Source organism: Streptomyces sp. JLBG701 (assembly GCF_058544905.1).
In genome coordinates this window covers 507,877-620,122 of record NZ_CM178588.1, presented here as the reverse complement: position 1 = coordinate 620,122, position 112,246 = coordinate 507,877, and the positions used below count along the sequence as shown (strand labels likewise).

Genomic DNA, 112,246 nt, shown 5'->3' with positions numbered 1-112,246 from the left:
TGACCGTCGAGAACCGTGGCGAGCGGCACTTCGGGATCCACCTGGAGGACGGTCAGATCGACGTGCGGATCGGTCCCGACGGCGAGAGCGCGTTTGTCGACTGGCGCAACACGCAGTTCATCGAGGGCTTCGACGTCTACCCGCTGCGCCGCGTCACCGCCGTCCTGTACGCCGCCGGACCAGAAGCCTCCCTGACCCAGATCGACGTCCAGATCCAGCTGCGGGTCGATGAGGAGTGGACCGACCGCCGGCTGTGGGCGGGCGCCATCGGACTCCACGAGGGCTGCGTCGGCGCGGGCGCGCCCTGCGGTGCGGGGCGTGAGGGCCTGGCCCACCAGGTGAGCAACTTCCTGCGCGACGAGGCCGGAGAGGGCACCGCCTGAGCGAGGCTCAGTGCGGGATGCCGTCGATGATCTCGCGGGCGCCCTGACGCAGCAGGGCCACGGCGACCGAGGTGCCCAGCGTTGCCGGGTCCAGTCGCCCCGCCCACTCGTGGGCGTTGAGCCGGGTCTTGCCGTCCGGTGTGAACACGCAGGCGCGCAGGGAGAGTTCGCCACTCCGGTCCACCTGCGCGAACCCGGCGATGGGGCTGTTGCAGTGCCCCTGCAGGACGTGCAGGAACATGCGTTCCGCCGTGGCCTCGCGGTGGGTTTCCGGGTGGCCGAGCGCGCTGACGGCGTCGATGGTCTCGGTGTCGCCCTCGCGGCACTGCAGGGCGAGGACGCCCGCGCCGATCGGCGGCATCATGACCTCGGGGGAGAGGATCTCGCTGATCACGTCCTGCTGGCCGATGCGCTCAAGGCCCGAGACCGCGAGCAGCAGCGCGTCCGCCTCACCGGCAGCGAGCTTCTCAAGGCGCCGGTTGGCGTTCCCGCGAAAGGGCACGCACTCCAAGTGCGGGTGCGTGGCGGCCAGTTGCGCGACCCGGCGCACCGAGGAGGTGCCGATCCGGGTGCCCGCCGGAAGCTCGTCCAGGGTGAGCCCGCCCGGGTGGACGAGGGCGTCGCGGATGTCGTCCCGCTTGAGGAACGCGGCGAACACCGTGCCCGCCGGGAGCGGCCGGTCGGCCGGCACGTCCTTGACGCAGTGCACCGCCAGGTCGGCCTCCCCGGCCAGCAGCGCGGCGTCCACCTCCTTGGTGAACGCCCCCTTGCCCTCGACCTGCGAAAGATCGCCCATCCACTTGTCCCCGGTCGTCTTCACCGGCACGACCTCGGTACGCACACCGGGATGCAGCACACCCAACTCGGCGCGTACACGCTCCACTTGGGCCAGTGCCATGGGCGAGTCGCGGGAGACGATGCGGATCAATTCGGGAACCGACATGCCGACACGATAGACCTTCGCGACGGTGCGCTCGTGCCAGTCGGACGATCAGGCCGCGCTGTCGGCTTCGAGCGGCGCCGCCGACTCCCGGGAGACGGGCCAGGTCAGCACCGCGAGAGCCGCCACCGTGAGCAGCCCGCCGACCAGGACCGTGCCCCGTACATCCACCACGGGCAGCAGGGCGCCGCCGAGCAGGGCACCGGCGGCGACACCCACGTTGAAGGCGGCCGAATTCGCGGCGAGCGCCGACTCGGTGCGTTTGGGCGCCACGCGCAGCACCTGGCTCTGCGTCGCCATGAAGACGGGGGCGACCGAGCCGCCCAACAGCATGAGCATCCCGACGGTCACCACCTGGCTGCTCCCGCCTGCGTACAGGCCGAACAGCGCCACCGCCTGGGTCGCCACCGGCACGATCAGCGTGCCCCGCGGGAACCGGTCGAGGAGCGGGCCGGTCACGGTGACACCGGCCAGCCCCGCCGCACCGAACGCGAACAGCACACCGCTCACCGCCCCTTCCCCGAACCCGCTCACCTCGTCGAGGAACGCGACGATGTACGTGAATCCCGCGAAGGCGCCCGTCACCGAGAGGGCGGTGGTGGCGAGGACGACGAGGAACCGGCGCCGGTCCGGGGCGGCGCCGTAGGCGGAGTGGCTCTCCTGCGGGTGGGACGTCGGCAGGAGGACGGCGATGGCCAGGAGCGAGACGAGAGCGAGCACGCCGAGCACCGCGAACGGCACGCGCCAGCCGCTGTGCCCGCCCAGCCAGGTCCCGGCCGGCACACCGAGAACGATGGCCAGCGAACCGCCCACCGACAGCAGCCCCATGACCCGGCCCCGCCGCTCGGGCGCGAACAGACCGACCGCGACCGTCCCCATCACCGCCCAGAACAGCGCCTGGGCGAGCGCGGTCGCCACCCGCGCCGCCAGCAGCAGCCCGTACGACACCGCTGTCAGCGCCGACACCCAGCTCGCCACGGCCAGCACACCCAGCAGCCCGGCGAGGAGGTACCGGCGCGGGACGGACCGGGTGAGGTGCGCGAGGGGCAACGACACGACGGCCACCGTCAGGCCGTACCCGGTCACCAGCACGCCCACCGCCGTCAGCGACACCCGCAGATCGTCCGCCATGAGGGCGAGCAGGCCGACAGGCAGGTTCTCGGTGGTGTTGAAGGTGAACGCCGCCAGCATCAGCGCCGCTACGACGGCGGCCCGGCGCCAGGCGGCCGGACGTACGCTGCCCATGGACGTGCCTCTCGGGTGGGGGTCGGGACGGGGCAAGCGTGCTGGGCGGGAGAGGCTGCTTCTACTCTTTCGGTCCGGGCCGAATCGCTCACGGAGGCCGCGTTGCCGCTGACCCTGCACCTGGACACCGCCGACCTGACGCGCTGCCGGTTCGCGGTCTCCCCGCTGTGCCAGACCCACGAGGCGCTGCGCATGCTGCGCCGCCCGGCCCGGCACGGCTACCACCAGAGCTGGCTGCGCCGGATGCGGCGGACCGTCTCCGGGCTCGACCTGTCGCCGCTGTGGCTGTTCATCCCGCGCGCCGGCGGCTACACCCCGGACTTCCTGGGCGCGCCGCCCAAGGAGTCGTACCCCTCCTTCGACGACGAACTGGTTCGCATGCGCGCGACCGAACCAGCCCTGGCCCGCGCCGAGATGGAGCGCTCCCTCGCCTGCACACCGGGCCTCGCCGAGTCCTCGGCGGGACGCGCCGCGCTCGACGACCCCGCGCGGGCCGTCGCCCGCCTCGCCGACCTCACCGAACTCGCCTGGCACGCCCTGCTCGCCCCGGACTGGCCGCGCCACCGGGCTGTCCTGGAGGCCGACATCGCCCACCGCACCCGGCAGCTCGTGGACGGCGGCCTCGACGCTCTGCTCGCCGGACTGCACCCCGGCATCGACTGGGCCGGACACACCCTCACCCTGCGCATGTACGGCGACCTCGCGGACGCCCAACAGGCCGACGGGCGAGGCGTGTTGCTCATGCCGAGCGTGTTCGTCTGGCCGGATGTCGTGAGCGGATTCGCCAGTCCCTGGCAGCCCACCGTCATCTACCCCGCCCGCGCCATGGGCCGCCTCCATTCCGCGCCGGACCGCCGCCCGCCGGACGCGCTCGCCCGGCTCCTGGGCCGACAGCGCGCCGCGATCCTCGTCGGCCTCGACACCCCCACCGCGACAACGGAGTTGGCCCGCCGCCACGCCATGGCCCCGTCGAGCGTGTCGGCACACCTCTCGGTCCTGCGCGACGCGGGCCTGCTCGACTCCCGGCGGCACGGCTACTACGTCCTGTACGAGCGCACGGAACTCGGCGACGCCCTTGCGGACGACAACTGACCTGCTCCGGGGCCCGGGTTCAGGCGCCGGGCGGGGCCACGCAGGCATACAGGGGCAGTGGCCGCATCCCGTGGCGGATCTTGAGGGGCGCGTTGCTGCGGCCGCCCTCCACCCACTGCTTCCCCCACTCGATGGCCGCACGGATCTCCGCCGCCCACAACAGGTAGTTGGGGCTGAACCCGTCGACGGTGGCGTGGCTCGTGCCGCCCGCCCACATGTGCACACGCTCGTTGTCGAGGAGGGTGACCGCGGCGGCCAGCGTCCGGTCGCCCTGGTCCACACGGACGATCTTGGCATGGTCGCCCAGCGCCATCACGAAGTCGCCGAAGACGCTCTCGGGGTACATGTGCGCGCTGTTGTGCTTGGCCGCGGTGTGGCGGATGAGCTCGCCCACCGTGCCCAGAAAGTCCGGGCGGGGGGCCTCGATCGTGATCGTGACCCCGGCGTCCGCCGCACGGCGCAGGTACTGCCGGATCGTCCGCCGGGTCTTGCCGCCCAAGGCCGCCAGATAGGAGTCGTAGGAGTCATAGGCGCGGGAGTCGGGCCCGGCCGTGCCGGTCAGCGGGAGTTGGAAACGGGTCACGATCGGTGCCACCCGCCACCCCTTGCGCCGGGCCACGTCGAGGACCGGGTCGCCCTCCGCGACGCTGACGAGCCCCGCGGCCTGCGCGCCGTCGGAGGCGCCCAGCTCCACCACGGCGTCCAGCACCGCTGCCAGGATGCGGTCACGCCGCCCCGGGTCGCTCTCCCGGACGGGGATCCGGGTGTCGTAGCAGTACCAGTTGTGCCCGAGGAGCGCCGGTCCGTCCGCTTCGGGAATGCCGACGCCGCGCAGGGAACCGTATGGGTCGCCCTGCTTCTGGAGGTAGCACGGCAGTACGGCGACGGTCCGGCCCGCCTCGAGGACGGTCAGGTAGCGCACCGCGGCGTACGGGCTCAACGGGCTGGTCTGGAAAGCCCGCAGGTAGGCCGGTGAGTAGTGGACGGGGGCGGCGGCCCCCTCGGTCACCTCCTGCCACTGGGCGGTGTCGACGTCGTCGATGGAGTCGGCGACGGTGATGTCCGGCATGCTCACTCCCTCTTCCCTTCGTTCACCCAGCCCGCCCCCTCCATCGCCGCCAGGAAACGCTCCCCGAAGCCCGGCTCCCAGCGGAGCCCGGAGTCGAGTTGGGCTGTGCGAATCACGCTCGCGGCGTCGGAGACGCCGTCGATGCTCTGCGCGAGGGACATCGCGGAGGCGTAGAACCTGCCCCGGTTCTCGGTCAGTTGGCCCAGGAACCACTGCCGGTCCGTCTCGCCGGCGGCTCCCATCAGCGCCCGGAGGTTGAAGGGCCCTGGCCAGGTCCGGTGCAGACTCGGGCCCTGTTCGTCCGATGCTTCGGGGGCATCGGTCCAGGCTTGGGACAGCGTGCGGTGCAAGTCGCCGAGCCGGTGCGCCTGTTGGTCCAGGACGTCAGGGCTCGCGCCGAGCGGTAGCAGGGTCGGGAGAGCGTCGCGGCCGTACTGCCAGCGCCGGGTCAGCAGGGCGGCGGTCAGCGGGTCGTCGGTCGGTGGCAGACAGGCGGTCATCCGGTGGGCCGTCCAGCGGGTGAGGAGGTGGGCGAGTCGGTCGGCGTCGCGGGGGCCCGCCGTCGCCACGACAGCGGCTGCGGACGCGGCAATCGCGGCGGACCTGCGCAGCTCCTCCGGGTCGACCTTGTCGAGCGTGTCGGCACCGGAGTGGTTGAACCGGTCGGGCCAGTGCCCCAGTTGTACGGCCGGACAGCCGATCGCCCGGTCGGCCAGGACCGCGTGGTCGGAGGCGCCGACGAACGGTGTCGTACGCCACGCCCACACATCGCATCCGACGGCCGAGCTGTAGGAGCGCGCGGCGGACGGCAGCGCCCGCACGCAGGCTTCGACCAGGGCGTTGGCGAAGTGCGGGAGGTACTCCGGGCTGTGCTCGACGATCAGCGGACCGCCGCACAGCCGCTGGTCCTCGCCCACCATGTCGAGATCGACCGCCATCATCGGCAACGGCCTGCCCTCCTCGACCGTCCGGTGGACATAGGCGGCCAGCCCCACGAACTCGGGCGCCCAGACGAACCGGACCGGTCGGCGCGGCGCGCGCCTCGCCAGCACGCGCCCGGCCGCCAGGGCCGCCGCAACCCCGGAGGCGTTGTCGTTGGCGCCGGGCGCGGGGTGGCAGAGATGCGCGGCGAGCAGACAGGCGTCGGGCCCGGGCGAGGGATCCCCCGGTGTGCGGGCGACCACCACCGGCATCAGGGCCGGGGTGGTGTCGACGTCGACAACCACCCGAACGCGTTCGCCTCGGCTGTGTGCGCGGTGCAGTTCGTCCAGTTGGGCCGGGAGAACGCTGAAGCCGAACAGGCCGCTACCACCCGGGAGTTCGACCCGGCCGGCATGGTCGCGGAGGTCGGGACGGGCCGTCACGCAGAAGCCGCTCGCTCGCTCGTCTCGCATCCGGGCGAAGAGCTTCCCGTCGAGTTCGGCCGCCGACGGGACGAGGACCACCGCGCCCGGCGGCCAAGCGTCGTCCTGCACGCGGGCAAGGGGTGCTTCGCCGTATGTGGCCGCCGAGTTGGCGGCGAGGGCGTAAGGCTGTGCGCCGTAGTCGACCAGTGGGGGCCCGCCGGCGACCGACAGGCGCGCGGCGTGCGGAGTCCAGGAGGCGGGCGCGGTGAAGGTCCACCACGCGGTGCGGCCGTCGGCGGGGAAGTTCAGTACCTCGACGGTCGTCAGGCCCACGCGCTCGGCCTCGCCCGCCACGAAGTCGGCCGCCGCGGCGATCCCCGCCGATCCCTGGTAGCGGTCCCAGGTGGCGAGTTGGGCGACCCAGCGCATCGCCTCGTCGGCGTCGATGTCGTGGTGGATCCGGCCGACGAGATCCGTGAGGCTAGTCGACATGCGCGAACGCGGCACGGAAGGCGGAGAGTCGGGCGTCCGAGAGGGGAACTGCGATCTTCAGGAGCGGAGTGTCGACAGCGATCTCCTTGGCCCACATCTCGTGCTTGTCCAACACCGCTCTCGCATCCTCCCCGCCCGTCGTCACCCAAGGCAGGCAGTCGGCCCCCTCGGTCACCTCCAGGCCCACCCGCCGCAGCGTTGCCGACACCTGCGGCTTCACCTCGGCGATCCTGGCCCGGAGCCGGGCGAAGACGTCGCCTTGTTCGAGAAGGCGCAGGGATACGGCGAGACCGGCGCTGTTCGCGGCAAGGGGCGGGGCGAACTCCCTCAGACGCTGGGTCAGTTCAGGTTGCGCGACCGCGAAACCGACCCGCAGACCGCCACAGCAGTAGCCCTTGGACATGCTGCGCACCACGACCAGGTTGTCGTGCTCGGCGACCGCCGGCACGCAACTCGCGCGCGGCCCGGCATAGACGGCGTACGCCTCGTCCAGCACCACGGTCGTGCCCCGCGCGCGGCAGGCCTCGGCGATCTCGTCCAGCCGGGACCGCCCGTACAGGTCGCCGGTGATGGTGGGGCGGTCCAGGACGAGGACCGAGGGCGCGTGCCGGTCGAGGTCGGCCGCCAGGTCCTCCGGCCGGGTCACGATCGCCTCGGCGCCGAGCCGTGCGGCCAGGCGGGGCAGGTCCGGGTGGCCGCCGGCCAGGTGCAGCACCGGCCCGGGCACCGCGAGCGCGGCGCACGCGTGCAGCAGCCCGGTGGCCCCTGTCCCGGCGGTCACCATGTCGGGGGAGAGGTCGAGACCGAAGTGCCCGGACAGCACGGGCGCGGCCCTCTGTGCCGCGTAGGGGTCGGTCACGTGGTATTCGCGCGCCAACTCGGCGACGCCACCGTCCTCGTACACGCTCCGAAAGGCCGCGTCGACCGACGGCCGTACGAACTCGATCTCGTCCGGCGACCAGCGCAGATCCACCGCGCAGGGACGCTTTTGCGCGGGCTGTGCCCAGGTCGCGATCGCTCCCGCGCCTCGGGTTCCCGGACTCCGCGCGACGAACTGGACGTACCGTGACACCGGGGCGGCCTCGCGTCCCACGACGAAGTCCGCGTCGACGCGCTCGACGGCGAAGCCCGCGCGGGTCAACAGGTCCCGTACCTCGGCGGGTTGGTACATCCGCACATCGTCGTGGATGACCACCGGCTCCGCGTTCCCCCGCCGAACCTCGATCGAACCGGCGCTACGGCCGGAGCCGACCAGGTAGTTGCGGCGGAAGTCGGCGCGCAGCCCCTCGGTCTCGAAGGTCGCCTCGGGCACGAAGTGGCCGGCGATGGCCAGCACGTTGGAGTGGTCCAGGAGCAGCAGCCCGCCAGGGACGAGTGCCCGGCGGGCCTCCTGGAGCAGGCGCAGCTGCTGGGGATCGCTGCCCCAGCCGAAGGACTGGACGCAGACGATCGCGTCGAACTCGCCGAGCAGCCAAGGGAGTTCGCGGAGGAGGTCGAGGCGCGTCCACTCCACCCGCACACCGGCGCCGGCGGCCGCCGCCTCGGCCCGCTCCAGCGCCCACGCGCCGACATCGACACCGGTGACCTCGAAACCACGCTCGGCCAGGGCGATCGCGTGGCGGCCCGTCCCGCAGCCGAGGTCGAGCACGCGGCGGCCCGGGGCCGAGTCGTCGAGGACGGCGGCGAGATAGTCGGCCTCGGAGGCGGTGCGCTCGGCGGTGTACTCGTGCGCCGCCACGGCCCAGAACTCCTCCCCGAAGAACTCCGAATACCAGGGAGTGCCGTTCTCGGGCCGGGCATCGCTCATACGGCGTCCGCCCGCAGCGCCTCCTGCCGGTGCAGGAAGCCGCACACATCGCACAGCCCGGCCGGGTTGGCCACGCCCTCCTGGAGGACGTACCGTCCGCCGCAGACCCGGCACAGGTCGTCGACCAGCGGCAGCAGGGTGCGCTGGACGTTCTCGAAGGCGTTGAAGAGGTAGTAGTCGATGCCCGGCCACAGGTCGTAGAGGTGGTCGGCCATCGCGTAGGCGAGGGAGCGTTCGTCGGAGCCGGTGGTGAAACGGCCGGGCGCGCCCTGCCGGTTGAGGTCCGGGGCGACGAGCTCCAGGTAGAGGGTCAGTTCCTTCTTGGTGATGCGGTAGAGCGGGAAGACGTAGCGCATGCCGCCCAGTTCGCGCACCGGGATACCGCCCATCCGGTAGCCCGTGGTGAACCAGGTGACCATGCTGGCCACCAGATCGTCGGCGTTGAAGCCGAACGCCACGACCGAGGCGCCCGTGCGCTCGGCCTGCTGCTCCAGCATCCGGCGCAGGACCTGGTGGCCGATCACCATGTTCATGTTGCGGTGTTCGCCGGAGACGACCTTGTTCATCATGTCGACGAACGGCTCACGCAGCTTGAAGAGTTCGGCGACATCGTCGGCTGTGACGATGACATGGTCCACGCCCAGGCCCGCGCAGGCGTCCAGCGCGATCCGGAAGGTGGCCGGCTCGTCCCAGTCGGGCAGTCCGGTGATGGTCACGGCGGTCATGTCGGCCTCGGGCCAACGGCCTCGGGTGCGTTCCAGCAGCTTGAGGTAGGCGACACTGTCACGGCCGCCGGACAGTCCGATGACGACCTTGTCCCCGGGGCGCATGGTGGCGCCGGCCGTGATGCTCTGGACGAAGGTCTCCTCGACGTACGTCACGAAGGTCTCGGCGGTGAACTGCTCGGTGCGCCGCTCCAGGTTGCCGCCGTGGTCGAACAGGACGGACTTGGTGTAGACGGGGTCCGGCGCGGCGTAGACGTGTTCCTTGGGGCGGCGCAGGACGTCGAGGTCGTAGTGGCGCACCTGGCGCACCTCGATGACGTCGTCGGGCTGGATGACGACCGTCGCCTCGGGTATCACCGCCCCGTTCCGGTGGGCGAGAACGGCGTTCGCCGGGATGCCGTGGACGCGGAGCACGTCCATCAGGTTCTGTCCCGGTGTCGCGTGCAGGGTCTCCGAACCACCGGTCTTGTTGCGGAACACGACCGTGCTCACGGGGCTCTCCTATCGTGGCGTGACGATCCGAGGGTCAGGGCAGGACTGAGGCGAGTGGGGCGTTCCAGGCGGCCAGCGGTACGAGCGTCTCGCCGTCGGAGACGGATCCGTGCTCCCAGGCCACGGTGGGGTCGGGCACGGGGAAGGCGGGGGAGGTGGCCAGGGCCACCACCGCGCCGACGCGGTCGCGGACGACGGGGGTCGCGGACAGCAGCCCGCGCTCGTGCAGGTCGTCCGGCGTCAGTACGAGCGCGTGCTCGCCAAGCGCGTCACGCAGTCGGTCCGCGACGGCCTCCTCGCGCCCGGGCAGCGGGTACAGCCAGCGGACCCGGCCGGCACCGCCGGCGGGCATCCGGCAGTACGCGGGAGCGTCGATCCGCGCCCACGCCTCGGCGAGGTCGGCCCGTGGAGTGACCGGCACTTGACCGTGATCGGCATGCGCTACGACACTCCAGCCGGCGTCGGCCCAGCGGCTCGCGGCCGTGTCCAGCAGCCGTAACGCCTCGTGCAGCCGGTCGTCGTAACCGGCTTGGTGGATGTGGTCGTCGAGGTTCACATACGCCCACACCAGGGGCGGGGCGTCGAAGGAGTCCGCGAGCACGGCCTCGACCTCCCGCACGGTGCGCTCCACGACATCGACGGGATCGATGGTGAGCTCGGTGGAGGTGGTCGGTGAGGGCATGACGCGGGCGCCGTGCAGCAGGGCGCTCACCCACTCGCCGGTCAGCCGCTCCAGTTCGGCGCCGAGCGCCAGCGCGGGGTGGCCCGAGGTGACCGCCCGGTCGAAGAGGGTCGGTGCGCCGTGCAGAAGCGCGTTCTTGGGCGGCGGGTAGGTGCCGAAGCCGTACGTGTCGCCGGTGACGAGATGGGTGACGCAGTCGGCGCCGGGTGCGCGATAGACCATGCCAACGGCTCCGTGCTCGGAGGGATCGGTGCCGGTGACGGCGGTCAGCCAGGCGGTCGTCGACGTGCTCGGGAAGGTGGAGCGCAACAGGCTGGTGCTTGCGTGGGTGAAGGCGGACGCGGCCACTTCGCACGACAGGCCGTCGACCGCCAGGACACACAGCCCCCGGGACGCGGCATTCAGACACCGTTCGACGACTTCAGGCACCACGCGGAGGTCGGCGGACGCTGTCGCCCGTCCGCCGACACGCGCCGCTGCGCTCAGTAGTTCGGTACGCAATCGGTGCAGGTGGTGCGGAACTTGACGATGTGCGCGGCCTGCCGGTCCTCGATCATGCGCTCGACCAGGCGGGGCAGCAGCATGACCGGCGCCGGGGTCGACGTGAACGTGGCCTCGGTCGTGGTTTCCGTGGTGGAGAGTGGAGCTGTTTGCATGGATCCTCCTGCCGGGAACGGTGCCAGAGAAACGCGCCAAACAACTTGCAATTTTTGCGTGAACAGGTCAACACAGGCCGAGTTGGTGTGTCAACACCGTGCGGTCCGGCAACCTGACCCCAACTTCCCTTTTATTTCAGGTAGTTGACGGACCGACAAATTCCGTCGACCGCTCAGTCGGTGAGGACCCGGGTTGCCGTGGGATGGGTGAGGCGCTTTCCGGGCGGCGGGCCGATCAGGGGCCGTCCCTCGGAGGGGAGGCCTTCCACCAGTTCCGCCGCGATCACGATGCGGTCCCACAGCGGAAGGCCGTCCTCTTCCGAGGCCAGCTCGGCCACCCGGGCCAGCAGTCCGCCGGAGTCGGACGGGCGCCGGGGGAGTGGAGACGACGCGGGCCGGGTCAACGGGTGGGCCGGGTGAGCGGCGTACAACTCGCGTGCCACGGTGGCCGGTTCGGCGGCACGCTGCGGTGATGCCTTCGCCGCCAGCATGGTGAGCGCCTCCTCCCGGCGTCCGGGCAGCAGGACGCCCAACTCCCGGATCAGGTCGGCGGGATCATCGGGCGCGTGCACGAAGTTGAGGCACATCAGCGTGCAGCCGAGCGTCGCGCGCAGCGAATCGACGTCCACCGAGAGGTTCTTGGAGGACCCCTTCAGTTCGGCGAGCCGTTCCGAGGCGGTTGTCCCCGTGCGCTCCGGACCCCTGGTGTCGCGGAGCGCTACGAAGAGACAGGGCGGCCCGGATTCGAGGACCATGTCCACGGCCCGGATCACCGCCAGCGGCGCGGCGTTGATCTGATAGCGCCACAGCTCCCGGGCGACCCGGGCGTCCACGTCGACCGTCAGGGCGCCGAGCGGCTCGAACCCGTGGTCCGCCAGGAAGGCGAGCGCCGGCTCGACACGCCGTCCCACGATCGCGTCCGGCTTGAACATGACGAAGGTGGAACACAGCAGTGTCCGATCCGTCTCCCGCGCATCCCGCCGGTCCAGCGATTCCGCCATTTCGCGGAAGTAGACATCGTCGGGATACGTGCGGCGCCGTACCGGATCGTGGGTTCGAGGGGCCCGTAACCACTCGTGGACAGTCATGCTCCTCCGGCATTCCGCGCGTCCGCCCGGCCCCCGTGATCGCCGCGTCCATCACGCCAAGTCGGCTGTATGCAAAAGAAGTTGTGTCGTTGTCATGAACCATGCGAGGCAATACGCTGAGGCTACTTTCCACGGCCGAACACATCAAGGAGGGTCCTATGAGCGTCGCCTTCAAGAAGGTTACGGTCCGCCCGAAGCCGGGCAAGTAGTCGCGGACACGGATGCGATCAGGATCCGGATCCGGACCGCTCCGCTCTCCGGGGGTCCTGATCGCGTTCACCCTCGTCCACCGGGGCGGAGCCGGCGTTGACTGACGCGGCGACCGGGACGGCGACCGAGGCCGAGGTGTCCATCGCCGCGGTGCGCGCCCTGCTCGGGGCCGAGCCCGCGACACCCCGGGAAGCCGTCCTTCGTACGGCCCGCGGCGCCCGCCACAAGCTCGCCGCGACCCTACTGAGCCTGTGGGCCGAGGCCGGCGAGCACCTCACCGACGCGGAGGCCGATGAGCTGCGCCTGCACCGGGAGCGCATCGAGTACTACCAGCAACTGTGGCATCGGTTACGGGAGTTGGCCCCCGACGTATTCCTCCTCAAAGGCATGACGGTCGCCGCCCTCTACCCGCCGGCGGTCCTCCGCGCGGCCGGCGACATCGACGTCATCTGCCCCGGCCACCCCGACCTGTGGGCCTGCGCCAGCCATCTCGCCGCGAACGGCTGGGAGTTGGCGGCCTTCACCCTCGGCCCCGCCCGGCCCGGCGACAACGTGCCGTATCACCTGGGCGCCGAGTTCCGCAGCCCGGCCCCCGATCCCTCCCTGGACCCGTACGCCGTCGGACTGTCCACCGCGGAGATCGTGACCGACATCCACGCACCGGCCTGGCAACTGACCCGCCCGACACACTCCCCGCTGGCCGCCTCCGCGGTCGCGCTGGTGGCGGAACGCTGGGAACGCCCCTTCCGCTCCCGTGACCTCCTCGACCTGGCCCTGCTGCTGCGCCACCTCGACGAGAGCGGCGTACGGCAGTTGCGCGCCGACCTCGCCAGGACCGGACTGTGGCCCGAGTGGCGGGAGGCGATGCTCGGGATCCGCCGGCTCGGATGGCGGCCCGCGGTAGTGCTGCCCCGCACCCGGGAAGCGGCCACCCGTATCCGTCTGCTGCGAGCCGCACGCACTGCGATGCGCTGGATCAGCCCCGTTCGAGGGCCCGCCTTCCTCGCCCAGTCCGGGATCGAGGGCGAGGGGGGCCGGCTCGCCGAGCTCGCCTCCGACCTCGTCCACCGCCGGACCGGTGCCCGGCGGCTGCTCGACGTGGGCCTGCCGCTGTTCGGCGTACCCCTGGACGACGAGCCGGCCGACCGGCTGCGGCTCGACGACGTCGGCCGCCATCTGGTCGCCCGCACTCCGATGGGCTCCTTCCTGCTGGTGTCCGGCGCCGCCCGGCAGGAGTGGCTCGACGAGGCGGCCCGCGGCACCCCGACGACCGCGGCGACCGCGGAGACCGAAGGGTGAGGACACTGCCCGCCGAGCGGGCGACAGCGTGCCGGTCGACGTGGGAAACGGGAGCCTGATGAGCGACAGCAGTGGCGGCAGCGGCGGCGTCCGTACGGGACGGGGCGAACTCGCCGTCGAGACACACCGGTTGCGGCGGGAGTACCGCGTGCGGCGTGGCCCTGCGGTCACCGCGCTGGACGACGTCTCGATCGAGGTGGAGCAGGGCGAGGTGCACGGGCTGCTCGGCCCGAACGGGGCCGGCAAGAGCACCCTGATGAAGATCCTCTCCACGGTGTTGCTGCCGACCTCGGGCAGCGGGCGGGTGCTCGGCTATGACCTCGCCACCGAACACCGGCGGATCCGCCCCCTGCTCGGCATCGTCTTCGGCGGTGAGCGCGGCCTCTATCCAAGGCTGACGGCACGTCAGAACCTGCGCTACTGGGCCGCGTTGTACGGCATGCCAGTCAGGGACGGCAGCGCCCGCACTGACGCGCTGCTCGACGAACTCGGCCTTGCCGAACGCGCCGACGACCGGGTGGAGACCTTCTCCGTGGGCATGCGGCAGCGCCTGCACCTCGCCCGCGGCATCATCGGCGACCCTCGCGTCCTGCTCCTCGACGAGCCGACCAACGGCCTGGACCCCCTTGCCGCACGCCAGTTGCGGGAACTGATCCTGCGCCTGGCCGGCGAGGGCCGCACCATCCTTCTCGCCACCCACGACCTCGCCGAGGCCGAGATCCTCTGCGACCGCGTCACGATGATCAACCACGGCAGGGTGGTCGCCGCCGAGGCACCCAAGACCCTGGCCCGGCTGGTCTCGCGACAGGAACGCGTCCGCATCCGCGCCGACGAGCCCCTCCTGGACCGGGTGCGCACACTCGCCGGTGTCCTGGGCGTCGAACCGGCCGACGACGGAACGACGTTCGTGTCCGTCGACAGCAAGGAGGCCGTGGGCCGCGTCCTGGCCTTCGTCGTCGAACACGGCGTCACCGAGATCCGCACCGAACTGCCCGGCCTCGAAGAGGTCTACCTCCAGCTCGTCCACCGCAACGAGACACGCAGCGTGGTGAACCGGTGAGCCTGCTCCTGGCGGCCGGCCGCTTCCAGGGCCGACTGGTGCTCACCCACCGCGACTACCTCATCGACCTGGTACGCACCCCGCTGCTCGCCGCCGTCTTCCTGCTCCTGATCCGGCACAACGACCGGCCCGACCTCCTCGCCTACGGACTCCTCGCCCCCGTACTGATGGGTGTGTGGAGCATGGCGATGCTGATCTCCGGAGAGGTCGTCGACAACGACCGCTGGCTCGGCACACTGGAGCTGCAGATCGCCGCGCCGGTCGACTTCGCCCGCGTGGTCCTCAGCCGCGTCTGGGTGACCACCGCGATCAGTCTGCTGACGGTGGTGGAGGTCGCCGCCGTCGCGATCCTCGGCTTCGGCACGGTCCCCGACGTGCCACACCCGTTCGTCTTCGCCGTGGGCCTGCTCGCCACCGCGATCGCCACCGCGGGCGCCGCCACCCTGATGGCCGCCCTGTTCGTCGCGACCCGGACCGCCCGCACCTTCCAGAACTCGCTCAGCTATCCCGTCCTGCTGCTCGGCGGAGTCTTCACCCCCCTCGACCGCCTCCCGGACTGGACCCACCCGATCGGCAGGCTCATCTACCTCTCCTGGAGCTCCGACCTGCTGCGCGACGCGCTCACCCCGGCCCCGGTCGGCTCGGTCCTCGGGCGGACGGCCGCGATCCTCGGCCTCGGCCTGTTCACGGGGCTCGGCGGCCGGCTGCTGCTCGGCAGGGTCGTACGACTCGTACGGGAGAACGGGACGGTGGGACTGCGATGAGCCACCCCACGACCCAGTCGCACTCGGCCCGCCGGATCCAGGTGATGGGCTGGGCGGCGCGCGCCGGGGCCGCCGACTACGGCACGGTCTTCACCTGGAAGACCTGGCTGCTCGGCTGGTTCGTGCGCATGCTCGCCCAAGTGCTGTTCTTCACCACCATCGGCAACCTGCTCGGCCCCGGCCAGGCCCGCTATCTGCTCATCGGCAACGCGGTCGCACTCGTCGCGCTGCACGGCGTCTTCGCGACCGCGTCCACCACCTGGGAAATCCAGAACGGCACCCTGCCCCTGCTCGTCGCCTCGCCCAGCAGTCCCGCTCTGGTCCTGGTGGGGCGGAGCCTGTTCTGGCTGCCGGACGGGGTTGCCTGCGGTCTCGGCGCCGTCCTCATCCTCAGCCCGGTGGCCGACCTGCACCTGACCGTGGCCAAAGTGGCGCTGCTGGCCGCACTGCTGGTGCTCGTCGCTATGACGAGCTACTGCCTCGGCCTCTTCCTGGGCTCCCTGGTCCTGACCGCCCCCGACCTGCGCAACGTGGTGTCGAACGCCGCTTTCACGGTGATGCTGATCATCTGCGGACCCGAGGTACCGGCGAGCGCCGTCGGCCCCGTCCTGGCCGGAATCGGCGAGGTGTTGCCGCTCACTCACGGACTCCTGGCGATCCGCGAGGTACTGGCGGGCGACGCGGGCACACACACGGCCGTCCTCGCCGGATGGGAAACGCTGATCGGTGCGTGCTGGCTGGCCGCGGCCCTCGCCGTACTCGCCCTGCAGGCCCGCAGAAGCAGACGCGACGGGGCGGAACTCTTCCTGACATGACCGCGAGAGACCGGCGGGACGGCTACCCCTGACGGTCGCCTTCGAGCGTCAACTCCACCGTGTGATGCCCGGTTCCATCAGCCGCTACGACGGGTTCGGCGCGGCGCCCGTCGACAGCGCACGCCGTCACCCTGCTGCCTGCGCCGGTCAGGCTGATGTCGAGCGTCATGGCCCGGTAGCGCAGCCCCCGCAGGCTCACCGGCCCCCACTCCGCGGGCAGGCACGGCCGCAGCCGCAGGCCGTCCTCGGCGAAGGACAGGCCGAACAAGCCGTCATGGACCAGCCGCAGATACGCCGTCGCCGACCAGGTCTGGTCGGGCTGGGAGACGAAGTGCTCCGGCCCGCCGCTGCCGCCGGTCTGCCAGCCGCCGTCGACGGCTCCGGTCACGGAGTCGTACAGCTCGTAGAAACCGTAACCGCTGCCGGTGACGAGGCCCGCCAGGAGATCGACGGCGCGGCCGAACTGCCCGGTCCGGCCCGCCCCGGCGGCGGCCAGGCCGTACAAGCCGTGCACCATCGGCCAGACCATGACGTTGTGACGGCCCGGCCTGTCGTCGTCGAAGCGGGGGAAGTGCGGCCACACGTTGACGATGCCGTGCGGCTGCCAGTGGGCGCGGTCCAGGACCAGACGGGCCTGCCGCTCGTCCGCGACACCGAGAAGGAGAGCGAGTGCCAGACCGGCGCCCTCCTGCGAGGGGTCGAGCCGGCCGTCGCCGTGCAGGAGATACCCGTAGGTGCCCGCCTCCGCACGCCACAGATGCCGGTCGACCGCCGCCCGCAGCCGCGCGGCCTCCCCGCGCAGAGCCGCGGCCCGCCCCGGCTCTCCCAGGGCGTCCGCCATGGCTGCCAGCGCCAACTGGGCGCCGTAATAGAGACAGTTCGTCGACAGGCACATCAACTCGCCGGTGCCCGGGTGGTCGAGGACGAAGGACGAGCGGACGCCCTCCGCCTCGGGCGGCCTCGGGTAGCCGGAGATGCCGTCGTTCATGAACCCGGGCCCCCGGAACAGTCCGTACGAGGCGTTGAAGTCGCGGGACGTGCGCGCGGCGAGGGTGTGGGCGGCGGTCTCGTACGCCTTGGCCAGGAACTCCCGGTCGCCGGTCACCAGGTAGTGGTGCCAGGCGGCCGGCACCCACACGATCTGGTCCCACCACTGGTTGTCCTGCTGCACGACGAGCCCGTCAGGACCGGGCTCCACCACCGACCACAGGGTGTTGCGGCCGACGGCCGGCGCCAGCAGGCTCGCCCCGCTCCACGCGTTGACGGCCGCGTCCCGCGTCCACCGCTGTGGCGCGGGATAACCGCCACCGGCCCGTACGAGCGTGCCGGGCGGGTAGGCGAGCAGCCCCGCCTTGTCGTACACCGCCCGGTCGGCGGCGATGGTGTGAGAGTCGGCCAGGTCCCGCAGCGCGATCGCGTACAGGCCACCGATACGTTCCTGCACGGCGGGTGTGGTGAAGGCGAGTGATGGCATGCTGTACCCGTTCCCGGGCGCAGCCGCCCACGCACGTGCCGGGGGGACGCCGAAGCCGGCCGCTCCCAGCGCGGCCAGAAGGCCGCGCCGTGAAATCCGCCCGCCGCCGGTGTACTCGTCGACTGCCACGTTCCGTCCTCCCGGACCCCCGGAGCCGGTGTGACTCCGGGAGCCTGGAGAACGAGCGGGCAGCCGATCGGTGGCGGAATCAGGCGCCCGGGTCGAACGCGATTCCGGACGGCTTGGCCGACGACAGGTGCGAGTTGAAGCTGGCGTCCTTGAGGCCGAAGTTGGCGCTGCCGAAGTCGTAGGCGCTCAACTTGTCACGCAGGCCCGCCGGGTAGCCGTTCCAGCCGACCAGCGGCGGGTACTGCCAGGTGCCCTTGTGGTTCTCCGGCGGCTCGTCGTTCGTGTTCGCCAGGCGGAAGCAGTGCGTGCTGATGCCGTCCTTGTGGTAGACGATCTTCGCGTGCGTGCCGTCGAAGCGGACCGTGGACGCCGCGTGCACGGTGAACGATCCGTGGTTGGACGTCGAGACGTACTGGATCGTGTTGTTCTGCACCCACACCACGACGCTCTCCCAGTCGTGGCGGTGGCCGCCGATGCTGCTGCCCGCCACGGCCTGGTCCTTCTCGAAGTACAGCGTGTACATGTACGCGCACCAGCCGTTGTTGCACTTGTAGCGCGAGTACCCGTTGGTGTTGTCGAGATCGGAGGCATCCCGGCATGAACCGTTGAGCGCGCCGGTCGGGTTGAGGCCGCCGTTGACGGTCCCGTCCGGACCGATGGCCGGCGTGGAGTAGCAGCCGTCCGTGTCGTAGTCGTAGGCCGGCTGGTACGTCTGCTCCGCCGCCTCGGCGTTGGCGGGCAGCGCGGCCGGCGGGGCGGCGAAGGCGGTGGTGGGGAAGGCGACGACGAGGGTCACGGCGCCGGCCAGGCCGGTGAGCCATCTCTTCCGTGATATTCCGGACGTCTTGGAAGACACTGCGTACTCCTCTTGAGGCGCAGCCCAACGGCTGTGGGGGGCAAGGGAGTTCAGCTTCCCGGGTTTTCACTTCCGGGCCAAGAGGTCACGGGAGACCCAGTGGTGAAGATCGGCCCAATAGTTGGCTACCGCGGCAGGCGCAGCCCCGCGATGAGGAGTTCGACCAGCCGGCGTGCGTCGTAGCGGGGGTCGCTGTCCGCGCCGATGCAGAGATTGCCGACGCCGCGCATGAGTGCGTAGGCGTCCAGGTCTGAGCGGATCTCGTCGGCGGCGACCGCGGCTTCGAGCAACTGGCTGCACACGGGTACGAGCCGGTCGAGGAAGTAGGCGTGCAGCGTGTCGAAGCCGGCGTCGTCGGAGTGCAGTACGGCGGCCAGGCCGTGCTTGGTGACCAGGAAGTCGACGAAGAGGTCGATCCATTGCCCCAGTGCGGCGTGCGGGGTCGCGCCGCTCGCCAGCAGGGCCGGACCCGCCTCGGCGCAGGCCTCCACCTGGTGCCGGTAGACGGCGATGATGAGATCCGCCCGCGTCGGGAAGTGGCGGTAGATCGTGCCCATCCCGACCCCGGCCCTGGCCGCGATGTCGCGTACCGGCGCCTCCACGCCCGAGGTGACGAAGACCTCGGCGGCCGCGTCCAGCAGGGTCTCCTCGTTGCGCCGGGCGTCCGCCCGCTTGGGCCGGGCCGGCTGCCCCGTGCCCTCGTCGCCGTCGTTCACCGAGCAGTCCTCTCCGCTACCGCGCTTGATAAACGGAACATTGTTCCGTATGTTTCTGGAACAGGGTTCCGGTTGCTCGATGATGTCAGAGCGGGGGCCGGCGACCAAGTCACGCATGCCACCACGCTTCGTCCGCCACGGAGGAGACACCTTCATGCAGTACCGCACCTTGGGCCGCACCGGTGTGCAGGTCAGTTCTCTCGCGCTCGGCGCCATGAACTTCGGGAAGATCGGGAACACCACCCAGGACGAGGCCACCGCCATCGTCGACGCCGCCCTCGATGCCGGGATCAACCTCATCGACACGGCCGACATGTACAGCGACGGCCAGTCGGAGGAGATGGTCGGCAAGGCCATCGCCGGCCGGCGCGACGACATCGTGCTGGCAACGAAGGCCAACATGCCCATGGGCAACGAGCCCAACCACCAGGGCAGTTCGCGCCGCTGGCTGGTCACCGAGCTGGACAACAGCCTGCGCCGCCTCGGAGTCGACCACGTCGATCTCTACCAGATCCACCGGTGGGACCCGAACACCAGCGACGAGGAGACCCTGTCGGCCCTGACCGATCTGCAACGCGCGGGAAAGATCCGCTACTTCGGTTCCTCGACCTTCCCTGCGTACCGCATCGTGCAGGCCCAGTGGGCCGCCCGCGAGCATCGTTTGAGCCGTTACGTCACCGAACAGCCCAGCTACTCCATCCTGCAGCGCGGGATCGAGGCCCATGTCCTGCCCGTGACCGAGGAGTACGGGCTCGGCGTGCTGGTGTGGAGCCCGCTGTCCTCGGGCTGGCTGTCGGGCGCGATACGCGAGGGCCGGTCCATCACCACCAGCCGCTCGGCGTTCATGCCGCAACGCTTCGACCTCACCCTCCCGTCCAACCGGGCCAGGCTCGACGCCGTCGAGCGGCTGGCCAAGGTCGCCGACGAGGCCGGCCTCACACTGATCCAGCTCGCGCTCGGATTCGTGACCGCCCACCCCGCCGTGACCAGCGCGATCATCGGCCCCCGCACACTGGACCACCTGCGTTCGCAGCTCGCCGCCGCGGACACCGTGCTCTCCGCAGACGTACTCGACGCGATCGACGAGATCGTCGCCCCCGGTACCGACCTCGCCGCACACGAGAAGTTCGACACCCCGCCCGCGCTGCTCGACCCCTCGCTGCGGCGCCGCTGATCACTCATGCCTGAGCGGCGGCGCCTGCACCAGCCCCGACTGGTAGGCGATGACGACGAGTTGGGCGCGGTCACGGGCGCCCAGCTTCGTCATCGCGCGATGGACGTGGGTGCGCACGGTCAGTGGGCTGACGAAGAGTTTCTCCGCGATCTCGTCGTTGGAATGGCCCTCGGCGACCCAGGTCATCACCTCCCGTTCGCGGGCGGTGAGCGCGGCGAGGTCGTCGTCGGCGGCCAGCCGGGCGCTCTCGGCGGGGGCGGCGAGGAACCGGGTGATGAGCACCCGGGTGGCGTTGGCGGAGAGGAGGGACTCGCCCGAGGCCACGGTTCGGATGCCGTCGAGCAGCGCGTCGGCCGTGACGTCCTTGCCCAGGAAGCCGCTGGCTCCGGCGCGCAGGGCCTGGGCGACATACTCGTCGATCTCGAACGTGGTCAGGATCAGCACCCGGGTGTCGGACAGGACCGGGTCCGAGCAGACGACGGTCGTCGCGGTGAGGCCGTCGGTTCCGGGCATGCGGATGTCCATCAGGACGACGTCGGGCCGGTGGATGCGGGTGAGGTCGACCGCCTCGGCACCGTCGGTGGCCTCGGCGACCACCTCCATGTCGTCGCAGGAGTCGATCAGGATCCGGAAGGTGGCCCGGAGCAGGGCCTGGTCGTCGGCGAGCAGTACGCGGATGGTCATGAGTTCTGTACTTCCGGTTCCGGGGCGGTGGTGGACAGGGGGAGCTGGGTGGTGACCTCGAAGCCGCCCTCGACGAGGTGACCGGCCTGCAGCGCGCCGCCGACGGACCGGGCACGCTCGCCCATGCCGATCAGCCCGAAGCCGCGCCCCGGAGCGGGAGCCGCGGGGGCGGTGGAAGTGCCGTCGTCGGTGACGGTGATCGTCAGCCGGAACTCGGAGTAGCGCAGCCGTACGTACGCGGCCTTGGCGCCCGCGTGCTTGGTGACGTTGGTGAGCGCCTCCTGCACGATGCGGAACGCCGTCAGATCCACGCCCGGCGACAGCGGCTGGGGGGCGCCCTCGACGATGACGTCAACGGTGAGGCCGGCGGAGCCGAACGCGTCGGTCAGCTCCGAGAGTTGCCCGAGCCCCGGGCTCGGGGCCAGCGGCGCGGCGGGGTCGTCGGTCTGGCGCAGCAGGCCGACGGTGGCCTTCATCTCGCGCAGCGCCGACGACGTCGTACCGGCCAGGTCCTTGAGGATCTTCTGCACCTGGTCGGGATGTGTACGGGCCAGGTGTGCCGCCGTGCCCGCCTGGGCGTTGGCCAGGGCCAGATGGTGGGCGACGACGTCGTGCAGTTCCCGGGCGATGCGCATCCGCTCCTCGGCGACCCGGTGCCGCGCCTCCTCCTCGCGCCCCCGCTCGGCATACTCGGCGCGGGCCTGCACGGCCTCGAAATAGGCGCCCCGGATCCGGGTCGCGGAGCCTGCGGCCACCGGCCCCATCAGCCAGGCCGCGGGACCGAGCGTCTTCAGCGGCCAGGGATGGTCGGCGGGGTCCGCGGCCACGGCCGTGGCCACCAGCAGCGCGAGCGAGCCGAGGAAGTAGACGCGGGTCGTCTGCCGGTCGGTCTGGACGGCCAGCCGGTAGAGCGCGTACATGAGCTGCCCCAGCAGCAGGGGAGTGAGGATGTGGCCAAGCGCGCTGCCGCCGGCCGAGCACACGGTCGTGACGGCGACGACGGTACGGGGATGGGTGCGCTGCCAGAACAGGGCCGCGGACGCGATGGCCGCGAGGGTGATCGTGGGCCCCACCGCGGCCGGCTGATGGTCGCCGGGTATGCGGATCTCACTGCCGAAGAGGAACGCGGCGAACAGCAGCGCGGCCGTCATGGTGTCGACGGTGCGCGCGTGATCCTCCGTGTACCGCTCCCAGTAGGTGGTCATCGGGGTCTCCGGTCGGGAAGTGGCCATGGAACGGAGGTCTCCCCATCCGGTCTCGGGTGTCTCCCCAGACTTCCGGTACCGGGCCCTCCCGTCGTCGTGCGTCTGCCGACAATCGCCCGTACTGAGAACGCAGTACGGGCCGCCGCGTCCGTCATCCACGAGACCGACGTGCCGCCCCGCGGTCAGGCGTTGTTGAGGTACGCCAGTACGGCCAGGACCCGGCGGTGCCCGCTGTCGCTCGGTGGCAGCCCGAGCTTCAGGAACACGTTGCCGATGTGCTTGCTGACCGCGCGTTCCGTCACCACGAGCGTCTTGGCGATGGTCGTGTTGTCGTGGCCCTCGGCCATCAGCTTGAGCACCTCGCGCTCGCGCGGGGTCAGCGAGTCCAGGGGCGAGTCCCGGCGCCGGGTCATCAGCTCGGTGACGACCTCGGGGTCCAGGGCCGTGCCGCCGCCCGCCACCCGGTCAAGGGCGTCGAGGAACTCGTCGACCCGGCCGATCCGGTCCTTGAGCAGGTAACCGACCCCGCTCGCACCGCCGCCCAGCAGCTCGGCGGCGTAGGACTCCTCGACGTACTGGGACAGCACCAGCACCGGCAGTCCCGGGATCTGCTCCCGGGCCGCGCGGGCGGCACGCAGGCCCTCGTCGCGGAAGCCGGGCGGCATCCGCACGTCCAGCACGGCGGCGTCCGGGCGGTGTTCGAGGAGCGCGGGGAGGATCTCGGGCCCGGTGGAGGCGACGGCCACCACCTCGTGGCCGGAGGAGGTCAGCAGCAGGACGAGTCCCTGGCGCAGCAGGGCGTTGTCCTCGGCGATCACGACGCGCACGACACCACCCACCCGGTCATGGTCACACTCACCACATGCACGGCAGCTCCACTTCGATCACGGTCGGGCCCCCGACGGGGCTGGTCACAAGAATGGTTCCGTCCAGGGCGGCGACCCGGCGCTGCATGCCGAGCAGCCCCGACCCGCCGGTCTCGTCGGCGCCGCCGCGCCCCTCGTCGCGCACCAGGACCCGCAACCCGTGCCTGGTACGGGCGAGTCGGACCTCGGCGCGCTCGGACCCGCTGTACTTGGCGGCGTTGGTCAGCGACTCGGCGATGACGAAGTAGGCGGCCGTCTCCACCGCGGCCGGGGCCCGGGGACCGCGCTCCAGCTCGTCCAGGTCGACGGTCACCTGCAGCCCGCTGCTCGCGGCGAGCGCCCGCACCGCTCCGACGAGCCCGCGGTCGGTGAGGATCGGCGGATGGATCCCGCGGACGACGTGCCGTAGCTCGGCGAGGGCCTCCTCGGCCTGGTCCTGCGCGTCGTCGAGCAGTGCGCGCGCGGCGTCCGGGTCACGGTCGTAGGCACGCTTGGCGAGCCCGATCCGCATGGACAGGGAGACCAGGCGGGCCTGCGCGCCGTCGTGCAGGTCCCGTTCGATGCGGCGCAGTTCGGCGCCGTGTGCGGCGATCGCGTCGGCCCGGGTCTCCTTGAGTTCCTCGACCCGCTCGGCCAGCCGGGCCTTGGGGGAGGGTTTGAGCAGGGAGGTCGACCAGTCGGCCTCGACGTCGGCCAGTTTGACGATCAGCGGAAGCACGACCGCCTTCTGACGCAGCAGCCCGCACCACACGCCGTCCACGACCAGGCCCACCGGCCACAGCGGCACGACCAGCACGGTCATCCAGCAGTAGCCGTAGTAGGCGACCATCCAGCGGAAGTCCGTGAGCGATCCGGGATCGCGCACGGAGACGCGCAGCCGCTCGCGCAGCGTCCCGGTGATGGGCTGGTACACCTCGGGGATGGCCCGGCCCGTCCACGCGGCCGTCTGCTTGCGCTTGGCGCCCGCGATCCGCCGTATGAGCAGCACCGTCTCGGGCAGCAGCCAGCAGCCCGCCACCGCGAGCGTGCCGATCGCCGTGATCAGCAGCACGGTGATGAATATGTACGTCCCGAAGGCCATCGCGGCGGCCAGGACGAGGTGGACCGTGGCTCGGCCGGCCTGCCGCAGGGTGTTGCGCATGGAGATCAGGTTAGGCATGTCGACGCCCGTGTGGCGGGCGGCCTCCCGTTCGTTGCTGGTCGGTGTCGTCGCCGTGGCCCGCCGTCGATTCGAGTGGCGGCGGGCCACAGTGACCGGCCGCTGCTAGTCGAAGGTCACGACGACCTTCTCCGCCGCCCCCGGGGTCAGCGCGAGCTCGAAGGCCTGGTCGGCCTCGGCGAACGGGATGCGGTGGCTGATCAGCTTGGCGAACCGCTCGTGGTGCTCGACGAGTTCGGGGGTGACCTCGAAGATCTCGGTCGGGTAGCCCTGCGAGGCGATGAGGGTCAGCTCGCTGCGGAGCATACCGCCCAGGTCGATCTGGTCGGACTTCTTCTGTACGGCGACCATGACCAGCTTGGCGCCCCACTTGGCGGAGTCGACGGTGGTGTTGAACACGGCGGGCACACCGGCCGCGTCGATGTAGATGTCCGTGCCGGCGCGGGGCTGGCCCAGCGCGTTGGCGCCCTGGCCGTGCAGCTCGGTGAGCCGCTCCGTCACGTTCTCCTCCTTGGAGTTGATGACGGCGTCGGCGCCGACCGCGAGCGCGGTCTCCAGGCGCTCGGGGATGACGTCGGCGACGACGACGTGCTCGACACCGCGCAGCTTGAGCCAGATCGCCGCGCCCAGACCGATGGGACCGGCGCCGAAGATGACGACCTTGTCACCGGGCTTGGCCTCGGAACGGTTGACGCAGTGCCGGGCGACGGCCATCGGCTCGTTCAGGGAGGCCACGTCGAAGGGCACGGTGTCGGGGAAGACCGTCACGGTCTTGCCCACGACACAGTCGTCGAGCAGGAGGTACTCGCTCATGGCGCCGTGCGCGCCGCCGCAGCCGATGATGCCCGAGGAGACGCCCTGCGGGTTCACGACGACCCGGTCGCCGGCCTTCAGACCCTCGACCTCGGCGCCGACCTCGACGATCTCCCCGGCGGGCTCGTGGCCCAGCGGGATGGAACGCATGGAACCGTCGGCGCCGGGCATGCCGCCCATGTGCAGGAAGAACGTGTCGGTGCCGCAGATACCGCAAGCACGGATGCGCATGAGCGCGTCCTTGGGACCGGGAGTGGGACGCTCGATCTCCACGACGTCGATCTTGTTGTGCGCGGTGTGGACGGACTTCATCGTGGCCATCGGGAGGCTCTCTTTCTGGAGGCGCTGCGGAACTTGAAGTACTGCGGATAGGTGTGACAGTCCTCGCCCGAGCCGTAACGCCCAGGGGAGAACATGACCCGACCGGAGCCGGGAGCGGGCGGTACCCGTCAGACGGCGGACCAGCCGTTGTCGACGGGCAGGATGGCGCCGTTGATGTTGACGGCGGCCTCGGAGGCGAGGAAGACGATCGCGGACGCCTGTTCCTCGGGGTTGGCGACCTTGCCGGACAGCCCGATGTACGGGCCGATCAGATTCGGACCGTGGGCCCGGGCCTCGGTGTCGACGTGGATGTTGGTGGCGGTGGCACCGGCGGCGATGGCGTTGGCCCGGATCCCCTGGCCGCGGTACATCACCGCCAGGGACTTCACCAGACCGACGATGCCGTGCTTGGCGGCGGTGTAGGCGGCGCCGGCCGCGCTGCCGCGCAGGCTGGCCTCGGAGGCGGTGAAGACGATGGCGCCGCCGCCGGCGTCCAGCATGTGGGGGAGTGCGGCACGGGTCAGCAGGAAGGGCGAGGTCAGGTTGGTCCGGATGACGCGCTCCCACTCGGCGTCGTCGGTGTCGGCGAGCGCCGACATACGGTCCATGATCCCGGCGTTGTTCACGAGCACGTCCAATGTGCCGAAGGCGGCCAGGGCCGTGGCGACGACCTCGTCGACGACGGGCTGCTCGCTGAGATCGCCGATGACCGGAACGGCGGTGCCGCCCGAGTACTCGATCGTCTTGACCACTTGGCGGGCGGCGTCCTTGTCACGGTCGGCGACCAGCACCATCGCACCCTCCTCGGCGAACTCCAACGCCGCGGCCCGACCGATACCGGACCCCGCCCCGGTGACGACGACACTGCTTCCCTCAAGACCGGTGCTGTTCATGACGTGCTCCTTCTTTCGGGTGCGGGGGAGGGGGGCTGAGGAGGGGGGCTTGTCCTAAGTGCGCTGGCGCGCCCCGGCAGGGGCGCGGGGAACTGCGCGATCAGCCCCCACCGGCCCGCGCCGGACGAACTACATGGAGCGCTTGCCGGGAAGTGGGCGGTACAGGCAATCGAGCGGTGCGGGAACTGTTGTCCGCGGGCCCGACAGCCGGTCGGGGAGTGACCCGGCTGCCGGGCCCGGGACCCGCGCCGGTCCCCGTCCCCACGGGTGCGACGCGTCGGGGCCGCTTCCGCTCAAGAAGCCCCGGTCACCGGGAGCCCGCGGCGGTGAGTGCCGCAGGCGCTGGTTGGATCAGTTACGGCCCTTCTGGGCCACCGCGGTGTTGGTGTCTGGCATGGGGGTCTCCTGCGCTTCCGGGGAGGGGCCGTCCGGTTATGTCTGCGACGAGCAATCGCGTCTTGCTTGAGTTAGGCAAGCATATGTGGATTACTTGAGTCAAGCAATCGACAGGAATTGCTTGAGTTAGGCAATCAGAAGGGTAGGGTGGGTTCCATGTCACCGTCACCGCTGGCAGCCGTCCCCGTGTCACCGGAAGTCGTCGAGATCGAGCGGGCTCTCACGCACGTCACGTACCTGAGCACCCGGGCCCGGCAGCACGACCGACTCACGGCCATGGCCGGTGTGCCGCTCGACCGGGCCGCCGTGGCGCTGCTGCGTCAGATGTCGGACTCCGGACCGCTGCGCCCGGGGGAGTTGGCCAACCGGCTCGGCGTGGAGGCCTCCCATGTCACCCGCCAGGTACAGCAGTTGGAGAGGTCCGGCCATGTCACCCGGATCCCGGACCCCCAGGACCGGCGCGCCCGGCGCATAGGCCTCACCCCGCTCGGCGAGGAGGCCGTCGCCCGCATCCGTGACGCCGGGGCGCGCGGCATGCAGATGGTGCTCGCCGACTGGCCGCCGGAGGAACTGAGGCAACTCGCCCTGCTGTTCCACCGGATGGTCGACATGTTCGTGTCCCACGCCGCCGACGAGGTGCCGGGTCCCCAAGCGGACCCGGCGTCCACCGAGGCCTGAGGGTGCAGGGGGGCGGTGACGAGATCGGCCGGCCGCGGACGCAACGCGTCGCGCGCCAGGCGGCTGGATCGGCATCACCGCCACCACCCGAGCGCCAGAAATGAGTTCCGGACGAATGGGCTTACCCATGTACGGCAGCACCAGTGAGAAACCGGCTCTCGCGCGCGGAGCCGGGGAGAGTGTCCTGGTCGTCGTCGACGACCAGGAGGTCGCCGAACTGCTCTCGACCACGCTGGAACTGGCGGGTTATCGGATCGGCATGGCGGGCACCGGCTCCGAGGCTCTGCTGAGACTCGGCGAGCACCGGTTCGACCTGGTGGTCCTCGACGCGACCATGCCGGGCCTTGACCGCTTCGGCGGTGAGCGCCGGTCGACTCTCGCGTACCGGCCACCGGTCCTCTTCCTGACCGCGTACGACTCCCTGGGCGGAGTCCTGCCGGAACTCGGCCTGGGGGAGGGGGACTACGTCACCAAGCCCTTCCGTGTCGCCGAAGTCCTGGCCAGGATGCAGGTGTTGCTCCGCGGCAGGAGCGTCGCGCGGCCGGACACCGCACTGCGCTACCGCGACCTGGTCCTCGACGACGTCACCTGCGAGGCGCGGCGCGGATCCCGGGCGCTCGACCTCACGCCCGCGGAGTACCGGCTGCTGCGCCTCCTCCTGGTCAACGCGCACAAGGTGCTCTCCAAGGAACAGATCAGCCGCTACGTCTGGGGCGACTTCCGCGGTGACAACGCCATCGAGCAGCTCGTCTCCCGGCTGCGGCGCAAGCTGGACCGGGATTCTGCGGCGCTGATCCACACCCGCAGGGGCTTCGGCTACTGGCTCGGCCGGCTCGACACCGAGCCCTGAAGCGCCAACAGAGCAAACAAGCCGTGGCCGGAAGGTGTCCGACGACACACCTCGGCGACGGTCCACGGGCGGTGCCGGTGCGACATGGCGCCGCCCGTTTCGCTGCTGCGGGAGCCTCTTCCCGCTCGTTCTCAGAAGGCGTCAACTGGCCGGAAACGCACCCCAGTTGAAGGGTTCGACCCACTCCGTTCACCGGATGGCAACAGTGCGGTGAAGTGATTTGGATCACGTCAGGCTTCGGTCAGGAAACTGACCGGATGGTGTCAGTCCGCTCTGTTTGCATGTGTTTATCGAGCCCCCCCACGGCATCGCCCCGGCGCTCCACTCCTACCGGAGCCCCCACACCGAGGAGAGCAATGGCCGACACCCTCACCGGATCCGCGCCCGACGCGGCCACGCAATTGCCCCAGTTCCCGATGGCCAGGGCCACCGGATGTCCCTTCGACCCGCCGCCCGGCCTCAAGTCCGCGCAGGAGGAAGGGCCGCTCAGCAAGGTCACCCTGTGGGACGGCAACACGTACTGGCTGGTGACCCGCTACGAGGAACAGCGGTCCCTGCTCCTCGACCCGAGGGTCAGCGCCGACATCACCACGCCCGGATACCCGCTCCAGGCCCCGAACAACGGCAAGAACAGCATCAGTTTCATCCTGATGGACGACCCTGAGCACGCCCGCCTGCGGCGCATGGTGACGGCGCCCTTCGCGGTGAAGAAGGTCGAGGCACTGCGCCCCGCCGTCCAGAAGATCGTGGACGACCTGATCGACGGCATGCTCGCCGGGCCCAAGCCGGCCGACCTGGTCGAGGCGTTCGCGCTGCCCATGCCGTCGCTGGTGATCTGCACACTGCTCGGAGTGCCCTACGGCGACCACGACTTCTTCCAGGACAACAGCAAGGTCCTCATCAAGCGGGACGCCACCATGGAAGAGCGGATGGCCGCGAGCGGAAGGCTGATCGGCTACCTCGACAACCTGATGGGCGAGAAGATCGCCCACCCCGGCGACGACCTGCTGTCCGGCCTCGCCGCGAAGGTCGAGGCGGGCGAGCTGACACGGCTCGACGCGGCCCAGATGGGTGTCCTGCTGCTCATCGCCGGGCACGAGACCACCGCCAACATGATCGCGCTCGGCACGCTCGCCCTGCTGGAGAACCCCGACCAACTCGCCCTGCTGCGCGACTCGGACGACCCGAAACTGGTCGCCTCCGCCGTGGAGGAGCTGCTGCGCTACCTCAACATCGTGCACGGCGGCCGGCGTCGCGCGGTGCTGGAGGACATCGAGATCGGCGGCCAGGTCCTCAAGGCCGGAGAGGGCATCATCTGCCCCAACGACATCGCCAACCGCGACCCCGAGGCCTTCCCCGACCCGGACCGGCTGGACATCACCCGTGACGCCCGCCGCCACGTCGCCTTCGGCTTCGGTGTGCACCAGTGCCTGGGCCAGCCGCTGGCCCGCATGGAACTCCAGGTCGTCTACAGCACCCTGTACCGCCGGATCCCCACCCTGAAGGCGGCGACCGAGGTGTCGAACCTGCCGTTCAAGCACGACGCCTCCGTCTACGGCGTCTACGAACTGCCTGTCACCTGGTGATCTGACCCACCGCCACCCGAAGACGAAGACCCCGAGAAGAGCCGAGAGCAAGGAAACTGATCATGCGTGTGGAACTGGACGAGCCGAAGTGTGTCGCGTCGGGCCAGTGTGTGATGGCCTCCCCCGAGGTGTTCGACCAGCGTGAGGAGGACGGCATCGCCTTCGTCCTGGACGAGAAGCCCGCCGCGGAGTTCTACGACGACGTGCGCGAAGCCGTGGCGATCTGCCCGGCCGCGGCCATCCGACTGGTCGAGCAGTGAGGCGGATCGTCGTCGTCGGAGCCTCGGCCGCCGGACTCGCGGCGGTCGAGACACTCCGCCGGGAGGGCTACGACGGCACGCTCACCCTCGTCGGTGACGAGCCGCACGCCCCCTACGACCGGCCGCCGCTGTCCAAGCAGTTGCTGGCCGCGGAGTGGGACACCGACCGGCTGGCGCTGCGCACCCCGGCCGACCTCGGCGCCCTCGACCTCGACCTGCGCCTGGGCAACGCCGCGACCGGCCTGGACCTGACCGGCAGCGAGGTGCGGCTGGCGGACGGCTCACAGGTGTCGTACGACGGGCTGATCGTGGCCACCGGGGTGCGCCCGCGCCGGCTGCCCGGTGAGGGCGCGCACGTGCTGCGGACCGTGGACGACGCGCTGGCCCTGCGGGACCGGCTGGGGCCCGGGCAGCGGCTGGTCGTGGTCGGGGCCGGGTTCCTCGGGGCGGAGGCCGCCGCCGTGGCCTGGCGCCTCGGCTGCCAGGTCACCCTGCTCGAACCGGCTCCGGTGCCGCTCGCCCACGCGGTCGGCGAGGAGGTCGGGCAGGTGTTGTCCCGGGCCCATCTGGAGCGGGGCGTCGAACTGCGTACCGGAGTCACCGTCATCGAGGTGACCGAGGACGGGGTGCGGCTCGCCGACGGTGAGGTGGTCGAGGCCGACGAGGTGCTGGTGGCGATCGGCTCGCTGCCGAACACCGAGTGGCTCGCGGGCAGCGGACTGACGGTGGGCGACGGGGTGGTGTGCGACGCGTACTGCGAAGCCGCGCAGCACGTGTACGCCGCCGGAGACGTCGCCCGCTGGTACAACCCGCTGTTCGGGGTGTCGATGCGGATCGAGCACCGCACCAACGCCGCCGAACAGGGCATGGCCGCCGCCCGCAACCTCCTTGAACCCGGCTCCCGCAAGCCGTTCGCACCCGTGCCGTACTTCTGGTCCGACCAGTACGACATGAAGGTCCAGGCGTACGGCTATCTGCGCGGCCACGACGAAGTCCGCGTGGTGGACGGCGACTTGGCGGAGCGTCGCTTCGTGGCCGCCTACCGCACCGGTGACCGGGTGACCGGCGCCCTCGCCGTCGGCATGCCGCCCAAGGCGATCCGGCAGTGGCGCCAGGCCATCGTCGCCGAGGCGGACTGGAGCGAGACCGTTCAGAGCCACTCGCCCTCAACGGGCGCCGCAATCAAGGAGGTTGTCCAGGGCGGCGCGTCCGCCTGAGCAGCGCTCCAACAGCCGGGCCCCACGCCGGTTCACCAACCCCGCTCCACGGACTGTAGAGAGGACACGCCTTGTCCACCCCCCACACCTCTTCATCCGCCATGCCCGCGGACCCGGAGGAATTCGGGTTCGACCCGGAAGCCCTGCGCGCGAAATACCGGGCCGAGCGCGAGCGCCGGATCCGCCCCGACGGCAGCGCCCAATACCAGCGCATCGCGGGCGAGTTCGGCTACTACGCCGACGACCCGTACGCGGAGGACTCCGCATCCCTTCGCGAACCCCTAGACGACCGGGTCGAGGTGGTGGTCGTCGGAGGCGGATTCGGCGGCCTGCTCGCCGGGGCCCGGCTGCGGCAGTCCGGCATGGAGTCCATCCGCGTCATCGAGAAGGGCGCGGACTTCGGCGGCACCTGGTACTGGAACCGCTATCCCGGAATCCACTGCGACATCGAGTCGTACGTCTACATGCCGCTGCTCGAAGAGATCGACTACGTCCCGAAGTGGAAGTACGCGCCGGGAGAGGAGATCCGGCAGCACGCGCGGGCGATCGGCCGCCACTTCGACCTCTACCGCGACGCCTGCTTCCAGACCCAGGTGACCGAACTGCGCTGGGATGACGAGGAGTCGGAGTGGACCGTCCGCACCGACCGCGGCGACGTGATGAGGGCGCGGCACGTCGTGGTCTCCAGTGGCACCCTCAGCCAGCCGAAACTGCCCGGCATTCCCGGCATCGAGACGTTTCGCGGCCGCACGTTCCACACCAGCCGCTGGGACTACGCGTACACGGGCGGTGACGCCGGCGGCGGTCTGGTGGGGCTCGCCGACAAGCAGGTGGCCGTCATCGGCACCGGTGCCACAGCCATCCAGGTCGTCCCGCACGTCGGGCGCGACGCCCAGCAGACGTACGTCTTCCAGCGCACGCCGTCCTCGGTGGACGTACGCGGCCAGCGCCCCACCGATCCAGAGTGGGCCGCCTCGCTGACGCCCGGGTGGCAGCGGCGCCGCATGGACAACTTCCTCCGACTCGTCACCGGCGTCCCGGTGGAGGAGGATCTGATCAACGACGGCTGGACCAGCAGCGCCCGGCTCCAGCAGAAGCTCATCCCGAGCAACGGCTTCTCGGACATCGAGCCCGAGGAGCGGGAACGGCTGTACGAGATAGCCGACTTCCAGAAGATGAACGAGCTGCGCGCCCGCGTGGACGCCGTGATCGAGGACCCGACGACCGCCGAGGCCCTCAAGCCCTGGTACCGCTACATGTGCAAGCGGCCCACCTTCAGCGACAACTACCTCGACACCTTCAACCGGCCCAACGTCACCCTGGTGGACACGGCCGACCACGGTGGTGTCGAGCGCATCACCGAGGACTCCGTGGTGGTCGGCGGCGTCGAGTACGAGGTCGACTGCATCATCTTCGCGACCGGGTTCGACGTCGGTGTCTCGGGGATCCTCTCCGGGCAGCTCCCGGTGTACGGCCGTGGCGGAGCGGCCCTGTTGGAGACCTGGATGAACGGCGGCGGTCCGCGGACCCTGCACGGCTTCTACAGCCCCGGCTTCCCCAACCTCTACCAGCTCGGCCCGCTGCAGAACGCCAGCTCCGTCAACTTCGTCCACGTCCTCGACGAACAGGCCACCCACGTCGCCGAGGTGATCGCCGAGGCACACAAGCGCCAGGCCCTCCGGGTCGAGCCGAGCGTCGAAGCCGCGGACGCCTGGGTGGCCACGATCCGCCAGAAGGCGGCCGACCTGCACAAGTTCCACGCCGAGTGCACGCCCGGCTACTACAACAACGAGGGCCGGCCCCGGGAGCGCAGCGAGTCGTACGGTGATGGACCGGTCGCCTTCCACGAACTCCTGCGGAACTGGCGCCAGTGGGGCGGCATCAGCGACGTTCTCGTCGAGGCCGAATGAGCGACCGAGGAAGAGAAGGGGGAGCCGCGATGCGGTCAAGCCGGTTCGACGGCACGGGGAATCGGCCTGCCACGAGCGACCGCCCCGACGCGCGACGGCTCAACAGGCCCAATCGGCTGTGGGGTTCGAACGGCGTCGCGTTCGGCCCCGACGGGCGGCTGTACGTCGCACAGTTCCTGGCCGGGGAGATCAGCGCGGTCGACCCGGCCACGGGGGACGTCGACGTGGTGGTGGCGATGGACAGTCCGGTGCAGTCGCCGGACGACCTCGCCTTCGGCGCCGACGGTTCGATGTACATCGCCGACCTGGTCCCCGGCCGGGTGTGGCGCCGCAGCCCCGAGGGCGCGTACTCGCTCGTCTCCGACGAGGTGCAGGTGCCCAACGGCATCACCTGCGTCGGCGACCGGCTCTTCGTCAACGAGATGAAGATGAACGGCCGTCTGCTGGAGCTGTTCCCGGACGGCGGTGAGCCGGTGGTGCTGACCGACGGGCTGTTCCTCGGCAACGCGATGCAACTCGGCCCGGACGGCTACCTGTACTACCCGCACATGGTGACGGGCCAGGTCTGGCGGATCCCGCCCGACGGGGGCGTGCCCGAACTGGTCGCCGAGGACGTGCACGAACCGGTCGCGGTCCGTTTCGACCAGGGCGGCGTCCTGCACGTCCTCTCGCGCGGCGTGGCCGGCATCGTGACCCGTATCGACCTCCACGGCAGCGGCTCCCGCTCGCTCGTCACCAGCGGCCTCGTGGGGCTCGACAATGCGGCTTTCGACACCGAGAACCGCATGTTCGTCTCCAGCTTCGCCAGCGGCGGCATCACAGAACTGCACCCCGACGGCCGCACCCGCGAGGTCGTACCCCGTGGCCTCGACGGCCCCTACGGCGTCACCATCGACCTCGGCGGCACGGTGTACGCGGCCGACCACTACCGCCTGGCGCGCCCCGAGCCCACCGACGAGGGCGAGCCCGGTGAAGTGGCCACACAGGAACTGCTCCACTTCGTCCACGGAGTCACCGCCGACAACGGACTGCTGCATCTCACCTCGCAGTTCGGCCAGGTGCGCACCTACGACCCCGTGCACCGGACCACGCGGGAACGGGCCACGGGACTGAACCAGCCCCTCGGCATCACCGTGGGACCGAACGGCTCGCTCGTGGTCGCCGAGACCGGGGCCGGACGGGTCGTGTCCATCGATGAGAACGACATGCTCACCGTGCTCGCCGAAGGTCTCGAACACCCCGTTGACGTTGCCTTCGACGCCGATCAGCGCTGCTATGTGAGCGACGACCGGCTCGGGGCGGTGCTCCGGATCGACGACGGGAAGACCGTGCCGGTCGCGGAGGGGCTCGCGGCCCCGCAGGGCCTGGCCGTCCGCGAGGACGAACTCTTCACGGTGGAGACCGGGCACCGCAGGCTGCTGGCGATCTCCCTCACCACGGGGGAGCGCAGGGTCGAGGCCGAGGACCTGGCGGTCGGCCTGCCCCCGCGCGTCACCGGCCGCGCGGAACCCGCGCTGTTCGTGCACGGCATGCCCGGCTCACCTCGCGGGTTCGCCGGTCTCGCCGTGGGCCCCGACGGATCCCTTCTCGTCTCGGCCAACGGCGAGGGCAGCGTGGTCCGTCTGCCCCGCCAGGTGTGAAGACCGGGTGGTCTGCCCTCCCCTGACAATGAGGACAGACCACCCGGAGCGCGGTGGATCAGCCGCCGATGTCGATCCGGTTCACCAGGTCCTCACCGGCCGGGCCGGACCCGGACTTGTCGACCACGTACGCGATGCCGTCCGCCACCTCGACGTGATTCGGGTTGGCGCCGGTGGCCAGCGTCTCCTCGACCGTCCCGGCACGCGGGTCGACGACCGAGACCGTGGCCGCCGTACGACTGGCGACCAGCACACTGCCCGAGCGCGGATCGGCCGCGACGGACAGCGCGCCCGCACCCGTGGCCACGGCCTTGGTGACGGTCCCCGCGCCCAGGTCGACGACGGAGACCGTGCCGGCGGTCTGGTCGGCGGTGTAGGCCGTACGACCGTTCCTGGACAGGGCGATCGAGATCGGGCCGTCACCGGTGGGGATCAGCCGCGGGGTGTCTGACTTGCGGGAGACCTCGATGATCTGGTCGTTGGTGAGGTCGGCGGCGTACAGCGTGCCGGTCCGCTCGTTCACGGCAAGACCCGTCGGACCGGAGCCCGTGACGGTGACGCGCTTCTTCTCCTCGAAGGTCTTGGAGTCGAAGCCGACGAGGGTGCCGTCGCCGAAGCCGCTCGCCCACACCGTGTTGTGCTTCTCGTCGACGACGATCTCCCGGGCGTGCGCCACGTTCGGCAGGGTGGCCAGGTGCTCGCCGGTCTTCTGGCTGTAGACGGCCACGGAGTTGCTGCGGGTGTTCGTCGTCCAGACGGTGTTGTGCTCGTCGTCGACGGCGACGCCGTACACCGCCTCCAGAGCCCCGGTGGTCGCGTCGGTGACCGGCGGCGTGTACGTCCCCTCCACTGCCAGGGTGTCCGGGTCGACCTTCAGCAGGCTGGAGTTGGTGACCGGCGGGCGGCCCACGGCGACGGTGACCCACAGAGCGTCGTTCCGCTCGGAGTACGCCGACTGGTACAGGCCTCTCAGCAGAGGAGCCGACGTGACGGTCGAGGCCGTCGCGGCGGGGGCGTCGGCGGTCGCGGTGCCGGCCAGCGCCGGGACGCCGCAGGCGGCGAGGGCCACGGCGATCGCGGCGGTACGGCGGATATGGGGGGTGAACGCACTCATACGAATGCATCTCCTTGTTGGTTGTGCCGCACGGTGTGTGCGGCTCGGGCGAAGGGACGTGCTGGTCTGTGGGTGAGAGAGCGTCAGCTGCCCGTCTGCGACCCCGGTTCGCGGCGGCGCAGGACGAACACCGTCGTGCCGGCCGCCCCGGCGGCGCCTCCGGCGGCCGCTGCCACCGCCGACCAGACGATCGTCGGGACCGAGACGGAGCTGTCCACGGCGGCCGCCGCCACGGTGTTCGGCACCGCCGTCTCCGGAGCCGTGGTGGCCGCGCCCACCGAGGTGCCCGGCTCGGTCACGGTGAAATCGACCTTCAGCGTGGTCGGCGGGTTGGGCGCCAGGAAACGCAGCCAGTGCGCGCCGACGGACGTGCCGGCGGGGATGGTGACGTCACCCTCGTAGGTGCCGTCCGCGTCGGCCTGCCACTGGCCGAGGATGGCTTCGTCGTCGAGCTTGATGGTGACCGTCTCGCCCGCCGGGAACTTCGTCACCTTGAAGTGCAGCGTGCCTCCGGGCTCCACCTGGCTCGCGGTGATCTCGGCCTTCGCGCCCGCGTCGTTGGTGGCGCTCGCCGGGTCGCCGGACGCGGCCGGTACCGGGGTGGCGGACGAGGTGGCCGAGCTCGTGCCGGACGAGCCGGAGGAGGAGGTGGACCCGGAGGTCACGGTGAAGTCGGCCTTGAGGCTGGTCGCCGGGTTCGGGGCGAGGAAGCGCAGCCAGTGGGCGCCCTTCGTGGTGTCCGACGGGATCGTGACGCTGCCCGAGAAGGAACCGTCCGAGCCGATGCCGCCGGACCACTGCCCGATGATCTCGCCGTCGTCCAGTTTCACCGTCAGCTGCTCACCCGCCGGGAAGCCCGTCACGGTGAAGGACACCTTGCCGCCGGCCGCGACGCTGGAGCCCGCGGTGATCGTGGCGGTCGCCCCGGACGAGCTGTCGGACCCGCCGCTCGAACCACCGGAGCTGCTCCCGCCCGTACTGCTGCCACCGGAACTGCCGCCGCTGCTACCGCCCGAGCTCGTGCCGCCGTCGCTGCTCCCACCCGTGTTGCCGCTGTCGGACGAGGTGACGGTGATGTCGGCCTTGAGGCTGGTCGCCGGGTTGGGGGCCAGGAACCGCAGCCAGTGCGCCCCCGCAGAGGTGGAGGACGGGATGGTCACCGTCCCCGAGAAGGTGCCGTCCGCACCCACGGCGTCCGGCCACTGCTTGAGGATCTCGCTGTCGTCGAGCTTGACCGTGACTGTCTGGCCCTCGACGAAGCCGGAGAGGGCGAAGGAGACCGTGTCGCCCGCCTCGACCGTGCTGCCGTTGGTGAGCTTCACCTTGGGGTCGGCCGTGGGGGTGGGCGTGGCGGTGGCCGTCGCGGTCGCGGTGGGGGTCGGCGTCGGCGTGGGAGTCGGCGTGGGAGTCGGAGACTCGCTCTCGCCCGTCACGGTCAGGTTCTCGCTCTTGACGCTCGTCGACGGGGCCAGGAACCGAAGCCAGTGCTCGCCGCCGACCGTCGCGTCGGCCGGGATCGTCACTGCCCCCGAGACGCTGCCGTCGTCGCCGATCGTGAACTGCTTCAGCAGCGTCTTGTCGTCGAACTTGACGCTCAGGGTCCCCCCGGCCGGAAACCCGGTCACGGCGAATGGCACCTCGCCGCCGGCCTGCACCGAGGTCGTGCCCAGCGTGACCGTGGGCGTCGCCGCGTCGGCCGCGAGCGCCACCCGGTCGGTGGTGTACGTGGCGCCGGAGCCGACGACCACGGCGACGAAGGGCGCGGAAAGAGCGCCGAGACCCAGGGTCACCCCGGTGGTCAGCGCGACCATGCGGCTGAGCTTGGCCCGGCTGGGACGCCGCTGCGGCGTCGGTGTGGAGGACGGTCTGTCAGAGGTCATGGTGACTGCTCCTGGCAACTGAGAAAGGCAAAGGGGACGAGAGAGAAGGGCAAGACCAGGGGAAGTTAGGCTTGCCTAATCGAAAGAAGTGCCTAGTCATCCGGAGTCCGTCCACATGACCGTGTCCGCGCCACCCGAGGGCGCCCCGCACCATCCGCCGCGACTGGCACGCCCCGACGCGGTACCCCGGCTCACGGAACCGGCCCGCCCGCTGCCGGCCCCTGACGACGAGGCGGAGTTCTGGGCCGGAGTGCGGCACGGCGGCACACCGCTGGTCGGTCCCGACCCCCTGGGCAGCACCGACCACCTGGCGGTGACCTTCCTGTGGCAAGGCGCACCGACCACCCGCGCCGTCCAGGTCCTGCCCAACAAGCTCGGCGACCCGCGCGTCCCCGAGGGCAACCTGATGGAGCGCCTGCCCGGCACGGACGTATGGCACTGGACGCTCCGCCTGCGCCACGACTGGCGTGGCACGTACGAGCTCTACGTCGACGAGGGTGACGGTCCGGATCCGGGCACGCCCGGCTACTGGCAGTGGCTGCGCACCCAGCGCCGCCCCGACCCCTTCAACGCCCGTGCGCTGCCCCGCCGTTGGGGCGGTGAGCCCGTTCCCTACGCCGAACTCCCGGCCGCCCCGCGTGCGGTGGACTGGGAGCCGAGGCCCGGCGTCGAGCGGGGCGCGGTCGCCGAGCATGTGGTGACGAGCGCGCACCTCGGCAACAGTCGCCGCGTCTGGCTGTACCAACCACCCGTCCGCGCACGGGAGTTGGCGGATCTGCCGGTCCTGGTTCTGCTCGACGGCGAACACTGGCAGCCGCGGCTCGGCCTCTCGAACCTGCTCGACAACCTCATCGCCGACGGCCGTATCCCGCCGCTCGCCGCGGTCCTGCCGGAGTCCGTGGACGCCGACACCCGCTGGGCGGAACTGACCTGCCGCCCCGAATTCGTCGCCTTCCTCGCTGAGGAACTGCTGCCGTGGGCGGCCGGGCGACTGCCCCTCACGGACGATCCCGCGCGCACGGTCGTGGCCGGGCAGAGCCTCGGCGGGCTCACCGCCGCCTACGCCGCACTCGCCGCTCCGCACCGCTTCGGCAACGTCCTCGTCCAGTCGGGCTCGTTCTGGTGGCCCGTCGGCCCGGACGAGGAGTGGCTCACCCGCCGCGTCGCCGAGACGCCACGACTGCCGGTGCGCTTCCGGCTCTCCTTCGGCGAGCAGGAATGGGTGGCCCTGCCCGCGGCCCGCCGGCTGCGCGACGCCCTGGCCGTCGGCGGTCACGACGCCTCGTACGGGGAGTTCAACGGCGGCCACGACTACCTCTGTTGGCGTACGGAGCTGGCCGACGGACTGGTCGAACTCCTGGGCCGCTGACCGCGGCCTGGTCCCGGACCACGCAGGCGGCGGTCCAGCCCGCGGGGACGTCGACGTCGACGACCCGCCACCCCGGCAGTCCGGTCGGACGGCGGCAGGCCCCCAGATACACGCCCCGCAGGGCCTCGCCGGAGAGGCCCTCGCCGGTCGCCTTGAGATAGGCCTCCTTGCGGGTCCAGCAGCGGGCGAAGGCACCGGGGCGCGAAGTCGGCGAGGTCCGTGCCAACTCCGTTCGCTCGGTGGGGTGCAGGGACCGGGCCGCGTCGGCGACCAGGCGCGGCTCGGGGACGCGCTCGACGTCGACGCCCAGCGGCCGGGTGGCGAGACCCAGCAGGGCCAGCCCGCCCGTGTGGGACAAGGAGAAGTGCACGCCCGAACCGGAGGGCCCCGCGACGGCCGGGCGACCGTGCGGGCCACCACAGCCCACGCAGGCCAGCCGCGTGAGTTCGACCGACTCGGCCGCCAACCCCAGGTACTCGCCCAGCACTTGACGCAGCGCGCAGTGCGCGGCGACGTACAGCGCGCGCTCGGCCGGCCGCCGCAGCGCCGCCGCACAGCGACGCTCACGCTCGTCCAGCACGGACACGTCGAGCGGGGTGCCCGCCGCCGGGGACCGTACGACCCACAGCCGCGGGCCCTGCGCGAGCTCCTCCGGGCGCAGCCGTGGCCGGGCGTGCGACCACGGTCGTACCGCCAAAGCCGTGGTCATCCCCGCGTCGCCTCCACCCGCTGGGCGCACGCCTCGTGCGGGGCCGGGCCGAACGACGTGTCCCAGCCGGCCGGCACGGCACACCAGACCGGCCAAAGCGACTGCTGCCCACGGGGGTTCACCAGCACGAGATGGGTGTCCTGGTTCCTGGACCCGGCATCGAAGGGGCCGGATGCGGCGGTCATGCGTCGAGCTCCTTCAGACGGGCGGCCAGAACCGTGGTGATGTCGTCCAGGTGGCGGTCCCGCATCAACTGCGGATGGGTGCAGTCGAGGTCGTGGTTGACGATCGCGCCGCTCACATGCGGCCGCCACGCCTCGCGGGTCAGCCAGTCCTCGGCGCGCGGGGCGGCGGCCGTGAAGAACAGCAAGTCGCCCTCGTACGCTCGGTGTTGGTGCTCGCGCATCATGCGTGCGTGGTTGGGCACGATGTCGACGATCTGCGTCAGGGTGTGGTCGGTCAGCCCGGCGAGGGGGCTGCCCGCGCGGCGCAGCGTGGCCAGGACGTCGTCCCGGGTGCGCTCGTCCGTGCGGTCGAAGCCCGCCATCCGCAGTACGGCGGTGAGCGCGTCGCCCTCCTCGGGTGCGGGCCGTTCCCGCCACTGCTCGGCCGGGAACGCGTCGAGCAGCGCCAGGAGTTCGACCTCCTGACCGGCCTCCTGGAGCAGCACGGCCACGGTGTGCGCGAGGACCCCGCCGACAGACCAGCCCAGCAGCCGGTACGGCCCCTGCGGCTGGACCTCCCGGATCCGCTCGACGTAGTCGACCGCCTCCTCCTCCAAGGTGCGCGGCAGCGGCTCGTCGCGGACCAGACCGCGTGCCTGCACGGCGTACACGGGCTGCCCCGGACCCAGGCGGGCGGACAGCCCGGCGTAGCACCAGCCGATCCCGCCCGCCGGGTGGATCGCGAACAGCGGCGGCCGGTCTCCCTCGGCACGCAGCGGCAGTACGACGTCCAGCGCGTCCTCGGCGGCCGGTCCGGCGTCGTCGACGCGGGCGGCGAGCGCGGCGGGGGTCGGCGCCTCGAAGAGCGAGCCGATCGTCAACTCGGCGCCCAGCTCCTCCCGGGCGCGCGACACCAGCCGCACCGCGAGCAGCGAGGTGCCGCCCAGGTCGAAGAACGCGTCGTCGGGGCCGACCCGTTCGACGCCGAGCACCTCGGCGAACAGCCGCGTCAGCGCCTCCTCGCGCGGACCCGACGGCAGCCGTGTACCCGCGCCCCCGGCGAAGACCAGGGCCGGCAACTCGCGGCGCTCCAGCTTGCCGTTGGGGCTCAGTGGGAACGCGTCGAGCGCGACGACCGCCGCCGGCACCATGTGCTCCGGCAACTCGCGCGACAGCGCGGCCCGTACGGCGGCGGGGTCGGCGGTGCCGGTGACGTAGCCGACGAGCCGGTCCTCGCGGACCAGTGCGCAGGCGCCGTCGACATCCGGCTGCGCCGCCAACGCGGCCTCGATCTCGCCGAGTTCGATGCGCTGCCCGCGCAGCTTCACCTGGTGGTCGGTGCGTCCGAGGTACTCGACCTCGCCGTCCTCGCTCCAGCGCGCCAGATCGCCCGTGCGGTACATGCGGCTGCCCGCCGGGCCGAACGGGTCGGCGACGAACCGGGATGCCGTCAACTCCCCACGGCCCAGGTAGCCGTCCGCCAACTGCCGTCCCGCCAAGTACAGTTCGCCCGGCACGCGCGGCGGGCAGGGCTGGAGCGCCGCGTCCAGCACGTACAGGCGGGTGTTCCACACCGGTCGGCCGATCGGCACCGGCCCCGAGTCCCCCTCGGCGCAGGCGTGGTAGGTGACGTCGACGGCGGCCTCGGTCGGCCCGTACAGGTTGTGCAGCTCGACATCCGGCAGCGTCCGCAGGAAGACGTTCGAGGTCTCGCGGGGCAGGGCCTCGCCGCTGCAGAACACCCGGCGCAGGCCGGTGCACTCGGCGGCCTGCGCCTCGGCCAGGAAGACCTGGAGCATCGACGGCACGAAGTGGCAGGTGGTGACGGCCTGTTCACGGATCAACCGGGCCAGGTAGACGGGATCCTTGTGACCGCCCGGGTCGGCGACCACGAGCGTCGCGCCCTGGCGCAGCGGCCAGAAGAACTCCCACACGGACACGTCGAACGACGACGGCGTCTTCTGCAGCACCCGGTCCTCGGCGGTGAGCCCGTACTTGTGCTGCATCCAGCGCAGCCGGTTGTCGATCGCCCCGTGCGACACCACGACGCCCTTGGGCTTTCCGGTGGAACCGGAGGTGTAGATGACGTACGCGGGATGGTCCGGGGTGAGCGCCCGCGCCGGGTTCACCCACGGGTACGCGGACACGTCGAGCCCGTCCAGGACGACGAGCGGAGTGCCGGTGCCGTCCGGGAGGCGGCCCGCGCGGTCGGTGACGGCGCACACCGGTGCCGCGTCCTGGAGCATGTACGTCAGGCGCTGCTCCGGATAGTCCGGGTCCAGCGGCAGATAAGCGGCCCCCGACTTCAGCACGGCGAGCAGCGCGACGATCAGCTCCACCGAGCGCGGCACCGACACCGCCACGACCTCACCCGGCCCGGCGCCGAGGGACTGGAGATGCCGGGCCAGCCGGTTGGCGCGGGCGTTGAGCTCCGCGTAGGTCAGCTCGGTGGCGCCGTGGATCACGGCGGTCGCGCCCGGGGCGTGCGCGGCCCTCGACTCGATGGGGCCGATCAGGGTGGTCTGCGGCAGCCTGCGTTCCGTGCGGTTGAACTCGTCGAGGACCAGGGCCTGTTCGGCCTCGGTCGCGATGGTGTGGACGGCGAGCGGCAGTTGGGGGTCGGTGTCGGCGAGCCGGTGCAGCAGGTTCAGGAACCGGTCCTGGTGGGCGGCGAGTTCACCGTCCGTGTAGAGGGCCGGGTTGCCGTCGTGGTCGATGCGCAGGCCGCGGCCGTCGGCGCGGTCGTAGATGTTGACGGTCAGGTCGTCGACCGGGCCTGCCGACAGGTTCCGGGCCCGGGCGGGCGCGCCCGCGAAGTCGACGCCGTAGTCGAAGGGCATGACGTTGACGAGCGGGCCCACCAGGCCCCGGTTCTCGCCCAGCAGTCCCAGGTCGCGCCGGATGTCCTCGTAGCGGTAGCGCTGGTGGCGGCGCACCTCCCGGATGCCGAGCACGACCTGGCGCACCAGCTCGGCGAAGGTCGCGTCGGGGGAGACTGCCAGCCTCAGCGGCAGCACGTTCATGACCATGCCTGGCACGCGCAGGGCCACCGAGCCCATGCGGCCCATCATGGGCAGGCCGAGCACGACGTCCTGACGGGCGGTGGCGCGGGCGGTGTAGAGGGCCTGGGCGGCGATCAGGACGTCGGGCCAGGTCGCGCGGAGCCGGGCGGCGAGTTCCCGCACGGTCTGTGTCGTCTCAGGCGACAGATACGTCGTACGGCGGCCGAAGGTGCGGGAGGGCAGCGCGCCGCGGCCCGCGAGCCGGGGGGCCTCCGGGCGGTCCCCGAACGCCTGAGTCCAGTGGGCGCGGTCGGCCGCGAAGGCGTCCGAGGCGCGGTAGGCGCTGTCGTCGGCGATGAGGTCGGCGAGGGCGCCGAAGGTGCGCGGAACGGGATTCTCGCCGCGCGCGAGCGCCGTGTAGACCTCGGCGGTGCGGCGGACGAGGAGTGAGTAGCCGTAGCCGTCGATGACGAGGTGGTGGATGCGCTGGTACCACAGCCAGCTCTCCTCACCGACCCGGAACAGGGCGTGGGCGAACAGCGGGCCGGCCGCCAGGTCGCATGGCGCCGCGAGGTCGGCGCACATCCACGCGGCGGCCTGCTCCTCGGCGTCGTCCGTGCCGCGCAGGTCCCGCACGGTCAGCGGCAACTCGACGTCGGCGCACACGTGTTGGCGCGGGCCGTCCGCGGTGTCCTCGACGCGGACGCGCAACGAGTCGGTCTCGGCGACGACCTGCCGCAGAGCCGCCGCGAAGACATCCGGGTCGAGCGGGCCGTCGATCTCCAGGCACTCCGCGGTGTTCTGGGCGGGGCTGAGCGGGTCCAGGGCCTGGGCGAACCACATGCCCGACTGGGCGGCCGTGAGCGGAAGTACGGTGTCCGGTGCGAGCGTCGTGGTGGTCACGCGACCCCCAGCAGCGGTGCCCAGGCCTCGATGGCGGGCTGCTCGGCGAGGTCCGCGAAGTCGGCCCTGACGTCGTGGTCGCGGCGCCAGCGCTCCAGGAGCGCCATGATGCGGACCGAGTCGAGGCCGAAGTCGACGAGGTTCTCGTCGACGGGTATGTCCGCCGGGTCCTCGCCGAGGCAGTCGGCGACGTCGGTGCGGATCTGGTCCAGGGTGAGGGCCATGCGGCTCAGGCCTCCTCGAAGGGCGCGCCGGTGAACAGCGCGTCGGTGGTGGTCACGACCGCGCAGCGGCCGGCGGCCCAGCGCAGGGCCATGTCGTGGTCGTCGCGGGAGAAGTCGGCCACGGCGTCGGCGACGACGAACGCCTGGATGTCCCGCATCCACGCGTCACAGGCGCTCATCAGCACGCCGATGTGCGCGTACACGCCGACGATGACCAGCTGGTCGCGTTCCTCGTCGCGCAGCAGCTCCTCCAGCTCGGTGCGCACGAACGCGCTGTACTTCCACTTCGTGAGAACCGTGTCCCCGGGCTCGGGAGCCACGCTCTCGGGTACGGCGAGGACCTTCGGATCGTCGGCGACGCCCGGTCCCCAGAAGTCGAGCTGGAGCCCCCGCTCCTCGGGTGTCTGTCCGCCGCGCTGGGCCGAGTAGACGACCGGGACACCGAGGCGGCGGCAGTCGTTGAGCAGGCGGGCGGTGTTGTCGAGCATGCCGGTCAGCGGCTGTTCGCCGTCCGGGAACGCGGAGAGGAAGTGGTGCTGGAGGTCGTGCACGAGAAGAACGGCGCGCGCCGGATCCACGGTCCAGGAGACCCGGTTGGCGGGCAGCTCGTCCCCGGCCGGGAGCGGATAGGGGGCGATGGCGGGAAGTGCCATGGGAGTGGGGAAACCTTTCAGTGCTGCTCGGTGTCAGTGCGTTGGGAGGTCCGCGCGTGGGGGTGCGCGTTTGGGGTCAGTGCTGTTCGGCGGTGGAGCGGAGCTGCTTCTTGCTGACCTTGCCGACGCCGGTCTGGGGGAAGGCGTCGACGAACTCGACGAGGTCGGGGACCTTGTAGGCGGCGATGCCGCGCTCGCGGACGAACCGCTTCACCGCGACCGGCTTCAGCGGCTCGGCGCCGGCGCGCAGGACGACGTAGGCGAGGGAGCGTTCGCCGAGGTACTCGTCGGGGACGGCGACGACGGAGACGTCGTGCACGGACGGGTGGGCGAGAATGATGTTCTCGATCTCCTCCGGGGCGATCTTCTCGCCGCCCCGGTTGATCTGGTCCTTGGCCCGGCCCTCGACGACGAGATGTCCGCTCGCCGTGCGGCGGACGATGTCGCCCGTGCGGTAGAAGCCGTCCTCGGTGAAGGATCTGGCGTTGTGCTCGGGAGCACGCCAGTAGCCGCGGATCGTGTACGGGCCGCGGGTCAGCAGATGCCCGAACTCGCCGTCGGGAACATCGTTTCCGGCGTCGTCGACGATGCGGACCTCGTCGTCCCGGGAGATCGGCCGGCCCTGCGTGGTGACCACGGTCTCGTGGTCGTCGTCGAGCCGCGTGTAGTTGACGAGCCCCTCGGCCATGCCGAAGACCTGCATCAGCCGGCAGCCCAGGGCGGGCTCCAGACGCCGCGCCGCCTCCGCGCTGTACTTGGCGCCACCGACAAGCATCAACTCCAGGCTCGACAGGTCGTGTTCGGCGTTCGATGCGGCCTCTGTCCACACCAGCGCGAGCGGCGGGACCAGGCCCGTCATGGTGATCCGTTCCCGCTCGACGAGCGGGAACGCCGTCGCCGGGTCGGGCCTCGGGCACAGGACGCTCGTGCCGCCGGCGTAGAGCACGCCCAGCCAACCGGGCGAGCTCATCGGGAAGTTGTGCGCGGCCGGCAGCGCGACGAGGAAGCGGGTGTCCGCGTCGACGCCGCAGATCTCGTTGGAGCCCCACAGCGAGTACAGGTAGTCGTCGTGGGTGCGCGGAATGAGCTTCGGCACGCCCGTGGTCCCGCCGGACAACTGGAGGAACGCCAACTCGTGCGGCTCGGGACCGTCGATCGGCTCAGCCGGTTCGATCGGAACCTCGGACAGCGCGGTGTGCTCACCGGGGTCGCCGACGACGAAGACATGCTTCAGACTCGGCGTCTGCTTGCGCACCTGGGCCGCGAGGTCACGGTGGTCGAAGCCGGCGTGCCGGTCGGGGATGACGTACGCGACGGCCTCGGCGAAGGAGCAGAAGTAGCCGATCTCCGTGTCCCGGTGCGCGGGCAACGCGTACACGGGCAGCGCGCCGATCCGGAACAGGGCGAAGACCACCTCGACGAACTCGCCGACGTTCGGCAGCTGTACGACGACCCGGTCGCCCTTGGAGATCCCGTGTGCGGCGAACCCGGCGGCCAGCCGGTCGGCGCGCTCGTCGAGCTCCCGGTACGTCCAGGTGCGCCGCTCGGGCGCCGGGTCGACGAGCGCGATCCGGTCCGGGTGGGCGGCCGCACGCTCACGCAGCACTCCGCCAAACGTTTCTCCACGCCAGTAGCCCGCCGCGCGATAGCGCTCGGCGAACTCGGCGGGCCAGGTCGGCGCGTCGATTCCTGGGGTGGTGGCGAGAGGGTTCACAGCGATGCCCCCACGGCGTGCAGGAAGGTGCGGAACTTGGCGGCGGTCTCCGCGGTCTCGGCCTCCGGCGACGACGCGGCCACTACACCGGCCCCCGCGAACAGCCGCAGCGAACGCCCCTCGGCCTCGGCACAGCGGATCGTCACGACCCACTCGCCGTCGCCGTCCGCGTTCTGCCAGCCGACCATGCCGGTATAGGGGCCGCGGTCGAAGGGCTCCGACTCGGCGATCACGGCCCGCGCCACCTCGGTCGGCGTGCCGCACACCGCGGGCGTGGGGTGCAGCGCGGACGCCAGCGTCAGCGCGCAGGTCTCCGGGACGGCGAGCTCCCCGGTGACCGTGGTCGACAGATGCCACATGGCGGCGGTCCGCACGAGAGTGGGCCGCTCGGGAACCTGAAGCCGCGTGCAGTACGGCGCGAGCGCCTCGCGTACGGCGGCCACGACGACGGCGTGCTCGTGCAGGTCCTTCGGGGACTCCAGGAGCGCGACCGCCCGGCGTACGTCCTCGGCCAGGTCGCCGCTGCGTGGCGCGGATCCCGCGAGGGGGTTGGCCGTGAGGCGTCCGCCCGTGCGGGAGACGAGGAGTTCGGGGCTGGCACCGACGAGGGTACGGCCGGGGCCGCTCGGCACGGCGAAGGTGTAGCCGGCCGGGTCGCGGCGGGCCAGCCGGCGCAGCATGGCGGGCAGGTCGGGCTCGTGCCGGGAGGTGAGCTCCAGGGTGCGGGCGAGAACGACCTTGTCGAACTCCCCGGCCCGCATCCGCGCGACGGCGGCGGCGACCGCATCGCCGTACCGCTCCGGCGCCGGAACCTCCTTCACCTGCCAGTCGGTGCGGCCCTCGGCGTGGGGCACGTCCAGCGCGATGAGCGGGTCCTCGCGCAGCGGCGCCGCCCAGTGCACCGCCTCCGGGACGGCGAGGGCGGGCGGGGCGTCAGGGGCGAAGGGGAGCGAGCCCACGACGACCGGCGCCGGGTCGCCCGCGCTCCGCCGTGCCGCCAGGACCTCGCGTACGCGCTGGGTCAACGGGCGTGTGTCGTGGGGTATTTCGGCGGCGGTGCCGCAGCCGAGCAGGGTGCGGTGGGGGGTGGCGAGGAAGCGGTCCGTCGTCGGGTCGTAGGCCTCCAGCAGGGCGGTCGCCGAGCCGGGGGAGGTGAGGGCGGGGGTCTCGCTCACGTAGGCAGACATGTTTGTCTCCAGTGGGGGACGGCACGAGCCGTTCGCAGGGGCGGGTGGCCGGTTCAGGCGCGCAGGGTCGCGCCGCCGTCGACGTACAGGTCGTGCATGGTGATGTGGCGGGCGCGGTCGGAGACCAGGAAGACGACGGCGTCGGCGATGTCGGCGGGGTCGGCGATCCGGCCGAGGGGGATGCCCGTGCGGTACGTCGCGAGATCGCCTTCGATGACGCGGTGTGCCGCGGACGCCTCGTCGACGCCGGGCGACCACAGGGCGCGTTGCATGTCGGTGAGGGTCGAGCCGGGGTTGACGGTGTTGCAGCGGACGCCCAGCGCCGCGACTTCCAGGCCCAGGGTCTTGGTGAACATGACGGCCGCGGCCTTCGAGGCGGCGTAGGCGGCCATGCCCGCGCGGGGGATGCCGGCCGCGTTGGAGGCGACGGTCACGATGCTGCCGCGGCCGCGCTCGGTCATCCGGCGGGCGGCGGACCGGCAGACGTGGAAAACGCCGTTCGCGTTGACGGCGAACGTGGCTGCCCAGTCCTCGTCCGTGAGGTCGATTACGTCCGAACTCCGCAGGATTCCGGCGACGTTGACGGCGATGTCCAGCGGGCCGAGCGTGCGCTCGGTCTCGGCGACGAGATCCTCCACGGCCGCGGCGTCGGTGACGTCCAGCGCGCGGGCGGTGACCTGCTCGCCGTACTTCGCGGCGAGCGCCTCGACGCCCTCGGGCGCCAGGTCCGTGGCGAGCACCTGGGCGCCCTGCTCGACGAGCGCCTCGACCACCGCGGCTCCGATGCCCCGGCCCGCCCCCGTCACCAGGGCGAGCCGTCCGGTGAGTTCGGCGCTCATGAGGCGAGCGCCTTCGTCACGTCGTCCAGCACGACTTGCGCGGCGAGCGGACCGCCCGCGCTGTTCCACGCCGAGCCCTGGATCACCACGACATGCCCCGCCTTCTGGGCCTTGAGCTTGCTGAAGTTGGCCACCTTCTCGGCCTCCGCGTACGCCTTCTCGCCGTCCGCCTGGTCGCCGAGGGTGCCGAAGAACAGCCAGTCCCCGTCGATGGTGGAGAGCTTCTCCAGGCTGACCGGCTCGCTGTGCCCGGCGCTCTCGCCCTGCTGGTCGGCGGGCCGGCTCAGGCCCAGCGCGGAGAGCGTTGCTCCCACGTGGCCCTTGCCCTTGCCGACGATGGAGGGAGCGTCGTTCTGCCAGCGGACGACGCTGACTACCGCGCCGGCGTTGTCGCCGAGCTTCTCCTTCGTGGCGGCGACGTCGGCGTCGAAGTCGGTGAGGATCTTCTCGGCCTGGGTCTGCTGGTTGAGGGCGTCGGCGGTGGCGGTGAAGGCCACCTTCCAGTCCTCGTTGAGCTTGGCGGTGACCACCGTCGGGGCGATCGCCTCCAACTTGCTGACCTGGCTCTTGGCCGCGGTCGTCTCGTCGAGCAGGATCAGGTCGGGTTGGAGAGCGGCCAGCTTCTCCAGGTCGGCCTCGGCGACCGTGGCGACGATTTGGGCCTTGGACGCCTTGTCGGCGAGATACGTGGACACACCCTGCTGACCGCGCCCCGCGGTGGTGCCGACGGGCGCGACACCGAGGGCCAGCGCGGCGTCGAGCGTGGGCTCGCTCAGCGCGACGACCTTTTTCGGCGTGGCCGGAACCCGCACCTTGCGGCCCGTCGCGTCGGTGATCGCGCGGGTGCTCGTCTCCTGGCCACTGCTGACGCTGTCTTTCCCGTCGTCGCCGCAGCCGGTCAGGAGCAGGGCTCCCATCACGACGGTGACGGCGGAGGAAAGGACCGCCCTGCGGGAGGCTTGGGTGGAGGACATGTGCGAAAGCTCCTTGGTACGAAGAGAGTTGAAGCGGGCCGGGGCTTGGGGGGTTCGGCATGCGAGGGACACGTGCCGAGTCAGTGGGGCGCCGCGCGAGAGGCCGAGGGCGGGGAGCCGAGCAGCCGGACCAGGCCGTCGGCCAGGGCGCCGTGCCAACAGGCGTAGTCGTGGCCGCCGTTGAACTCCTCGCGGGTCACCAGATGACCCGCCGCGCTCAGGGCGTCGTACAGGGTGCGGGTCTGGTCGACCATCGCGCCCTCGTGCAGTCCGACGTCCAGATGGACCGTCAGAGGGCGGCGGCCGGCCTTGGTACACCGGGCGACGAGCCAGGGCACCCCGCGCACCGGCGGCCTGGGCACACCGGGTGGCAGCCCGGGCCGCCACCACAGGGACGGCGACTGGGCGAGCACCTTGCCGAACCGGTCGGGCCGCAGTTGCGCCCCGTACAGGGCGGTCACCGCGCCCAGGCTCTGTCCCGCCAGGACGGTCCTGCCGGGGTCGGTGGTGAGCGGCCAGCGGCCGGCCGCCCAGGGCAGGAGTTCGTCGGCGAGGAAGGCCACGAACGGGTTGCGTCCGCCGAGTTCGCGCCAGCGGGTCTTGCGGTCCACGGCGTCCGGCGCCAGGACGGCGACCGGGGGCAGCACCCCGTCGGCGATCAGTGCGTCGAGCGTGTGCCCGAGGCCGAGCCGCCCGAACCACATGTCGCCGTCGCACAGCACCACGACGGGCAGCGGCTCTCCGCAGTGCCCGGGCGGCAGATACGCCCATACGTCGCGGTCACCACCGAGCGCGCGGGCGGCCATCCGGTGCCGCTCCACCCGGCCGGCCGGCACGCCGCCGTGCCGCCCCGCCCACGGCTGCGCGGGCGCGTCGGGCAGGGCGAACACCGAACTGGCGACCGGTTGCCAACGGGTCGGCACGGTGGCCCGGTTGAGCGGGTCGGGCGCCGCGTGTGCGGTCAGCGAGCGCAGCCGCTGCTGCCGGCCGGCCGGGTCGGTGGGCGGCTCCTTGAGCGAGATGTCGGCGGCCATGCGGTAGGAGCCTCGGTGGTCGGAGCGCAGCCGCAGGCCCAGGTGCCAGATGTCGGTGCCGGGCACCCGCTCAAGGAGAGAACCGGCGAGGTGGTCGCGGTCGACGATGCGGTTGGCGAACAGCAGCACCTGCCGGGTGGCCCGGTGGCCGCGCCACAGGAAGGTGACGGCCCGATGACCGGGCTCGCCCTCCAGTTCCTCGATCAGTGGGGTGCCCTGGCGCTCCACCTGGCTCCAGAACTCGGCCGTCAGGTCGGCGCGTTGGGCGTCGTCCGCCGCGTCCAGGCGGTCCAGGAGGCGGTCGATGCGCGGTCCGGTGACGCGGACCGGACGTGCGCTGTCGCGGGCGTCCGGGAATGCGGCGTCGGCACGAACCGTGTTCCTGGTCGTGGCGGTCATCGGGAGTCTCCGTGGGGCAGGCACGTGTAGGGGCTTGACAACGGGTGGCGCGGCACCGCGAATTGGGCAGGGTGATCGACTTCGTCGACGAAATCGTCAACAACCGCTAGTTAGGTTAGCCTAAGCACATGTCCACTGTGTTGCGTCGACAGCCGGGAAGAACGCGATGGCCCGCCACCGCGTCCCGTCTCCTGCCCACCGCTCAGCCCGCTGCCGTACGGCGGGGGTTCTCGTGAGTGCCACCACGGCGCCGGCCCCGCCCGGCGAGAGCGAGACCGGGGGCACGCCACGACATCGCTCCCCGGCATCCGTACGCACGACGGGCCTGCTGCTCGGCCTGGTGCTGCTGGCCGTGGCCATCGCCCTCTCCCTGGCCGTGGGCACCAAGCAGATACCCCTCGACCAGGTGTGGAGAGGCCTGTTCTCGCCCACCGGAACCGAGAACGACGCGATCGTCCGCGACCTGAGACTGTCGCGCACCCTCATCGGGATCGCCGTCGGCACGGCGCTCGGCCTCGCGGGCGGCGTCATGCAGACCCTGACCCGCAATCCCCTCGCGGACCCGGGGCTGCTCGGCGTGAACGCGGGCGCGTCCGCCGCCGTCGTCACCGCGATCAGCGTTCTCGGCATCACCTCGTTCACCGGATACCTGTGGTTCGCGCTGGCCGGTGCGGCCGTCGCCGCCGTCGCCGTGAACGCCCTCGGCGGCGGCCGCCTCGCCACCCCCGTCCGGCTCGCGCTGGCCGGAACCGCCGTCAACGCGGCCCTGTTCGGCTACGTCAACGGGCTCCAGCTGTGGGACCTCAGCACCCTGGACGCCATGCGGTACTGGTCCGTCGGCACCCTCGCCAAACGCGACCCCGACCTCCTGCTCACCGTGCTTCCCCTGCTCACGGCCGGAGCCCTGCTGGCCCTCGTACTGGCCCGCCCGCTCGGCGCGCTGGCCCTCGGCGAGGACCACGCAAGGGCGTTGGGCACCCAGGTCCGGCGCACGAGGCTGCTCTCCGTCGTCGCCATCACCCTGCTGTGCGGCGGCGCGACCGCGCTGTGCGGGCCGATCGGGTTCATCGGCCTGATGATCCCGCACGCCGCCCGCGCGTTCTGCGGCCCGGACCCGCGCTGGATGCTCCCCTTCTGCGCGCTCTACGCGCCCGCGCTGCTGCTCGTCTCGGACGTCATCGGCCGGATCATCGTCCCGCCGTCGGAGATCGAGGTGGGCACGGTGACCGCGTTCCTCGGCGGGCTTCTCTTCATCCATCTGGTACGGCAGCGGAAGGTGGCCCAGCTGTGAGCGTGATCGAGGAACAGCGGCGCGGGACAAGGCCGGTCCGGGTCGACGTCCGGCGCGGACTGCTGCGCACCCGCCGCTGGTCCCTGCGCTACGACGCCCGCGCCGTGCTGGTCTGCACAGCCCTGGTGGTGCTGGCCGCGTGCACGACCGTGTTCGCCGTCGGCACCGGATCGTACGAACTCTCGCCGCTGGAAGTCGTGCGCACGCTGGCCGGGAACGGCCCTCCCGGCGCCGAGTTCATCGTTCTCGACCTGCGGCTGCCGCGTGCTTTGGTGGCCGTCCTGGTGGGCTTCGGCATGGGAATGGCCGGCGCGGTGTTCCAGTCGCTGACCCGCAATCCGCTCGGCAGCCCGGACATCATCGGCTTCGGCAACGGCGCCTCGGCGGGCGCACTCGTCGCGATCATCATCCTCGACGCGGGAGCCGCCCAGACGGCCGTCGGCGCGGTCTGCGGCGGCTTCGCCACCGCCGTCGCCGTGTATCTGCTGGCGTGGAAACGCGGCGTGCACGGCTACCGGCTCGTCCTCGTCGGCATCGGCGCCTCCGCGGTCCTCGGCTCGGCGACCAGCTTCCTCTACGTACGCGCCGACATCGGCAAGGCGGCACAGGCCGCGAGCTGGATGATCGGCTCGCTCAACGCCAGCGGCTGGAGCGAAGTCCGCATCGCGGGACTCGGGTTGGTGGCGCTGGTCCCCGTCGTCCTCGTGTACATGCGGCGGCTCACCATGCTGGAGATGGGCGACGACACGGCTTCCGCGCTCGGCGTACCGCCCGAGCGCAGCCGGCTGGTGCTGCTGGCCGCGGGGACGGGGCTGACCGCGATGGCGGTCGCCGCCTGCGGTCCGATCCCGTTCGTGGCGATGGCCGCGCCGCAACTGGCGCGCCGCGTCACCCGGGCGTCCGGCCCGGGTGTCCTGCCGGCCGCGTGGATGGGCGCGCTGCTGGTGTCCGCCGCCGACCTGGTCACTCAGCGCGTCACGGGCTCGGCCCTGCTGCCGGTCGGTGTGGTGACGGGTGTCGCGGGCGGCGCCTACCTGGCCTGGCTGCTGCGCAAGGAGCGTCGGGGCGCCCGGCTGTGAGGGACCCGGACGGGGAAGGAGCCGCGACCCGGGCGTCGTGCATACGCAGGAGCCCGGATAGAGTCCGTTCGCAGTAGGCGGCGTAAACGCATGCAGTAAGTTACTTGAGTTAGGCAACAATATGGTAAAGTGGCCTGCATGGCCACCGAACCGCTCCCCGCCGCCCCCGCTTCCCCGGAAGTCATCGAGATCGAGCGTGCGCTCACTCGGATCACCTACCTCAGCACCCGTGCCCGCCAGCACGACCGTCTGATGGCCCTGGCCGGAGTCCCGCTGGACCGGGCCGCGGTGGCGCTGCTGCGGCAGATCGCCGACTCGGAGCCGCTGCGCCCGGGGGAGCTGGCCAACCGGCTGGGCGTCGAGGCCTCACATGTCACCCGCACGGTGCAGCAGCTGCAGAAGTCCGGTTACGTCACCAGGGTCCCCGACCCGGACGACCGCCGCGCCCAGCGCATCCAGCTCACCGAGGACGGCAAGAAGGCCATAGACCGGATCCGGGAAGCCGGTTCACGCGGTATGCAACTGGCCCTGGGCGGCTGGTCGCCCGAGGAACTGCGGCAACTGGCCACCCTCTTCCACCGGATGGTCGACGACTTCCTCTCGTACGCCATCGATGACGAGGCCATACAGGAGATCGCCGCGTCGGCGGGCAACGTCTGATCGACGGGGCGGCGGGACCGTCAGGCGTTGACGGTCGGTCAGGGCCTGACGACTACGGCTGCGCGCCCGCGATGCCGCCCAGGCAGAACTGCCAGACCTCGTCGGCCGTCACGGCGTGGGCGTGGCTGTCCGAGCGGACGCTGTTGGCGTGGGCGAGGAACATGACGGTCTGCATGATGAGCGCCGCCTGGCGGCGGGGCTTGCCCGCGGGGAGGGCACCTGAGTCCTCGGCCTGTTCGAGCAGTTCCGTGAAGACCGTGAGCAGCGGAAGGTGAGCGGCCGCCACCTGAGCGGGGTGCTTGACCATGAGCTGCAGGGCGAAGTCGCTGAACAGCGGGCGCTCGATGCCCGGCCGGGGGAGTGACTGCGCGAACAGCATCTCGACGGCGACCCGGACGGCCTGCAGCGGATCCGACGTGGCGGACGCCTTCTCCCGGATCTCGGTCGCCGACTTGGACAGCGCGTCCTCGAACAGGGCGAGCAGCAGCTCGTGTTTGCCGTCGAAGTGCTGGTAGAAGCTGCGCAGCGACTGTTTGGAGCGGTCCACGACCTCCTGGACGGTGAAGTCGGTCGTTCCCTTCTCGGCGATGAGTTCCTGTGCCGCGTCCAGGAAGCGCTGCACGCGCTGTTCGGCGCGGAGCTTGGCGGCACGAGTGGATCGCTCGACGGCGCGCTGGCGCCAGGCTGGTTGCTCTTCGGGGACTGCTGTCACGTGTAGAACGATACTCCACTTTTGCGGGAACCCCTGGGTTTCCCCTACCGAACCGCGCACTGCAACTTTCGAGACTCTTACTTGCAAGAAGTGAGAATGTTATTCTCGCAGGCGGCGACGGAAGCCATTCACGCTCCCCGAGGGAGGACCGCTCGACATGGCATGGGACTTTTCCACCGAGCCGGAGTTCGAGGAGAAGCTGGAGTGGATCAGGCGGTTTCGCGCCGAGCGCGTCGAGCCGCTCGACCTTCTCTATCCGGACCGGGCCTTCCATCCGCTCGACGACGAACTGGGCCCTGTCGTCAGGAAGTTGAAGCAACAGGTCCGCGACGAGGGACTCTGGGCCCCGCACCTCGGCCCCGAACTCGGCGGACGCGGCTTCGGACAGGTCAAGCTCGCGCTCATCAACGAGATCCTGGGCGAGTCGAGTTGGGCCCCCGTCATCTTCGGCACGGCCGCACCCGACACCGGGAACGCCGAGATCATCGCGCGCTACGGCACCGAGGAGCAGAAACAGCGCTATCTGAAGCCGCTGCTGGAGGGCGAGTGCTTCTCCTGCTTCTCGATGACCGAGCCGCAGGCCGGGGCCGACCCGAAGATGTTCACCACACGCGCGGTGCGCGACGGCGACGACTGGGTCATCTCGGGCCGCAAGTTCTTCTCCTCCAACGCCCGCACCTCACGCTTCGTGATCGTCATGGCGGTGACCGACCCGGACGTCAGCCCGTACCAGGGCATGTCGATGTTCCTCGTCCCCAGCGACACCCCCGGCATCCGCATGGAGCGCCACCTCGGACTGATGGGCGAGGCGCCGGACGAGGGCATGCACGCGCTCATCGAGTACGACGGTGTCCGGGTCCCCGGTGACGCGCTGCTCGGCGGCGAGGGCCAGGCGTTCGTGATCGCACAGACCCGGCTGGGCGGTGGACGAGTCCACCACGCGATGCGGGTCGTCGGACAGTGCCGGCGGGCGATCGACATGATGGCCGAGCGCGCTCTGTCGAGGGAGACCCAGGGCAGCCGGCTGGCCGACAAGCAGCTCGTCCAGGCGGACCTGGCCGACTCCTACGCGCAGCTCACCCAGTTCCGCCTGTTCGTCCTCCACACGGCTTGGCAGATCGACCAGTACCAGGACTACAAGCGGGTCCGTAAGGACATCGCCGCCATCAAGTTCCTCACGCCCAAGGTGCTGCACGACATCGCCTACCGCTCGATGCACCTGCACGGCGCCCTGGGCGTGTCCAACGAGATGCCCTTCGCGGACATGTGGAACGGCGCCGCCGTCATGGCGGTCGTCGACGGACCGACGGAGGTCCACAAGGTGACGGTCGCCCGCGACGTCCTGCGCGGCTACGAGGCCGCACCGGGCCTATGGCCCACCCAGCACCTGCCCACCCGCCGCGAATGGGCCCGCAAGCAGTTGGAGAGCCTGTGAACTCCCTCGACACTGAAGCGCTCGCCCGCTGGCTGGACGGACAGGGCATCGCCGCCGGCGAACCCGTCGACGCGTCGTACATCTCCGGCGGCACGTCCAACGACATCTTCGGAATCCGGCGCGGCGAGCGGCGGATGGTGCTGCGCAAGCCGCCCCAGAAGGTCCCGCCGGGCCGCAACGAGACGATGCTGCGCGAGTACCGCGTGCTGAAGGCGCTGAGCGGGACCGACGTGCCGCATCCCGAGGCCATCGCCGTCTGCGACGACACCGAGGTGCTCGGTTCCTGCTTCTACCTGATGGACCATGTCGACGGCTGGTCGCCGATGAACTCCGATGGCTGGCCCGAGCCGTTCCGCACCGACCTCGCCCAACGCGCGGGCCTGGCCTACCAGTTGGTGGAGGGCATCGCGCGCCTGGGAAACGTGGACTGGCGGGCGCGCGGCCTTGAGGGGTTCGGGAGGCCGGACGGTTTCCACGACCGCCAGGTGGACCGCTGGCTCGCCCACCTCGCCAAGTTCGAGTTCCGCGAGATACCCGGCCTCCAGACGGCCGCCGCCTGGCTGCGCACCCACCGGCCGAGCCACTGGCAGCCCGGGATCATCCACGGCGACTACCAGTTCGCGAATGTGATGTTCCACCACGGCGGCCCCGCCCGTCTCGCCGCACTGGTCGACTTCGAGATGGCCACGGTCGGCGACCCGCTCCTCGACCTCGCCTGGGTGATCATGGGCTGGCCGGACGCCGACGAGGACCGCACCCAGCGCGGCTACGTCGACTACACCGGCATGCCGGACCGTGCCGACCTGCTGGAGCACTATTCCAAGGTGAGCGGCCGGGACGTGAGCGAGATCGACTACTACGTCATCCTGGCCCGCTTCAAGATGGCCATCGTCCTGGAAGGCGGATACGCACGGGTCGTGAACGGCGATGCCGGCAACCCGAAGATGGCCCACTACGGGGACGTGGTCCTGGACATGGCCGTCAGGGCGGCCGAGCTGACCACGACGACCCGGCTATGAGAGCGGCACGCTGCCACGCAGTCGGCGGCCCGGTGAGCGTCGAGGAGATACCCGACCCGCGGGGAGAGGTGCTCGTCGACGTCCACTACGCCGCGGTGAACTTCGCCGACGTGCTGGTGATCGACGGGGCCTACCAGATGAAGGCCGAGCTCCCCTTCACCCCGGGAAGCGAGTTCGCGGGCGTCGTCGCGGAACCGGGGCACGGTTTCGAGCGGGGCGAGCGCGTCTTCGGCTCGGCGTTCATCGGCGCCTTCGCCGAGCGCGTCGCGGTCCCGGCCACCAGCGTCCACCGGATCCCCGAGGGCATCCCGATCCAGCGGGCGGCCGCGTTCGGTGTCAGCCACGCCACGGCCTTCAACGCCTTGCGGCTGGTCGCCGGTGTCCGCGCGGGGGAGCGGGTCGCGGTGCTCGGGGCGGCCGGCGGCGTCGGACTCGCGGCCGTCGAACTAGGGGCACTGTTCGGCACGGAGGTCATCGCCGTCGCCTCCACCGAGGACAAACGCGCGGTCTGCGTCAAACAGGGCGCACACACCGCGATCCCCTACGACGGCCTGAAGCGAAGTCTCCAGCAGGCGGGCGGAGTCGACGTCGTCATCGACCCGGTCGGCGGCCCGCACTCCGAGCAGGCACTGCGCCGACTGCGCTGGGGCGGCCGATTCGTCAGCGTGGGGTTCGCGAGCGGCGAGGTGCCGAGCATCCCGCTCAATCTCGCGATGCTCAAAGGCGTCACGATCCACGGCTTCGACTTCGGCGGCTGGGCCCGCAACGACCGCGAGCGGCTCACCGCCGCCCGCGCCGAACTCCATCAGCTCTTCGCCGAGGGCGCGATCCACCCTCGTATCCACGCCGTGTATCCCCTCGACGACGTGGCGGCCGCTCTGACGTCGGGCCGCCACGCCATGGGCAAGGTCCTTCTGGAGGTCGTCAGTGGAGTTTGAGTTCGACGAGGACCAGCGGCTCCTGCGACGCATGGTCCGCGAGACGGTCACGAAGTCACGCTCGCAGCCCGAGGAACAACTCTGGGCCATGTACCTGGAGTTGGGCTGGCTGGAAGCCCCGCCCGTGGAACTGGCCATCGTCCTGGAGGAGTTGGGGTACGTCGCCGATCCGACGCCGTTCCTCGCCACGGCCACCTGGTTCGCGCCCCTGGCCGGGCGGCTGCCGCTTGGCTCGGGTACCGGCGTCTTCGACGGATCGGGACGGTTCGTCCTCGACGCGGACCGGGCGGACGAGATCGCGCTGCTCACCGCCGACGGCGTCGTCGTACGGGACGGCAAGGAGCTGGCGGCCGAGCGGCTGTCCGTGTTCGACCCGACCCTGCATGTCGCCCGGGTGGACGTGCCGGACCTGGCCGCCGGCGTACCGGACCTGGCCCTGATGGGCCTGGCGGTCACCACGGTCGGCAGTTGTAGGCGCATCCTCGACCTGGTCGTGGCTCATGTGAAGCAGCGGCACCAGTTCGGTGTGCCCATCGGCTCCTTCCAGGCCGTCAAGCACAAGGCCGCCGACATGTACGTCGCCATCGAACGCGCCAAGGTGCTCGCCTACTTCTCCGCGCTCACCATCGCCGAGGACGACCCGCGCCGCGCCCGCGCCGCCGCGATGGCCAAGGCCGCCGCCGGGGACTGCCAACGGGTGTGCTTCCGACACGGATTCCAGCTCTTCGGGGCCATGGGCTACACCTGGGAGAACGAACTGCAGATCCATCTCAAGCGGGCCAAGGCCGGGGACCTGCTCCTCGGTACGGCGTCCGAGCACAGGAAGGCGCTGTTGGTATGAGGCTGGCCCCCGACCCCGAGGTCGAGAAGTTCCGCGCCGATTTCAACGCCTTCCTCGACGCCCACCTGCCCACCGCCGAAGAGGCCACGGTCCGCTCCAAGTCCAGCTCGGACATGCCGGACTGGGCCCGGCGCTGGCAGCGCAAGCTCTTCGACGAGGGCTGGCTGCTGCCAGCCCAGCCGCCCGAGTACGGCGGCCGCAACGCGACCCTGCCCCAAGTCGTCGCTCATCTGGAGGAGTTGTCCCGGCGGCGGATCTACCACAGCTTCAACCCGCAGGGCCTCAACATCATCGCGGCCTCGCTGCTGACCTTCGGCACCGAGGAACAGAAGCGGAAGTGGGCCCTGCCGCTGCTGCGGGCCGAGATCACCGCGTCGCTCGGTATGAGCGAACCCGGAGCCGGGTCCGACCTCGCCGGACTGCGCACGCGCGCGGTTCTCGAAGGTGACCACTTCGTCGTCAACGGGCAGAAGGTGTGGACCTCGGGCGCCCATGACGCCGACGTCCTGCTCACGTTCGTCCGCACCGACCCCGAGGCACCCAAGCACAAGGGGATCAGCGTCCTGCTCGTTCCCACCGACTCCGAGGGACTGGTCCGGCGGCCGTTCGGGTCGATCGCCGCGCCCGACGACCTCGACTTCAACGAGGTGTTCTTCACCGACGTCCGCGTCCCGAAGGAGAACCTCGTCGGCCCCCTCAACGAGGGCTGGCGCGTGGCCAACGGCTCGCTCGGGCACGAACGGACCCTGCTGTGGGTGCACTACGCCGAACGGATGGACGGCCTGATCCAGGACGCGGCCTGCGACGAGGAGTGGTACGCGACGCTCCAAATGGACGTACAGGCACTGCGGTTGCTCGGCTACCGGCTGCTGGGGCCCGACCGGAACCCGGTGGAGATCTCGGTGCTCAAGCTGTTCGGCTCCGAGGCCGCGCAGAGTGCCGAACTGCACGCCCTCGAACAGCACGGGGCGGAGTCCCTGCTGCATCCGGCGCAGACGGGTCCGTACACCCACATGAACCTGCAGACGTTCACCGCCAGTTGGTTCGAGCGGTACGCCCGTAGCTTCGGCGGGACGATCGCCGGCGGCACCTCCGAGATCCAGCGCAACATCATCGCCGAGCGCATCCTCGGCCTGCCCCGATAAAGCCGCACAGAGCCGCTCAGATTCATACGGAGGACGCACGCATGGACGAGATCCTGTACGAGGTCGAGGACCGCGTCGCGGTCATCTCGCTGAACCGGCCGGAGGTCGCCAACGCGCAGAACGCGGTGCTGCTCGACGCCTTGGACGAGGCCTGGAAGCGGGCCGCGGCCGACGAGGACGTCAAGGTCATTCTCCTGCGGGGCAACGGCAAGCACTTCTCGGCCGGCCACGATCTCAAGGACCGCTGGCCGGCGCCCAGCGAGATCACCCTGGAGTGGATCTACAGCGCCGAGGCGCGCCGCTATCTGGAGTACACCCTGCGCTGGCGCAATGTGCCGAAGCCGTCGATCGCAGCCGTGCAGGGCAAGTGCATCGCGGGCGGGCTCATGCTGTGCTGGCCGTGCGACCTGATCGTCGCGGCCGAGAACGCGGAGTTCTCCGACCCGGTCGTGCACATGGGCATCGGGGGAGTGGAGTACCACGGCCACACCTGGGAGCTGGGAGCGCGCAAGGCGAAGGAGATTCTCTTCACCGGCCGGGCCGTCACGGCCGAGGAGGCGGAGAAGGTCGGGATGGTCAACCGGGTCGTCCCGCTGGACCAACTCGACGCCGAAGCGCTGGAGTTGGCCCGGCAGATCGCTCGGATGCCCTCCTTCGGACTGCGGCAGGCCAAGCGGGCGGTCAACCAGAGCCTCGACGTACAGGGCTTCTATGCCGCGATCCAGTCGGTGTTCGACATCCACGAGACGGGTCACGGGAACGCGCTGAGCGTCAGCGGCTACCCGATTCTCACGCAGTTGGAGGACATGAAGACCCACATCAAGAGCGAGTGAGCGTCATGGCCGCTCGCTGCGGAAGACCTTCCCTCCCTTCATCACGAACCGGACGTCGGCGGTGACGGAGACGTCCTCCAGCGGATTGCCGGGCACCGCGACCAGATCGGCGAGCAGTCCCTCGGTGATCCGGCCGCGGTCGTCGACGCCGATGAGCTCCGCCGCGTTGACGGTCGCGGCCTGGAGCGCCTCCAGGGGAGTCATCCCCCGGTCGACCAGGGCGATCAGCTCCTGGGCACCGCGCCCGTGCGGAATCGCCGGCGCGTCGGTGCCCAGGGCCATGCGGACACCCGCCTTGCCGGCCCTGGCCACCACGGTCTTCGCCCGGGGGAAGATCTCGGCGGCCTTCTCGCGCAGTGCGGGGGCGGCCTGCGAGATGTCCATCCCCTCGATGAGAGCGGTGGTCGGCACCAGGTAGGTGCCGCGCTCCGCCATCAGCGTGATCGTGTCGTCGTCCAGCAGGAAGCCGTGCTCGATGCAGTCGATGCCCGCTTCCACGGCCGAGCGGACGGCATCGGCCCCATGGGTGTGGGCCGCCACCTTCAGCCCGCGTCGGTGTGCCTCGTCGACGATGGCCCGCAGTTCCTCGTCGGAGTAGTGCTGCGCACCGGGGGTGCCGGTGTGGGACATGACACCCCCGGACGCGCAGACTTTGATGAGCCGTGCCCCGTGCTTGATCTGGTAGCGGACGGCCTTGCGCACCTCGTCGACACCGTTGGCGATGCCCTCCTCCAGGGAGAGAGGCATGATCCCGGGGGCGTACGCCGCGAACATCGTGGGGTCCAGATGGCCGCCTGTCGGTGTGATGGCGTGTCCTGCCGGAATGACCCGCGGGCCGTCGATCCAGCCGGCGTCGATGGCCTTGGCGAGTGCCACGTCCAGCAGATAGCCGCCCGTCTTCACGAACAGGCCGAGGTTCCTGACCGTGGTGAACCCCGCGCGCAGGGTCCGCCGGGCGTTTCCCACCGCGCGGAGCATACGCAGCGGGGGATCGTCCTGGACGGGGGAGAGCGCGAGCGTCTCTCCCCGGCCGCCCATCAGAAGGTTGACCTCCATGTCCATGAGGCCGGGCAGGAGAGTGACATCACCGAGATCGAGAATCTCGCCCTCGCCCCTGGCCGCGCGGCGCACGATGCGGTCGCCCTCGACCGTGACCAGGCCCGGCTCCACCAACTCGCCCGTTTCCACGTGCAGTACACGCGCCGCCTTGAGCGTGAGCACGACCCGTCAGACCTTGGGCTCGACGACGAGGTCCATGTGGGCGGCCCCGCTGTCGGGGACCCGCGCCTGCTTCCAGACCTCGACCGGGAACGACACGTTCACCAGGGAGAACATCATGAGCAGCAGGTTGCGCTCCTGCTCGGGCAGTTCGTCCAGCGCGAACTTGTCGAGATGGTCGGAGGCCTGGTCCAGGAGCGGGAACGCGGCGTCGTAGAAGGCCTGCATGTCCTCCATGGAGCTGGCCAGGCGCTTGGCGTACCGCTCGCGCTCGGTCTCCAGGACCCACTCGGTGAACGGTTCGAGCACGGCGAACTCACTGGGCAGCATCGGTGTGCTCCTTGACGTAGTCGGCGACCGTCTTGTGCAGATGGCGCAGCAGCAACTCCTGGTCGCAGAGCGGGAAGTCGGTGACGACCCGGCTCTTGAGCATCGTCTGGGTGGCCTCCAGCGTGTTGCCGTCCTGGAGGGCGTACTCCTTGAACGTCACCGCCGCGAGCTCCTGCTTCAGCCGCTCGCGTGCCGTCTTGGCGGGCACGAAGTAGAGGTTGGCCTCGAAGAGGTGCTTGTCGACCGCCGTCGGCCAGTAGTGGTATGTCAGATACCAGCCGGGCTTCCAGATCAGCAGGGTCATGTTGGGGAAGAACTCGAACGAATCGTTGCCCCACGCCCGGTGCCGGCCCGGGTTGAGTCCCGTCGGCAGGTTGTCGAGGCCCTCGATGTCGGGCGCCTCCCACGGTCCGAACAGGCCGCTGCGCAGCACGCGTTCGATGGGCTTGACGATGCTCAGGTCCTTGGGCGGCGACATGCCTCCCCAGGAGGAGATCATCGAGTGCGGGGAGTGGATCTCGTAGTGCAGCGCCTCGTACCCGACGTTGAAGAGCTTGTCCGCCTCGTCCTTGACGGCCTGCTTCATGTGCAGGACGGGTGCGTGGTAGAACTCCGCGAACGCGTCGATGAACAGCTTCCAGTTGCTGCCGATCTCGGCCTTGTACGTGAAGACCTCGGTCATCTCGTGGAAGGGGTAGCCCTCCAGGCCCTTGGCGAACTCGCCGAGGTACTCCTTGAGCGGCTGGGCACCGGGATCCAGGTTGACGAAGATGAACCCCTCCCAGACGTCGCAGCGGACCAGCTTGAGGCCGTAGTCCGCCTTGTCCAGGTCGAAGAACTCCTTCTCCTGCTGGACGAAGGTGAGGTCACCGTCGAGGCTGTAGCGCCAGGCGTGGTACTTGCAGGTGAACTGGCGGCACGTGCCCTTGACTTCCTCGCCGGGGTAGTCGTTCCACACGAGCTTGTTGCCGCGGTGCCGGCAGACGTTGTGGAAGGCGCGGATCTCCCTGTCCTTGCCCCGCACGATCACCAGTGAGGTGTCGGCGACTGCGAGCTCCTTGGTGAAGTAGCTGCCGACCCTGGGCACCTGCTCGACCCGGCCGACGTTCAGCCAGGTCCTCTTGAAGATCGCTTCCTTCTCCGCCTCGTAGTACGCGGGGTCGATGGAGTCCTCGTAGTTGACCGGGCTGGTGCCCAGCTCGGGGTAGTTCTCGGTCCAGCTCCCGGCCGCCGGCTTGGCGAAGTGTGGCATGGGATCACCCCTCTCGATCGTGAGAATACCATTCTCGTTTTGGGAAACTGAAGTTCTCTTCCGAGATCACCGGATCGAGTTCCACGCCGAAGGTGTTGAGGGCCATGGTGAGCATCGTGTAGGCGCCGATCGTGAAGACCAGGTCCATGAGCTGGTGCTCGTTCAGGTCGGCGGCGAGCGCCGCGTAGGTCGCGTCCGACAGGCCCGAGTCGGCGTCCAGTTCGTCCACCGCCCGGTTGAGCAGTGTGTCGGCGCCGGTGCGGACCTCCTCGATCTCCTCCTCGGTCACCCCGGCCTTCCGGCCGATCAGCACATGGCTGGCCCACTCGTACTTGCTGCCCCGCCGCCAGGCCACGCGCAGCACGGCCAGCTCGCGGACGCGCACCGGCAGGGTCGAGGTGTTGAGGTGCATGTTGAACGTCAGGAACGCCCGCGCCAGGGCCGGATGCCGCTGGAAGATCCCCAGGACGTTGGCCTCCGGCAGCTTGCGGGTGGAGGAGATCACCGAGAAGACGTCGTGGTCCCACTCGGCGTACGGCACCGGGGAGATGCGGACGGCGGGGCCGGGCCCGGCGGTTGTCGCCCCGCCCTCGTCGGGCCCGCTCACGTGTTCCGCCCGCCGTTCACGCCCAGGATCTGGCCCGTGATGTAACCGGCCTCCTCCGAGGCCAGGAACGAGCAGGTGGCGGCGATGTCCTCCGGGCGCCCGACGCGGCGTACCGGTGTGCGCTGGATGTGCTCCTCGATGGTCCCGCCGAGCAGGTTTCGCTCCTCCGAGCGGCGCAGCATGGGGGTGTCGATGAAGCCGGGCGGAACGGCGTTGACGGTGATGCCGTGCGGACCCAGCTCCAGGGCCAGCGACTTGGTCAGCCCGTTGACCGCCGACTTGGCGGCGACATAGTGCGTCATGAACGGCTGGCCCGAGTGCGCGCTGGAGGAGGAGATGTTGACGATCCGGCCCCAGCCGGCGTCGACCATGTCCGGCAGGACGGCCTGGACGCAGTGGAAGACGCCGTTGAGATTGACGTCGATGACCCGCTGCCAGGCCTCGAAGGTGAGGTTGCCGAAGCGCTTGTAGCCCTCCATCCCGGCCGCGTTGACCAGAACCGTGACCGGGCCGAGGTGCTCCCGGACGGCGGCCAGTGCCTCGTCGACCTGGGCGCGGTCCGAGACGTCGGCCTTGCGGGAGAAGCCCTCCTCGGACGGGTTGAGGTCGAGGGTGGCGACCTGGAGACCGTCGGCCTCCAGGCGCTGTGCGATGGCCCGTCCGATGCCGGAGCCACCGCCGGTGACGAGGGCTGTCCTCATGCCGGGACCCCCTTTGTCTCGATCATGGAAATCTCCCTTCCGGATTCGAGAAGCCTATTCTCGTTGTCGGTGCTTCCGGAAGTGCTGCGCAGGCGGGGGGTGTTCGCCGGCCTCCCGTGCGTCTGTCAGTAGTTCGTCAGGATCACATTCTCGCTTCCGGATGGTTGATTCCCGTATAGGGAGAATGTAGTTTCCGCTCCAGCGGGGCAAGCCGCCCATCCGAGCGAGGAGGCAGGATGCGGTTCCAGGACAAGGTGGCGATCGTCACCGGAGCGGGTCAGGGCATCGGTGAGGACTACGCCCGGGCACTGGCCGCCGAGGGAGCACGGGTCGTGGTCGCCGACATCAACGAGGAGCAGGGGCAGCGGGTCGCCAAGGACCTCGGCTCCGCGCTCTTCGTCAGGGTCGACGTCGGAGACCCCGCCTCGGCCGACGCGCTGGCCGCCGCCACCGTCGCCGCGTTCGGCCGCATCGACTACCTGATCAACAACGCCGCGATCTACCACAGCATGCGGCGCGAGGGACTCACCACCGTCGCCCTCGACTACCTCAACCGCTTCATCCAGGTGAACCTGATGGGCGCCCTGTACTGCACGCGCGCCGTCGTCCCGCACATGACCGAGGGAAGCGCGATCGTCAACCAGTCCTCCGCCGCCGCCTACATGGCGAGCGGCTACTACGGACTCGCCAAGATGGGCGTCAACCACCTCACCGCCTCCCTCGCCGCCGAACTCGGCGGCCGGGGCATCCGGGTCAACGGCATCGCGCCCGGCCCCACCGACACCGAGGCCACCAGCACCGTCGTACCGGTCGAGTTCCAGGAGCGGATGACCCAGGGCCTGGCCCTCAAGCGGATGGGCACGCCGGGCGACCTCACGCCGACCGTGCTGTTCCTGCTCTCCGAGGACGCGGGCTGGCTGACCGGGCAGACCATCAGCGTGGACGGCGGACAGGTGGTACGGCTGTGAAACGCCTGCTCATCAACGGTCAACTGGTCGAGACCGAGCGGACCTTCCCCTCCCTCAACCCCGCGACCGGCGAGGTCTACGGCCACGCCCCCGACGCCACGACGGCCGACGCCGAAGCCGCCGTCGCCGCGGCCCGCACCGCCTTCGACAACACCGGCTGGTCCACTGACGTACAACTGCGCATCCGCTGCCTCGACCAGCTCCACCAGGCGCTCACCGACCACCTGGAGGAGCTGCGCGAGCTGACGATCGCCGAGGTCGGCGCGCCCCGCATGCTCACCTACGGCCCCCAGCTCGACGACCCCGTCAAGCTGGTGCGCTACTACGCCGACCTGCTGCGCAAGTACCCCCTGACCGAGGACCTCGGCGAGACCGAGAGCCGCGGGCAGCGCCATCGCCGCTGGGTGGAGAAGGAGGCCGTCGGGGTCGTCACCGCGATCACCGCCTACAACTACCCCAACCAGCTCGCCCTGGCCAAGCTCTCCCCGGCGCTCGCCGCGGGCTGCACGGTGATCCTCAAGGGCGCCCCGGACACCCCACTGACCACGCTGTTCCTCGGCGAACTGATCGCCGAGCACACGGACATCCCGCCCGGCGTGGTCAACATCCTGACCTCCTCCGCCGTCGACGTCGGTGAGACGCTCACCACCCACCCCGACGTCGACATGATCACCTTCACCGGCTCCACCGCCACCGGCCGCCGCATCATGGAGGCCGCGAGCCGCACCGTGAAGAAGGTGTTCCTGGAACTCGGCGGCAAGTCCGCCATGATCATCCTCGACGACGCCGACTTCGCCACCGCCGCCATGTTCGCGGCCGGCACCATCTGCTCCCACTCGGGACAGGGCTGCGCACTCACCACCCGGCTGCTCGTACCGAGGCAGCATCACGACGAGATCGTCGCCATGGTCGCGGCCGGCCTCGCCCGCATCCCCCTCGGCGATCCCACGAACCCCAAGACCTTCGCCGGACCGCTCATCAGCGAACGCCAGCGCGACAAGGTCGACGCCATGGTCCAGCGGGCCGTCGAGGCCGGAGCGACGCTGGTCACCGGCGGCAAGAAGGTCGACCCCGGTTTCTTCTACACGCCGACCCTCCTCACCGGCGTGGACCCCGACAGCGAGATCGCCCAGGACGAGGTCTTCGGACCGGTCCTCGCGGTGATCGCGTACGACGACGATGACGACGCCGTCCGCATCGCCAACAACTCGATCTTCGGTCTGTCCGGCGGCATCCAGAGCGGCGACGACGAGCGGGCGATCGCCCTGGCGCGCCGGATCCGCACCGGCACGTTCAGCATCAACGGCGGCAACTACTTCGCCGCCGACGTGCCCTTCGGCGGATACAAGCAGTCGGGCATCGGCCGGGAGAGCGGCGTCGCCGGTCTTGAGGAGTTCCTGGAGCACAAGGCGTTCGCGGCGGTGATCAGGTCATGAGGCCGCTCGAAGGGATCCGGGTCCTCGAAGTCGCCATGTACGGCTTCGTGCCGTCGGCGGGAGCCGTGCTCGCCGACTGGGGAGCGGACGTCATCAAGGTCGAGCACGCCATCACCGGCGACCCGCAGCGCGGCCTGCGCCAGACCGGCACGTTCCGCGTCGAGGGCGACCCCAACCCCAACGTCGAGCACGCCAACCGCGGCAAGCGCAGCCTCGGTCTCGACATCGGCAAGCCCGAGGGCCGGGAGGTGCTGTACGAACTGGCGCGGCGCGCGGACGTGTTCCTGACCAGCTTCCTGCCGGGGCACCGGGAGCGGTTCGCCATCGACGTGAACGACATTCGCGAGGTCAACCCCCGCATCGTCTACGCACGCGGAAGCGCGTTCGGCCCGCGCGGAGCGGAGGCGGGCAAGGGCGGTTACGACATGACCGCCTTCTGGGCCCGCGCCGGCACCGCCGCCAGCATCACCCCGGCCGGCACGGACGGCATCATCAACCCGCCCTCTCCCGCGTACGGTGACACCATCTCCGGCACCAACCTCGCCGGCGGCATCGCGGCCGCCCTCCTCAAGCGCGAACGCACCGGCGAGCCCTCGGTCGTCGACGTCTCCCTGCTCGGCAGCGGCCTGTGGGCGATGGGCCACGCAACTGCGCTGTCCCTGCACCTCGGCCGGCCGTGGGTACCGCCCCCGGTGGGCACCCACGGCTCGCCGACCAACCCGCTGTCCGGGCTGTACGCCACGGCCGACGGCCACCACCTGGCCTTCGTGATGATGCAACCCGCCAAGTTCTGGGCCGACTTGTGCCATCACATCGACCGCCCCGAACTGGCCGACGACCCCCGCTTCGCGACGGCCGAGCAGATCGCCGCCCACACCGAACACGCCGTCAAGATCCTGCGGGAGGTCATCGCCGGCCGCACCCTCGCCGAGTGGACCGAACGCTTCGCCACCCTGGCCGGCCCCTGGGCCCCGGTCCAGACCTCGCTCCAGGTCGGCGACGACCCACAGATCCGGGCCAACGAGTACCTCCTGCGGGCGGGAGAACTCGAACTGGTCTCCAGCCCCGTGCAGTTCGACGTGCAGGCACCACAGCTCGGGCCCGCACCCGAGTTCGCCGCCCAGACCGAGGAGATCCTCGCCGAACTGGGCCTCGACTGGGACCGCATCATCGCGCTCAAGGCCGCGGGAGCGGTCACCTGAACAACGTAGGGCGGGGCCCGGTTGGCGGGACCCATTCTCGATCAAGGAGGATCGATGAAACGCCTGCTCACCGCCGCGTTCGTCGTGCTCGTGCTGGCCGGCTGTTCCGGCCGCTCGGGGACAGCCGACGACAGCAGCAGCCCCACCGACGCCAAGGCCGCCGACACGGCGAAGGCGGACTTCGGCACCCTGAAGAACGTCTGCGCGTCCGGCTCCCCGAAGACCGTGCAGACCCAGGGCGTCACCGACAGCGAGATCAAGGTCGGTGTCTTCAGCGACATCGGCTTCACCAAGAACCCCGAGTTCGTGAACGCCGCCAAGGTGTTCACCTCCTGGTGCAACGCCGCGGGCGGCATCAACGGGCGCAAGATCGTCCCCGTCACCCACGACTCCGCGCTGATGCAGGTCAACGCACGGATGATCGAGGCCTGCCGCGACGACTTCATGCTCGTCGGAGGCGGCTCGGCCCTGGACGCCCTCGGCGTCAAGACCCGCCTGACCTGTACGCTCCCGGAGTTCCCCGCGCAGGTCACCCAGGAGTTGGGGACCGACCTCCAGGTCCTCACCCAGGGTGCCTCGTCCGGGTACGCGCCCTACGCGGGCTACTACTCCTGGCTGGTGAAGGAGGCGTTCCCGGCGTCGGCCGACAGCGTCGGCATCATCAGCGGTGACGTCCCCGTCACCAAGGTCATCTCCGCCCAGGACACGGAAACGCTCAAGGCGCAGGGCGCCAAGGTCGTCTACTCGGACCTGTATCCGGCCCAAGGCGTCTCCGACTGGACGCCGTACGCGCAGTCCATCAAGCAGAAGAAGGTCAAGGGCCTCATCTTCCTCGGTGACTTCACCCAGCTGTCCAAGCTGGAGCAGGCCCTCACCAACATCGACTACAAGCTCGACTGGATCGACGCCAACAACAACGCCTACGGCCCCGCCTTCCTCAAGCTCGCCGCCACCTCGCTGAGCAGCCAGACCAACTTCGCGGACCTCGGCGGCACTTACCCGCTGGAGCAGGCGGCCGACAACCCGGCGACCGAGCAACTCCTCGCCCTGTTCAAGCAGTACGCCCCCGACGCCCAGGTCACCCTGCCCGCGGTGCACGCCTTCTCCGCCTGGCTGCTGTTCGCCACCTCCGCCACGGACTGCGCCGAGTTGACCCGCACCTGTGTCCTTGCCAACGCCAAGAAGCAGACCGAGTGGGTGGGCGGCGGACTCCAGGCCCAGGTGGACCTGTCCACGCCGACCGCGCCGGTCAAGTGCTTCAACGTCGTCAAGGCCACGCCGACCGGCTGGACCGCGGCCGACTTCAAGCCCACCGACGGTGCCTACCGCTGCGACGCGCCGGTCTACAAGTACCAGGGCGACTACGGCAAGCCGCTCACCCTGGCCGACGTCGGCAAGTCGATGTCCGACCTGAAGTAGCCCTGCCCCAGGCGGAATGGGCCCTGTCTGATGGCAGATGCAGCCCTGCTCATGGCAAAGGAGGAAACAACGTGAAGGTACAAGTCGACCCGGAGCGGTGCCAGGGCCACACCCTGTGCGCCATGCGAGCCCCCGAGATCTTCGAACTCGACGAGATCGACGGCCACTCCTCGGTCGTCAACGCCGATGTGCCGCCCGAGCAGGAGGAGGAGGTTGTCGAGGCCGTCAGGTCCTGCCCCGAGCGGGCCATCTCCCTCTCCTGAACGCCCGCCACCACGACAGGGGAACCCCCACCATGACCACCGACGAGACGGTCGGCGACGACGACCGCAAGAAGCACCGGGTCCACTTCGACCGGCACACCCCCGAATACCGCGACCAGTTCGAGGAGATCACCCACGAACTGCACGCCAAGTGCCCCATCGCATGGACGGACACCTACGACGGCCACTGGGTCGCCAGCGGCAACCGCGAGGTCTTCGAGCTGGCGCGGTCCGCCGAGTTCCTCTCCAACGACCACGACGTCAACGGAGAAAGGCGCGGCTACAAGGGCATCACCATCCCCTCGCCGCCCCGCGCGGCGGAAGTCCAGGGCGGATTCCTGGAGATGGACCCGCCCGAGCAACGGCACTACCGCCAGACACTCAACCCGTATCTCTCCCCGGCGGCCGTCAGCCGTTGGATACCGCTCGTCGACGAAGTCGTACGCGCCTGTCTGGACGAGAAGATCGAGGAGGGGCGGATCGACTTCGTCGACGACCTCGCCAACATCGTCCCGGCCGTCCTCACCATGGCGATGATGGGCATCCCCCTCAAGGACTGGACGGTCTACAACGAGCCCGCCCACGCCTCGGTCTACACCCCGCCCAACTCGCCCGACATGGAGCGGGTCACCGAGCTGGGCCGCAACATGGGCCTCGCCCTGTGGACGGCGGTCCAGGAGATCCGTGAGAAGCCCAGGCCGGGTCTGGTCGACGCGCTCGTGCGCGCCGAGATCAACGGAAAGACCCCGCCCGACATGGAGTTGCTCGGGGTGCTGGCCCTGCTCATCGGGGGCGGCTTCGACACCACGACGGCACTCACCGCGCACGCGCTGGAGTGGCTGTCCCAGAACCCCGGGGAGCGCGACCGGCTCAGCCGCGAGCGGGGGGCGCTGCTGGACTCGGCGACCGAGGAGTTCCTGCGCTACTTCACACCCGCCCCGGGGGACGGCCGTACGATCTCCGCCGACTGCGAGATCGCCGGCCAGCGCTTCGAGGAGGGCGAACGCCTCTGGCTGTCCTGGGCGATGGCGAACCGGGACCCGTCCGTCTTCGACGACCCCGACCGCGTCGACCTGGAACGCAAGGGCAACCGGCACAGCAGCTTCGGCCTCGGCATCCACCGCTGCATCGGCTCGAACGTCGCCCGCACGGTCTTCAAGCGGATGGTGACGGCCGTACTCGACCGCATGCCCGACTACCACTGCGACCCCGACGGCGCCGTGCACTACGAAACCATCGGCATCATCCAGGGAATGCGCCACCTCCCGGCGACCTTCAGCCCCGGCAAGCGGCTCGGCCCCTCGCTCGACGAGACCCTGGACATCCTCCAGAAGGCCTGCGACGAACAACGTCTCGCCGAGCCGGTCACGGTCCGGAAGGGGAAGGCACGGATCGGCACATGACGTTCTCATCGCGCCCCCTGCCGGTGATCACGGAGGAGAACGAGTTCTTCTGGACCTCCGGCGCCGACGGCCGGCTGCGCATCCAGGAGTGCGGGTCCTGCCGGGCCCTGCTCCATCCGCCGCAGCCGGTCTGCCGGTACTGCCGGGGGCACGAGACGGGCGTGCGGGCCGTCTCCGGTTTCGCCACACTGATCGGCTTCACCGTCAACCACCGCTTCGCCCTGCCCGGTCTGCCCGCCCCGTACGTCGTGGCCCAGGTCGCGATCGAGGACGACCCCCGGGTCCGGCTCACCACCAACGCCGTCCAATGCGCCCCGGAAGACCTCCGGTTGGGTATGCGGATGGAGGTCGTCTTCGAGCAGCTGGACGACGTATGGCTGCCCCTGTTCCGCCCGGCGGCCGAGCAGCCGGAGACACCGGCCGCACTGCCGTACGACGACCTGGACCAACTGCCGCGTCACGTACGCCCGATGGCCACGACGTCGAAGTTCGAGGACAAGGTGGCCATCAGCGGCATCGGCATGTCGGAGATCGGCCGCCGCCTCATGGTCCCCCCGCTGTCGCTGACCGTGCGGGCCTGCGAGCGGGCGGTCGCCGACGCCGGGCTGACCCTCGACGACATCGACGGCCTGGCGTCCTACCCGGGCGCCGGCCAGTACGGCGGCTTCGGTGAAGGGGGCGTCACCGCACTGGAGTCCGCCCTGGGCCTGAGGCCCACCTGGTACAACGGCGGCGGAGAAACGTTCGGGCCCGGCGGCTCGCTCATCGCGGCGATGCTCGCGGTCGCCGGGGGACTGGCCCGGCACGTGCTGTGCTTCCGTACGGTCTGGGAGGCCTCCTACGGCGAACTGGTCAAGCGGGGAAGGATCGGCCAGGGCGCGTCGAACCGCCTCGACGGCTGGATGAAACCGTTCGGCGCGACCTCCGCCGCGCACACCCTCGCGCAGAACGCCCAACGCCATTTCCACCGCTACGGAACCACCCGCGAGACGCTCGGCTGGATCGCTCTCAACCAGCGGGCGAACGCCGCTCTCAATCCGACAGCGATCTACCGCGACCCGATGACGATGGACGACTACCTCCAGGCCAGGCCGGTCACCACCCCCTTCGGGCTCTACGACTGTGACGTCCCCTGCGACGGAGCCGTCGCCGTCGTCGTGTCCGCCGTGGACACCGCACGCGACCTCGCGAAGCCGCCCGTCCTGGTGGAGGCCGTGGGCACCCAGATCCTCGAACGGCTGGAGTGGGACCAGAGCACCCTCACCCACGAACCCCAGGTGATGGGACAGGCCGCCCACCTGTGGACCCGGACCTCACTGCGCCCCGGCGACGTCGACGTGGCCCAGCTCTACGACGGCTTCACCTTCAACTGCCTTTCCTGGCTGGAGGCGTTGGGCTTCTGCGGCATCGGCGAGGCCAAGGACTTCCTCGACGGCGGCAAGAACATCGCCCGGGACGGCCCGCTGCCGCTCAACACCCACGGCGGCCAGCTCTCCCACGGCCGCACCCACGGACTGGGGCTGATCCACGAGGCGGTCACGCAGCTGCGCGGCGAGGCCGAGGCCCGGCAAGTCCCGGGCGCACGGGTCGCCGTGGCCAGCACGGGCGGACTGACGCCCAGCGGGGTGCTCCTGCTCAGGTCGGACGCATGACCGGCGTGGCGCGGGTCGTCGACGTCGACGGCATCCCCGTATCGGCGCTTTTGCGGGAAGCACAGCAGCCGCGTGCCGTCGTTCTGGCGCTGCACGGCGGAGCCGCGCACTGCGGGTACTTCGACTACCCCGACCAGCCGCGCATGTCCCTGCTGCGGACCGGCGCGGCACTCGGCTTCACCGTCCTGGCCATCGACCGTCCGGGATACGGCAGTTCACACGCGTACGCCGATCAGATCACCACCGTCCAGCGGAGGGTCGATCTCGCCTACGCGGCGGTGGACCGGCTGCTCGCCTCGCGACCGCGCGGGGCGGGCGTCTTCGTGCTTGCGCACTCCATCGGCTGCGAACTGGCCCTGCGCATGGCCGCCGACGCGCGCGGGCGGGACCTGCTGGGCGTGGAGTTGGCCGGCACCGGGCGCCACCACCACCCGGACGCCGTCGACATCATGGGGGCCTGGCGGCGGGACAAGTCCTGGCCGAGAAGGTCGGGCCACGGGGTGCGCGACCTGCTGTGGAAGCCCGCTCGCCTGTATCCGGCGGAGGTGGTCGGCGGCGCCCGTATCTCGTCCCCGTCACCGGCCTACGAGGGTGTCGTGGCCAGGAGTTGGCCGGAGGTGTTCCCGGGACTCGCCGCCCAGGTGCGCGTCCCCGTGCACTACAGCCTCGGCGAACACGAACGGGTCTGGCGGTCCGGCCCCTCGGCACTGGCCGACATCGCGTCGATGTTCACGGCCTCGCCCCGCGTCGTCGTCGACGAACAGGCCGACGGAGGTCACAACTTGAGCATCGGACTGACGGCCATGGCGTATCACCTCAAGATACTCTCGTTTGTAGAGGAGTGCGTTCTCACCCGCGCAGAGGATGATTCTGCCTCCGCGCAACACCAGCCCGGGAGGGCGAGTTGAACAACGCGGACAACGCTGCACTGCTGCTGGTGCGCCTGGTGCTGGGCATCGTCATGATCGCCCACGGCTACAACCACTGGCGCGGCGGCGGGAAGATCGAGGGCACCGCCCGCTGGTTCAGCGGACTCGGCCTGCGCCAGGGGAAGTTGCAGGCCTGGATGAGCGTGCTCACCGAGATCGGCGCGGGCGTCCTGCTGGTGCTCGGCCTGTTCACCCCGCTGGCCTGCGCTGCGGTCATCTCCGTGATGCTCGTCGCGGGCCTTCTCGCCCACCGCCCCAACGGCTTCTTCGTGTTCAAGGAGGGCTACGAGTACGTCCTCACGCTCGCGGTGACCGCACTGGCGCTGGCCGCACTGGGCCCCGGGCGGCTGTCCGTTGACGACGCGAGCGGCATCGACGTCACCGGGTGGGCCGGCGGCGGCCTCGCGCTCGGCGTGGCCGTGGCGGCGACGGCGGGACTGCTCGGCGTGTTCTGGCGCCCACAGCCGACGACGGCCGAGGCGTCGCCCGTGCCCGAATCGGCCGAGCAGGAGGCCCGTTGATGCGAGTCGGATTCATAGGTCTGGGCAGTCAGGGTGCGCCCATAGCCCGCCGCATCATCGACGCGGGCTTCACGACCACCCTCTGGGCCCGCCGCCCGGCCTCGCTCGCCCCCTTCGACGGGACCCCGGCGCAGCGGGCCGCGTCCCCCTCCGAACTGGCCGCCGCCAGCGATCTGGTGTGCGTGTGCGTCGTCGACGACGCCGATGTCGAACAGGTCGTCACGGGCGAACAGGGCGTGCTGACCGGTCTGCGGCAGGGCGGGGTCATCGCCGTGCACAGCACCGTCCACCCCGACACCTGCCGCCGCCTCGCCGAACGCGCCCGGGTTCACCGGGTCTCGGTGATCGACGCACCGGTCAGCGGTGGGGCCGTAGCGGCGGCGGAGGGACGCCTGCTGTTGATGGCCGGCGGTGAAGCCGGCACGGTCGCCTACTGCCGCCGGGTGTTCGAGGCGTTCGCCGACCCCGTGGTGCACATGGGCCCGCTCGGCTCCGGGCAGGTCGCCAAGATCCTCAACAACCTTCTGTTCACCGCGAATCTCGCGACCGCGGCGAACACCCTGGCCCTGGGGCGAGACCTGGGCATCGACCACACCGCCCTCGCTTCGGCCCTCACCCACGGCAGCGGATCGAGCTTCGCGTTGGAGCGGGTCAAGGCGGCCGGCGGCACGCTCGACCGCTTCGCGGCCCACGCCGGACCCCTGCTCCACAAGGACGTCAGGCTGCTGGCCGACCTCGCCGAGACGGCGGACGCCTCCACGGGAACGGTGCTGGCCGCGGCCGACGAGGCTCTCGCCCTGATGAACCAGGTGCGCCAGCCGTCTCCCGCGGCGCCCTTCCCTGGGTGAGAATCGGATTTGCTGAGGTCAAGAACGCTATTTCCCTCGTTCGTTGTGTTCCTCCGAAGGGAGCGGTACAGGCTGTGAAGGACATCGATTTCGAGGCGATCGACTTCTTCCGCGACGAACAGGTCGTCGCGGACCCCTACTCATATTTCGAGGCCCTGCGCGGGAAGTGCCCCGTGCACCGCGAGAGCCACCACGACGTGATGATGGTGACCGGGTACGAGGAGGCGGTGCAGGTTCTCAACGACTCCGACACGTTCTCGTCCTGTCTCTCGGTGACCGGTCCCTTCCCCGGGTTCCCGGTTCCGCTCGAAGGCGACGACGTGAGTGAGCTGATCGAGCGGCACCGGGACCAGCTCCCGATGAGCGACCAGCTGCCGACGCTCGACCCGCCCATGCACACGGACCACCGCGGACTGCTGATGCGGCTGATCACCCCGAGGCGCCTCAAGGAGAACGAGGCGTCCATGTGGCACCTCGCCGACGCCCAGCTCGACGCCTATCTCGTGGGCGGCGAGGGCGAGTTCATCAGCGGGTTCGCCGGGCCCTTCACCCTGACGGTCATCGCCGATCTGCTCGGCGTGCCCGACGAGGACAAGAACTCGTTCGTCGAGGGTCTCCAGCACCGGCCGCACGCCGGCGCCGGCGTCGGGAGCACGGACGGAGAGGTGGCGTACTCGCCGCTTGAGTACCTCTACGGGCAGTTCTCGGCCTATGTCGAGGAGCGCCGCCGCGAACCCCGCGAGGACGTGATCACGGGCCTGGCCACCGCGAAGTTCCCCGACGGTTCGACCCCGGACGTCGCCGATGTCGCCAGGGTCGCCACCAACCTCTTCGCCGCCGGTCAGGAGACCACCGTCAGGCTGCTGAGCAACGCCCTCCTGCTGATCGCCGAAGACCCCGAGCTGCAGCACCTGTTGCGCACCGAGCGCGACCGCATCCCCAACTTCATCGAGGAGACCCTGCGCACGGAGAGCCCCATCAAGGGCGACTTCAGGTTGTCCCGCGTACCGGCCACGGTGGGCGGAGTCGACGTACCCGCGGGGACCACGCTCATGGTCCTCAACGGCGCCGCCAACCGCGACCCGCGACACTTCGAGGACCCGGGAACCTTCGACCCGACCCGCGCCAACGCCCGCCACCACCTCGCGTTCGGCCGCGGCATCCACACCTGCCCCGGAGCGCCGCTCGCACGCGCCGAGGCCCGGGTGGGCATCGAGCGGATCCTCGAGCGCACTGCCGACATCAGGATCTCCGAGCGCGTCCACGGCCCCGCGGACGCCCGCACCTTCCGCTATCTGCCGACCTACATCCTGCGTGGACTGACCCACCTCAACCTGGAGTTCACGCTCGCCGGGGAGAGCGCCGAATGAAGGCCACCGTCGACGAGGACCGATGCCGCGGCCACGGCGTCTGCTGGTCGATCTGCCCCGAGGTGTTCGACCTGATCGACGACGGCTACGCGGTCGTCCTCACCCCCGAGATCCCCGCCGAACACGAGGAAACGGTTCGCTCCGCTGCGGGCAGCTGCCCCGAACGGGCCATCACCCTGAGCTGAGAGGGAGCGGATGCCGAAGGGATACGTCATTCTCACCGAGTCCGTGAAAGACCCGGCGGGCATGGACGCCTACAGCCGCGCGGCCGCACCGTCGATCGTCGGGAGCGGTGCCAGGGTGCTCGCGGTCGACGATCGACCGCAGGTGCTCGAAGGCGAGTGGCACGGTGACCGGACCGTCGTTCTCGAATTTGAATCGGTAGAAGCGGCACGGGCCTGGTACGAATCGGCCGCGTACGCAGCGGCGAAGCCACTGCGGCACGCGGCGGCCGAAACCAACGCCGTGATCGTCTCCGGCATGGAGATACCGCCGGGCCGATAGCGACACGGGCCAGAGGCCGTGGCCGGAAGGGTCCCCTGCGCGTGACGGAAACCGTAATGTCACATCGGTGTGTCCGTGGCGGAAGGGGTTCTCCATGACGACGGCCCAGCGCGAGGCGATCCTGGACGCGGCCCTGGCGGTGTTCGCCGAGCGCGGCTACCGGCGGGCCTCGATCGACGCGGTGGCGGAGCGCGCGGGTCTGACCCGGCAGGGCGTACTGCACTACTTCCCGAGCAAGAAGCGGCTTCTCCTCGCGCTCGTCCAGCTCAGGGAGGACCTCACCCGCGAGCATCTGGCCGACGGCCACGCGGACAAGGACCTGCCCAGCCTGCTCGCCGAGGTCATCGCCTACGACCACAAGAACGTCGGGCTCGCCCAGATCCACAGCGTGCTGGTGGCCGAGGGGGTCACCGGGAGCGACCCCGCCCAGCAGTTCTGCCACGACTACTACCAGGGGATCCAGGACCACGCCGTCGAGACGCTCACCGAGCTCTACGGTGAGCGCCTGCCGAGCGGCCTGACCCCCCGAGCCGTCGCCACGGCCCTGGTCGCGATGCTCGAAGGGATGCAGCAACAGTGGCTGCTGGACGAGGAGCACACCGACTATCCCGAGATCATGCGGGACGTGGTGACCGTCCTGCTGGGGCCCACGCCTGAATGAAGTCGGCCATCGCCGGGACGGTTTCGGGATGCAGGCTCACCGAGTCCGGCCGTACCCGCAGATCCACCGCGACGCCGGAATGGGCCGCGCGGGCGGCGAAGGCGAGGGAGTCGTCCAGGAGCGGATCCGTGCCCGCCGCCAGCAACTGGATGGGCGGCAGCCCGTGCAGGTTGGCGTGCAGCGGGCTCAGCAGCGGGTTGGCGGGGTCGGTGCCGGCGCAGTAGAGCGCGGCGCGCGTCCGGAGTTCGTCGACGTCGAAGGTGGGATCGGCGGCCGCGTTGAGCAGCAGACTCGGCGCGTCCAGCGTCAGATCGAGCAGCGCCGAACTCAGCATCGCGCACGTCGGAGCCGCAGCCCCCATGTCCCGCAACCGGACCAGCAGGGAGGCCGCGAGCCCGGCCCCCAGCCGCTCGCCCGCCACCGCGACGGGGCCACGCGCCTGGCAGGAACCGTATACGGCGTGGACGTCGTCGAGAGCGCCGGGGAACGAGGCCCGGTAGCGCGGGCAGACGACGACCGCGCCCGTCCGCAGCGCGAGCCGCTCGGCCAGGTCGATCGCCGCCTCCGGGGAGCCCGACAGACGCCGGTCCCCGTGCAGATACAGGACGACCAGATCGGTGGGCTCCGGCGGCCGCACGACCGGCCCCACCGGGGTCGACTCGACGCGTGCATGCCCCAGGCCCGTCGACGAGGGATTCGCGTCCTCCCGTACGTCGGTCATGTCGGCCCGGGCGCTTGTCGTCTCAACTCGTAGGTCACCCACGGGACTTCATCCTCTCCGCTGCCTGCCAGTGTTCGTCGGCCACCCAGAGGCGGGCGAAGGCGCGGGCCGCCTCCTCCTCCGGTATGGCCCCGGTCATCACTCGCTTGATCTCCCGCGCCGGGTTCGTGGCGAGCGACCTCGCCAGGGCGCGCCAGCCCTCGGCGAACTCGGTGCGCGTCAGCACCAGGTCCACCAGTCCGACCCGCTGCGCCTCGGCGGCGTCGAGCATGGTCCCGGCGCCGGCGAGCATCAGGGCCCGGCCCTTGCCCACGAGCGTGGCCAGCCGCTCGGCGCCGCCCCACGCGGGCATGATCGCCAAGGTCGCCTGGGTGAAGCCGATCTTGATGTGCTCGGCGGCCACCCTGATGTCGGCGCTCACCGCCACCTCCGCCCCACCGCCGAGCGCATGCCCGTTGAGAGCGGCGATCACCGGTCCGGGGAAGGCCGCTATCCGATCGCAGATTCCCCGCATGCGCAGCGCCATGGCCATGGCGTCCTCCTCGGTCCGGATGGCACTGAGCTCCTTGAGGTCGCCACCGGAGACGAACGCCCGGTCACCGGCCCCGGTGACGACGAGCGCGCGGGCACCCGCGGCGGCGTCCAGGGCCTTGTCCAACTCGTCCATGGTCGAGGGCGCGATGGCGTTGCGTGCGTGGGGCCGGTCGATGGTGATGACGGCCAGGCCCCGGTCCAGTTCCAGATCTACGTCCATGCTGCTCCCCGGGTGGGATGTGGGCGGTCGGCTCAGTCCTCGTAGACGACGGTCACGTGCTCGGTCTCCGGAACGCCCTGGCAGGTGAGGATCCAGCCGTCGGCGATCTCGTCGTCGTCCAGGGCGTGATTGGCGCGCATCCTCGCGCCGCCCTCGGTGATCCGCGCCATGCAGGTGGCGCAGTTGCCCGCCTCGCAGGAGAAGGGCGGGGTGACACCGGCGCGGCGCGCGCTCTCCAGAAAGGTCTCGCCGGGATGCTGCGGGACCGTGTGCTTCTTGCCGTCCAGCACGATCGTCACCGTGCGGTCGCCGGTGTCCGGTGTCCGGTCATTGTCGGGTTCCGCGGCCCCGGTCTCGCCGCCGGCGGACGACGCGAACCGCTCGACGAAGATCTGCTGCTCGGCGGCACCGAGGCCGAGAAGCGCCTGCTCGGTCAACTCCATGAAGGGAGTGGGTCCGCAGAGGTAGAAGTCGGCGTCCAGGTCACCGCCGACGAAGTCGCGCAGCCGGGCCGGTGTCACGAATCCGTGTTGTATGTCCAGATGATGGCGGACCTCGAAGTGGTCCGGATACCGTGCGGTCAACTCGGCGAGCGCCGAGGCGAAGATGACCGAGCCGGCGTCCCGGTTGGCCGCCAGCACCCTGACCCGCCGCGTGGTCGTGGCCAGCGCGGTCTTCACGAGCGACAGGATCGGCGTGATGCCGCTGCCTCCGCAGAACGCGAGCAGGGGAGCGGTGGTCTCCCGCAGACAGAAGACCCCGGCGGGCAGCGTGGTCTCGATGAGGTCGCCGGGGCCCAGATGATCGTGCATCCAGTTCGAGACCAGTCCGCCGGGGACCCGCTTCACGGTCGTCATGAGCTCGGTGTCGGTGTCCGGCGAACTCGACATCGAGTAACTGCGCAGCGTGCCGCAGGCCTTGATGGTCAGGAACTGGCCCGCCTGGTAGCGGAAGGGGGCGTCGAGCACGTACGTGCGCGCGTCGGCCGTCTCCTGGACGACCCGCGTGATCCGCACCGGATGGAACCCATGGTCTCGTGCCATGTATGGAATTTACCTTCTCGCTTTGAGAGAGTGCAATTCTCAATGACGAGAGGGGGTTCTCATGGTGCGTACGATCCCCGCCGATCTGACCAAGCGCTACGAGGCGGAGGGCTGGTGGACCAGGGAGACCATCGGTGATCTGCTGGCGCAGGGGCTGGCCGCCGCTCCCCGGACCAGGTTCCGGGTCCACTCGGCCGTCCGGCCCTGGGAGGGGACCTTCGCCGACGTCGAACGGACCGCCCGCAGGCTGGCCGCCGGACTGCGCTCACGGGGCGTCGGCCCCGGTGACGTCGTCGCCTGCCAACTGCCCAACTGGATGGAGGCCGCCGCGCTCTTCTGGGCGTCCGCGCTGCTCGGCGCGGTCGTGGTGCCGGTCGTCCACTTCTACGGGCGCAAGGAGGTCGGCTACATCCTCGACACGGTCAGGCCGCGTGTCTTCGTCACGGCCGAGAACTTCGGACATCTGCGGTACCAGGCCGACCTCTGCGCGGACGTGCCCGTGGTCGGCGTCGTGGGGCGCGACTTCGACGACCTGCTCGCCGACGAGCCGATGTCCGGCGTCCTCGCGACCGACCCGGCCGGACCGGCCCTGATCGCCTTCACCTCCGGCACCACCCGCGACCCCAAGGGCGTCGTGCACAGCCACCAGACGCTCGGCTTCGAAACCCGCCAACTGGCCGGGCTCTACCCGCCGGACCGGGGACGACAGCTCACCGCGGCCCCCATCGGCCACTTCATCGGCATGATCAACGCCTTTCTGATCCCGGTCCTGGACGGCACCGAGGTCAACCTCGCCGACACCTGGGACCCGGGCCAGGCACTGGAGTTGATGCGGCGGGACGGGCTGACCGTCGGTGGCGGGGCCGCGTACTACATGACGAGCCTGCTCGATCATCCCGACTACACACCCGAACACCTGGCGGGCATGAAGTACGCGGGCCTCGGCGGCTCCTCGGTCCCGGTGGCCGTCACCACCCGCCTGGCACGCCTGGGCATCACGGTGTTCCGCTCCTACGGCAGCACCGAGCACCCCTCGATCACCGGCTCCCTGTACACCGCGCCCGAGCGCAAGCGCCTGCAGACCGACGGAAACGCGCTTCCCGGCGTGGAGATCCGCCTCGCCGCCGACGGCGAGATCCTCAGCCGGGGCCCGGACCTCTGTCTCGGCTACACCGATCCAGCCCTGACCGCGGCGGCCTTCGACGAGGACGGCTGGTACCGCACGGGCGACATCGGCGTTCTCGACGAGGACGGCTATCTCACCATCACCGACCGCAAGTCCGACGTCATCATCCGCGGCGGCGAGAACATCAGCGCGCTGGAGGTCGAGGAGGTGGTCCTCGCCCTGCCGGCCGTCGCCGAGGCCGCGGTCGTGGGCGCTCCCGACGCCCGGCTCGGCGAACACGCGGCCGCGGTCGTGCGCCTGAAACCCGGTGGGCGGCTGCCCACGCTCGACGAGCTGCGGGCCCACTTCGAACGTGCGGGCCTGGCCCGCCAGAAGTGGCCGGAGGAACTGCACGCCGTCGACGAGTTCCCGCGGACGGCGAGCGGCAAGGTCCAGAAGTACGTTCTCCGTCGGGACATTGCCGTGCGAGGATCTGGAGAATAGCATTCTCGTATTCAGCGAAGGAGGATCTCATGCCATCGCGTGCGCTGCCGTATCCGCTCTTCGACGCGGACAACCACCTGTACGAGACGGAGGACGCGCTCACCCGGTACCTGCCCAAGCAGTACGCGAGCGCCATCCAGTACGTGCAGGTGAAGGGCCGTACGAAGATCGCCATCCGCGGTCAGATCAGCGACTACATCCCCAATCCCACGTTCGAGGTCGTCGCCCGGCCGGGGGCGTGGGAGGACTACTTCCGGGAGGGCAACCCGGAGGGCAAGTCGCACCGGGAGCTGTTCGGCGAGCCGATGCGGTCGATTCCCGCGTTCCGTGAGCCCGGGCCCCGCCTGGAGCTCATGGACGACCTGGGGATCCAGCAGACCCTGATGTTCCCGACACTGGCGAGCCTGGTCGAGGAACGGATGCGGGACGATCCGGAGCTCATCCATGTCGTCGTCCACTCGCTCAACCAGTGGCTGCACGAGACCTGGCAGTTCAACTACAAGGACCGGATCTTCACCACGCCGGTGATCAGCCTGCCGATCCTGGACAAGGCCATCGCCGAGTTGGAGTGGTGTCTTGAGCGCGGCGCGAGGGCGATTCTCGTCCGGCCGGCCCCGGTCCCCGGCTACGGCGGATCGCGGTCCTTCGCGCTGCCGGAGTTCGACCCGTTCTGGAAGCGGGTGGAGGAGGCGGGCGTGCTGGTGGCGATGCACTCCTCCGACAGCGGCTACTCCCGGTACGCCGGCGACTGGGAGGGCAAGAGCCAGGAGATGACGCCCTTCCAGGCACAGGTCTTCCGGATGCTGGGCGAATGGCGGCCGGTCACCGACTCGGTGGCCTCCTGGGTCTGCCACGGAGCGCTCTTCCGCTTCCCGGAACTCAAGGTCGCGGTCATCGAGAACGGCTCCTCCTGGCTGGTGCCGCTCCTCGACCAGCTCACCGACGTCTACAAGAAGCAGCCGAAGGGCTTCCTGGGCGACCCGGTCGAAGAGGTCAGGAACCGGATCCACATCAGCCCGTTCTGGGAGGAGGACATGGCCGCACTGTCCAAGATCATCGGTGTCGAGCGGGTGCTGTTCGGCTCCGACTACCCCCACCCCGAGGGCCTCGCCGACCCCGTGACGTACATCGACGCGATCAAGGGCATGAGCGAGACCGACCAGGCCAAGATCATGGGCGGCAACCTCGCCCGGCTGATCAGCACATGACTTGGGAAACCATTCCGCGGATGGTGCTGAGCGCGGCCGACCGCTTCGGTGACGCAGAAGCCGTCGTGGACGGCCCGCTCCGGCTCACCTTCACCGAACTCGTGGAGCGGGTACGGGTGGCGGCGGGCGCCTTCGCGTCGGCCGGGATCGACAAGGGCGACCGGGTCGCCGTCTGGGCACCCAACTCCGCCGAGTGGATCATCGCGGCCTTCGGCCTGCTGACCGCCGGCGGAGTGCTCGTCCCCGTCAACACCCGGTTCAAGGCGGACGAGGCGCACGACATCATCGGCCGCAGCGGGGCGAAGGCGGTCCTGGTGCAACAGGGCTTCCTCGACCTGGAGTTCACCGCTCCGCCGGGGGTTCCGGTCATCGACCTGAAGTCGGACTTCCTGGCGAGCGGCTCGCCGTTCGAGCGCGAGGTGAGCGGCGAGCATGTGGCCGACATCGCGTTCACCTCGGGAACGACCGGGCGGCCCAAGGGCGTTCTGATGACCCACGCGCAGACGCTCCGCCTCTACACCGAGTGGTGCGACCTTGCCGGGCTGCGCGAGGGTGACCGCTATCTGATCGTCAACCCGTTCTTCCACATCTTCGGCTACAAGGCCGGCTGCATCGCCTCCCTGATCCGGGGCGCCACCATCCTGCCCGTGCCGGTCTTCGACGTGGACCACGTGCTCGACCTGGTGGAGCGGGAGAAGGTGACGGTCCTGCCCGGCCCGCCCACCCTCTACCACTCCCTGCTGGCGGCGCGGGACAAGCGGGACCTGTCCTCGCTGCGGGTGGCGGTCACCGGGGCCGCCGACATCCCCGTCGAGCTGATCCGCCGGGTCGTGAGCGAACTGCCTTTCCGGTCGATCATGACGGGGTACGGCCTGACCGAGGCGGGGACGGTCACCGCCTCCCGGCCCGGCGACTCCTTCGAGGACATCGCCACGACGGTCGGCACCCCCTGCGACGGTGTCGAGGTCCGGGTCGCCGACGACGGCGAGGTGCTGGTGCGCGGCTACAGCGTCATGCTCGGCTACCTCAACGACCTGGAAGCCACCGCCGAGACCATCGACGCGGACGGCTGGCTGCACACCGGCGACCTCGGAACCCTCGACGACCGGGGCCATCTGCGGATCGTCGGCCGCAAGAAGGACATGTTCATCGTCGGCGGCTTCAACGCCTACCCCGCCGAGATCGAGGGCTTCCTCCTTGAGCATCCGGCGGTCGCCCAGGTCGCCGTCATCGGCGTGCCGGACGAGCGCCTGGGCCAGGTGGGGAAGGCCTTCGTCGTACGGGAAGGCCCGCTCTCCGCCGACGAGTTGACCGACTGGAGCCGTACGCGGATGGCCGGGTTCAAGGTGCCCAGGTCCGTGGAGTTCCTCGACGAGCTGCCGCTGAACGCCACCGGCAAGGTGATGAAGGACCTGCTGCGATGACACCTGCGAACACACCCCCGGACGACCTCACGCACACCGCGTCCGGCATCCCCCTCAAGTCGGTCTACGGACCGGACGACAGAAGCGCCGATCCGCCCGAGCCGGGAAAGTTCCCCTTCACACGGGGCAACTACGCCTCCGGCTACCGAGGCCGGCTGTGGACGATCCGGCAGTACTCCGGATTCGGCACCGCCGAGGAGTCCAACCGCCGATACCACTATCTCCTCGGCCAGGGCGGCACCGGTCTCTCCGTGGCGCTCGACCTGCCCACCCAGTGCGGCTACGACTCCGACGACCCCGAGGTGAGCGAGGAGGTCGGCCGCGTCGGGGTCGCCGTCGACACCCTCGCCGACGCCGAGGTCCTCTTCGAGGGCATCCCCCTCGACCGGATCAGCACCAGCTTCACCATCAACGGAACGGCCGCGATCCTGCTGGCCTTCTACGTGGCCGCCGCCGAACGCAGCGGCGTGCCCCGCGAGAAACTCACCGGCACGATCCAGAACGACATTCTCAAGGAGTACGCGTCCCGCGGCACCTGGATCTGGCCGGCCGAACCGTCCCTGCGCCTGATCGCCGACACCATCGAGTTCTGCGCCGCCGAGGTGCCCAGGTTCAACGCGATCTCCGTCGCCGGCTCGCACTTCCGCGACGCAGGCGCCAACGCCGTACAGGAAATGGCGTTCACCCTCGCCGACGGCGTCACCTACTGCGACACCGTGCTGGCCCGCGGCCGTATGACGATCGATCAGTTCGCCCCGCAGATCTCCTTCTTCTTCTACACCCACGGCGACTTCTTCGAAGAGGTCGCCAAATACCGTGCGGGACGCAGGCGTTGGGCCACGATCGTACGGGAGCGGTACGGGGCGGGCAGCGACAAGGCGGCGATGTTCCGCTTCGGCTGCGTCGCGGGCGGCGCCTCCCTCTACGCGCCCCAGGCGCAGAACAACACCGTCCGGGTGGCGTACGAGGCGCTGGCCTCCGTGCTCGGCGGCGTGCAGTCGATGTTCACGGCCGCCTGGGACGAGCCGTTCGCCCTGCCCAGCGAGGAGTCGGCGACGCTGGCGCTGCGCACCCAGCAGATCCTCGCCCACGAGACGGGCGTCGCCCGCGTCGCCGACCCGCTCGGCGGCTCGTACTTCGTGGAGGCGCTCACCGACGCCACCGAGGCCCGCATCGTGGAGATCATGGAGGACCTGGAGCGGCACGGGGGGATGGTCCGGGTCATCGAGGACGGCTATCTGCAGACGCTCATCGCCGACGAGGCCTACCAGCTTCACCGCGACGTCGAGGCGGGCATTCGGCCGGTCGTCGGGGTCAACCGCTTCGTCTCCGACGAGCCGCCGCCCGACCTCGCGACGTACGAACTGGACGCCGAGGGCCGTGAACGACAGCTGAAGCGGCTCGCCTCGGTGAAGGCATCCCGCGACACCGCGACCGTCCGCACCCGCCTCGCCGACCTGGCCCGTGCCGCGGAAGGCACCGAAAACCTCATGCCCCGGCTCGTCGACTGCGCGAACGCCTACTGCACGGTCGGGGAGATGGTCACCGCGCTGAAGGCCGTGTGGGGCGAATTCCAGCAGCCGGTGGTGTTCTGATGGCGGCCCGCGTCCTGATCGCCAAGCCCGGTCTCGACGGCCACGACCGCGGAGCCAAGATCGTCGCTCGCACACTGCGCGACGCGGGCTTCGAGGTGGTGTTCACCGGCATCCGCCAGCGCGTCGACACCATCGTGGCGACCGCCCTTCAGGAGGACGTCGCCGTCGTCGGCCTCAGCATCCTGTCCGGCGCCCATCTCGCCCTCACCACAAGGGTGATCGAGGGCCTGCGCGCGGCAGGCGGCGACGACATCGCGGTCGTGGTCGGCGGCACCATTCCGCCCGCCGACGTGCCCCGACTCACGGCCGCCGGAGCGGCAGCGGTCTTCCCCACGGGCACGGCACTCGACGCCATCGTGACGCAGATCCGTGCCCTGACGGCCGTAGCCACAACATGACGCGACGTCATATCCACGACTGGGAGGCAGTGTTGTGCGGATCGGCGTGATGATCGGCCCCGAACGCGGGGACTCCGCGCGCAAGGTCGCGCGAATGATCGACGACGTGACCTGGGCCGAGAAGGCGGGACTGGACACCGCCTGGGTGCCGCAGATCCCGACTGACTTCGACGCGCTCACGGCGGTGGCGCTGATGGGCGCCCGCACCGAGCGGATCGAACTGGGCACGGCGGTGGTCCCCATCCAGGCCCAGCACCCGATCGCCCTGGCCCGGCAGGCGCTGTCCGCGCAGGCCGCGGCCGGCGGACGACTCGCCCTGGGTATCGGACCGTCCCACCACTGGATCGTCCGGGACATGCTCGGCCTGCCGTACGAACGTCCGGCCGCGCTCACCCGCGACTACCTGGACGTACTCGATCCCGCGCTGAGCGGATCGGGCCAAGTCGACGTCGAGAACGGCACTTTCACCGTGCACAACCCCATCGACCTCGCCCCCGTGGGCCCGTTGCCCGTCCTGCTGGCCGCCCTCGGCCCCGTCATGCTGGCCCTCGCGGGCGAGCGGGCCGACGGGACCGTGCTGTGGATGGCCGACGAACGCGCGGTCGCCGACCACGTCGTACCGCGCATCACCAAGGCCGCCGAGGCCGCCGGACGCCCGGCACCGCGCGTCGTCGCGGGCATCCCCGTCTGCCTGTGCCGCCCGTCGGAGACCGACGCGGCACGCGAACGCGCCAACCGGATCCTCGGCGAGGCGGAGATCTCGCCCAACTACCAGCGACTCCTGGACTACGGCGACGCGCGCGACGTCGGCGACCTGTGCGCGGCAGGCGACGAGGCGGCCATCGCCGACCGGTTCCGGCGGTTCGCGGACGCCGGGGTCACCGATCTGTCCGTACGACTGCTGCCCATCGGCAACGGCCGCGACGAACTGATCGCCTCCAAGTACCGCACCCGGGACATGCTCGCCTCCCTCGCGGCGGAACTGCGATGACCCCCGGACCACTCGCCGGCATCCGCATCCTGGAGGTCGGCCACATGCTGGCGGGCCCCTACGCCACGATGATGCTCGCCGACCTGGGCGCCCAGGTCACCAAGATCGAGCCGCCCGGCGGGGACATATCGCGTCAGGTCAGCGACGCCTACTTCGCCAGCCTGAACCGGGGTAAACGCAGCGTCTGTCTCGACCTCACGAGCGCGGCCGGCCAGGACCGGTTGGGTGAACTCGTCGCCGACGCCCACGCGTTGCTGGTCAACCTCAAGCCATCGGCCATCCACCGCCTCGGGCTCACCTATGACGTGCTGCGGCGCTGGAACGAGCGGATCGTGTGCGTCGCACTCACCGGCTTCGGCCTGGACAGCGGCGACGAACCGGCCTTCGACTACGTCGTCCAGGCGGCCACGGGCGTCGCGGCCCTCACCGGCGATCCCGACGGACCGCCGACCCTGCCGGGATACTCCGCGGCCGACAACTCCACCGGGCTCACGGCGGCACTCGGCCTGCTCGCCCAGATCGTGTCCGGGCGCGGCGGCCAAGTCGAGGTCACTCTGCGGGATGTGATGCTCTCGCAGCTGAACTACCGTGCTTCCGCCTACCTCAACGAGGGCACCGAGCCGCGCCGTCTGCCGCTCGGCGCGCACTCGTACTATGTGCCGGCCCAGCTCTTCCCCACGGCCGAGGGGCACTTGGCCCTCTTCATCACCCACGACGGCTTCTGGAAGTCCTTCGCCGCGGAGGCCGGAGTCGAGGGCTTCCCGACCATGGCCGAGCGGGCGACGCACCGTGACGAGGTGCTGGCCGCCGTGACGCAGGCTCTGGCCGCTGACACCGCGCTGTCCTGGGAGTCGCGGTTGCGCGGGTTGGGCGTGCCGGCCGCCGCCGTGCGGACTCTGCCGCAGGCGCTGGCCGCCACGCCCGAAGTCGTCGTGACGGCAGGCGAGTTCAGGTTGGTCCGTAGTCCCGTCCGGGTCGCGGGGTATGTGCCTGCGTACGGACCGCCGCCGCGCCTGGGCGAGCACGGCGCCGAGGGAGCCGCTCGGCAGGTCGTCGAGTCATGAGGGCCGAGGACCAGTTCCATCTCGGCATCGTGGTCGAGGACTTCGAGGCGACCCTGGCCGAGTTCACCTCCGCGTTCGGATACGAGTGGGGCGGCGAACTCGGCGGACCGCTACCGGTGACTCTGCCCACGGGAGACACCGTCCTCGACATGAGATGCGCGTACTCGAAGACGTCACCCCGGCTGGAGATCATCCGCCGTATCCCTGGAACCCTCTGGGAACCGGTGGGCGGCTCCGGTATCCATCACGTCGGCTATTGGTCCGACGACGTGGCCGCGGACATGGCCGAACTCGTCGGCCACGGCTTTACGACCGAGGCGTCCCGTATGGCTCCCGGGGGCGCCCCGTTCGCGTTCCTGCGCAGCCCGACCGGCTATCTGGTCGAGCTCGTGGGCCGGGTGGCGCAGCCGGGGCTGGAGAAGTACTGGTCCGACGGAGGGAGAAGCGCGTGACGACCGTGGGTGTCGCGACCGGCGCGGGGCGCGGGATGGGGCTGGCCTGCGCGCGGCGGATGACCGATCTCGTGGACACGTTGCTGCTGGTGGACCGGGACGCGGAGACGGCGAATGCGGCGGCCAAGGAGCTATCGGCAGCGGATCACGGAGCCGACGTCGAGCCGTTCGTCCTGGACATCACCGACACCGACGGTCTCGCGGAACTCGCCGCCCGTGTCGGTGAATTGGGCACCCTCCGGGCCGTCGCCCACGCTGCGGGCATCTCGCCCACCATGGCCGACTGGCGGCGCATCTTCGAGGTCGATCTCGTCGGGACCGCGCGGCTCACCGAGGCACTGCGCCCGCTCATCACGGATGGCACGGCGATCGTCTGCTTCGCGTCGATGGCGCCGTTGCTCGGCGGTATGTCGGCGGCCCCCGAGGCCGGGGCAGTCCTTGACAACCCGCTCGACGAGCGGTTCCTCGAACGCGTCCACGACGCACTCGGGCCCGCCGTCGAGGACCCCGGAACGGCGTATGCCTGGGCCAAGCACGGCGTGCACCGCTTCATACGACGGGAGGCGGTACGGCTCGGTCCGCTCGGCGCGCGGATCTGCTCGGTCTCACCCGGCGTCATCGACACACCCCAGGGTCGCCAGGAAGCCGCGAGCCGGCCGAGGATGACGGCGCTCGTGCAGCAGACCCCGCTCGGGCGTGAGGGCAGGCCCGAGGAGGTCGCCGCGGCCGTCGCCTTCCTGCTGTCGTCGGAGGCCGGCTTCCTCACCGGAATCGATGTTCTCGTCGACGGGGGAGTGTGCGCAGCCGTACAAGAACGAGCCGCTCGCTAGCGAGCACCGGCTGCTCAATCGGGCACTTGGAAGAGGCGCCGGGATGGATGCAGGAGCTGGGCACACGTCCGCCGACATCGTGGACGTACTCCGGCGCGGGTCGTAGAGCGTACGCCCGCGCCGGGGCCCGGAGTTCAGGTTCCGTACAGCGACTCCGAGCGCTGTGCGGTGCCGGTGATGCCGGAGGCGTCCTGGGTGGCCAGGAACACGGCAGCCCGGGCCATCGCCTCCGGCGGTTCGACCATCTCCGGCGGGATCTCGCGACCGCCGCCACCCGCGAGCCAACCTTCGGTGAGGACGACCCGGGACGGGGCAAGGCAGTTGACCGCGATGTTGTCGGACCTCAGATCGGTGGCCAGTCCGACGTAGAGGCGCTCGACGGCCGCCTTGGAGACCCAGTACGCGTTGGCGCCCCGGTCGGTCATCGCGACCCCGCCGGTCGTCACCGCCACCAGCGAACCGCCGCCACGCGCGCGTACGTGCGGAATCACCGCCCGGGTCACGAGGAACACGCCGGTCAGATTGACGTCCAGGGACAGTTGCCAGCGCTTGAGCGGCGTGGACTCCACCGGGCCGAGCCACAGGACCCCGGCATTGGCGACGAGAACGTCGATTCCGCCGAACTCCGCCACCGTCGCCGCGACGGCCGCCTCGACCGACGTCTCGTCGGTGACGTCGCAGGGCACGGCGAGCGCACGGCCGCCCGACTCGACGATCCGGTCGGCGACCGAGTGGATCGTGCCGGGCAGCCTGCCCTCCTGCTCGGAGCGTGCGGCCACCGCGACCGCGGCACCGGCCTCGGCGAGCGCGAGGGCCACCGTCCGGCCGATGCCCCGGCTGGCCCCGGCGACGAACGCCACCTTCCCCTTCAACGGACCGCTCACGATGTCCACTTCACTCACTTCGGCGGGAACCTGAGGGCACCGTCGAGGCGTATGACCTCACCGTTGAGATAGCCGTTCTCGCAGATGTGCTGCACGAGAGCCGCGTATTCGGGCGATTGCCCCATCCGCCGGGGATGCGGGACCTGCGGCCCCCAGTAGGCCTCCAACTGGTCGACCGCCTTGCCGTAGGCCGGTGTATTGAACGTGCCCGGGGCGATGGTGACCACCCGGATGCCGAGCGGGGACAGGTCGCGGGCGGCGACCAGGGTCATGCTGACCACCCCGCCCTTGGCGGCGGCGTAAGGGAGTTGACCGATCTGGCCTTCGTACGCCGCGATCGACGCGGTGTTGACGATGATCCCCCTGCTGCCGTCGACCGGCTCCTGGCGGGCGATCGCGGCGGCGGCCAGGCGCAGCACGTTGAAGACGCCGGTCAGATAGACGTCGATCGTCTTGCGGAAGCCGGCGAGGTCGAGCGGCGAACCGTCCTTTCCGATGAGCCGTCCGCCGCTCGCCGGGCCGCCGTGTGTGTCCACCGAGATCCGCAGCGGTCCTGCGGCCTCCGCCTCGGCCAGCGCCGCGAGGACGTCCTCCTCGCTCGTGGCGTCGGTGCGGACATAGCGGATGCCCAGCTCCTCCTCCAGCGCCTTGCCCTTCTCGTCGGCGAGATCGGCGACGACCACCTTCGCTCCCGCCGCGTGCAGGCGACGGACGGTGGCCTCGCCCAGGCCGCCCGCCCCGCCCACCACGACCGCGGAGCTCCCACTGATCTGCATGTAGGTTTCCCTCTCTTGCGAGGAAGGCTCTTTTGAAGTGAGAATAGCATTCTCATGAACCTCACCATGATTCTCGAGATGGCGGCTTCGGCCGGCGACCGGACGGTGGTGACGGCGGAGGGCCGCTCCCTGACCGCCTCCGAGGTGCTGGACCGCGCGCAGGCCGCCGCCCTACGGTTTCGGCGGCACCCAGCGGTTCTGTACGTGGGCGCCAACCATCTCGCCTATCCGGTCGCCCTGTTCGCGGCGGCCCTGGCGGGAGTCCCGTTCGTTCCGCTCAACTACCGCCTCGGCGAACACCAGTTGTCGCGCCTCCTGGCCCGTCACCCCGACGCGCTCGTCCTGCGCCCCGCCGACTTCGACGCACTGCTCGCGGCGCCGGGCGACACGACGGACCTCGGGCCGGACTCCAGGCCGGACGAGAAGCCCGCGTCCGCCCAGGCACCGGACCAGGACGCCGTCGCGGTGATCCTCTACACGAGCGGCACGACCGCCGAGCCCAAACCGGCCCTGCTCCGCCACCGCCATCTCCTCGCCTACGTTCTCAACACGCAGGAATTCGCCTCCGCCGAGGAGAGCGACGCGGCGCTGGTCGCCCTCCCGCCGTACCACGTGGCCGGGTTGATGAACCTGCTCACGAGCCTCTACTCGGGGCGTCGCCTGGTCTACCAGCCCGCCTTCGACCCGGGGGAGTGGCTGGCGACCGTACGGCGCGAGGGTGTCACCCACGCGCTGGTGGTACCGACGATGCTGGCCCGCATCGTGGCGGAGATCCCCGATGGCGACGGTGCCGCGACACCGACCCTGCGCAGCCTCGCCTACGGCGGCGCCCGCACTCCACGCCCCGTCGTGGAGCGGGCACTGCGGCTTTTCCCGGGGACGGGGTTCGTCAACGCGTACGGACTCACGGAGACCGCGTCCTCGGTCGCGGTCCTCGGCCCGGACGACCACCGCGCGGCACTGGCAGCGAGCGACCCGGCCGTGAGGGACCGGCTCGGCTCCGTCGGACAGGCGTTGCCCGGAGTGGAGATCGAGATTCGCCGGGGCGACGGGGAGCGGGCCGAAGCCGGGGAGACCGGCCTGGTGTTCGTGCGCGGTGAGCAGATCTCCGGCGAGTACGGCGGGCGCAGCGCACTGGACGCGGACGGCTGGTTCGCGACCCGCGACCGGGGGCGGCTCGACGCCGACGGCTACCTGTTCATCGAGGGCCGCGCGGACGACACGATCATTCGCGGCGGCGAGAACATCGCTCCCGCCGAGATCGAGGACGTACTCCTCGACCACCCCGGGATCGTCGAGGCGGCGGTGCTCGGTGTATCCGATGCGGAGTGGGGCCAGCGGATCGTCGCCGTCGTGGTCGGTGAGGGCGATCCGGAGGAGATCCGGGCCTGGGTCAAGGACCGGCTCCGTTCCTCCAAGACCCCCGACACCGTGGTCTTCCGCACCGAACTGCCCAAGACCGACACCGGAAAGCTGCTCCGCCGCACCCTGCTGGCCGACCTGGAGACGACTCATGCCTGAAGCAGTCCTCGTGTCCGCCCTGCGCACCCCCGTCGGCACCGCCGTCAAGGGAACGCTGCGCGACACCACCGCCTACGACCTGGCCCACCACATCGTCGCGGCCGCCGCGGCGACGGACGGCCTGGACCCGGCCGCGGTCGACGACGTGATCCTCGGCGAGGGCCTCTACGGCGGCGGTGTCGTCGCCCGCCACGCCGCCCTGACCGTCGGACTCACCTCGGTCCCCGGCCTCGCCCACAACCGGCACTGCGCCGCCGGTCTGTCCGCCGTACAGAGTGCCGCCGCGAGCATCCGCGCGGGCATGGACGAACTCGTCGTCGCGGGCGGCGTCAACTCGGCTTCCACCAGCCCGAAATCGCGCTTCCGGGTCGCCGGCGAGTGGGTCGAGCCTTGGAGTCCGCCCACCCACCCGGACCGGGCGGACGCCCCCAACCTCGACATGTCCATCACCGTGGGCTGGAACACCGCCGTCCGGGCCGGCCTGTCCCGCGAGGACATGGACGCGTGGGCCCTGCGCTCGCACCGCAACGCCGTACGCGCCATCGACGAGGGCCGGTTCGACGCCGAGATCGTGCCGATCGAGACGCCGCACGGCCTCTTCTCCGTGGACGAACACCCGCGCCGCAGCACCAGCATGGAGAAGCTCGCCTCGCTCAAGCCGCTCCACCCGGAGATCGAGGGCTTCAGCATCACGGCCGGCAACGCGGGCGGCGCGAACGACGGCGCGGCCGCCCTGGTCGTGGCCAGCGACCGCCTCGGCCTGCCCGCACTGGCGACCGTGCGCGCGTGGGCGTCGATCGGCGCCGATCCCGTCGAGACCGGGCTGACACCGGTCAAGGTGATCCCCAAGGCCCTGGCCCGCGCGGGGCTTTCGACGAGCGACGTCGACCTGTACGAGATCAACGAGGCCTTCGCCGCGGTGCCCGTCGCCGCCGTCAAGCTGCTCGGCCTCGACCCGGACCGGGTGAACGTCAACGGCAGCGGCTGCTCCCTGGGCCACCCGGTCGCCGCGACCGGGGCACGGATGCTCGTCACGCTGGTGCACGAACTGCGCCGCCGCGGCGGGGGAATCGGCGTCGCGGCGATGTGCGCGGGCGGCGGAATGGGCTCCGCGACGGTGATCGAGGTGCCGGCGCCGTAAGTCGCCCGTTCCCTGCCGTAGCGCAGGACGCATTCGTCTTGGTAGTCCTTGATTTCGCGTGCCGGAAACGCGCTTCTCAGGGGCGGAGGGCCTCATGGAGCTCACCCGAAGACGACTGCTGTCCGCCTTGTCGGCCGCAGGCCTGCTGGCCGCGCTCCCGTCACGGGCGATGGCCGCCGCGGATGTCGCCCAGGGAAGCGCCCGGCTGCTGGCCAACACACTGGCTGTCCTCGCCGGCACCGAGGCATCCAACAGCCGCCCCGAGACCGCCGCGAAACTGGCCGCCATCGTGAGGGCCGCGCGGGCCAACCTCACAGCGATGGACGAGGCCGGGCCCGGCGAGCTGTTCGCCGGCCTGGTGCTCGGCAGCAGCGATCCCAACCTCAACACGGCCTTCCGGCGCTTGTACGAATTGGCGCTCGCCACCCGCGCACCGGGTGGTGCGGCCCCGGACCTGTTCGAGAACACGGTCGTGCAGCGCCGGGTGATCGACGGTCTCGGATGGCTGCACGAGCACTACTACGGCGACCAGGCCCAGGGCTACTACGGCAACTGGTTCCACTGGGAGATCGGCTATTCCCAGCACATCAGCAAGACCCTGGTGCTGCTCACCGACGAGGTGGCCGCGTACCGCCCGGAGCTCCTTCGCACCTACGCCGACTCGATGGACGCCTACCTGCGCAACGGCGTCGACGGCGACGTGAACCTCGACTCGCGCTTCCACACCGGCGCCAACCTCGCGGACATCACGACGAACCGGATCCTGCAGGGCGCCCTCCTGGGCGACGAGGCGCGCGTGGTCAAGGCCCTCGCCGATCAGCTCACCGTGTTCGCGACGATCGACCCGTACCGTCTCAACCACGGTGTCACCGACGGACATTACGCCGATGGCTCCTTCATCCAGCACGGCTCGGTCGCCTACACCGGCTCGTACGGCAAGAGTCTGCTGACGCGCGTCGTGCAGACGCTGAAGATCCTGGAGGGCAGCGGCTTCGCGAACGGCGAGCAGCTGGTGCCGACCGTGCTGGACTGGGTCCGCGACGGGTTCGCGCCGCTGATCTTCGAGGGCTGGATGATGGAGATCGTCAAGGGGCGGGCGGTGTCACGTCCCGACTCCGGCTACAGCGATGTCGCGGTGGTCGTCGAGGCCCTCGTCGACCTCGCCTCGCTGGCGCAGGTCGCGGACGCCGCCGCGGTGCGGAGCTACGTCAAGCACCTGCGCGCCACCTCGCGCGCCATGCTCGACCCGGCCGGATTCGTCTCCCCGGTGAGCATCGTGCGCTACGCCGACATCATCGCGGACGACTCGACAACTCCCGTGGACCTGGGCCCGGTTGCCCGCAGCGTCGCCTTCAACGCCATGGACAGGACCGTGCACCGCAGACCCGGGTACGCGTTCGCGCTGGCCCGCAGCTCTTCGCGGATCAGCAAGTACGAGTACATGAACGGCGAGAACCTGATGCCGTGGTTCCAGGGCGAGGGCGCGCACCACCTCTACCTCTCCGGTCAGGACCAGACACAGGCGTACGGCATCGACCACTACACCACCGTCTCGCCGTACGGCCTGGCCGGCGTGACCGCACCCGTCGAACAGCGCCACACCGTCCCCGAGTTGTACGGCAAGCCGTACTACGACAACCCGGGCCACCCCCTCAACTTCACTTCCTCCTCCGAGTCGCAGAACGCCTACGTCTACTTTCCGTGCGGCACCTCCGACCACTCCGGAGGCGCCGTTCTCGGGACGTACGGGGTGGCCGCGATGGTGCAGTCCGACGACGTCGGCGTGCGGGACCGCGCGCTGCTGCCGGACGACTTCGTCGTGTACCGCAACGCGACGGCGACGAAGTCGTGGTTCATGTTCGACGACGAGATCGTGGTTCTCGCCGCGGGAGTCGGCGCTATGGCCGGCCGCGCCTCCACGACGACCCTGGACGCCCGGACAGCCGCACCTGACGACCGAATAACCATCACCGGGATGTGCCGCGACGGCAGCCGTTGGACCGGCCCCGGCACGGGCGAGCCGACCTGGCTGCGCTACGCCAACGCCACCCAGGGCACCGCAGTCGGCTATCTCCTCCTGCATCCCGGCCCGGTCCGCGTCTCCCTCGATCAAGTGACCCGAAGCCGCCGGGTCGTGCGGACGGCGAACCCCGACACCGCCGTCACCCGGACCGTCTTCGCCCTCACCGTCGACCACGCGGCCGGGTCCCAACCCGCCGCCCTGGCCTACGCGTTGGTCCCGAACGCGGACGAACAGCGCCTACGCGCACACGTCAGCGGCCCGCTCGAAGTCCTCGCGAACACCCCGCACTTACAGGCCGTCACCCACACCGGGCTCGCTCTGACCGGGATCAACACCTTCACACCCGGTCACCACAGCACGGCCGGGCTCCGCATAGAGGGCCCCGCCTCGGTGCTCGTCCAGCGAGGGCAGCAAAGGCAGCAGGGGCAGTTGGGGCAGTTGGACACGACCACGGTCGCCGTGTCCGATCCCACCATGAACCGGGACACGGTCAGTGTGCTGCTGCGCGGCCGGTCCCTGCGAAAGACCGCCGGTGACGAGGCGGTCCGCGTCACACGAGCGCCGGGCGGTACGCGGATCGACGTGGACACCCACCACGCGTACGGGCGCACCTTCACGGTCACGCTGAAGGACGGCTGACCTCCTGGAAGCGAAGAAGGGCTTCCTGGGCGAACGAGGCGACCAGGGAGCCCTCTTCGGTGAGCACGTCGCCCCGGCCGAAGCAGCGCCCGTGCGCCAGCAGTGGACTGTGCTGGCGCAGCAACAGCCAGCTGTCCGTGCGGAAGGGCCGGTGGAACCACACGGTGTGCGCGGTGACGGCGGAGGTGAACGCCGTTCGCGCATCGCGCTGGCCGACCCCGTCGACCGGGCGCAGGGCGGTTCCGATCAGGCTCAGGTCGCTCGCGTACGCCGTGAGCGCCGGGGCCAGTTCAGGGGCGACGGCCGGGGTGCGCATCCAGAGGTCGTACTCGGGCGGCTCCGGCTTCGGCGAGTCCAGGTCGGCGACGGCCCGGGTGTCCCAGGGCAGCAGAGCGAGCTCGACGTCGTGCTCCGAGCCGGGAACCGAAGGCATGAGAAGGTCGATCTGATGGTCGGGACCGTCCTCGTGGACGTGGAGAGCGACCGAGGCGACGGCGGCGACCCCCGACCCCTGACGGGCGATGACCGTCAACGTGGTGAAGGTGCTGCCCTCGTGATGACGCGTCACCTCGTACCGCACGGGTTCCTCCGGCCGGCCGGCCCGCGCGAACTGGACGTGGACGGACTTGACGGATTTGCCGGGGCACGTGAGAGAGGCAGCCCGCACGAACTGGGCGATCAACTGCCCGCCGAAGACGCGGTGGTAGCCGAGCTGTTGGTTGCGTCCCTCGTAGAGGCTGCCGTCGCCGTCGTCGGGAGCGCTGAGATCGAGGCAGGCGAGCAGGTCACTCCAGAGATCCGTCATGGGGGCTCCATCCCGTACTTGCTCCGGTTCACAACTGAACGATCCGCGGCGCCGAGCCACCCTGCCGTACGAGCGCCCCCGCCTCCCGCGTCAACTCCCGTGCGCTGCCCAGCAGTCCGTCCAGCACGAGGGCGCGGCGCACGTGCCGGTGCAGCTCGTGTTCGGCGGTGAAGCCGATTCCGCCGAGGACCTGCCCGCAGTGGCGGGAGGCCGTGAGCGCGGCCTGTCCGGCCGCCGCCTTGGCCAGCAGCGAGGCGAGCCCGCCCTCGGCGGCCCCCAGGGTCGCCTCGGCGCCGTCCAGGGCGACCAGGGTCTCGGCCAGCCGATGCCGTACGGCCTGGAAGGAGGCGAGCGGTCGGCCGAACTGCGTGCGGTCCAGGGCGTGTTGCCGAGCCAGCGCCAGCATGGCCCGGCCGGTGCCGAGCAGCCACCACCCCAGCGCCCGGCGCCCCGCGGCGAGCGGTACCGGGTCCCCGGCCGGCACGCGCCGCAGTGGCAGCTCCTCGTCCAGGGCCGTACCGTGTCCGTCGGTTCGCTGCCACACCACCCACGCCCCACCCGCGTACGGCAGCGGCAGCGTGCCCCCGACCGGGTGTCCCGCGGCACTCAGCATGACGTCGTTCAGAATCGGCGCGTGGGCGCCCGTCTCGCCGAGCAGCCGGAAGGCGAGCGGGATGGCGACGTCCGGCAGTTCGCCGAGGAGGTCGGCCCAACCGAGGTCGGTGAGAGCCGAGTCGAGGGCGTGGCCCGACGACGCGGTCATCGTCTTGCGGAGCGTCTGTGCCAGCAGGTCCCGTTCGGCGGCGTCCATGGCTACTCCCTGCCGAGGTCGAGGAGTCGGCGGGCGATGATGTTGCGCTGGATCTCTGCAGTGCCGCCGTAGACGGTCGCGGCCCGTGCGTAGAGGTACTCCGACCGCCAGGACGTGTCCGTGAGCTCCAGAACGCCGGGCAGCAGATCTCGTACGGTGTCGAACAGCCGTTGCTCGGCGGTCGCCAGCAGCACCTTGTCGACCGAGGTCTCCGGGCCCAGCCGTTCCCCGTCGGCCAACCGGCGCTGGGTCGCGTGCGAGCGGCAGCGGGCGGTGTGCAACGCCAGGTAGGCGGCGCCGAGTTCGCCGTCGTCGGGGTCCGGTGTCTCGGCCAGGAGGCGGTCAAGTCGCGTGTAGAGGTGGGCGATCCGGTGCCAGAAGCAGGTGGACCGCTCGTGCGGGAGCAGGTCCATCGCCAGCCGCCACCCGTCACCGGGGCGGCCCAGCATCCGCTCGCCGGGGACCACCACGTCGTCGAGAAACACCTCGGCGAACTCGTCCACGCCGTGCATCGTGCGCAGCGGTCGGACGGTGATGCCGGGGGTGTCCATGTCGACGAAGAAGGCGGTGATGCCGTCGTGGCCGGGGGAGGTGCGGGTGAGCAGGACGCACCGGGCCGCGTACTGGGCGAGGCTCGTCCAGACCTTCTGGCCGGTGACCACCCAGTCCTCGCCGCGTTGCACCGCCCGCGTGGTCAGGGACGCGAGGTCGCTGCCGGAGCCGGGTTCGGAGAACCCCTGGCACCACTGCTCGCGCCCGCCGAGCAGCAGCGGAACCATCTCTGCGGCCAGCGCCGGGGGCGCGTAGGAGATCATCGTGGGGGCGAGGACCTCGACCATCGAGTAGATGCCTGGCTCGGCGAGCCCGCGGGTGGCCACCTCCTCGCCGAGCACCGCCCGCAGCACGGCGGGCCCACCGAGCCCGCCCACCTCCGGCGGCCAGCCGTACCGCATCCAGTCGGCCTCGTACAACGCCCGCCGTACCCGGGCCAGTTGGGCGACCTGTGCGTCGAGGGAGTGGTCGGGGCCGGGGGAGAGGTCGTTCGCGTCGAGCCAGTCGCGCAGGGCCGAGCGGAACTCCGCGACGTTCATGGCGTTCACGCCCCGGCACGCCGATGGGCGTGCGGGCGGCCCGAGTCGTGGGCCCCGCTGCGGCGGATGAACGTCATGGCCCGTGTGCGCAGCCGCCAGCCGTCGGCGGTCCGTACGTAGGTGTCGTCGTAGTAGCCGATACGCAGGTCGTGGGTGGCGTGGTCGACGAAGCACAGGGGCTGGGTGCCGGTGGCTGTGTCGCCGGAGAGGTCCACGACCGGCGTACCCGTCAGGAACAGACCCTTGGGGGCGGCCGCGACCAACGCCGGGAACTCGGCGAGAGGATAGGTGTCCCCGAAGGCGCTGTAGGTGCCGTCGGGCGTGAACACCGCGAGCACCCCGTCGATGTCGCCGCGGGTGATGCAGACCGCGTAGCGCGCCAGCAGTTGCTGGAGTTCCATCAGATCGTCCGTCGGACGGTCCGGCAGGCCGTTGGTGGACAAGGACTCTCCGCCCTTCGCCGTGCCCTTCACGAGGGCGAGAATGGCATTCTCTCAGATGAGTGGCAGATTTCCACGCGGTGCGGGGCAACGTCAACAGCCTCTGTCCGAATGGTTGATTCTCTGTAAGCGAGAAGCTAGTTTCCACCAGTGGAGAGGGGGCGATCCGGCCTCATGGACCAGTTCCTCACCTTCGGGATCGTCGGGCTGAGCACGGCCGCGATATACGCGGTCATCGGCAGTGGATTGGTGCTGACCTACACCACTACCGGCGTGTTCAACTTCGCGCACGGCGCCGCCGGGATGCTGTCGGCGTTCACCTACTGGCAGTTGACCGTCGGCTGGGGCTGGCCGGTGCCGGTCGCGCTGGCCGTCGTACTGCTGCTGCTCGCACCCGCCTTCGGCCTGCTGGTCGAGCGGGTGATCCTGCGGCCGGTGCAGGCTTTGGGCGAGGCCGAACGGCTGGTCATGACGGTGGCGCTGCTCAGTGGACTCATCGCCGCCGCCCGGTGGATCTGGGACCCCAACGTCCCTCGCCCGCTGCCGACGTTCTTCGCCGACCGCAAGCCCTTCCACATCGGCCCGGCCGTCGTCACCTGGCACCAGGCCCTCACCATGGCGGTCGCCGTGGCGGTCGCGATCGGGCTGCGGATCCTGCTCCACCGGACCCGCACGGGCACCGAGATGCGGGCGACCGTCGACGACCGCGCGCTGGTCGGGCTCACCGGCGCCCATCCCGTACGGGCCAACAAGCTCGCCTGGATCCTCGGCACCCAACTGGCCGCGATCGGCGGCATCCTCATCGCGCCGACCGTCACCCTCGACGCCGCCCAGCTCTCGCTGCTGATCGTGAGCGCCTACACCGCGGCCGTCTTCGGCCGGCTGCACAGTGTGCCGCTCACCTTCCTCGGCGCCGTCGTCGTCGGCTGCATGGAGAGCTATCTGACCGGCTACCTCCCGCAGAACGAGTACCTGCCCGGACTCCGTCTCGCCGCCCCCGCACTGCTGCTCTTCGCGGCCCTCCTGGTCTTCCCGCACCGACGACTGCGCGGCCGCGACCGGCGGCTGGCGCGGGTCCCGGTTCCCACCGCGCGCGGCACGCTCATCTTCGCCGCCGTCACCGTGGCCTTCGGCGTGGTCCTGGCCACGGTGCTCGACGAGGCCGGCCTCATCACCTACGGACCGATCTTCTCGCTGGGGATAGTGGCCCTCTCGTACGTCCCACTGGCCGGGTACGCCGGTCAGATATCCCTCTGCCAGCTGAGCATGGCCGGGGTCGGGGCGGTCGTCTGGGCGCACCTCGGCGCACACGGCGAACTATGGGCGCTCGGCGCGGCGGTCGTGGTCTCCGCGGTGGCCGGAGGGCTCGTCGCGCTCCCGGCTTTGCGGCTCTCCGGCGTGTATCTCGCCCTGGGGACCGCCGCGTTCGCGGTGATCCTCGACCGTTGGATCTTCACCCTGCCGTCCTTCGAGTTGCTCGGCGTGCGCGTCGCGCTGTTCGACCAGGGATCGGTGGAGGCCACCGGACCGAACCTGTTCGGTCTACGGCTCGACAGCGGGCCGGAGTTGATGGTGCTCGCCGCCGTCTGTCTCGCCCTCGCCTCGATCGGCGTGGCGGCGCTGCGCCGCAGCCGGTTCGGGCGGCGGCTGATCGCCCTGCGCGACAGCGAGGCCGCCTACGCGACCCTCGGCGGCAACCTGCTGATCGCCAAGGTGCTGGTCTTCGCGCTGGCATCCGGCATCGCCGGGCTCGGCGGAGCGCTGTACGGAATGCAGCAACACTCCCTCACCGCCGATCAGTTCAGCCTCGTGGCAGGACTCCCGATCTTCCTCGTCGCGGTGGTCGGCGGACTCGGCGCGGTCGGCAACGGCCTGTTCACCGGCACGGCCTTCGTCGGCCCGATGAACGTCCTCGTCGCCGTGGCCCCCGGCACCCAGAACATCGTCCAGCTGTTGCCCGGCCTGGCAGGCATCGGGCTCGGTCACAACCCCGACGGCATCGTCTCCCGCTTCCGCCGCCAGTGGGACCCCCTGGCCCGCGACCGCCTCGCCCTGCCCGTCCTGCTGGCTGCCCTCACCCTGGCCTGGCTGTTGAGGCTCGGCGACTTCATCAACGACTGGACCTTCTACGGCGGTTCGCTCGCCGTCGCCCTCGCCCTGCGCATGTGGGCCACCGCCCGGCAGACCCCCGCGGGCGAGCCGGAGATCCCGGTCGAATGGTGGGGTCTGCGACGGCCCTGGCAGGCCCAGGACGAGGAGGTGCTGGCCCGTGGCGTCGCTGGAGGTTAGCGGAGTGACGGTCGCCTTCGGCGGCAACCGGGCTCTCGACGGGGTCGCCATGACCGCCGAACCCGGCCGGGTCACCGGCCTGATCGGGCCCAACGGGGCAGGAAAGAGCACCCTGTTCGACGTCGCGTGCGGACTGCGCCGGCCCTCGACCGGCCGGGTGTACCTGGACGGCCGGGACGTCACCCGGGCACGGCCCGCCGAACGGGCCCGGTGCGGACTGGCCCGGACCTTCCAGCGCCTGGAACTCTTCGGGCGGCTCAGCGTGCGCGACAACCTGCTCGTCGCCGCGGAACTCGGGCCCCAGCGCGGCAGGGCGGACCGCGTCGTCACCGAGATCCTCGACCGGCTCGGCCTCACCCACCTCGCCGACACCTCGCCCGACGCCCTGCCCACCGGCGTCGGCCGGCTGGTCGAGGTCGGCCGGGCGCTCGCCGTGCGGCCCAAGGTGCTCCTGCTGGACGAGCCCGCCGCCGGACAGGACGCCGAGGAGACGGAACGCTTCGCCGAACTGCTGCGCACGCTGGCGGACAGCGGCACGGCCGTCGTCCTCGTCGAGCACGACATGAGCCTGGTCATGGCGGTGTGCGACGAGGTGTACGTCCTCGACCTCGGCAAGGTCATCGCCGTAGGACCGCCCGCGGTGATCCGCGATGACGAGACCGTACTGGCCGCCTACCTGGGGGACGCGTGAGCGCACTTCTCGAACTGCGCGGCATCCGCGCCGCCCACGAACGGATCACCGTCCTGCACGGTGTCGACCTCGACGTCGCCGCCGGCCAGGTGGTGGCGCTGCTCGGGCCCAACGGCGCCGGAAAGACCACCACTTTGCGCGTAGCCGCAGGCGTCCATCCGGTGCAGTCGGGCCAACTCCTGCTCGGCGGACGGGACATGACCGGTGCCGACCCGCGCGACCTGGCCCGCTCCGGGGTCTGCCTGATCCCCGAGGGGCGGGGCGTGTTCCCCAACCTCTCGGTCCGCGACAACCTCCTGATGATGACTTTCACCGGCCGCGGCCGCGAGGAGATCGAAGAGGTCGCCTACGCCCGCTTCCCCGTCCTCGCCCGGCGCGCCAGGCAGGCGGCAGGCACACTCTCCGGCGGCGAACAGCAGATGCTCGCCCTCGCGCGGGGCCTCACCACCGACCCGGCAGTGCTGCTGCTGGACGAACTCTCCATGGGACTGGCCCCGTTGGTCGTCGGACGGCTGTACGAGCAGGTCGCAGAGATCGCCCGGCAGGGCGTGGCCGTCCTGGTCGTGGAGCAGTTCGCGGCCGCCGTACTCGACATCGCCGACCACGCCGCCGTCCTCGTCCGCGGCCGGGTCCAACGGCAGGGCCACCCCGACGGCGGGTTGCGCGCCGAACTGTCCGCCCTCTACCTGGGGAGTCCCACATGACGTCCGACCTGACGTCCAACGAGACACGCGCGGACCGCTTCGTCCGCGAACTCGCCGTGCTGAAGATCCCCGACCCGGCAGCCGGAAAGGCCGTTCTCTGGCTGCGCCTGGGAACCGCCCTGATGGTGCTGGGCCTGGTCCTGGGAGCGTCGGCCTACTTCGTCTCGCACAACACCAGCGACCCGCTCGTCCAGAACGACGCCATCACCCTCGGCCTCGCCGCGATCACCGCCGGCGTCGTGGGCTCCGCCCTCTTCCTGCGCTACTCCCTGACCGGCTTCCTGCGGTTCTGGATGGCGCGCCAGTCCTACGACGTCAGCCTCCTCGCCGACCGGCTGCTCGACCGGGACGCCGACAGCCTCCTCGAAAGGGACCTCCGCCATGACCCCACCGGCACCGACGCCGCGCCCCGGTGACCAACTCGCCAGCACCGTGTGCGGCACCCGCGTGGTCGTCGTCCGCGCCCCCACCGACCGGCAGCCCCAACTCGCGTGCGGAGGCAGCCCGTTGGTGCCCGCCACCGGCCCCCGCCCGGCCGCTGTCGGCGACGCCGACCCCGTGACCCTCATCGGCAAGCGCTACGTGGACGCCACCGGCGCGCTCGAACTGCTCTGTACGTCGTCCGGGGCGGGGGAACTGAGCTGCGACGGAGCCCCGATGACCCTCAAGGCGGCCAAGCCGCTGCCCGCCTCAGACTGAAAGGACCGGCATGCAACGGGACGACCTCATCCTCATCAGCGTCGACGACCACATCATCGAACCGCCCGACATGTTCGTGAACCACCTCCCCGAGAAGTACCGCAAGGACGCGCCACAACTCGTCCACCGCGACGACGGCACCGACGTCTGGCAGTTCCGGGGCACGACCATCACCAACTCGGCGCTCAACGCCGTGGCCGGCCGCCCCAAGGAGGAGTACGGCGTCGAACCCCAGGGCCTCGACGAGATCCGGCCCGGCTGTTACGACGTGCACGAACGCATCAAGGACATGAACGCGGGCGGCATCCTCGCCCAGATGAACTTCCCGTCCTTCCCCGGCTTCTCGGCCCGTCTCTTCGCCACCGACGACGCGGACTTCTCGCTGGCGCTGGTGAGGGCGTACAACGACTGGCACATCGACGAGTGGTGCGGCGCCTACCCCGGACGGTTCATCCCGATGGCCCTGCCCGCGATCTGGGACGCCGAACTGTGCGCCGCCGAGGTCCGCCGGGTCGCCGACAAGGGCTGCCACTCGCTGACGTTCACCGAGAACCCCGCCGTCCTCGGCTACCCGAGCTTCCACGACCCGTACTGGAACCCGCTGTGGCGGGCGCTGTCCGACACCGACACCGTGATGTCCGTGCACATCGGCTCCTCCGGCAAGCTCGCCATCCCGGCCGCCGACTCACCGCCCGACGTGATGATCACGCTCCAGCCGATGAACATCGTCTCGGCCGCCGCGGACCTTCTGTGGTCCCGTCCGGTCAAGGACTTCCCCCACCTGAAAATCGCCCTCTCGGAAGGCGGGACCGGCTGGATCCCCTACTTCCTGGAGCGGCTGGACCGCACCTTCGAGATGCACTCGACGTGGACGCTCCAGGACTTCGGCGGCAAGCTTCCCTCCGAGGTCTTCCGGGAGCACTTCCTCACCTGCTTCATCACCGACAAGCTGGGCGTGCGGCTGCGCCACGACATCGGCATCGACAACATCTGCTGGGAGGGCGACTACCCACACAGCGACTCCCTGTGGCCGGACGCCCCGGAGCAGCTCCACGAGGTGTTCACGAGCTGCGACGTACCGGACTCGGACGCCGCGAAGATCACCCATGAGAACGCCATGCGCTGGTACAACTTCGACCCCTTCGCGCACATCCCGCGCGACCAGGCCACCGTGGGCGCGCTGCGCAAGGCGGCCGAGGGCCACGACGTCAGCACCCGCTCCCGCAGCCACCAGCTGATCGAACCGGCGGAGAAACTGGCGGCGTTCCGCTCCAAGGCGCGGGCGGCGGCGGGCGCGGGCCGATGAGCGACCTGGTCCTGACCGAGCGGGCCGGCAACGTCCTGGTGGTGACCCTGAACCGGCCCGAGGCCCGCAACGCGCTGAGCCCCGAGCTGATCGACGAGCTGTCGGGGGCGCTGCGGGCCGCGGACGCCGACCCCGCGGTGCGGGCCGTCGTCCTCACCGGAGCGGGCACGGTGTTCTGCTCCGGGATGGACCTGAAGGCGTTCGCGAAGGGCGGCAGGTTCGACGGGCTGGTGTGGTTCTTCCGCGAGGGCATCGGCATCCCGGTGATCGCGGCCCTGAACGGCTCCGCACTCGCCGGCGGCTTCGAACTGGCCCTGGCCTGCGACCTGGTCGTCGCGGCCGACCACGCGCAGCTCGGGATCGCCGAGGTGAAGCGGGGACTGTTCGCGGCCGGGGGAGGAACGACCCTCGCCGACCGGGTGCCGCTGGCGGTCGCCCTGGAGATGGGGTTGACCGGCGACCTGGTGACGGCGGAGAGGGCACGGGAGATCGGGCTGGTGAACCGTGCCGTCCCCGCCGAACAGGTACGGGAGGAGGCGCTGGCCCTGGCCGGCCGAATCGCCGAGAACGGTCCTCTCGGCGTCGCCATGACGAAGAAGCTCATACGGGAACGCCGCTGGGCCGAACCGGCGGAGGTCGAGGCGGTGTTCCGCAGCGCCGACGCGGCGGAAGGCGCCCGGGCCTTCGCGGAACGCAGAGCGCCGGTCTGGACGGGCCGATAGCCCGACGCTCCGGACACCCCGACGCACCGGACAGCCCGAGCCCCCGTGACAGTCCGCCGCTCACGGCCCGGTCGCGGCCACCGGAAACGGGGCGACCGGGCTCGTGACCTCGTCGACGAGGCCCCACGCCAACGCCTCGTCGACGGCCAACTCGCCCCCGGTCAGGGCGAGATACGCCGTGCGCTCCCGGCCGATCCGGACCGGGAGGCTCGCCGTGCCACCCGCCCCCGGGATGAGGCCCATCCCGATCTCGGGAAGCCGGATCACCGTGTCCGGCGCGGCAAGGACACGTCCCGCGAACGCCGCCATCTCGATCCCCGCACCGACGCACGCGCCGTGCAGATGGACGGTCACCCGGGAAGCACACCGCTGCAGCAGCGCGGCCGGGCTGCGCCGTACCCGCACCAGATGGGCCTGCGCCGGATCACGAGAGGTCCCGAACTCGGCGAGGTCGCCCCCACTGCAGAACGCGGGGCCGTTGCCCCGCAGGTCGACCTCCGTGACGGTCGGATCCGCCACGGCGACATGGAGTGCCTCGCACAGGGCGTCCCGTGTTGCGGCGTCGAAGGCGTTGCGCACCCGGGGCCGGTCGAGAGTGATCGTGAGCCGGTCGGCGTCGCGCCGGAGTCGTACGGGATCGGCGGAGGGGCGCGACGCACGCCGGGGCGCCGAGGACAGCCACGCCCGGAAACCGGATCCGCCCTGGAGCGTCGAATAGGCGAGGGATTCGACAACCAGACGTTCGGGCGGGGAGAGCCGCGCTCCCATGCGGAGCACCTGGATCAACGCGACGGACGCGGCGGGCTGCCGCGTCACGACATCCTCGATCCGGCGCGCGGTGGCATACGGGTCGGCGCACGCCACCCAGGGCCTGGGAGCGTCGGCCGCGGCCGTGAGCAGGACGTCGAAGCCCCCGGGCACGTCCACCGGCTCGGCGGACACGCCCACCAGCACACGACCTTGTGCGGCCGCGGGTGCGGGCGGGGCCGCCCGGTCGAGATCGACCAGCAGGAAGGGTACGTCCATGGCCACCGGAGTGTAATTTGGGATCACCCACGAGGAGAAGGGGGTTCGGCCGTTGGAGAATCGAGTTCTCGACCGCTGGATGGCGTCCATCGCCCCGTACGTCGCTCCCCTCGTCGACATCACCGCCGACTTCACCGAACTGACCGGCGTACCCGTCGACCTGCCCACCGCCCTCTTCCTGCGCGCCGAACTGGCAGGCCTCCACCGCCCCGGCATGATCTCGGCCGGCGGCTCCTGCCACCTCCTCGACACCCAGGACGGCTGGACCGCCGTCAACCTGGCCCGCCCCGACGACCTCGCCGCCGTACCCGCTCTCCTGGCACTCCTGGGCGCGCCGGGCGCACATGGCCCCCACGAACTGCCCGAGGTGGCCCGGCACGCCAAGGCGGCCACGGTCGCACAGAACGCACAGCTGCTCGGCATCGCCGCGGCGGCCCTCGGCTCGGCGCGCGGAGTCCGGGCTCCCGTCCGCCGCGAGCGCCACGGCGAACCCCTCGTACGCGACCTTGCCGGCCTCCGCGTGGTCGACCTGTCGGCCCTGTGGGCGGGCCCACTGTGCGCCCGCCTGCTGGGCCTGGCCGGCGCACACGTGGTGAAGGTGGAGAGCGCAACCCGGCCCGACGGGGCGCGGGCCGGATCCCCCGACTTCTATCGCTGGCTGCACGAGGGCCACGACAACCTGGTGCTGGACTTCGCGTCGGGCGTCCTCGCCGAGGTGATCGCCGGCGCCGATGTCGTCATCGAGGCCTCGCGGCCGCGCGCACTGCGCCGACTCGGCGTCCACGCCGAGGACTTCCTCGCGGCCCGCCCCGGCCGGGTCTGGATCGGTATCACCGGATATGGGCGCGACGACGACCGGATCGCCTTCGGCGACGACGCGGCGGTGGCCGGCGGTCTGGCAGGCCTCGACCGGGACGGCTGTCCCGTGTTCCTCGGCGACGCTCTCGCCGACCCCGTCACCGGCCTCTACGCCGCCCAGGCCGCGGCCCACTCCCTGGCAGAGGGCGGCGGAGAACTGCTCTGCGTCTCCATGTCCGCCTGCGCCGCCGAGCTCGCCGACGCGGCTCTGTGAAGCCGCCCGCCGTGCTGTTCAGGAACGTGGAGGTCGACGGCGACGGACCGGTCGACGTACGCGTCGAGGCCGGGCGGATCGCCGAGACAGGGCAACGGCTCGACGGTCGCCAGGACGAGGAACTCGACGGCCGGGGCGGCGCCCTGCTGCCCGGCCTGCACGATCACCACATCCATCTCGCCGCGCTGGCCGCCGAGAGCGCCTCGGTGCGGGTCGGCCCGGCGGACGTACGCGACCGGACAGGGCTCACGGCGGCGTTGCGGAGCGGGGAGCCAGGGGAGTGGGTGCGGGCGGTCGGCTACCACGAGAGTGTCGCCGGGGACCTCGACCGGTGGGTGCTGGACGGCATCGCCCCCGACCGGCCGGTGCGGGTGCAGCACCGGACCGGGGCGCTGTGGGTGTGGAACAGCGCCGCGCTGCGGGCGGCCGGCCTGGACGGCGACGGGCGGTTCTGGCGGGAGGACGAACGGCTGCGCGGCTTCGTACCGCCCCCGCGCCTGGACCTGGAGCGCGTCGGACGTCAGGCCGCGGCGCGCGGCGTCACCGGATTCACCAACGCCGATCCCCATCCGCGGGCGGGCCTCGCCGAGATGCTGGCGGTGCTGCCGCAGCGGCTCGTGGTGATGGGCGTCGACGCGCCGAAGAAGCTCATGCTCGACGACGCGACCCTCCCGACCCCGGACCAGCTCGCCCGGACGGTGGCGGAGGCCCGGCCCCGGCCCGTGGCCGTCCACTGTGTGACGCGGGTGCAGTTGCTCGTGACGCTGCTCGCCCTGGACGAGGCGGGCCCGGTGGAGGGCGACCGGATCGAGCACGGGTCGGTGATCCCGGCCGAGACGATCCCCTGGCTGCGGCAGCTGGGGGTGACGGTCGTGACCCAGCCCCACTTCCCGGTGGAACGCGGCCGCGAGTACGCCACCGACGTGGACGCCGACGACCGGGCGCACCTCTACCGCTGCCGGACCCTGGCCGAGGCGGGGGTCCCGATCGCAGCCGGCACCGACGCGCCGTACGGGACCGCCGACCCCTGGGCAGTCATGCGGGCCGCCGTCGAACGCGGCGACGCGGAAGCGCTCGACCGTGGGGCGGCTCTCCGCCTGTTCACCGGAGAGCCCGAACACCCCGCCCGCGCACGGCGGTTGACGGTCGGCTCGGCCGCCGACCTGTGCCTGCTCCACGTACCCCTGCGGGAGGCACTTGACGTCCTGTCCGCGGACGTCGTACGGGCCGCCTTCGTCGGCGGATGCCCGATCACCCCCGGCCGGCGGGCTCAGACGCTGTAGCCGCCGTCGACCCCCAGCGCCTGACCGGTGATGTATCCGGCCCGGTCGGAGGCGAGGAACGCGACCGCCTCGGCGATGTCCGTCGCGTCGCCGAAGTGGCGCATCGGGATGTTGCGGCGGGTGACGGCCAGCGCCGCCTCGTCGAGTTCGCCGGTTTCGATCAGACGGGCGGCGATACCGTCGTTGAGCATCCCCGGAGCAACGCAGTTGACGCGTACGCCATACCGTCCCTCCTCGGCGGCCAGGGCCCGGGCGACTGCCTCGACAGCCCCCTTCGCGCCCGACGACAACCCGTCGCGCACGGGGTAGCGGCGGGTGGCGACGGTGGTGACGGCGACGATGCTGCCCCGGGTCTCCCGCAGCCAGGGGAGCGCCGGGTGGACGAGATTGAAGAACGCCACCGCGTCGCCCTCCAGTTGGGCGCGGTACTGGCTGGGCGACACCTTGCTCAGATGGACCATCGGGACGTGCGGGCCCGCCGCGTACACCAGCGTGTGGATACCGCTGTACGCCTTCGCGACCTCGTGCACCGCGTCCGCCGTGGCCTGCTCGTCGGTCAAGTCCAGCCGAACAGCGGTGACTTGGGTGTCCTTGAGCTCGTTGGCGAGAGCGTCCGCCGCCTGCTGGTTGGCGCGGTACGTGAACGCCACGTCGCTGCCGCGCCCGGCCAGGGTCCGGACGATCGCCGCGCCGATACCGCCCGTGCCGCCCGCGACGAACGCGGCGCCCGTCCTGCTGGTGAAATCCGACATCACAGTCCCAGGGATTTGGCGATGATGACCTTCATGACCTCACTGGTCCCGGCGTAGATCCGGGTGATGCGTGCGTCCGCGTACAGCCGGGAGATGGGGTACTCCAGCATGTACCCGTATCCGCCGAAGAGTTGAAGACACCGGTCGACGGCACGCGCCTGCATCTCGGTGCAGAACAGCTTCACCTTCGCGGCGTCCGCGCCGGACAGCTCGCCGTCGACGAGTTCGAGGACGGCACGGTCGAGCATCATCTGCGCGGCCTCGATCTCCGTGGCCACCGCGGCGAGTTCGAACTTCGTGTTCTGGAATCCGGCGACCGGCTTCCCGAACACCTTGCGCTCCTTGACGTACTCGATCGTCGTGTCCAGGGCGGCCCGCGCCTGGGCCACGGAGCCGACCGCCACGGTCATCCGCTCCTGCGCCAGGTTGCGGCCGAGCAGACCGAAGGCGGCGCCCTCCTCGCCGAGCCGGTTGGCGAGAGGGACCCGCACATCGGCGAAGGACAGTTCGACCGTGTCCTGCACCTTGATGCCCAGCTTGTTCAGCACCCGCCCGCGCGTGAACCCGGGCATCCCGTCCTCGACGACCAGCAGGGTGAGCCCGGCACGCCGGTCCGCCGGGTCCGTCGACGTCCGCGCCACCACGATCACCAGGTCGGCCAGCAGGCCCCCGGTGATGAACGTCTTGGCCCCGTTGAGGACATACTCGTCCCCGTCCCGTACGGCGGTGGTGCGGATCCCCGCGAGATCCGAGCCCGTGCCCGGCTCGGTCATGGCGATGGCGGTGAGCAGCTTCCCCGACGCGAGACCGGGGAACCAGCGCTCTCGCTGCTCCCGGTCGGCGTAGGAGAGGAAGTAGGGGAGGACGACGTCGAGTTGGGTGCGGACGGTGCCCAGGGTGACCAGGGCGCGGGCCGCCTCCTCCTGGAGGACGACGTTGTAGCGGTAGTCGTCGAGGCCTGCCCCGCCGTACTCCTCGGGGACGGCCATCCCCAACAGTCCCAGGGAGCCGAGCTGTTCGAACAGCTCACGGGGCAGTCGGCCTTCCTGTTCCCACTCGCCGAAGTGTGGGACCACCTCGTTCGTCAC

Annotated in this window: 108 protein-coding genes (2 of these 108 running past the window's edge); 60 read left to right on the top strand and 48 right to left on the bottom strand. The window is 70.7% G+C overall.

Annotation, left to right across the window (positions count from 1 at the left end; genetic code table 11):
• Window positions 1-383 carry the 3' portion of a hypothetical protein gene (locus AC5DRG_RS02910; protein WP_491807809.1) on the top strand. 145 nt of this gene lie to the left of the window's left edge, so only the last 383 of its 528 coding nucleotides appear in the window; its start codon lies beyond the left edge, outside the window; the stop codon is at window positions 381-383.
• Window positions 384-390: 7 nt separating this feature from the next.
• Here the strand turns inward: AC5DRG_RS02910 and hemC are convergent, their stop codons facing one another.
• Window positions 391-1,326 (bottom strand): hydroxymethylbilane synthase, encoded by a 936-nt coding sequence (hemC, locus tag AC5DRG_RS02905; protein WP_491807808.1) that lies wholly within the window; start codon window positions 1,324-1,326, stop codon window positions 391-393.
• 48 nt (window positions 1,327-1,374) lie between these two features.
• Window positions 1,375-2,568 carry an MFS transporter gene (locus tag AC5DRG_RS02900; RefSeq protein WP_491807807.1) on the bottom strand — a complete coding sequence of 398 codons (1,194 nt, stop codon included), beginning with the start codon at window positions 2,566-2,568 and terminating at the stop codon, window positions 1,375-1,377.
• Window positions 2,569-2,670: 102 nt separating this feature from the next.
• Between AC5DRG_RS02900 and AC5DRG_RS02895 the strand changes: the two genes are divergently transcribed.
• Complete coding sequence (locus AC5DRG_RS02895) at window positions 2,671-3,660, top strand: ArsR/SmtB family transcription factor (RefSeq protein ID WP_491807806.1); 990 nt, start codon at window positions 2,671-2,673, stop codon at window positions 3,658-3,660.
• Window positions 3,661-3,679: 19 nt separating this feature from the next.
• On the opposite strand, the gene AC5DRG_RS02890 is transcribed toward AC5DRG_RS02895, so the two are convergent.
• The 7 genes from AC5DRG_RS02890 to AC5DRG_RS02860 form a co-directional block, all read right to left on the bottom strand.
• Window positions 3,680-4,729: a GNAT family N-acetyltransferase gene (locus AC5DRG_RS02890; RefSeq protein ID WP_491807805.1), complete on the bottom strand. Its 1,050-nt coding sequence runs from the start codon at window positions 4,727-4,729 to the stop codon at window positions 3,680-3,682.
• 2 nt (window positions 4,730-4,731) lie between these two features.
• Complete coding sequence (locus tag AC5DRG_RS02885; RefSeq protein ID WP_491807803.1) at window positions 4,732-6,567, bottom strand: DUF4910 domain-containing protein; 1,836 nt, start codon at window positions 6,565-6,567, stop codon at window positions 4,732-4,734.
• Window positions 6,557-8,374, bottom strand: coding sequence for an aminotransferase class I/II-fold pyridoxal phosphate-dependent enzyme (locus AC5DRG_RS02880; RefSeq protein WP_491807802.1), 1,818 nt, complete (start codon window positions 8,372-8,374; stop codon window positions 6,557-6,559). Before AC5DRG_RS02880 ends, AC5DRG_RS02885 begins: the two co-directional genes overlap by 11 nt.
• Complete coding sequence (locus AC5DRG_RS02875; RefSeq protein ID WP_491807801.1) at window positions 8,371-9,591, bottom strand: tRNA lysidine(34) synthetase; 1,221 nt, start codon at window positions 9,589-9,591, stop codon at window positions 8,371-8,373. The genes AC5DRG_RS02880 and AC5DRG_RS02875 overlap by 4 nt, the downstream gene beginning before the upstream one ends.
• Window positions 9,592-9,625: 34 nt before the next feature.
• Window positions 9,626-10,702, bottom strand: coding sequence for an alkaline phosphatase family protein (locus tag AC5DRG_RS02870; RefSeq protein WP_491807800.1), 1,077 nt, complete (start codon window positions 10,700-10,702; stop codon window positions 9,626-9,628).
• 53 nt (window positions 10,703-10,755) lie between these two features.
• Window positions 10,756-10,929: a hypothetical protein gene (locus AC5DRG_RS02865; protein ID WP_491807799.1), complete on the bottom strand. Its 174-nt coding sequence runs from the start codon at window positions 10,927-10,929 to the stop codon at window positions 10,756-10,758.
• Window positions 10,930-11,102: 173 nt separating this feature from the next.
• Window positions 11,103-12,017, bottom strand: coding sequence for a hypothetical protein (locus AC5DRG_RS02860; RefSeq protein WP_491807797.1), 915 nt, complete (start codon window positions 12,015-12,017; stop codon window positions 11,103-11,105).
• Window positions 12,018-12,323: 306 nt separating this feature from the next.
• Here AC5DRG_RS02860 and AC5DRG_RS02855 point away from each other — a divergent pair, with 306 nt between their 5' ends.
• From AC5DRG_RS02855 to AC5DRG_RS02840, 4 genes are read left to right on the top strand one after another with little or no spacing between them, the layout of a single operon-like run.
• Window positions 12,324-13,526 carry a nucleotidyltransferase family protein gene (locus tag AC5DRG_RS02855; RefSeq protein WP_491807795.1) on the top strand — a complete coding sequence of 401 codons (1,203 nt, stop codon included), beginning with the start codon at window positions 12,324-12,326 and terminating at the stop codon, window positions 13,524-13,526.
• 58 nt (window positions 13,527-13,584) lie between these two features.
• Entirely contained in the window at window positions 13,585-14,586 is a 1,002-nt protein-coding gene (locus AC5DRG_RS02850; RefSeq protein ID WP_491807793.1) for an ABC transporter ATP-binding protein, read from the top strand.
• Window positions 14,583-15,350, top strand: coding sequence for an ABC transporter permease (locus tag AC5DRG_RS02845; RefSeq protein WP_491807792.1), 768 nt, complete (start codon window positions 14,583-14,585; stop codon window positions 15,348-15,350). The genes AC5DRG_RS02850 and AC5DRG_RS02845 overlap by 4 nt, the downstream gene beginning before the upstream one ends.
• Window positions 15,347-16,165, top strand: a complete 819-nt coding sequence (locus tag AC5DRG_RS02840) for an ABC transporter permease (RefSeq protein ID WP_491807790.1) — start codon at window positions 15,347-15,349, stop codon at window positions 16,163-16,165. The genes AC5DRG_RS02845 and AC5DRG_RS02840 overlap by 4 nt, the downstream gene beginning before the upstream one ends.
• Window positions 16,166-16,187: 22 nt before the next feature.
• Here AC5DRG_RS02840 and AC5DRG_RS02835 read toward each other — a convergent pair whose 3' ends face one another.
• The 3 genes from AC5DRG_RS02835 to AC5DRG_RS02825 all read right to left on the bottom strand — a co-directional run bounded on the left by AC5DRG_RS02835 (window position 16,188) and on the right by AC5DRG_RS02825 (window position 19,340).
• On the bottom strand, window positions 16,188-17,768 hold the full coding sequence (locus tag AC5DRG_RS02835) for an MGH1-like glycoside hydrolase domain-containing protein (protein WP_491807788.1): 1,581 nt from the start codon (window positions 17,766-17,768) through the stop codon (window positions 16,188-16,190).
• A 79-nt stretch (window positions 17,769-17,847) separates the two neighbouring features.
• Window positions 17,848-18,624 (bottom strand): NPP1 family protein, encoded by a 777-nt coding sequence (locus AC5DRG_RS02830; RefSeq protein ID WP_491807786.1) that lies wholly within the window; start codon window positions 18,622-18,624, stop codon window positions 17,848-17,850.
• 125 nt (window positions 18,625-18,749) lie between these two features.
• A complete protein-coding gene (locus AC5DRG_RS02825; protein ID WP_491807784.1) occupies window positions 18,750-19,340 on the bottom strand; it encodes a TetR/AcrR family transcriptional regulator in 591 nt (196 codons plus the stop codon).
• A 154-nt stretch (window positions 19,341-19,494) separates the two neighbouring features.
• Between AC5DRG_RS02825 and AC5DRG_RS02820 the strand changes: the two genes are divergently transcribed.
• Window positions 19,495-20,514 (top strand): aldo/keto reductase, encoded by a 1,020-nt coding sequence (locus tag AC5DRG_RS02820; protein ID WP_491807782.1) that lies wholly within the window; start codon window positions 19,495-19,497, stop codon window positions 20,512-20,514.
• Here AC5DRG_RS02820 and AC5DRG_RS02815 read toward each other — a convergent pair whose 3' ends face one another.
• The 4 genes from AC5DRG_RS02815 to AC5DRG_RS02800 form a co-directional block, all read right to left on the bottom strand.
• A complete protein-coding gene (locus tag AC5DRG_RS02815; protein WP_491807781.1) occupies window positions 20,515-21,198 on the bottom strand; it encodes a response regulator transcription factor in 684 nt (227 codons plus the stop codon).
• Window positions 21,195-22,430 (bottom strand): sensor histidine kinase, encoded by a 1,236-nt coding sequence (locus AC5DRG_RS02810; RefSeq protein WP_491807780.1) that lies wholly within the window; start codon window positions 22,428-22,430, stop codon window positions 21,195-21,197. The genes AC5DRG_RS02815 and AC5DRG_RS02810 overlap by 4 nt, the downstream gene beginning before the upstream one ends.
• Window positions 22,431-22,585: 155 nt before the next feature.
• A complete protein-coding gene (locus AC5DRG_RS02805) occupies window positions 22,586-23,230 on the bottom strand; it encodes a response regulator (protein ID WP_491812948.1) in 645 nt (214 codons plus the stop codon).
• A gap of 28 nt (window positions 23,231-23,258) precedes the next feature.
• Window positions 23,259-24,410, bottom strand: coding sequence for a sensor histidine kinase (locus tag AC5DRG_RS02800; protein WP_491807778.1), 1,152 nt, complete (start codon window positions 24,408-24,410; stop codon window positions 23,259-23,261).
• Here AC5DRG_RS02800 and AC5DRG_RS02795 point away from each other — a divergent pair.
• A complete protein-coding gene (locus AC5DRG_RS02795; RefSeq protein ID WP_491807777.1) occupies window positions 24,409-24,537 on the top strand; it encodes a hypothetical protein in 129 nt (42 codons plus the stop codon). The two genes, AC5DRG_RS02800 and AC5DRG_RS02795, sit on opposite strands and share 2 nt — an antisense overlap.
• Here AC5DRG_RS02795 and AC5DRG_RS02790 read toward each other — a convergent pair.
• Both AC5DRG_RS02790 and AC5DRG_RS02785 read right to left on the bottom strand, forming a co-directional pair.
• Window positions 24,534-25,562 carry a zinc-dependent alcohol dehydrogenase gene (locus AC5DRG_RS02790; RefSeq protein WP_491807775.1) on the bottom strand — a complete coding sequence of 343 codons (1,029 nt, stop codon included), beginning with the start codon at window positions 25,560-25,562 and terminating at the stop codon, window positions 24,534-24,536. The two genes, AC5DRG_RS02795 and AC5DRG_RS02790, sit on opposite strands and share 4 nt — an antisense overlap.
• Window positions 25,563-25,690: 128 nt before the next feature.
• Complete coding sequence (locus AC5DRG_RS02785; RefSeq protein WP_491807773.1) at window positions 25,691-26,455, bottom strand: SDR family NAD(P)-dependent oxidoreductase; 765 nt, start codon at window positions 26,453-26,455, stop codon at window positions 25,691-25,693.
• A 552-nt stretch (window positions 26,456-27,007) separates the two neighbouring features.
• Here AC5DRG_RS02785 and AC5DRG_RS02780 point away from each other — a divergent pair.
• The 7 genes from AC5DRG_RS02780 (at window position 27,008) to AC5DRG_RS02750 (ending at window position 34,992) form a co-directional block, all read left to right on the top strand.
• Window positions 27,008-27,529, top strand: a complete 522-nt coding sequence (locus tag AC5DRG_RS02780) for a MarR family winged helix-turn-helix transcriptional regulator (RefSeq protein ID WP_491807771.1) — start codon at window positions 27,008-27,010, stop codon at window positions 27,527-27,529.
• A gap of 127 nt (window positions 27,530-27,656) precedes the next feature.
• Complete coding sequence (locus AC5DRG_RS02775; protein ID WP_491807769.1) at window positions 27,657-28,379, top strand: response regulator transcription factor; 723 nt, start codon at window positions 27,657-27,659, stop codon at window positions 28,377-28,379.
• A 356-nt stretch (window positions 28,380-28,735) separates the two neighbouring features.
• Entirely contained in the window at window positions 28,736-29,965 is a 1,230-nt protein-coding gene (locus AC5DRG_RS02770; protein WP_491807767.1) for a cytochrome P450, read from the top strand.
• Window positions 29,966-30,027: 62 nt separating this feature from the next.
• Window positions 30,028-30,225, top strand: a complete 198-nt coding sequence (locus tag AC5DRG_RS02765) for a ferredoxin (protein WP_491807765.1) — start codon at window positions 30,028-30,030, stop codon at window positions 30,223-30,225.
• On the top strand, window positions 30,222-31,442 hold the full coding sequence (locus AC5DRG_RS02760) for an NAD(P)/FAD-dependent oxidoreductase (protein WP_491807763.1): 1,221 nt from the start codon (window positions 30,222-30,224) through the stop codon (window positions 31,440-31,442). Before AC5DRG_RS02765 ends, AC5DRG_RS02760 begins: the two co-directional genes overlap by 4 nt.
• Window positions 31,443-31,513: 71 nt before the next feature.
• On the top strand, window positions 31,514-33,352 hold the full coding sequence (locus AC5DRG_RS02755) for a flavin-containing monooxygenase (RefSeq protein WP_491807761.1): 1,839 nt from the start codon (window positions 31,514-31,516) through the stop codon (window positions 33,350-33,352).
• A 29-nt stretch (window positions 33,353-33,381) separates the two neighbouring features.
• A complete protein-coding gene (locus AC5DRG_RS02750) occupies window positions 33,382-34,992 on the top strand; it encodes a hypothetical protein (RefSeq protein ID WP_491807760.1) in 1,611 nt (536 codons plus the stop codon).
• A 58-nt stretch (window positions 34,993-35,050) separates the two neighbouring features.
• Here AC5DRG_RS02750 and AC5DRG_RS02745 read toward each other — a convergent pair whose 3' ends face one another.
• Complete coding sequence (locus AC5DRG_RS02745) at window positions 35,051-36,106, bottom strand: YncE family protein (RefSeq protein WP_491807758.1); 1,056 nt, start codon at window positions 36,104-36,106, stop codon at window positions 35,051-35,053.
• 83 nt (window positions 36,107-36,189) lie between these two features.
• Entirely contained in the window at window positions 36,190-37,986 is a 1,797-nt protein-coding gene (locus AC5DRG_RS02740; protein WP_491807756.1) for a hypothetical protein, read from the bottom strand.
• Between the two features lie 115 nt (window positions 37,987-38,101).
• Between AC5DRG_RS02740 and fes (AC5DRG_RS02735) the strand changes: the two genes are divergently transcribed.
• Complete coding sequence (fes, locus tag AC5DRG_RS02735; RefSeq protein WP_491807755.1) at window positions 38,102-39,355, top strand: enterochelin esterase; 1,254 nt, start codon at window positions 38,102-38,104, stop codon at window positions 39,353-39,355.
• Here fes (AC5DRG_RS02735) and AC5DRG_RS02730 read toward each other — a convergent pair.
• The 10 genes from AC5DRG_RS02730 to fes (AC5DRG_RS02685) all read right to left on the bottom strand — a co-directional run bounded on the left by AC5DRG_RS02730 (window position 39,282) and on the right by fes (AC5DRG_RS02685) (window position 51,157).
• Complete coding sequence (locus AC5DRG_RS02730) at window positions 39,282-40,064, bottom strand: 4'-phosphopantetheinyl transferase family protein (protein WP_491807754.1); 783 nt, start codon at window positions 40,062-40,064, stop codon at window positions 39,282-39,284. The two genes, fes (AC5DRG_RS02735) and AC5DRG_RS02730, sit on opposite strands and share 74 nt — an antisense overlap.
• Window positions 40,061-40,249, bottom strand: a complete 189-nt coding sequence (locus AC5DRG_RS02725) for an MbtH family NRPS accessory protein (RefSeq protein ID WP_491807752.1) — start codon at window positions 40,247-40,249, stop codon at window positions 40,061-40,063. The genes AC5DRG_RS02730 and AC5DRG_RS02725 overlap by 4 nt, the downstream gene beginning before the upstream one ends.
• Complete coding sequence (locus AC5DRG_RS02720; RefSeq protein WP_491807750.1) at window positions 40,246-44,133, bottom strand: amino acid adenylation domain-containing protein; 3,888 nt, start codon at window positions 44,131-44,133, stop codon at window positions 40,246-40,248. Before AC5DRG_RS02720 ends, AC5DRG_RS02725 begins: the two co-directional genes overlap by 4 nt.
• Window positions 44,130-44,357, bottom strand: a complete 228-nt coding sequence (locus AC5DRG_RS02715; protein ID WP_491807748.1) for a phosphopantetheine-binding protein — start codon at window positions 44,355-44,357, stop codon at window positions 44,130-44,132. The genes AC5DRG_RS02720 and AC5DRG_RS02715 overlap by 4 nt, the downstream gene beginning before the upstream one ends.
• Before the next feature lie 5 nt (window positions 44,358-44,362).
• Complete coding sequence (locus AC5DRG_RS02710; protein ID WP_491807747.1) at window positions 44,363-45,010, bottom strand: isochorismatase family protein; 648 nt, start codon at window positions 45,008-45,010, stop codon at window positions 44,363-44,365.
• A 76-nt stretch (window positions 45,011-45,086) separates the two neighbouring features.
• Window positions 45,087-46,724: a (2,3-dihydroxybenzoyl)adenylate synthase gene (locus AC5DRG_RS02705; RefSeq protein ID WP_491807746.1), complete on the bottom strand. Its 1,638-nt coding sequence runs from the start codon at window positions 46,722-46,724 to the stop codon at window positions 45,087-45,089.
• Entirely contained in the window at window positions 46,721-47,911 is a 1,191-nt protein-coding gene (locus AC5DRG_RS02700; protein ID WP_491807745.1) for an isochorismate synthase, read from the bottom strand. Before AC5DRG_RS02700 ends, AC5DRG_RS02705 begins: the two co-directional genes overlap by 4 nt.
• 53 nt (window positions 47,912-47,964) lie before the next feature.
• Window positions 47,965-48,750: a 2,3-dihydro-2,3-dihydroxybenzoate dehydrogenase gene (locus AC5DRG_RS02695; protein WP_491807744.1), complete on the bottom strand. Its 786-nt coding sequence runs from the start codon at window positions 48,748-48,750 to the stop codon at window positions 47,965-47,967.
• Complete coding sequence (locus AC5DRG_RS02690) at window positions 48,747-49,724, bottom strand: ABC transporter substrate-binding protein (RefSeq protein WP_491807743.1); 978 nt, start codon at window positions 49,722-49,724, stop codon at window positions 48,747-48,749. Before AC5DRG_RS02690 ends, AC5DRG_RS02695 begins: the two co-directional genes overlap by 4 nt.
• A gap of 80 nt (window positions 49,725-49,804) precedes the next feature.
• Window positions 49,805-51,157 (bottom strand): enterochelin esterase, encoded by a 1,353-nt coding sequence (fes, locus tag AC5DRG_RS02685; protein WP_491807742.1) that lies wholly within the window; start codon window positions 51,155-51,157, stop codon window positions 49,805-49,807.
• A 232-nt stretch (window positions 51,158-51,389) separates the two neighbouring features.
• Here fes (AC5DRG_RS02685) and AC5DRG_RS02680 point away from each other — a divergent pair, with 232 nt between their 5' ends.
• From AC5DRG_RS02680 to AC5DRG_RS02670, 3 genes are all read left to right on the top strand, one after another.
• A complete protein-coding gene (locus AC5DRG_RS02680; RefSeq protein WP_491807741.1) occupies window positions 51,390-52,448 on the top strand; it encodes a FecCD family ABC transporter permease in 1,059 nt (352 codons plus the stop codon).
• Window positions 52,449-52,450: 2 nt separating this feature from the next.
• A complete protein-coding gene (locus AC5DRG_RS02675; protein ID WP_491812947.1) occupies window positions 52,451-53,527 on the top strand; it encodes a FecCD family ABC transporter permease in 1,077 nt (358 codons plus the stop codon).
• A gap of 138 nt (window positions 53,528-53,665) precedes the next feature.
• Window positions 53,666-54,187, top strand: a complete 522-nt coding sequence (locus AC5DRG_RS02670) for a MarR family winged helix-turn-helix transcriptional regulator (protein WP_491807739.1) — start codon at window positions 53,666-53,668, stop codon at window positions 54,185-54,187.
• 52 nt (window positions 54,188-54,239) lie between these two features.
• Here the strand turns inward: AC5DRG_RS02670 and AC5DRG_RS02665 are convergent, their stop codons facing one another.
• Complete coding sequence (locus AC5DRG_RS02665; RefSeq protein WP_491807738.1) at window positions 54,240-54,899, bottom strand: TetR/AcrR family transcriptional regulator; 660 nt, start codon at window positions 54,897-54,899, stop codon at window positions 54,240-54,242.
• A gap of 157 nt (window positions 54,900-55,056) precedes the next feature.
• On the opposite strand from AC5DRG_RS02665, the gene AC5DRG_RS02660 reads away from it, so the two are divergent.
• From AC5DRG_RS02660 to AC5DRG_RS02635, 6 genes are read left to right on the top strand one after another with little or no spacing between them, the layout of a single operon-like run.
• Window positions 55,057-56,334, top strand: a complete 1,278-nt coding sequence (locus AC5DRG_RS02660) for an acyl-CoA dehydrogenase family protein (RefSeq protein ID WP_491807737.1) — start codon at window positions 55,057-55,059, stop codon at window positions 56,332-56,334.
• Window positions 56,331-57,353, top strand: coding sequence for a phosphotransferase family protein (locus AC5DRG_RS02655; RefSeq protein WP_491807736.1), 1,023 nt, complete (start codon window positions 56,331-56,333; stop codon window positions 57,351-57,353). Before AC5DRG_RS02660 ends, AC5DRG_RS02655 begins: the two co-directional genes overlap by 4 nt.
• Complete coding sequence (locus tag AC5DRG_RS02650) at window positions 57,350-58,291, top strand: NADPH:quinone oxidoreductase family protein (protein ID WP_491807735.1); 942 nt, start codon at window positions 57,350-57,352, stop codon at window positions 58,289-58,291. The genes AC5DRG_RS02655 and AC5DRG_RS02650 overlap by 4 nt, the downstream gene beginning before the upstream one ends.
• Window positions 58,281-59,132, top strand: a complete 852-nt coding sequence (locus AC5DRG_RS02645) for an acyl-CoA dehydrogenase family protein (RefSeq protein ID WP_491807734.1) — start codon at window positions 58,281-58,283, stop codon at window positions 59,130-59,132. Before AC5DRG_RS02650 ends, AC5DRG_RS02645 begins: the two co-directional genes overlap by 11 nt.
• Complete coding sequence (locus AC5DRG_RS02640; RefSeq protein WP_491807733.1) at window positions 59,129-60,277, top strand: acyl-CoA dehydrogenase family protein; 1,149 nt, start codon at window positions 59,129-59,131, stop codon at window positions 60,275-60,277. The genes AC5DRG_RS02645 and AC5DRG_RS02640 overlap by 4 nt, the downstream gene beginning before the upstream one ends.
• Window positions 60,278-60,318: 41 nt before the next feature.
• Entirely contained in the window at window positions 60,319-61,110 is a 792-nt protein-coding gene (locus tag AC5DRG_RS02635; protein WP_491807732.1) for an enoyl-CoA hydratase, read from the top strand.
• A gap of 3 nt (window positions 61,111-61,113) precedes the next feature.
• On the opposite strand, the gene AC5DRG_RS02630 is transcribed toward AC5DRG_RS02635, so the two are convergent.
• From AC5DRG_RS02630 to AC5DRG_RS02610, 5 genes are read right to left on the bottom strand one after another with little or no spacing between them, the layout of a single operon-like run.
• Window positions 61,114-62,331, bottom strand: coding sequence for a metal-dependent hydrolase family protein (locus AC5DRG_RS02630; protein WP_491807731.1), 1,218 nt, complete (start codon window positions 62,329-62,331; stop codon window positions 61,114-61,116).
• A 6-nt stretch (window positions 62,332-62,337) separates the two neighbouring features.
• Window positions 62,338-62,658, bottom strand: a complete 321-nt coding sequence (locus AC5DRG_RS02625; protein ID WP_491807730.1) for a hypothetical protein — start codon at window positions 62,656-62,658, stop codon at window positions 62,338-62,340.
• Window positions 62,645-63,910, bottom strand: a complete 1,266-nt coding sequence (locus AC5DRG_RS02620) for an aromatic ring-hydroxylating oxygenase subunit alpha (protein ID WP_491807729.1) — start codon at window positions 63,908-63,910, stop codon at window positions 62,645-62,647. The genes AC5DRG_RS02625 and AC5DRG_RS02620 overlap by 14 nt, the downstream gene beginning before the upstream one ends.
• A gap of 4 nt (window positions 63,911-63,914) precedes the next feature.
• Window positions 63,915-64,517, bottom strand: coding sequence for a carboxymuconolactone decarboxylase family protein (locus AC5DRG_RS02615; protein WP_491807728.1), 603 nt, complete (start codon window positions 64,515-64,517; stop codon window positions 63,915-63,917).
• On the bottom strand, window positions 64,514-65,218 hold the full coding sequence (locus tag AC5DRG_RS02610) for an SDR family NAD(P)-dependent oxidoreductase (protein ID WP_491807726.1): 705 nt from the start codon (window positions 65,216-65,218) through the stop codon (window positions 64,514-64,516). Before AC5DRG_RS02610 ends, AC5DRG_RS02615 begins: the two co-directional genes overlap by 4 nt.
• A 236-nt stretch (window positions 65,219-65,454) precedes the next feature.
• On the opposite strand from AC5DRG_RS02610, the gene AC5DRG_RS02605 reads away from it, so the two are divergent.
• The 14 genes from AC5DRG_RS02605 (at window position 65,455) to AC5DRG_RS02540 (ending at window position 78,394) form a co-directional block, all read left to right on the top strand.
• Window positions 65,455-66,186, top strand: a complete 732-nt coding sequence (locus AC5DRG_RS02605) for an SDR family oxidoreductase (protein ID WP_491807724.1) — start codon at window positions 65,455-65,457, stop codon at window positions 66,184-66,186.
• Window positions 66,183-67,622 (top strand): aldehyde dehydrogenase family protein, encoded by a 1,440-nt coding sequence (locus AC5DRG_RS02600; protein WP_491807723.1) that lies wholly within the window; start codon window positions 66,183-66,185, stop codon window positions 67,620-67,622. Before AC5DRG_RS02605 ends, AC5DRG_RS02600 begins: the two co-directional genes overlap by 4 nt.
• Window positions 67,619-68,824, top strand: a complete 1,206-nt coding sequence (locus tag AC5DRG_RS02595) for a CaiB/BaiF CoA transferase family protein (RefSeq protein ID WP_491807722.1) — start codon at window positions 67,619-67,621, stop codon at window positions 68,822-68,824. Before AC5DRG_RS02600 ends, AC5DRG_RS02595 begins: the two co-directional genes overlap by 4 nt.
• A gap of 54 nt (window positions 68,825-68,878) precedes the next feature.
• A complete protein-coding gene (locus tag AC5DRG_RS02590) occupies window positions 68,879-70,243 on the top strand; it encodes an ABC transporter substrate-binding protein (protein ID WP_491807720.1) in 1,365 nt (454 codons plus the stop codon).
• A 71-nt stretch (window positions 70,244-70,314) separates the two neighbouring features.
• Window positions 70,315-70,506, top strand: coding sequence for a ferredoxin (locus AC5DRG_RS02585; protein ID WP_491807718.1), 192 nt, complete (start codon window positions 70,315-70,317; stop codon window positions 70,504-70,506).
• Window positions 70,507-70,538: 32 nt separating this feature from the next.
• Window positions 70,539-71,909 carry a cytochrome P450 gene (locus AC5DRG_RS02580; RefSeq protein ID WP_491807716.1) on the top strand — a complete coding sequence of 457 codons (1,371 nt, stop codon included), beginning with the start codon at window positions 70,539-70,541 and terminating at the stop codon, window positions 71,907-71,909.
• Window positions 71,906-73,561, top strand: coding sequence for a thiolase C-terminal domain-containing protein (locus AC5DRG_RS02575; RefSeq protein ID WP_491807715.1), 1,656 nt, complete (start codon window positions 71,906-71,908; stop codon window positions 73,559-73,561). Before AC5DRG_RS02580 ends, AC5DRG_RS02575 begins: the two co-directional genes overlap by 4 nt.
• The gene (locus AC5DRG_RS02570) at window positions 73,558-74,469 is read left to right on the top strand and encodes an alpha/beta fold hydrolase (RefSeq protein ID WP_491807714.1); all 912 of its coding nucleotides are present in this window, start codon (window positions 73,558-73,560) and stop codon (window positions 74,467-74,469) included. Before AC5DRG_RS02575 ends, AC5DRG_RS02570 begins: the two co-directional genes overlap by 4 nt.
• A complete protein-coding gene (locus AC5DRG_RS02565) occupies window positions 74,466-75,011 on the top strand; it encodes a DoxX family protein (protein ID WP_491807713.1) in 546 nt (181 codons plus the stop codon). The genes AC5DRG_RS02570 and AC5DRG_RS02565 overlap by 4 nt, the downstream gene beginning before the upstream one ends.
• Window positions 75,011-75,859: an NAD(P)-dependent oxidoreductase gene (locus tag AC5DRG_RS02560; protein WP_491807712.1), complete on the top strand. Its 849-nt coding sequence runs from the start codon at window positions 75,011-75,013 to the stop codon at window positions 75,857-75,859. Before AC5DRG_RS02565 ends, AC5DRG_RS02560 begins: the two co-directional genes overlap by 1 nt.
• Before the next feature lie 74 nt (window positions 75,860-75,933).
• A complete protein-coding gene (locus AC5DRG_RS02555; protein WP_491807711.1) occupies window positions 75,934-77,229 on the top strand; it encodes a cytochrome P450 in 1,296 nt (431 codons plus the stop codon).
• On the top strand, window positions 77,226-77,414 hold the full coding sequence (locus AC5DRG_RS02550; protein WP_491807710.1) for a ferredoxin: 189 nt from the start codon (window positions 77,226-77,228) through the stop codon (window positions 77,412-77,414). The genes AC5DRG_RS02555 and AC5DRG_RS02550 overlap by 4 nt, the downstream gene beginning before the upstream one ends.
• Window positions 77,415-77,424: 10 nt before the next feature.
• Complete coding sequence (locus tag AC5DRG_RS02545) at window positions 77,425-77,733, top strand: DUF1330 domain-containing protein (RefSeq protein ID WP_491807709.1); 309 nt, start codon at window positions 77,425-77,427, stop codon at window positions 77,731-77,733.
• Window positions 77,734-77,827: 94 nt separating this feature from the next.
• The gene (locus AC5DRG_RS02540) at window positions 77,828-78,394 is read left to right on the top strand and encodes a TetR/AcrR family transcriptional regulator (protein ID WP_491807708.1); all 567 of its coding nucleotides are present in this window, start codon (window positions 77,828-77,830) and stop codon (window positions 78,392-78,394) included.
• Here AC5DRG_RS02540 and AC5DRG_RS02535 read toward each other — a convergent pair.
• The 3 genes from AC5DRG_RS02535 to AC5DRG_RS02525 are packed head-to-tail and all read right to left on the bottom strand — an operon-like array spanning window position 78,348 to window position 80,912.
• Entirely contained in the window at window positions 78,348-79,157 is an 810-nt protein-coding gene (locus tag AC5DRG_RS02535; protein WP_491807707.1) for an alpha/beta hydrolase fold domain-containing protein, read from the bottom strand. The two genes, AC5DRG_RS02540 and AC5DRG_RS02535, sit on opposite strands and share 47 nt — an antisense overlap.
• Window positions 79,150-79,869 (bottom strand): enoyl-CoA hydratase/isomerase family protein, encoded by a 720-nt coding sequence (locus AC5DRG_RS02530; RefSeq protein WP_491807706.1) that lies wholly within the window; start codon window positions 79,867-79,869, stop codon window positions 79,150-79,152. The genes AC5DRG_RS02535 and AC5DRG_RS02530 overlap by 8 nt, the downstream gene beginning before the upstream one ends.
• Window positions 79,870-79,901: 32 nt before the next feature.
• Window positions 79,902-80,912: a 2Fe-2S iron-sulfur cluster-binding protein gene (locus tag AC5DRG_RS02525; RefSeq protein WP_491807704.1), complete on the bottom strand. Its 1,011-nt coding sequence runs from the start codon at window positions 80,910-80,912 to the stop codon at window positions 79,902-79,904.
• A gap of 61 nt (window positions 80,913-80,973) precedes the next feature.
• Here AC5DRG_RS02525 and AC5DRG_RS02520 point away from each other — a divergent pair, with 61 nt between their 5' ends.
• The 9 genes from AC5DRG_RS02520 to AC5DRG_RS02480 are packed head-to-tail and all read left to right on the top strand — an operon-like array spanning window position 80,974 to window position 90,483.
• A complete protein-coding gene (locus AC5DRG_RS02520) occupies window positions 80,974-82,521 on the top strand; it encodes an AMP-binding protein (protein WP_491807703.1) in 1,548 nt (515 codons plus the stop codon).
• Window positions 82,522-82,550: 29 nt separating this feature from the next.
• A complete protein-coding gene (locus AC5DRG_RS02515) occupies window positions 82,551-83,729 on the top strand; it encodes an amidohydrolase family protein (protein WP_491807702.1) in 1,179 nt (392 codons plus the stop codon).
• On the top strand, window positions 83,726-85,153 hold the full coding sequence (locus AC5DRG_RS02510) for a FadD3 family acyl-CoA ligase (protein ID WP_491807701.1): 1,428 nt from the start codon (window positions 83,726-83,728) through the stop codon (window positions 85,151-85,153). The genes AC5DRG_RS02515 and AC5DRG_RS02510 overlap by 4 nt, the downstream gene beginning before the upstream one ends.
• Window positions 85,150-86,748: a methylmalonyl-CoA mutase family protein gene (locus AC5DRG_RS02505; protein ID WP_491807700.1), complete on the top strand. Its 1,599-nt coding sequence runs from the start codon at window positions 85,150-85,152 to the stop codon at window positions 86,746-86,748. Before AC5DRG_RS02510 ends, AC5DRG_RS02505 begins: the two co-directional genes overlap by 4 nt.
• Window positions 86,748-87,146: a cobalamin B12-binding domain-containing protein gene (locus tag AC5DRG_RS02500; RefSeq protein ID WP_491807698.1), complete on the top strand. Its 399-nt coding sequence runs from the start codon at window positions 86,748-86,750 to the stop codon at window positions 87,144-87,146. The genes AC5DRG_RS02505 and AC5DRG_RS02500 overlap by 1 nt, the downstream gene beginning before the upstream one ends.
• A gap of 34 nt (window positions 87,147-87,180) precedes the next feature.
• Window positions 87,181-88,137 carry an LLM class F420-dependent oxidoreductase gene (locus tag AC5DRG_RS02495; protein ID WP_491807697.1) on the top strand — a complete coding sequence of 319 codons (957 nt, stop codon included), beginning with the start codon at window positions 87,181-87,183 and terminating at the stop codon, window positions 88,135-88,137.
• The gene (locus tag AC5DRG_RS02490) at window positions 88,134-89,201 is read left to right on the top strand and encodes a CaiB/BaiF CoA transferase family protein (RefSeq protein WP_491807696.1); all 1,068 of its coding nucleotides are present in this window, start codon (window positions 88,134-88,136) and stop codon (window positions 89,199-89,201) included. The genes AC5DRG_RS02495 and AC5DRG_RS02490 overlap by 4 nt, the downstream gene beginning before the upstream one ends.
• Window positions 89,198-89,653, top strand: a complete 456-nt coding sequence (locus AC5DRG_RS02485; protein ID WP_491807695.1) for a VOC family protein — start codon at window positions 89,198-89,200, stop codon at window positions 89,651-89,653. Before AC5DRG_RS02490 ends, AC5DRG_RS02485 begins: the two co-directional genes overlap by 4 nt.
• The gene (locus AC5DRG_RS02480; protein ID WP_491807694.1) at window positions 89,650-90,483 is read left to right on the top strand and encodes an SDR family oxidoreductase; all 834 of its coding nucleotides are present in this window, start codon (window positions 89,650-89,652) and stop codon (window positions 90,481-90,483) included. Before AC5DRG_RS02485 ends, AC5DRG_RS02480 begins: the two co-directional genes overlap by 4 nt.
• Window positions 90,484-90,617: 134 nt before the next feature.
• On the opposite strand, the gene AC5DRG_RS02475 is transcribed toward AC5DRG_RS02480, so the two are convergent.
• Together AC5DRG_RS02475 and AC5DRG_RS02470 are read right to left on the bottom strand one after the other, a co-directional pair.
• Complete coding sequence (locus tag AC5DRG_RS02475) at window positions 90,618-91,367, bottom strand: SDR family NAD(P)-dependent oxidoreductase (RefSeq protein WP_491807692.1); 750 nt, start codon at window positions 91,365-91,367, stop codon at window positions 90,618-90,620.
• 14 nt (window positions 91,368-91,381) lie between these two features.
• A complete protein-coding gene (locus AC5DRG_RS02470) occupies window positions 91,382-92,143 on the bottom strand; it encodes an SDR family NAD(P)-dependent oxidoreductase (RefSeq protein ID WP_491807691.1) in 762 nt (253 codons plus the stop codon).
• A 66-nt stretch (window positions 92,144-92,209) separates the two neighbouring features.
• Here AC5DRG_RS02470 and AC5DRG_RS02465 point away from each other — a divergent pair, with 66 nt between their 5' ends.
• The 3 genes from AC5DRG_RS02465 to AC5DRG_RS02455 all read left to right on the top strand — a co-directional run bounded on the left by AC5DRG_RS02465 (window position 92,210) and on the right by AC5DRG_RS02455 (window position 97,467).
• Window positions 92,210-93,664: a class I adenylate-forming enzyme family protein gene (locus AC5DRG_RS02465; RefSeq protein ID WP_491807690.1), complete on the top strand. Its 1,455-nt coding sequence runs from the start codon at window positions 92,210-92,212 to the stop codon at window positions 93,662-93,664.
• A complete protein-coding gene (locus AC5DRG_RS02460; RefSeq protein ID WP_491807689.1) occupies window positions 93,657-94,805 on the top strand; it encodes a thiolase family protein in 1,149 nt (382 codons plus the stop codon). Before AC5DRG_RS02465 ends, AC5DRG_RS02460 begins: the two co-directional genes overlap by 8 nt.
• A 94-nt stretch (window positions 94,806-94,899) precedes the next feature.
• A complete protein-coding gene (locus AC5DRG_RS02455) occupies window positions 94,900-97,467 on the top strand; it encodes a polysaccharide lyase family 8 super-sandwich domain-containing protein (RefSeq protein ID WP_491807688.1) in 2,568 nt (855 codons plus the stop codon).
• Here the strand turns inward: AC5DRG_RS02455 and AC5DRG_RS02450 are convergent.
• Genes AC5DRG_RS02450 through AC5DRG_RS02435 form a run of 4 tightly spaced genes read right to left on the bottom strand, consistent with a single transcriptional unit; the run spans window position 97,448 to window position 100,647 of the window.
• Window positions 97,448-98,272, bottom strand: coding sequence for an acyl-CoA thioesterase (locus AC5DRG_RS02450; RefSeq protein ID WP_491807687.1), 825 nt, complete (start codon window positions 98,270-98,272; stop codon window positions 97,448-97,450). The two genes, AC5DRG_RS02455 and AC5DRG_RS02450, sit on opposite strands and share 20 nt — an antisense overlap.
• Before the next feature lie 28 nt (window positions 98,273-98,300).
• Window positions 98,301-99,083, bottom strand: a complete 783-nt coding sequence (locus AC5DRG_RS02445; RefSeq protein ID WP_491807686.1) for an acyl-CoA dehydrogenase family protein — start codon at window positions 99,081-99,083, stop codon at window positions 98,301-98,303.
• 2 nt (window positions 99,084-99,085) lie between these two features.
• The gene (locus AC5DRG_RS02440; protein ID WP_491812946.1) at window positions 99,086-100,174 is read right to left on the bottom strand and encodes an acyl-CoA dehydrogenase family protein; all 1,089 of its coding nucleotides are present in this window, start codon (window positions 100,172-100,174) and stop codon (window positions 99,086-99,088) included.
• A 5-nt stretch (window positions 100,175-100,179) separates the two neighbouring features.
• On the bottom strand, window positions 100,180-100,647 hold the full coding sequence (locus tag AC5DRG_RS02435) for a nuclear transport factor 2 family protein (RefSeq protein WP_491807685.1): 468 nt from the start codon (window positions 100,645-100,647) through the stop codon (window positions 100,180-100,182).
• A 141-nt stretch (window positions 100,648-100,788) separates the two neighbouring features.
• Between AC5DRG_RS02435 and AC5DRG_RS02430 the strand changes: the two genes are divergently transcribed.
• The 7 genes from AC5DRG_RS02430 to AC5DRG_RS02400 are packed head-to-tail and all read left to right on the top strand — an operon-like array spanning window position 100,789 to window position 107,025.
• Window positions 100,789-102,903: a branched-chain amino acid ABC transporter permease gene (locus AC5DRG_RS02430; protein ID WP_491807683.1), complete on the top strand. Its 2,115-nt coding sequence runs from the start codon at window positions 100,789-100,791 to the stop codon at window positions 102,901-102,903.
• Window positions 102,884-103,594: an ABC transporter ATP-binding protein gene (locus tag AC5DRG_RS02425; protein WP_491807682.1), complete on the top strand. Its 711-nt coding sequence runs from the start codon at window positions 102,884-102,886 to the stop codon at window positions 103,592-103,594. The genes AC5DRG_RS02430 and AC5DRG_RS02425 overlap by 20 nt, the downstream gene beginning before the upstream one ends.
• Complete coding sequence (locus AC5DRG_RS02420; RefSeq protein WP_491807681.1) at window positions 103,591-104,298, top strand: ABC transporter ATP-binding protein; 708 nt, start codon at window positions 103,591-103,593, stop codon at window positions 104,296-104,298. Before AC5DRG_RS02425 ends, AC5DRG_RS02420 begins: the two co-directional genes overlap by 4 nt.
• Window positions 104,295-104,714 carry a hypothetical protein gene (locus AC5DRG_RS02415; RefSeq protein ID WP_491807680.1) on the top strand — a complete coding sequence of 140 codons (420 nt, stop codon included), beginning with the start codon at window positions 104,295-104,297 and terminating at the stop codon, window positions 104,712-104,714. The genes AC5DRG_RS02420 and AC5DRG_RS02415 overlap by 4 nt, the downstream gene beginning before the upstream one ends.
• A complete protein-coding gene (locus AC5DRG_RS02410) occupies window positions 104,680-104,997 on the top strand; it encodes a hypothetical protein (protein WP_491807679.1) in 318 nt (105 codons plus the stop codon). Before AC5DRG_RS02415 ends, AC5DRG_RS02410 begins: the two co-directional genes overlap by 35 nt.
• 10 nt (window positions 104,998-105,007) lie before the next feature.
• Window positions 105,008-106,303: an amidohydrolase family protein gene (locus tag AC5DRG_RS02405; RefSeq protein WP_491807678.1), complete on the top strand. Its 1,296-nt coding sequence runs from the start codon at window positions 105,008-105,010 to the stop codon at window positions 106,301-106,303.
• Complete coding sequence (locus AC5DRG_RS02400) at window positions 106,300-107,025, top strand: enoyl-CoA hydratase-related protein (RefSeq protein ID WP_491807677.1); 726 nt, start codon at window positions 106,300-106,302, stop codon at window positions 107,023-107,025. The genes AC5DRG_RS02405 and AC5DRG_RS02400 overlap by 4 nt, the downstream gene beginning before the upstream one ends.
• A 60-nt stretch (window positions 107,026-107,085) precedes the next feature.
• Here the strand turns inward: AC5DRG_RS02400 and AC5DRG_RS02395 are convergent, their stop codons facing one another.
• Window positions 107,086-108,051: an enoyl-CoA hydratase/isomerase family protein gene (locus AC5DRG_RS02395; RefSeq protein ID WP_491807675.1), complete on the bottom strand. Its 966-nt coding sequence runs from the start codon at window positions 108,049-108,051 to the stop codon at window positions 107,086-107,088.
• A gap of 52 nt (window positions 108,052-108,103) precedes the next feature.
• On the opposite strand from AC5DRG_RS02395, the gene AC5DRG_RS02390 reads away from it, so the two are divergent.
• Entirely contained in the window at window positions 108,104-109,123 is a 1,020-nt protein-coding gene (locus AC5DRG_RS02390; protein ID WP_491807674.1) for a CoA transferase, read from the top strand.
• A gap of 11 nt (window positions 109,124-109,134) precedes the next feature.
• Window positions 109,135-110,406, top strand: coding sequence for an amidohydrolase family protein (locus AC5DRG_RS02385; protein ID WP_491807673.1), 1,272 nt, complete (start codon window positions 109,135-109,137; stop codon window positions 110,404-110,406).
• On the opposite strand, the gene AC5DRG_RS02380 is transcribed toward AC5DRG_RS02385, so the two are convergent.
• Window positions 110,394-111,158 carry an SDR family NAD(P)-dependent oxidoreductase gene (locus AC5DRG_RS02380; protein ID WP_491807672.1) on the bottom strand — a complete coding sequence of 255 codons (765 nt, stop codon included), beginning with the start codon at window positions 111,156-111,158 and terminating at the stop codon, window positions 110,394-110,396. The genes AC5DRG_RS02385 and AC5DRG_RS02380 overlap by 13 nt on opposite strands.
• Window positions 111,158-112,246, bottom strand: partial view of an acyl-CoA dehydrogenase family protein gene (locus tag AC5DRG_RS02375; protein ID WP_491807671.1) — the 3' portion only. 60 nt of this gene lie beyond the right edge of the window; 1,089 of the gene's 1,149 nt are visible here — the last part of the coding sequence; the start codon falls outside the window, past its right edge; it ends in the stop codon at window positions 111,158-111,160. Before AC5DRG_RS02375 ends, AC5DRG_RS02380 begins: the two co-directional genes overlap by 1 nt.

Excerpts from the sequence above, each read along its gene's own strand:
- hemC (WP_491807808.1), bottom strand. The coding sequence starts at position 1,326 with ATGTCGGTTCCCGAATTGATCCGCATCGTCTCCCGCGACTCGCCCATG.
- AC5DRG_RS02900 (WP_491807807.1), bottom strand. The coding sequence starts at position 2,568 with ATGGGCAGCGTACGTCCGGCCGCCTGGCGCCGGGCCGCCGTCGTAGCG.
- AC5DRG_RS02890 (WP_491807805.1), bottom strand. The coding sequence starts at position 4,729 with ATGCCGGACATCACCGTCGCCGACTCCATCGACGACGTCGACACCGCC.
- AC5DRG_RS02885 (WP_491807803.1), bottom strand. The coding sequence starts at position 6,567 with ATGTCGACTAGCCTCACGGATCTCGTCGGCCGGATCCACCACGACATC.
- AC5DRG_RS02880 (WP_491807802.1), bottom strand. The coding sequence starts at position 8,374 with ATGAGCGATGCCCGGCCCGAGAACGGCACTCCCTGGTATTCGGAGTTC.
- AC5DRG_RS02865 (WP_491807799.1), bottom strand. The coding sequence starts at position 10,929 with ATGCAAACAGCTCCACTCTCCACCACGGAAACCACGACCGAGGCCACG.
- AC5DRG_RS02860 (WP_491807797.1), bottom strand. The coding sequence starts at position 12,017 with ATGACTGTCCACGAGTGGTTACGGGCCCCTCGAACCCACGATCCGGTA.
- AC5DRG_RS02850 (WP_491807793.1), top strand. The coding sequence starts at position 13,585 with ATGAGCGACAGCAGTGGCGGCAGCGGCGGCGTCCGTACGGGACGGGGC.
- AC5DRG_RS02840 (WP_491807790.1), top strand. The coding sequence starts at position 15,347 with ATGAGCCACCCCACGACCCAGTCGCACTCGGCCCGCCGGATCCAGGTG.
- AC5DRG_RS02820 (WP_491807782.1), top strand. The coding sequence starts at position 19,495 with ATGCAGTACCGCACCTTGGGCCGCACCGGTGTGCAGGTCAGTTCTCTC.
- AC5DRG_RS02815 (WP_491807781.1), bottom strand. The coding sequence starts at position 21,198 with ATGACCATCCGCGTACTGCTCGCCGACGACCAGGCCCTGCTCCGGGCC.
- AC5DRG_RS02810 (WP_491807780.1), bottom strand. The coding sequence starts at position 22,430 with ATGGCCACTTCCCGACCGGAGACCCCGATGACCACCTACTGGGAGCGG.
- AC5DRG_RS02795 (WP_491807777.1), top strand. The coding sequence starts at position 24,409 with ATGGAGATCAGGTTAGGCATGTCGACGCCCGTGTGGCGGGCGGCCTCC.
- AC5DRG_RS02800 (WP_491807778.1), bottom strand. The coding sequence starts at position 24,410 with ATGCGCAACACCCTGCGGCAGGCCGGCCGAGCCACGGTCCACCTCGTC.
- AC5DRG_RS02790 (WP_491807775.1), bottom strand. The coding sequence starts at position 25,562 with ATGGCCACGATGAAGTCCGTCCACACCGCGCACAACAAGATCGACGTC.
- AC5DRG_RS02785 (WP_491807773.1), bottom strand. The coding sequence starts at position 26,455 with ATGAACAGCACCGGTCTTGAGGGAAGCAGTGTCGTCGTCACCGGGGCG.
- AC5DRG_RS02780 (WP_491807771.1), top strand. The coding sequence starts at position 27,008 with ATGTCACCGTCACCGCTGGCAGCCGTCCCCGTGTCACCGGAAGTCGTC.
- AC5DRG_RS02775 (WP_491807769.1), top strand. The coding sequence starts at position 27,657 with ATGTACGGCAGCACCAGTGAGAAACCGGCTCTCGCGCGCGGAGCCGGG.
- AC5DRG_RS02770 (WP_491807767.1), top strand. The coding sequence starts at position 28,736 with ATGGCCGACACCCTCACCGGATCCGCGCCCGACGCGGCCACGCAATTG.
- AC5DRG_RS02765 (WP_491807765.1), top strand. The coding sequence starts at position 30,028 with ATGCGTGTGGAACTGGACGAGCCGAAGTGTGTCGCGTCGGGCCAGTGT.
- AC5DRG_RS02750 (WP_491807760.1), top strand. The coding sequence starts at position 33,382 with ATGCGGTCAAGCCGGTTCGACGGCACGGGGAATCGGCCTGCCACGAGC.
- AC5DRG_RS02745 (WP_491807758.1), bottom strand. The coding sequence starts at position 36,106 with ATGAGTGCGTTCACCCCCCATATCCGCCGTACCGCCGCGATCGCCGTG.
- AC5DRG_RS02740 (WP_491807756.1), bottom strand. The coding sequence starts at position 37,986 with ATGACCTCTGACAGACCGTCCTCCACACCGACGCCGCAGCGGCGTCCC.
- fes (WP_491807755.1), top strand. The coding sequence starts at position 38,102 with ATGACCGTGTCCGCGCCACCCGAGGGCGCCCCGCACCATCCGCCGCGA.
- AC5DRG_RS02730 (WP_491807754.1), bottom strand. The coding sequence starts at position 40,064 with ATGACCACGGCTTTGGCGGTACGACCGTGGTCGCACGCCCGGCCACGG.
- AC5DRG_RS02725 (WP_491807752.1), bottom strand. The coding sequence starts at position 40,249 with ATGACCGCCGCATCCGGCCCCTTCGATGCCGGGTCCAGGAACCAGGAC.
- AC5DRG_RS02715 (WP_491807748.1), bottom strand. The coding sequence starts at position 44,357 with ATGGCCCTCACCCTGGACCAGATCCGCACCGACGTCGCCGACTGCCTC.
- AC5DRG_RS02710 (WP_491807747.1), bottom strand. The coding sequence starts at position 45,010 with ATGGCACTTCCCGCCATCGCCCCCTATCCGCTCCCGGCCGGGGACGAG.
- AC5DRG_RS02700 (WP_491807745.1), bottom strand. The coding sequence starts at position 47,911 with ATGTCTGCCTACGTGAGCGAGACCCCCGCCCTCACCTCCCCCGGCTCG.
- AC5DRG_RS02695 (WP_491807744.1), bottom strand. The coding sequence starts at position 48,750 with ATGAGCGCCGAACTCACCGGACGGCTCGCCCTGGTGACGGGGGCGGGC.
- AC5DRG_RS02690 (WP_491807743.1), bottom strand. The coding sequence starts at position 49,724 with ATGTCCTCCACCCAAGCCTCCCGCAGGGCGGTCCTTTCCTCCGCCGTC.
- fes (WP_491807742.1), bottom strand. The coding sequence starts at position 51,157 with ATGACCGCCACGACCAGGAACACGGTTCGTGCCGACGCCGCATTCCCG.
- AC5DRG_RS02670 (WP_491807739.1), top strand. The coding sequence starts at position 53,666 with ATGGCCACCGAACCGCTCCCCGCCGCCCCCGCTTCCCCGGAAGTCATC.
- AC5DRG_RS02660 (WP_491807737.1), top strand. The coding sequence starts at position 55,057 with ATGGCATGGGACTTTTCCACCGAGCCGGAGTTCGAGGAGAAGCTGGAG.
- AC5DRG_RS02650 (WP_491807735.1), top strand. The coding sequence starts at position 57,350 with ATGAGAGCGGCACGCTGCCACGCAGTCGGCGGCCCGGTGAGCGTCGAG.
- AC5DRG_RS02640 (WP_491807733.1), top strand. The coding sequence starts at position 59,129 with ATGAGGCTGGCCCCCGACCCCGAGGTCGAGAAGTTCCGCGCCGATTTC.
- AC5DRG_RS02635 (WP_491807732.1), top strand. The coding sequence starts at position 60,319 with ATGGACGAGATCCTGTACGAGGTCGAGGACCGCGTCGCGGTCATCTCG.
- AC5DRG_RS02625 (WP_491807730.1), bottom strand. The coding sequence starts at position 62,658 with ATGCTGCCCAGTGAGTTCGCCGTGCTCGAACCGTTCACCGAGTGGGTC.
- AC5DRG_RS02620 (WP_491807729.1), bottom strand. The coding sequence starts at position 63,910 with ATGCCACACTTCGCCAAGCCGGCGGCCGGGAGCTGGACCGAGAACTAC.
- AC5DRG_RS02610 (WP_491807726.1), bottom strand. The coding sequence starts at position 65,218 with ATGAGGACAGCCCTCGTCACCGGCGGTGGCTCCGGCATCGGACGGGCC.
- AC5DRG_RS02605 (WP_491807724.1), top strand. The coding sequence starts at position 65,455 with ATGCGGTTCCAGGACAAGGTGGCGATCGTCACCGGAGCGGGTCAGGGC.
- AC5DRG_RS02595 (WP_491807722.1), top strand. The coding sequence starts at position 67,619 with ATGAGGCCGCTCGAAGGGATCCGGGTCCTCGAAGTCGCCATGTACGGC.
- AC5DRG_RS02590 (WP_491807720.1), top strand. The coding sequence starts at position 68,879 with ATGAAACGCCTGCTCACCGCCGCGTTCGTCGTGCTCGTGCTGGCCGGC.
- AC5DRG_RS02580 (WP_491807716.1), top strand. The coding sequence starts at position 70,539 with ATGACCACCGACGAGACGGTCGGCGACGACGACCGCAAGAAGCACCGG.
- AC5DRG_RS02575 (WP_491807715.1), top strand. The coding sequence starts at position 71,906 with ATGACGTTCTCATCGCGCCCCCTGCCGGTGATCACGGAGGAGAACGAG.
- AC5DRG_RS02570 (WP_491807714.1), top strand. The coding sequence starts at position 73,558 with ATGACCGGCGTGGCGCGGGTCGTCGACGTCGACGGCATCCCCGTATCG.
- AC5DRG_RS02560 (WP_491807712.1), top strand. The coding sequence starts at position 75,011 with ATGCGAGTCGGATTCATAGGTCTGGGCAGTCAGGGTGCGCCCATAGCC.
- AC5DRG_RS02550 (WP_491807710.1), top strand. The coding sequence starts at position 77,226 with ATGAAGGCCACCGTCGACGAGGACCGATGCCGCGGCCACGGCGTCTGC.
- AC5DRG_RS02545 (WP_491807709.1), top strand. The coding sequence starts at position 77,425 with ATGCCGAAGGGATACGTCATTCTCACCGAGTCCGTGAAAGACCCGGCG.
- AC5DRG_RS02540 (WP_491807708.1), top strand. The coding sequence starts at position 77,828 with ATGACGACGGCCCAGCGCGAGGCGATCCTGGACGCGGCCCTGGCGGTG.
- AC5DRG_RS02530 (WP_491807706.1), bottom strand. The coding sequence starts at position 79,869 with ATGGACGTAGATCTGGAACTGGACCGGGGCCTGGCCGTCATCACCATC.
- AC5DRG_RS02525 (WP_491807704.1), bottom strand. The coding sequence starts at position 80,912 with ATGGCACGAGACCATGGGTTCCATCCGGTGCGGATCACGCGGGTCGTC.
- AC5DRG_RS02520 (WP_491807703.1), top strand. The coding sequence starts at position 80,974 with ATGGTGCGTACGATCCCCGCCGATCTGACCAAGCGCTACGAGGCGGAG.
- AC5DRG_RS02515 (WP_491807702.1), top strand. The coding sequence starts at position 82,551 with ATGCCATCGCGTGCGCTGCCGTATCCGCTCTTCGACGCGGACAACCAC.
- AC5DRG_RS02510 (WP_491807701.1), top strand. The coding sequence starts at position 83,726 with ATGACTTGGGAAACCATTCCGCGGATGGTGCTGAGCGCGGCCGACCGC.
- AC5DRG_RS02505 (WP_491807700.1), top strand. The coding sequence starts at position 85,150 with ATGACACCTGCGAACACACCCCCGGACGACCTCACGCACACCGCGTCC.
- AC5DRG_RS02500 (WP_491807698.1), top strand. The coding sequence starts at position 86,748 with ATGGCGGCCCGCGTCCTGATCGCCAAGCCCGGTCTCGACGGCCACGAC.
- AC5DRG_RS02490 (WP_491807696.1), top strand. The coding sequence starts at position 88,134 with ATGACCCCCGGACCACTCGCCGGCATCCGCATCCTGGAGGTCGGCCAC.
- AC5DRG_RS02485 (WP_491807695.1), top strand. The coding sequence starts at position 89,198 with ATGAGGGCCGAGGACCAGTTCCATCTCGGCATCGTGGTCGAGGACTTC.
- AC5DRG_RS02470 (WP_491807691.1), bottom strand. The coding sequence starts at position 92,143 with ATGCAGATCAGTGGGAGCTCCGCGGTCGTGGTGGGCGGGGCGGGCGGC.
- AC5DRG_RS02465 (WP_491807690.1), top strand. The coding sequence starts at position 92,210 with ATGATTCTCGAGATGGCGGCTTCGGCCGGCGACCGGACGGTGGTGACG.
- AC5DRG_RS02460 (WP_491807689.1), top strand. The coding sequence starts at position 93,657 with ATGCCTGAAGCAGTCCTCGTGTCCGCCCTGCGCACCCCCGTCGGCACC.
- AC5DRG_RS02455 (WP_491807688.1), top strand. The coding sequence starts at position 94,900 with ATGGAGCTCACCCGAAGACGACTGCTGTCCGCCTTGTCGGCCGCAGGC.
- AC5DRG_RS02450 (WP_491807687.1), bottom strand. The coding sequence starts at position 98,272 with ATGACGGATCTCTGGAGTGACCTGCTCGCCTGCCTCGATCTCAGCGCT.
- AC5DRG_RS02445 (WP_491807686.1), bottom strand. The coding sequence starts at position 99,083 with ATGGACGCCGCCGAACGGGACCTGCTGGCACAGACGCTCCGCAAGACG.
- AC5DRG_RS02440 (WP_491812946.1), bottom strand. The coding sequence starts at position 100,174 with ATGAACGTCGCGGAGTTCCGCTCGGCCCTGCGCGACTGGCTCGACGCG.
- AC5DRG_RS02430 (WP_491807683.1), top strand. The coding sequence starts at position 100,789 with ATGGACCAGTTCCTCACCTTCGGGATCGTCGGGCTGAGCACGGCCGCG.
- AC5DRG_RS02415 (WP_491807680.1), top strand. The coding sequence starts at position 104,295 with ATGACGTCCGACCTGACGTCCAACGAGACACGCGCGGACCGCTTCGTC.
- AC5DRG_RS02410 (WP_491807679.1), top strand. The coding sequence starts at position 104,680 with ATGACCCCACCGGCACCGACGCCGCGCCCCGGTGACCAACTCGCCAGC.
- AC5DRG_RS02405 (WP_491807678.1), top strand. The coding sequence starts at position 105,008 with ATGCAACGGGACGACCTCATCCTCATCAGCGTCGACGACCACATCATC.
- AC5DRG_RS02400 (WP_491807677.1), top strand. The coding sequence starts at position 106,300 with ATGAGCGACCTGGTCCTGACCGAGCGGGCCGGCAACGTCCTGGTGGTG.
- AC5DRG_RS02395 (WP_491807675.1), bottom strand. The coding sequence starts at position 108,051 with ATGGACGTACCCTTCCTGCTGGTCGATCTCGACCGGGCGGCCCCGCCC.
- AC5DRG_RS02380 (WP_491807672.1), bottom strand. The coding sequence starts at position 111,158 with ATGTCGGATTTCACCAGCAGGACGGGCGCCGCGTTCGTCGCGGGCGGC.